Genomic DNA, 101,648 nt, shown 5'->3' on the forward strand with positions numbered 1-101,648 from the left:
GAACGGCCTATTTGCTCAATGTGTTCGGCTGAGATTGGAAATCAACCGAAGAAAAAAGTGAGCCTCTGCCCGCCGTACCTGTAGCGGTCGTTTCCCCGAACGGGGCGGTGCTGTTGGGGACTGTCTCGATCTGTAACAGTTGGGGCTAGTTTTGGTCGATGGATGTTACAGATTGAGATTGTTGAGGATGGGTGGGGTAGCTAATTCGGACGGGGCTATTTTAAACATTGGGAAATCGAGCGTGGCAAGCGGAGGTCTTCGGGGTATAAGACGGCTAATTGTATGCCGCCCATGAAAGGAGCCCTCATGCCCAGCGTTGCCGTTCTCGCCGCCGATGGCTTTGAAACTATTGAATGCTTGACCATGGTCGATGTCATGCGTCGCGGCGGCGTGCGTGCCACGCTCGTCTCGATCATGCCCACGCGTGAGGTCGTAAGCTCGCTGCAGATCCCCGTGACCTGCGATGCGCTCTTTGATGAGATCAACTTTGACGAGTACGACTGCGTCGTGCTGCCCGGCGGCCTGCCCGGTGCCACCAACCTGCGCGCCGATCAGCGCGTCTGCGACGTGGTCTGCGAGTTCGCCGCGACCAAGCACGTTGCCGCCATCTGCGCCGCCCCGTTTATCCTGGGCGAGCTCGACCTACTCGAGGGGCGCCAGGCCACGTGCTTCCCTGGCTTTGAGAAAAGCTTCCCCGAAGGCGCCTATACCGGCGAGAAGGTTACGCAAGACGGCAACATCATCACCGCCAGCGGCATGGCCCAGTCGCTCCCCTTTGCGCTTGAGCTGCTGCGCACACTCGCCGGCGACAAGGCCGTCGAGAAGGTCGCCGAGGGCATTCAGCTATGATTTTGGCTTCGCAATCACCGCGCCGCATCGAGTTGATGCGCGAGGCGGGCTATGACATTCACGTGATTCCCGCAGATATCGACGAAACGCCTTTTGATGGCGAGGCCCCGCTTACGCTCGTTGAACGCTTAGCACGCGCCAAAGCCGCCTCCGTTGCCGCCGAGCATGCCGAGCCCAACGAACTGACCGTCGCGGCCGATACTATTGTCACCTTCGATGGCAAGATTCTGGGCAAGCCGGCAACCGAGGACGAGGCGCGCACCATGCTCCGCGAGCTTTCGGGCCGCACGCACCAGGTCGCAACCGGCGTCTGCATCGTTAAGGCAGGCGACACGGCCGCTCCGCATGCCGCCGAGAGCCTGTCGTTTGTCGATGTGACCGACGTGACGTTCTATGAGCTCACCGACGAGCAGATTGAGCGCTACGTCGCCTCGGGCGAGCCCATGGACAAAGCCGGCGCCTACGGCATCCAGGGCACAGGCGGGCGCATGCTCGTGCATGATATTTCGGGCGACTTCTACAACGTGGTGGGCCTGCCCATCGCTCGCGTCGCGCGTGCGATTCAAAAACTATCGTAATTGCATCTGGCGCTGGGTATCCCCCAGCGCCTACAATTTCGGCGTACCGTACGGATCCCGACCGGGCATAAGGCCCGGCGGAAAACCGATAGGAGTAAAACATGGATACACTGCTTGAGGCCATTGACGTTTGCGATGTCGATGGCTTTTGCTTTGGCAACTACACGGACGAGGAGGCCGGCACCGGTTGCACCGTAATCGTGGCACCCGAGGGCGCCACCGGCGGCGTTGACGTTCGCGGCGGTGCCCCGGCATCGCGCGAAACCGACCTGCTGCGTCCCGAGAACACCGTCGACAAGGTCCACGCCGTCTGCCTTTCGGGCGGATCGGCCTTTGGCCTGGAGGCCGCAAGCGGCGTCGCTCGCGAGCTTGAGAGCCGCGGCATCGGCCTTCCCGTCGGCCCCACGCAGGTGCCTATCGTGTGCTCCAGCTGCATCTTCGACCTCGCCTTTGGCGACCCCGCCGTACGCCCCGACATTGAGGCTGGCATCTCCGCCGTGCGCGAGGCGCTCGACAACACCCCCACCACGCTCGAGCAGGGCAATGTAGGTGCCGGCACCGGTGCCACCGTGGGCAAGCTCATGGGCCCCGCCACCTGCATGAAGGCCGGCCTAGGCGCTGCCGCCGTGGCACTCGGCCCTGTTAAGGTGGGTGCCGTGGTCTCGGTCAACGCCTGCGGCAATGTCGTCGACCCCTTCACCGGCGAATGGGTCGCTGGTATGCGCGCCGCAGCAGATAGCGACCAGATCGTCGACATGGAGCTCGCAGCCTTTGCCGCCGCCGGATCCATGCAGATGCCGCTCGACCGCACCAACACCACCATCAGCTGCATCGTCACCAACGTGGAACTCACTAAGGCACAAGCCACCAAGGTCTCCCAGATGGCCGCAGACGCCTACGCACACGCCATCCGTCCCACGCACACCACCAACGACGGCGACACCATCTACACCCTCGCCAGCGGCAAACTGGGCGCCCAGGCAAGCGCCGCCGTTCCCCTAGACCTGCTGGGCATGCTCGCCGTAAGGGCCCTACAGACCGCCATCGTAAACGGAGCCAAAAACGCCAAAACCTCCCACGGCATACCCGGCGCCGCAAAGTAAACTAGCTCGTCCGGTTGCCCGGTGGGGTTTGGTTATGTTTGCTGCTCTACAGTCCTGGCTCGCACGAAGAGCACATTAAGTGCTCTTCGGCTCGTGCGGAACTCGCGACAAACATAACCAAACCCCACCGGGCAACCTACCAACCAAATTCTTTTCAGCCCAGGCCCCTTTGTACCACGCGTCGAAGATCTTCAAATTCAACTTCCTGACAATCGATTCTTATAGCAGAGGCCCCTTGGCCTTTAGTTTGATACAAGTTCCGCACGAGCCGGAAAGCACTTAATGTGCTTTCCGTGCGAGCAGGACTGTTCGCAGTAGCAAACTAAAGGCCAAGGGGCCCAGTCAACCTATCAGCAGCGATTACTCAGCAGCTAGTTGAATTTGAAGATCTTTGAGGCAAGATGGTATAGGCCGAGTGTGGTTTTGTCTCCGGCCCGTCCATGCAGGTTGGTAAAGAATCCGACCACGCCGTAGCGAGCGCGACGATACATGCGCTCGTCGTACTCCTTCAGGTCCTTCCACAGCGTCTTCAGGCGCTCATCGGCACAATCTTCCTCGGAAAGCTTGGTGAGCACCGAGCAAATAGCCATCATCATGGTGAAGTAGCCCATCATGTACGAACGCAGACGCGAGGACTCAACGTCCTGGTACAGGTGGAACGATTCCATCATGATGCGCGTTATGCGGAACTGCTGACCCAGGCGCTTGACCATCGTAGCCTCGTTGACGCTCTGGCCCTCGCGACCGATAAAGTAGCGATAGAGGTCGATGTCGGCGTAGTACATGGTCTTGCAGCGCGGCAGCGGCACGTATGCGTAGATATTATCCACGTAGAACGTGTGTGCCGGCATAGGCAGATTGGACTCGCGCAGTACGTCGGTGCGATAGCACAGGCTGTGCATGAGCAGGTTCTGATCGGGACGGAAGTGTCCGATCTGGTCCCAAGAGAAAATCTTTTTGCGCGGCAGGGCAAACTTGTAGCCAATAGCGGTATGCGTGCCCTCGTAAACCTTCTCGTACACGTAGTTCGAGATAAACAGGTCGACGCGCTGGTCGCGCTCCTCAAAGCCACGCAGAATCGACAGCATGGTCGAAAGCGCCGCACCGTCGAGCCAGTCGTCCGAGTCAACGACCTTATAGTACGTACCATGCGCCTCACGCAGGCCCGAGAGGACGGCGATACCGTGGCCGCCATTCTCCTGGTGCACCGCGCGGATGATTCCAGGATAACGGGCCTCCCACTCGTCGGCCTTGGCGGCCGTCTCGTCCTTGGAGCCGTCGTCCACCACGATAATCTCGATATCGGTGGCGTAATTGCTCCCCTCCAAGATGGAGGTGATGCAATGGTCCATATCCTTGGCGGCGTTATACGAGGGAATACCGAATGTTATGACTTTATGCATGGCAGGCGATAATCTCATCCGAAAGATCGAGGGCAGAATTGGTCACGGCGTCCATATCGTAGTAACGATACTCGGCCAGACGACCCACCGGGTGGAAGTTCGTCAGGTTCTGGACGCGCTCAAGGTAGCGCTCATAGAGCTCACGGTTCTCGGGCTCCAGAATAGCGTAGTACGGCGTCTCGCCCGAGCCGGGCGTATAGGCCTTGGAGTACTCCTTCATGATGGTGGTCTTGCCGGGCAGGACCTGACCAGTCATGTTCTTGAACTCGGTGATGCGCGTATAGTCCTCGCTCGTGGTGTAGTTGACGGTGCCCACGGGCTGGAACTGGTCCATATCGAGCGTCTCGAACTTCATATCGAGCGTGCGGTACGGCAGCGCGCCCAGGTCGAGGTTGAATAGCTCGTCGAGCGGACCGGTGTAGACGATCTCGCCGCCATAGACCTTGCCGTCGATCTTGACGGTGGTCTCGTCGATTTCAAAGAGGTCACGGGCGTCTACGTCACAGAATACGTCGATCAGATCGTGATCGAGCATATGCTCGAACAGCGCGGTATAGCCGTCCTGCGGCATGCCCTGGAAAGGAGCCTGCGGGAAGTAGCGATCGTCATCGCCCACAAAGACGGGAACGCGGCCGGTGATCGAGGGGTCGATCTGGTCGGGCGTCTGGCCCCACTGCTTCATGGTGTAATGCAAAAAGACGTTCTCATAGACATAATCGGCGACCTCGGCAAGATCCGGGTCGTTCTTCTTGCGCAGCTCCATAATGGGCACCTTGACGTCCTTGCCAAAGGTCTCCACGAGCTTCTGATACAGCTCCTCGCCGCGCTCATCGCCAAAGGCGAGCTTGAGGCTCGCATGGTTAAAGGGTACGGGCATGAGGGTGCCGTTGATGTTGGCGAGCACCTTGTGCTGGTAGTCCGTCCACTTGGTAAAGCGCGACAGGAAGTTATGGACGCGCTCATTAAAAGTGTGATAGATGTGCGGACCGTACTCGTGGACCAGGATTCCGGCCTCGTCAGTGCAGTCGTAGGCATTACCCGCGATGTGGCCGCGACGTTCCAAAACGGCAACACGATAGCCGATAGTTTCGGCAAGACGGCGGGCGCAAACGGCACCGGCATAACCGGCGCCGACAACGATCATGTCGTACGCACCGGCATTAAAGCCTTCAGGCAGGCCTGAGGTAATCTGCATCGATACTCCTTGTCAAAAGCCACACGCTTTTTAACTGGGCTTTTTCTCGAACATACGTCGAGACATATTTATCAGAGCGATTATAGCGCTAATGCGTCCTATAATGAGCTTGCCACACAAGGAAAGCTCAAGCACCGCGGCGTACATTATTGAAAGGTAAACCCGCTAGCAGCGGGTTTATTCGTGTACAGCCGAGGGCCTGGAGCTTAGCGAAACGCTTGTAAGGAGTATCATGAGCGATTTCCTGAACCGTATGAAGTCTGCCGCCAAGGCCGACCTTAAGACGATCGTCCTGCCCGAGGGCGAGGATCCGCGTACCATCGTCGCGGCAAACAAGATCATCGAAGAAGGCCTGGCCAACATCGTCATCCTGGGCGATCCCAACGAGATCAACGTTCCCGGCGCCACCGTCATCGACCCGCGCAATGCCGAGAAGCACGAGGAGTACGCACAGAAGTTTGCCGAGCTCCGCGCCAAGAAGGGCGTTACCATCGAGCAGGCTCGTGCCCAGGTGATGGACGCCACCTACTTTGGCACCATGATGGTCAAGATGGGCGATGCCGACGGCCTGGTCTCCGGTGCCTGCCACTCCACCGCCGACACCCTGCGCCCCGCGCTGCAGATCCTCAAGACTGCCCCGGGCACCAAGCTGGTCTCGGCCTTCTTCGTGATGTGCACCGACACCCCGCAATTCGGCACCGACGGTACGCTGATCTTCGCCGACTGCGGCCTCAACATCAACCCGTCCTCTGACGAGCTCTCCGAGATCGCCATCGCCTCGGCCCACTCCTGGTCCACCTTTATGGGCAATGTTGAGCCGCACGTGGCCATGCTCTCCTACTCCACCATGGGCTCCGCCGGTGGCGAGGTCGCCAAGAAGGTCCAGGAGGCCGTGAAGTTCTGCAAGGAGAAGGCACCCGAGCTCGCCATCGACGGCGACCTGCAGCTCGATGCTGCTATCGTCCCCACCGTCGCCCAGCTCAAGGCTCCCGGCTCCTCCGTCGCCGGTAAGGCCAACGTGCTCGTGTTCCCCGACCTCGAGGCCGGCAACATCGGCTACAAGCTGGTCCAGCGCTTCGCCGGCGCCGACGCTTACGGCCCCATTCTGCAGGGCATCGCCAAGCCGGTCAACGACCTGTCGCGCGGCTGCTCTGCCGACGACATCGTGGGTGTCGTAGCCATCACCGCCGTCCAGGCTCAGATGGCTGAGTAGCGGACGCACTCGCCCGAAGGCCGTACGGGCTAACCCCTGAAAACGTCCTCGACCAATGAAACGCCCCCGTTCTGCTCCTTCGGAGCTACGAACGGGGGCGTTTCTGGTCTGCGGAATGTTTTCAGGGGTTAGCCCGTACGGCCTTCTACTGCCACGAAGCATTCAGAACATCTGGAGTGGACGGCGGCTTGGCTACGAGCTGGGGCTGAGGATCTGAATGAATGGGTGTCGTTGCTGGGAGCGCTGGCGTTACTGGTGATGATCACTTTGGGACTCGAATTTCCGCCTGCTAGCAAAAAGGCCTCCTGAGCTGCTGCTCAGGAGGCCTTTCGTTCAATCGCAAGCGAACGCACTAGTTATTCGCGGTCAAACGCTCGACGTCGTGGGCGATCATGTATTCCTCGTCGGTGGGGATGACCATGACCGTGACGGAAGAGCCGGCGGCGCTGATGACCTGCGGGCCGTTACCCACGGCCTCGCGGTTCTTGTTGTTGTCGATGCGCACGCCCAGCCACTCGAAGCAGTCGCAGAAAGCCTTGCGGATCGACCAGTCGTTCTCGCCAATGCCGGCGGTAAAGGTAATGGTGTCCACGCCCGCCATGGAAGCGATCATGGAGCCGGCCTGCTGCATGGCCTTGTAGGCGAACATATCGAAGGCGAGCAGGCAGCGCTCGTCGCCCTCGGAGGCGCGCGTACGGATGTCACGGGCGTCGTTGGAGATGCCCGAGATGGCAAGCAGACCAGACTGCTTGTTCATCATGTCATCGACTTCCTGGTAGCTGTAGCCGCCCTCGCGCTGCAGGTAGCACACGGTAGCCGGGTCAATGGAACCACAACGGGTGCCCATCATCAGGCCGTCGAGCGGCGTGAGGCCCATCGTGGTATCGCGGCATACACCGTCCTCGATGGCGGCAAGCGAGGCGCCGTTGCCCAAATGGCACGAGAGCAGGCGGTGGCAGCGCGAGCCCAGGATCTCCTTGGCCATCATCCACTCATAGCGGTGACTCGTGCCGTGGGCACCGTACTTGCGCACGTGGTACTTGTCGCACACGTCCTTGGGCAGCGCGTAGGTGTAGGCGACCTCGGGCATGGTCATGTGGAACGAGGTGTCGAAGACGGCCACGTTGGGCAGCTCCGGATACTTCTCGCGGCAATATTCGATTGCCGCGGCCTCGCCGTAATTGTGCAGCGGGGCGAGCGGAGCAACCTCGAGGATCTTAGCCATGACCTCATCGTCGACGACCGCGGAATCATCGAAGTGCCAGCCACCCTGAACGATACGGTGGCCGATGCCATCGATCGTAAAGTCGGTCTTCTCGAGCTCCTCGAGCACGCGCGCAATGGCGCAGCGATGATCGGGAAAAGGAATCTCCTCGGTCTGCTTGGCACCACCGTTCTCGGAGTGGCCAAAGATGCCCATCTCCGAGCCGATACGCTCGCAGTTGCCCTTGGCGAAAACCTCGCGGGTATCGGTATCCAAAAGCTGATATTTAAGGCTCGAGCTGCCGGCGTTGACAACAAGTACGTTCATGAGACTCCTTTGCAGTGCGATACGGTCGGCGCAGACCCCTTAAGGCGGCCGCATGTTAATAAGAAGTTATCACAACTTGATAAATAGCTATCAGGCATATCGCCCAACGAGTACAAAAGAGGAGCTGAACGGCGCTCGGTCGTCCAGCCCCTCCCCTCTTGCAATTACTTGCCGTTGACGATGCGCTCGACGTCAGAAGCGATCATGAACTCCTCGTCCGTGGGGATGACAAAGATTTTGACCTTGGAATCCTTGGCAGACAGGCACCAAGCGCCGTCACCACGCAGGGCGTTGCGGGCATGATCCATCTTGACGCCCATAAAGGCCAGGCGGTCGGCAACGCCGGCGCGGACCGCCGGAGCGTGCTCGCCGATGCCAGCAGTAAAGACCAGGGTGTCCATACCGCACATAGAAGTAGCCATCTCGGCAGCCTTGGCGGCAATCTTGTAGACAAACATGTCGAAGGCGAGCTGAGCATCGGGGTCACCAGCGGCGGCGAGCTCCTCGACGTTGCGGCAGTCGTTGGTCTTGCCGCCGGTCACAGCCAAAAGGCCGGACTTCTTGTTCATCATCTCGTCGACCTCGTCGAAGGTGTAGCCGCCCTCGCGCTGCAGGTAGCACACGGTGGCCGGGTCAATGGAGCCGCAGCGGGTGCCCATCATGACGCCGTCGAGCGGCGTCAAGCCCATGGTGGTGTCCATGCACTTGCCGTCCTCGATGGCGCACAGGGAAGCGCCGGAGCCGATATGGCACACGACGACCTTGCGGGCCTCGCCGTTGGTCATCTCGGCGACCTTCTTGGAGATGTAGCGGTAGCTGGTGCCGTGGGCGCCGTACTTACGGATGTGCAGCTTGTCGCAGACGTCCTTGGGCAGGGCGTAAGTCTTGGCGACCTCGGGCATGTTGAAGTGGAAAGCGGTGTCGTAGACCGTGACGTTGGGCAGGTCGGGATACTGCTCGAGGCAGTACTCGATAACGTTGGCCTCGGGGTTGTTGTGCAGCGGAGCGAGCGGAGCGACCTCGCGGATCTTGGCGAGGACATCCTCGTCGACGAGAGAGGAATCGCCAAAGTACCAACCGCCCTGAACGATACGGTGGCCAATGCCCTCGATCTTGACGCCGTTGGCCTCGAGGTCCTTCAGAACGACCTCGATGGCGACCTTGTGGTCGGGGAACTCGATGTTCTCGGTCACTTTCTTGGAACCGTTGGCAGCGTGGGTGAAGGTACCGCCGGTAAAGCAGACGCGCTCGCAGGAGCCCTTTGCGGACACCTTGTGGGACTTGGTATCGATGACCTGATACTTAAGGGTCGAAGATCCCGCGTTGACGACCAGAACGTTCATGTGTCTCCCTACTAACAGGCGGTGTGGCGCCGCCAGGTTACATACGCTTCAATAATAAACCCAAACGCCCTCGCGCTCGGGTTTATTGCGTTGATATATAAGTTATCAGTGCCTAAATACGCATGGCCTTTGACTTGTAAGACGAAATAGCGCGGGGATATACGCCAAAGAAGAAATCCCGAGCGCGACAAGCAATATGACTCGAATGCCCGCAATGCTGCCCAACGCAGCATTGAACAGATAGAAAAGGATGGCACCCACCGCCACCATCTGGCTTTGAACCGAAATCAGTGAACAGCGCATCGAAGAATCGGCGGCATTTTGGAAAACTGAGTATTTGATTGGAGCAAATAACGAGTACGCAACCGTCTGCAGCACATAGAACACGGGCAGCAAATTAGCCGGAGTAAGGGGAATCAAAAACAAAGCTGTCAATACTAAGCGAATGATGCCGCAAATACGCGCAAAACGGCTCTTGTCGACATGAACAATCACACTGGGCACAATAAGCCCCATGGAGGCCGAGGCAAGGAGCTGGACCGCAATGGTCACACCCGAAGCGACGGCATTCATTCCGCGACCCGCAAGCAGCAGTGAGAAAAAGTCTTCCAGGGCGACAAAAGCAAATGCCTGAGAACAGTCCATGATGAACGCTGAACGAAGAATGCCATTACCCGCAATAGCGGCACCGATCATCTTCGGGCTAATTCCACGCTCAGGTGTCCCCGCAGTGCCCCCTCTTCGCATCTCAGGAATGCAGACAACGACAACCAACGTCAACACCATGACGATGATATCGACCGAAAGCCCAATGAGATACGCGCCAGCAGACGAAATGAAACCGCCCACGCAAGCGGAGATGGCATAAGAGGCATAGAAAACAAATCGCTCAACGACATTAAGTCTTACGAGCTGGTCCTGAGAGACGCTGTCTATGTAAATCGCTTCTATGGATCCGCTCAGACATGCAACGGCAAAACCTTTGAGAGCGAACGCACCGATTAAAAGCAGAGGGGAACGGACGAGAAGCAGGGCGGCGTAGTATCCAAGCATCCCCACGACGCCAACGAGACCGCTTGTCTTTCGTCCAAACCTATCAGCAATATAGCCAGTGGGAACTTCGAGGATGAACTTGCTCACTTGATATGCAATCATCATGCTAGAAATCGCCACCATCGAGAATCCGACGAATTCAAGGTAAACCGTCAGAAAATACAAAATGGTGCTGAAGTTCGACAGAAAAACGAACGTCATATAAAGCAAAACCGTACGGTTTTTCATGCTCCGCCCTCCAAGAGTCAACAATCTAAATCGGAATCTTGGAAAAGCATGAGGGCAAAGCTGTCAGCTATGTGTTACAAGGCGTCAATAATCACTTGACGTCTCGAAGCCAATTCATTTCACGAAGCAAGATGACGCAATAGGTGCAGAAAAACCGTCTGGTGTCGATCAGTCCAGGAATTTTGCCGATAGCAAAAGTAGATAGGCAAGGTTACATCACGCGAACCTTCAATGGAGCACTCACTCACTTCTGACCCATCCGATGCGAGAGAGGACCCAGACAAACTCAATATCAATCCCCCGGCTTGAAGAAACTCAGTCTGAGCCCTGCTTCCGTATTCAACATCACGGAAGCGAAAATTGACGAGCTGGGCTTCGGAACATTGATTGATTGCATTGAGACAGGGTGACAAATTAATGGGAACAGCGAGCCTGCCGCCCAGTAACTCGCGAATGGTCATGGCGCCCACAGATTGATGACCCGCTGGGCACGAAAGAACCTTGAGCTCTTTTTCACCCAAATATTTTGAAGAAAGGACGCTGTCCCGTGGTTCCTCGAATGAGATAGCCGCGTCCGAAATTCCAAGTATAAGTGATTCAAAGCATGTTGCCGTTGGCTGATGCCACACATCAAGATGAATCTGAGGGTGCGAGCGTTCAAACGAGTCATACCATTTTTCGGCAAAAAGGCGCCCCCGTCCATGAAGGCAGGGGGCGTAAAGACGAAAGTGGCCATCGGGCGAAACGCCGTCGCCCCTCGATTGAGCGTACTTTTTGAGATCGTCGACTTGTGCCAAGATCACGCGTGCACGACGTGCAAATTCTCTGCCCGCCGGAGACAAAACAGCCTCCCCCGCCGATCGGTCGAGCAAAACAATCTGATACTCAGATTCCAACTTTTTCATTGCCGACGAAACGGCCTGCGGACTCACATGAACGGCGCGAGCTGCTTTGCGCACGCCGCCATAGTTCGCTACCGCTTGAAGGTATTCGAGTTGAGAAAGCTGCATAGATTACTCCAAAGGCAGCCAAGTCGACGGGCTACGCGCCCTCAGATGAGATTCTCGCCCAGGTTCTTGCCGCCGAGGACGTGCAGGTGGAAGTGCATGACGGTCTGGCCGGCATTGACGCCCTTATTGGAGATGACGCGGAAACCGTCCTCCAGACCCTTGGCCTTGGCGACCTCCTGGATGGCGTGAACCATGGCGCCCATGGTCTCGGCCGGCACGTTGTCGGCGATGTCGCCGTAGTGCTTCTTTGGGATCACGAGCGTGTGGACCGGCGCCTGGGGGTTAAGGTCGTCGAACGCGATGACCTGATCGTCCTCATAGACAACGGTCGAGGGGATCTCGTGGCTGGCAATTTTGCAGAAGATGCAATCGCACATGGTTGGTTCCTTTCTCACAGACCAAGGTGATTATATTTGGTCGGAATGGTTAGAACGAGAGGCTGTCGTCGGTGTTGGCGGCTTCGCCGTCGGCGAGCACGTCGTTGCCGTCGACGTCCCTAAGGAGCACCGAGACCTTCTGCTCGGCATCGGACAGGCGGGTGCGCAGGCTCTTGAGGAGCTCGACGCCGCGGGTGTAGCTCTCGAGCGACTCCTCGAGCTCCATATCGCCCGACTCCAGGCTGCGGATGATGAGCTCCAGCTCCTGCGAGGCCTGCTTGTACGTAAGTTGCTCGACCGGGGTCTTCTCTGCCATATCTGTTTCCTTTCCTAAGGGTCTATCACTGTGAAACGCGGTCTACTCGACCGCGTTGACGGTTGCCGACACGTTACCGTCCGCCATGCGCACGCGGATGGCGTCGCCCGGCTTAAAGGTCTGGGCACTTGTAGCCACACCATCATCGCTGTACGCGATGGAATAACCGCGGGCAAGCACCTTGAGCGGCGACAGGGCATCGAGCGAGGCTGCCGCACGGCCCAGGTCGGACGCGGGTTTATTGAGCATCGTACGTCCCTGATGCTCCAGACGGGAATTCGCAAGCGTGATCGCATGGCGCTTGCCATCGAGCCCCGAGGTGCTTGCGACCAAGCGCTCGGGCAGACGCTCGAAGTTGGAGCGGAAGGTCCCAACCGAACGCGTTATGGCGCCGGACAGACGATCGGCCGTCAGGGCAAGCTCGGACTCGCGACGCTCGACCATAAACGTTGGGTCGTTGAGGCACGGGCGGTACGCGGCTGCATCGAGCGCATCGCCCAGACGGGCCGTATAGGTATCCCAGGCGCGGCGACCGCGCTGATCGAGCATCTCCAGGTCGACCTGGGCCGACCCAATCATCGATGCCATCGCGGCACCCAGACGCTGATGGCGCGCCCCGAGCACATCGGCCAACTCCGTCATAGCCGGCGCCACCGATTCTGCCGCCGCCGTGGGCGTGGAGGCGCGACGGTCGCTCACCATATCGCAGATCGAGGTATCGGGCTCATGACCAATGCCGGTCACCACGGGCACAGGACAAGCCGCCACCGCGCGGGCAAGTTCCTCGTCATTAAAGGTCATGAGGTCCTCAAAGGAGCCGCCGCCGCGCACCAGCAAAATACAGTCGGGCGCCGGCGTAATGGAAGCGGCGCGGCGCAAGCCCTCAATGAGCTCGGCCGGCGCACCCTCGCCTTGAACCTTGGCGCCCACACAGACGAGCTCGACAAGCGGGTTGCGACGACGCAATGTGCGCTTGACGTCGTCGATTACGGCACCCGAAAGCGAGGTGACGACCGCCACGCGGGAGCAGAACACCGGGATGCGGCGCTTGCGCGCTTCGTCCATCAGGCCCTCGCGGCGTAGCTTTTCGGCCAGTTGCGCCACTTGTTGACGCAGCAGACCCTCCCCCGCCAGCGAGAACGAGCGGGCAACGAAGCTCATGCGACCCGTAGGCTTGTAGAGATTGAAGCTGCCCTTAAAGCTTACCTGCATGCCGTCGCGCAAGTCGAAGGTGCGCTTAAGGTAGGCGCCCTTCCAGATGATGCAGTCGACGGCGGCCGAGTCGTCTTTAATCTGGAAGTAGCAGTGGCCGCTTCGGGCGTTGGGACCACGGAAACCCGTGACCTCGCCCAGGACACTCAGCTGCGGAATGGCATCGAGCGCACCGGCGGCGATCTCTACCGCCTGGCTCACGCTGAGCTCCTTACGCTCCTGCTCGTCCGAACCGTCGAACTCGGCGGAAACGGCATTGCCGGTTAGATTCCAGCCTGCCACGCAGCCTCCTTTCGTCATCGTGCACAAGGGCTCCGGCCCTGCGCAAATTCAAGTCCAACACATAGTACAGCGCCGCGAGGACACGAATCCCCGCGGCGCCTGCCTGTCCCATTTGTTATCGGTTGGAGTTTCTGTTGTAGCGAGCCATAAGATAGAGCAGCTGAATAATCGAGGTGAGCGCAGCGGCAACATAGGTAAGCGCGGCGGCCGTCAGCACCTTCTTGGCACCGTTGACCTGCTTGGAACTCATGCCCGACTGCTCGATATACGCCACGGCGCGGCGGCTGGCGTCAATCTCGACCGGCAGCGTAACGAGCTGGAACAGCACGCTAAACGAGAAGAAGATCAGCGCGAGGGTCGTGAGTCCCGCGATGTTCATAATCAGGCCCAAGAGCAACACGATGGTCCAGGTGTTCTGGGTAAAGTTGACGACCGGCACGAGGGCGGTACGTACCTTCATCATGGCATAGCCGCTTTGACGCTGGGCGGCATGGCCCGCCTCGTGGCAGGCGACGGCAACGCTTGCGACCGAACCGCCCGAACGATTGGCATCCGACAGATACAGGTTGTTGTCCTGCGGGTTGTAATGGTCGGTGAGCTCGCCAGCGACACCCTTGATACCCACGGCACTACAACCGTTGGCATCGAGCATGCGGCGAGCGACCGTGGCACCCGTATCGCCGTCCGAGCGAACCTTGGACCAGGTTTTGTACGTCGAGTTGATATAGTTCTGTGCGGCAAGGCCAAGCACCGTGCAGACAAGAACAACCAGCAGGTACAGCGGGTCGATGCCAAAGCCGTATCCATAGTAATAGGGCATGCGAATTCCTCCGAATCGAGTTACACGTTGGAGGCATTCTACCCACTCAGCAGACTAGGCTTCCCTATAACAACTCAATCTTTCCGTCCTTCACGGTGAGCCCCATATTGCCGGAAAGCAGATCGTCCAGGCGCGAACCCACAAGCTCAAAACGCCAGCCTTCGCGCAGGGGGCTTTGCTCAGGATGCTCGATGTAATCGGCCAGGTCATCGCGCGAGGCAATGACCGAGGTCGCCACCCCCGAGCGCTCGGCAACCAGGCGGATGAGCGCATACATCAGGTCCGTCACGCTCTCCAGCTCCGGCGAGATCTGACGGTGTCCGCGCACCATGAGCGGCAGGCGATCGTGCGGGCAGCTCGCGCCGCGCTTGATGGCCATGAGCGCACCGTCCACGTCGCGCTCCCCCAGCTGGTCGGTACCGCGAATGCTACGGAACTCCTCAACGCGGACGGGATTGCGCTTAACGAGCGCAAGCAGCGTGTCGTCGGACATGACCCACTTGCGCGGGATGTTACGGCGCTCGGCGCGGTCCTCGCGCCAGGCGGCGAGCTCGCGCGCGATACCCAGCTGGTGACGGCTGCACGAATTGATGCGCTTGACCTTGCGGAACGCCTCGTGGCGATCGGCGCGATAGTGCGACTCGTCAGCCAGCGGGCGCAACTCGTCGAGTACCCAGTCCACGCGGCCCAGCTCGCGCAGACGGCTCATCATCTCGGTATAGGCGACGATCAGGTACTTGACGTCATCGATCGCGTACTCAATCTGCTTATCGGTCAGCGGGCGACGCGACCAGTCGGTCAGCGACTCAGTCTTGGGCAGCGAGACGCCGCAAAACGTCTGCACGAGCGCGCCGTAGGAAATCTGCTGGCGCTCGCCTAAAAAGGCGGCGGCCACCTGCGTGTCAAAAATCGGACGCGGCAACACGCCTACGGTATGAAGCATAACTTCCATGTCCTGCGAGCAAGCATGGAACACCTTGGTCACGCTCTCGTCGGCCATGAGTTCGGCCAAGGGAGACAGGTCGTCGATCACCAGCGGATCAACCGCGACGCTCTCGGCAGGAGTGGCAATCTGGACCAGGCACAGGCGCGGATGGAACGTGCGCTCGCGCAAAAACTCGGTATCGACGGCAATCGCGTCAAACTCACGGGCGCGCTGACAAAAGTCGAGTAGAGCCTGATGTGTGGAAATGTACATATCAACCCATCGAATAAGGTTAGGCCCGAAAAACACGGGTAGGATATCGGCATTGCCCTACAACTATACTCGGTTAGTCACAGAACGGGAACGTAAGTATGCGCTGCCTTATCATCCACAACCCGGCATCGGGCCCCAGCTCAGATGAAATCTACGCATTCACGCACGCCCTCGCGCAGGGCGGCGACGAGGTCGTGATGCGTTTTATCGGCGATGGCATGGAACCCGAAGACGCCGTGGCAGACGTGCGCGAGTTTGATCGCGTGGTGATTTCGGGCGGCGACGGCACCGTCTCCAACGTACTCGACCAAATGCGCGGATGCGGCGTCCCCACGCTCGTCTTCCCCTCCGGCACAGCCTGCCTGTTCTTTAACAACATCGGTAATGCCCCCGAGGCAGCGGCACTTGCCAAGGCCTGCCGTGCCGGTCGCACGGTCAAAGTGGACATGGGCGAGCTCTTTTGGCTCGACGAGAACGGCAACGAAAGGCACCACGGCTTTATCATCATCGCCGGCTCGGGCTTCGACGCCGAGATCATGATGAAGGCCGCCCCTACCAAAAACGACATCGGCGAGATCGCCTACTTCCTCTCCGCGCTCGCCACGCCCAACCCCACGGTGGCGCACTTTACCATCGAGCATGACGGCATTGTCGAGGAGCTCGATGGCATCTGCTGCATGGCCGGCAACACCTCGGTCATCCAAAACGACATCAACCTGTTCCCCAACTGCCGCATGAACGACGGCATGGTCGACATTGCGGTCATCGAACCCGTGCGCACCGTGCAGCTGCTGCCTACCGTGATCACCGCTGCGCTTGACCCCGCCGGCAAGGTACTCGGGCGCCCACAGTTCAAGATCATCCAGACCAAGGAAGCCAAGATCACCTGCACCCCGTCACTGGGCATGCAGTTCGATGGCGAGATTATCTCCAGCAATTCGGGCGTCTTTGGAGCCCGCGCGCTTCCGCAATGCCTCGACCTCATCGTCGACGAATTCTCCCCGCTCGGAAAATAGGAGGACCCTATGAACGACAATCCCCTGATCGGCTTTATTGTCATCGTCTTGGCCATGCTCGTCGGTTACGCCATCAACGTGATTCACCGCCGAAAGAAGTAAATCCACATTGGTATGATATTCATCCAGTTATCGACTCTCCCACTGTTTATGCATTCGTCAAACAGCGGGGGATTTTCATTTCGGGCATTCCCAGCTACTTTATTCGGCTACAGTAATTACAGGGCGTCTTTATTAAAGTAAAGCTGCAAACTGAGTACGATTAACCGTTCATCGCATATTTCATCACGCTTATCGAGTAAGTTTCTTTCATAGATGAATATTGTTTCCAGTTCGTTACGCTAATGAGGTGTCTTTATTGGCTGAAGCCCTCTGGCGACAGAGGGCTTTCGCACGCTGGGAGGGAAAATGAGGAAAACTCGCCCCGTCAACGCGCTCAAGAAGCTAGGCATAGGCCTCGCCTTTGGAGCTGCGACCATCATGTCCATGCCGACATCTGCGCTCGCCTGCACGCAGATGTACATGGGCAAAAACCTAACAGCCGACGGCAACACATATTATGGTCGCGCCGAGGACTTTGGCCCGCGCTACCTCAAGCACTTTGGCATTGAGCCGTCGCATGCCCCCGGGTATACCTACGGCTCAGACGAGTCCGACTTCTCATACAGGTCGACCTAGACTACATATCGTTATAGCTACGTGCGCGATCATCCTTCGCAGTGGCACGGGCGCTATGATGCCTACTCTGAGGCAGGCATCAACGAGAAGGGCGTGTCCTGCTCCGCAACGCTGACCACCAACATGAACGATAAAGCCGCCAAGGCAGACCCCCTGACCGACACTGGCATTGGCGAGTATAGCTACGGCAGCGTTATCTTAGGCGAAAGTGCCAAAGCACATGAGGGTGTCGAGCTCCTCGGCAAGATCATCGACGAGCAGGGCGCCAACGGCAACGATCAGATTATCATCGCCGACAGCAACGAGACTTGGCTGTTTGCCGCACTTTCCGGCCACCAGTGGATCGCCATGAAGCTCGCCGATGACGTCGCCTCACTCAACCCCAACATCGGCGGACTCAATTACGATGTCAACCTTGATGACGCCGAGAACTGCCTCCACTCCGAGGGCATCCAGACCATGCCCGAGAAAAATGGCTTCGCCGAGTACACCGACGGCAAGTTCGACGTTGCCAAGACCTATGGCAAAAGCGTCGCCGATTCCGGCGTTCATCAGTGGACTCGCTATGTCCAGGGCCGCGATTACTTCATGGCCCCGTTGACCAAGGGTGCGGATTACGACATCGTCACGGTTAAACCGGAAAAAGGCCCCGACCAAATCGGAGCCATGGTCAGCGAGATCCAGCCCCTGTTCTTCAAGCCCGGCAAGTCCGACTGGAACACCTTTGAGATGATCCGTGCATTTGGCAACCGCGGCGAAAATGTCCCCGGCCTCAACGCCAACACCGACGGTGTCTACGCCATCGGCACCGAAAGAAGCACCGAGACCAACCTCTTCCAGATCCGTCAGGGCATGGACCCCGAGATCGCGACCATTCAGTGGGAGATGCTCTCCCGCGCCGCCTACTCCGTCGCTATTCCTCTGTACTCTGCACTGCTCACCGAGGTCAGCCCCTACTTCAGCGATCAGGATGTCTCCTACGATCACTGCGAAGAGACGGACATCGTGAACAACGAGGAGCCCGAGAACTCCATCAACTACGTCCTCATGGACATTAGTTCCCTCTGCTACGAGCACCGCGAGCAGCTCGGCAGCGGCGTTCGCGCCTACCTCGACGCTCTCCAGAACGAGCTCATCGAGCAGAACCTTGAGGTCGATGCTGCTATGCAGGCCGAGACCACCACTGAGGGCCGCACCGCCCTGGCAAACAAGGCCGGCAAGGCTGCCACTGAGAACACCTACGTCAAGTGCAAGGCCCTTCTCCAGGAGATGCGCGCTTATCTGAAGGCTGAGGATTTCAGCACGCCCTTCACCCCGAGCGACCTGAACACTGAGACCAACGGCCTCAAGGTGTCCATCACCTATGCCAAGGACACTCTTGCCACCGACCCGGTGACCCCGGATCAGCCCGGAACTCCCGAACAGCCCGGTACCCCCGAGCAGCCCGCTAAGCCCGAACAGCCCGCTAAGCCCGAGCAGCCCACCACCAAGCCCGAGAAGCCCGGCAAGTCGGACACCACGACCACGGTAACCACCAACAAGACGAACACCAAGGGCGGCCTGCCCACCACTGGCGATCGTTTTGATGGCCGCATGGTGGCTGCATTCGCCATCGCTGGCGTTGCCGTCATCTCCGCGGGCGGTTACTTCCTCTACCGTCGCAATAAGGAGTAACGTCTTAGCTGAGCGGGCGGGGCACATGAGTCACCACGCCCACTTAACCCGCCTTTTTGACCGACGGGAAACCCGCCTGAAATCTTTTTAAAAAAGATTTCCCCGCACACACTTCGCTGTGCTATAGTGCAGCGCAACAGCAACTAGGTGCGACCGCGCCACGGCATCACGAAAGGAGCCACCAACATGAAGAACACGATGAAGTCTCTCAACAACTGGTGGTGGCGTGATGCGAATACGATCGGTCGACAGTGAGTCCCTCACGCCTGTTTTTGCGCTCTAGGTGATTGGAAGGCCTCCGGTTTCGACCGGGGGCCTTTTTCTATCTCGAGCCCGATCGCATTCGCATCACGCGCCTCCGCTTTTCTCTTGCAATCCCCTTCCGAAAGGATTTTCACCATGTCTCAGAACACCACCGCCACCCAGCCCCGCACCGTCCAGACCGCCGATCGCGGCAAACTCGATGTCCGCGCCCTCGTCCTGCTCGCCATCCTGCTCGCCGCCGGCTTCATCCTCAACTTCACCGTCGGCAAGGCAATCTCGGGCATCTCGGGCGGCATGATCAGCCCCGAGTTCATCATCTCGGCCTTCTGCCTCACCATCCTGGTCGTTCGCCCCAACATCGGCCAGGCGCTCGTCATTGGCCTCATCTCGGCTGCCGTGATCCAGATCACCACCACTTCGCCGTTCGTCGATTTTGCCGCCGAGGGCATCGCCGCCATGCTCATGGCCGGCATCGTCAACGCCGCCGGCAAGAACGGTCAGGTTAAGCCTGCCGTCGCCATCGTCGCTACCTTCGTGACCACCTTTGTCTCCGGCGTCATCTTCATGGTTATCAAGATGGCCATGCTTGGCGTGGTCGGCGAGCTCGCCGCCGCTATGTTGCCCGTCGTCGCCATGACCGCCGTCTTTAACGCCATTCTGGTCGGCGCCCTCTACCTGCCCATCCAGAAGGCCCTGAAGCTCAACTAACCCACAGTGACCCATCGGTAAAGACCGTCCCAAACAACTAGCTCTTGGAGACGTTCTCAAACGACTAGTCATGTAAGAACGTCCCCAATGACTATGAAAGGTATCCATGGAAACGATCATCAACGTCGACGATGTCTCGTTCTCCTATGGCACGCAGACCGAGCAGGCGCTCAGCCACATCTCGCTCAGCGTGAACAAGGGAGATTTCATCGGCATCATCGGGCCCTCGGGCGCCGGCAAGTCCACGCTTGCCGCCTGCCTGTCGGGCGCCGTGCCCCACCACTACACCGGCACGTTCTTTGGGTCCGTCATGGTTGACGGCCACGACACCTGCGAGGTCTCGTTGACCGACGTGTCGCAAATCGTCGGCAGCGTGCTGCAGGATATCGACACGCAGATGGTCGCCTCGGTCGTCGAGGACGAGATGCTCTTTGGCCTCGAGAACTTTGGCGTCCCCCATGACCAGATCGAGCAGCGCGTGAGCGAAACGCTCGAGACCGTCGGCATCAGCGACCTGCGCGACCGCGAGATTGCCACCCTCTCGGGCGGACAGAAGCAAAAGGTAGCCATCGCCGCCATTCTCGCTATGCGTCCGCGCGTCTTGGTTCTCGACGAGCCCACCGCGGCACTCGACCCTGCCAGCTCCACGCTGGTCTTCGAGACGCTGCGTGAGGCAAACTGCGCACTTGGAATCACCATCGTCGTCGTTGAGCAAAAGGTCGCCCTGCTCTCGGAGTACTGCAACCGCGTGCTCGTGCTCAACCATGGCGAAATCGCGCTGCAGGGCGAACCACACGAGGTCTTCGCGCATACCGACGAGCTCCGTGCCATCGGCGTCGACTGCCCTCGCGTCACGCGTATCTTCAATAGCCTCGAGGCCGATGGCCTGGTAAGCGGTACCCCTTGCTTGGATGTCGATGAGGCCGAGCGCCTGATTTCGGGCATCGTCGACCCCGCACGCGCGGCCAGCGAAGCCCAGGCGCCCGCCGGCTCCCCGCATGCACCGTCGTTGCGCCCTCATGCCAAGGACGCCGAACCCGTACTCACCTTCGACCATGTTGAGTTTGCCTATCCCAATGGCGGCGCCGCCGTACACGACCTCAACCTGACGCTCTATCCCGGCGAGCTCGTGGGCATCGTCGGCCAAAACGGTGCCGGCAAGACCACGCTCACCAAGCTGCTCACAGGCCAGCTCAAGCCCGCCTCGGGCAGCGTGCGCGTCACGGGACTGGATACCGCGGCCGTTCCCACGAGCCGCATCGCCCGCGAAGTCGCAACCCTCTTCCAAAACCCCGACCGCCAGATCTGCAAGGATACCGTACTCGACGAGGTCGCTTTTGGCCTGGAGCTTGCCGGCATCGACCGTGCCGAGGCGCTGCGTCGCGCCCAGCTCGTCATCGACCGCTTTGGCTTGCCGGCCGACGAGGCGCCCTTCTCGCTCTCGCGCGGTCAGCGACAAATGGTGGCGCTTGCCTCCGTCGTAGTGGTTGAGCCCAAGATCGTCGTGCTCGACGAGCCCACGAGCGGCCTTGATTACCGCGAGTGCATGACCGTCATGGAAACGGTGCGCACCATGGCCGAGCGCGGTTGCGCCGTTATCATGGTCTGCCACGATATGGAAGTCGTCTCGGATTTTGCCGAGCGCATTGTGGTAATGGCCGACGGTCGCATCCTCGACCGCGGCCGCACGCACGAGCTATTCTCGAACATCGATCTCATGCGTCGTGCCTACGTGGAGCCTCCCCAGGTTATTGAACTCTCGCGCCGTCTGGCATCTTCCGTCTCGCCCGCTTTTGCGCAGGTGAGCGAGGTCACCGATGTCGTTCGAATTACCAAGGAGATGGTCCACCGTGGTTAACGTCATCGACTACATGCCGGGCGATACGCTGCTGCATCGCCTGAACCCCGTCGTCAAACTGGGCCTCGCCGCCGCCATCATCGTCGGCATCTTCTTGTCCGACACCTACGTGGCGCTGCTGGGCTTTTTGGCACTCACCCTTGTACTGGGTGCCTATGCCGGCGTCGTCAACCGTCTGTTCTCGCTGCTCAAGGTGCTGATTCCGCTCGCGCTTATCATGCTGGTGCTCCAGCTGGCCTTTATGCGCGATGGCAACGTGGTGTGGGGCTTTATCACCGACACGGGCCTCATCACAGGATCGAAGGCCTGTCTGCGCCTGCTGGGCGTGGCGTTACCACTCATCCTCATGCTCATGGTGACCAAGCTCAACGACCTTGCCAACGCCTGCGTCGAGGTGCTGCACGTGCCGTATCGCTATGCCTTCACCTTTACCACGGCGCTGCGCTTTGTGCCGGTATTTGGTCAGGAGATGAACGCCATCATGGAGGCGCAGACCGCACGCGGCGTCGAGTACGACACCAAGAACCCCATCAAGAAGCTTAAGCTCATGCTGCCACTGTGCGTGCCACTGCTCATCTCGAGCGTGGGCAAGACCGATGCCACAGCCTTGGCGGCAGAACAGCGCGGCTTCTATCTGCGCACGCGCGCCAGCTCGTACAAGCGCTACCCCATCAAGGGCCTGGACATCGCCGTGCTCGTCGCCAGCATCGCCCTCATCGCCATCGGCTTCCTGTTCTAGTTCACCACCGACAGCAACCGCCCAACGCAAAAGGCCTCGGCTCGCACCAAACGAGCCGAGGCCTTTACTGTTTCACCAGATAAAACCTACCAAAATAAACCTGTCCCTTTTTGGCAGGTCGGAAGCTAGAGGCGGTAGGGGGCGCCGCTGCGGATGATGGATTCGCGCACCAGGACATCCATGGCGTCGAGGGTAATCTCGGGCATCTCTCGGTACTTCTGCAGCACCGATAGCTCGGTGCAGGCCAGAATGACGCGGTCGCAGCCGCTACGGGCGAACTCCCACATCACGCGGTCGAACTTATCCATATCGGGCTCACGTCCGGCCTTCACATCATCGTAGATAAGCGACATCACATCGTTCTGACGTTTCTCGCTGGGATAGACAACCTCGACACCCGCAGCCTCGCATTCGCGGCCGTAGACGCCCGCGCCCACGGTGCCGTCGGTTCCCATGATACCGATCTTGTGCACCGGCTCGGCCGGCATACTCAGGTTGGGGTCGAACTCGCACTCCCCCATCACCGCACCCGCAAGGGCATAGCGAACCGACTCGCGCGGCATGTGGATAATCGGCACCTTCGTAAACGACTGGATCTGGTCGTAAAAGTAGTGTGACGTGTTGCAGGGAATGGCAATGTGCGCACAGCCCAGCGACTCGAGTGCCTGGGCACACTCTTTCATGGTCGTCAGCAGCTTGGCATGCTCGCCGGTCTTAATGGCCAGCGTGCGGTCGGGCATGGTCGACTTGGAGAGCACCACCATGTCGATATGTTCCTGATCGCAGGCGGCCGCCGTATGACGCACCACCTGGTCGTAGTAATACGACGTGGCCTCGGCGCCCATGCCGCCGATAACTCCCAGCTTTTCCATCGCCGCCTCCTTGGTGACGTTTGCGCAATTGCGCGTATCATACCCGCGCCCGCCCGATGCAAACCGGACGGGCGCCGCACTCATCTACTTGTAATACGTCTTGAACAGCTTAAAGTGGCGCAGCTTGGTGTGCCACATGCGCAGCCAGCGGTTAAAGACAAAGTCGCCCTTCATAAACGAAGGGTCGGCGCCCTTGCCTTCCTTGTCCAGGCGATGCACCTTCGCGCGCAACTCGGGATCCTTGACGTACTTGTCGACGACGCCCATGGGGACGACCATCCACAGTGCCTCGTCCTGTGCCGTCACAAACTCCGGCTCAAACGGACGGTTGAACACATACTCGTCCACCACATACTTGGCGACGTTAAAGCCGCTGTTGGTAACGTAGTAGTTGCTGCGACCTTGGCGCGTGTTGAAATCGAAGAACTTAAACGAGCCGTCGCGCTCGTCGTACTTAACGTCAAAGTTGGAATAGCCCACAAAGTGAAGGTCCTCGAGCAACTTGCGCACGCCATCCATAAGCTCGTCATTGGGCTCGGTGATGATGCAGGCGTGGTTGCCGACACCGTGAGGCTGATGCTCCTCGAGCAGCACGTGACCCAGGCACATCATACGCACCTTGCCGTTACGGTCGGAATAACTGGTGAGCACGCGCATGTACTCGTCGTTGCCGGGCACGCGATCCTGCAAGATCAGGTCGTCGGTGTAGCCGCTGGCATACGAGTCGCGAATGACCTGTTCCAGCTCGGCACGGTCGGCAATCTCATAGGCCTTTTTCTGGCCCTCGAACTCGTGCTGCCACCACATGATGCCGTCAGAAGGCTTCAGAATCATCGGGTAGGGAAAATCGATCTGGTCGAGCACTTCGGCAGGTGCCTCGCCTTTGGCGTTCAGCATCGCCATGGTGAAGGTAAAGGTATGTGGATAGGGCACGCCATGCTTCTCGCACAGCTCGTAGAAGATCTCCTTCTTCTGGCACTGCTCAAGCATGCTATAGGGAGCGTAAGGCGCGACGATGTTATCCGCCAACTCATGGGCATCCTTGGCCTGAGCCACGAGGGCAACATAGTTATCGCCACAGCCCACAAGGACAATCGTCTTATCGGCATGCGCTTGGGCAATGCCGTTGACGGTCCTGAGCATCACGGGCATGGTATCGATATCCACGTTGGGCGTGTAGTCGATAATCTGGCTGCGGTACGCGGGACCCGTCTGGTACTTGCCAAAGACCAGGCTCTTGACCTGGTACTCCTCGTAGAAGGCGCGCGCCACCGAATAGGCGTTGATGTCGCCACCGAGCAGCACGGGAATAAACTCGCGCTCTGTAAACTGCAATGCCATGGAAACTTCCTATCATGAACTGCCCACACAACGGGCGGTCTTTGCGCAACTGATTTATTCTAGCGTGCCAAACCGCCGGCGCCCAAAGCTCCACCGTATCTATGGCAATCAGCGCAATTATCCAGCATGAAATCCGCCCTCGCCGTGCTGGGACCCTGTAGTTGCAAAACCCCACATGAGGCGACTTTTGATAAACAAAAACCCTCTCGACAGGGTTCCGTAACGTTAAAGTTGAACTCTATGGTTTCTCAACAATTCATCATAACTGCAGGTCAAAGCCAAAGCCTCAAGTTCAACTTGACCCTTTGGAACCTTTAAGGTTCAAGTTGAGGTCGAAAGCAGTAGTAGAATACCGTTCGGACCATAACCTACGATTGATTGCAGAGGGACTGGATGCAGCATTCGAATCATCGCGCCGCAGCGCTCATTGCGTCGAAGCCGGCTCGTATCATCACGAGCGCCGCGCTCGCCGTTGCGCTGACGGCCACGCCGATGCTCTCCCCCGTTGCGGCGTATGCCGCCTCGCAGGCAACGCAGGACCAGCTTTCCGCAGCCCAGCAGAAGATCGAAGCCGCCACGAGCGCCTACAACGACGCCCGCACCAAACTCGATGACCTGCAAAAGCAGATTGACTCCAATGAAGCAAGCATCGAGGAAATCGAGGCCAAGCTTCCCGAGCAGCAGGCCAAGGCAAGCTCCGCCATGCGCGATCTGTACAAGTATCAGAAGGGCACCAACCCCATCGTGAGCTTCCTGGTCAACGCGCAGAGCCTGGGTGAGTTCATCACGACCTGCAAATACACCAACCAGATCACGAGCTCGAGCGTCGACGAGATCGAACAGCTCAATAACATGCAAACCGAACTCGAGCAGAACAAGGCTGAGCTCCAGCAGGCCAAGTCTCAGCTTGAGGCAGAGCAGAAAAACGCCGAGGATGCGTTGGCTCAGGCCCAGCAGCTCCGCAGCGAGGCGCAGGCAAAAGCCGAGCAGGAAAATGCCGCCGAGCTTGCCAAGCTTGAGGCCGATAAGGCCGCTGCCGCCGAGAAGATCTCGGGCGAGGGCGTAAGCGGCAACAATTCCAGCAGCCAGGCCACCAACACCAACACCACCATCGACACCACGGTGAACAACGCCAATACCGGTAGCTCCGATTACGATTCGTTCATTAATGAGTGGACGAGCCGCATCGACAATTATCTCGCCGGCTCCCCCATGGCAGGCCAGGGCTATAACTTTGCCGTCGCCGCTTGGAATACCGGTGTCGACCCCCGTTGGTCCCCCGCCATCGCCTGCATCGAGAGCACCAAGGGTGCTTATTGCGCCAATTCTTACAACGCCTGGGGCTGGAGTGCCCGTGGCGGCGGTTGGCGCAGCTTTGGCAGCTGGAGCGAGGGCATCTCCGCTCACGTTGCCTATCTGGGCGCCAACTACGGCTCCACCCTTACCCCGGCAGCGGCCAAAAAGTACTGCCCGCCCACGTGGCAGGACTGGTACAACAAAGTCGCCGCTCAGATGAACCGCATCTAGGTGCAACTGCAAAGGGCCCCAATGGGGCCCTTTTCTTTTAGGTAGCGGAGGCATCGACGACGCCGGTCGCATTGGCAACCGCGACTATGACGATCATGCATAGGAGCAGCACACCCAATGCCTTGAGCCAAAGTTTCGCGAGTTTCTTGCCGCGATAGCTGTCGAGCAGTGCGAATCGCCGACGAAGACGGCGCTTATCGAGCAGCGCAAAATGCATAAGCACCATAAGGCCATCGACAAAGAAAAAATACTCGATTATGAGAAGCCACGTCGGGTAGCTTTGGTTTGCTCCCGTGGGGTGAAAGACGGCAAAGTGACTTCCGGCAAAGAACACAAGTAGCGAGAAGCAGACGAGCGCATTCCAAATGCGCCCCAGAGACTCCGGAACGCGAGAGAGCGGACCGCATGCAGCGGAGGCGGCAGGCCTAGGAAGCCCTGCGGGGTTCTGGAGCCCTTGGAGCGTCAACACCGTCTCCGAGGCCGGAGTACGGACAGGCGCAGGTGTAGGAGGCCGCACGGGGCGGCTCAGATCGTATGCCGAGCGCGTCGCCCGTCCCAACGCTTCCGCACTCGCAAAACGCTTGGCCGGGTCGAGCGCCATCGACATGCAGACGGCATCGGCAAGTGGAGTGGGAATGCCACGCGCCTCGCATTGCTCGCGCATGTCGAGCCCTGGTTTAGGGTCGACTCCCGTCAAGCAGAAGAACAACAGGGCGCCCAGTGCGTAGACGTCGCTGCGCACACTCGTCTGCCCAAACCCATACTGCTCGGGCGGCGCATAGGGTCGCGTGCCAAACTTGACGGTGTCGGCATCGGCGCCATCGCGCCATACGCGCGCGATCCCCAAGTCGATAATCACCAGCGACGAAAACGTCAGGCCCTCATCGAGCGTACAGTTCGCACCCGTCACGATGATATTCGACGGTTTGAGGTCGCGATGGATCACCGGCGCCGACGTCTCCCCCGCCATTGCAAAACCGGCGTGGAGCTCGCCCACGGCATCGCATAGGGCAGGATACAATTCACGCGCATAATCGGGGGTGGCTCCCAGACGGTCCACCAGCGCCCTGAGCGTCTCCCCTTCGATGTATTCCATAACCACGTTGAGCTCGTCGCCCACACGATGACAATCGACGATTCTGGGCAGGTGCTCAAAACGCCTGCCTGCCCGCTGGGCGGCAAACAGACGCCCGTATGCCCCGCCGATTTGAGCCGAAGCATCGATGCGTTTACGGACAAAGGGGCCGAGCGAACCACCGCCGGTTCCTTCAAAGTACACGAGCTCGGTTGTTTCAACGGACGAGCGCTTAAGTACACGCTCCACGCGATAGCTGTCGTCGCGATCGAGCGACGCCAGATGTTCGGCAAGCGCTGCGGTCAGCTCGTCATCGGAATATGTTGTGGTCTGAGTATCCATAGCCTCCATCATAGCGCAGGGCGCAGACACCCCATGGCATCCGCGCCCCGTTCGTTTGCATCGTTGTTCGGCAGCTCCGCCGGCTCAGATATCAGCCGCTAACTCACCGTCTCCTCGCCAAAGCGATACAGCTCCTCGTTGACCTTTTGGAGGCTGCACCCGCGATCGATGCAAAAGATGATAATCGCATCACGGCGATCCTTGCAGTTGAGGACGCTTACCCCGGCAGCCGTCAGTGCACGGTTGGCCTCTTTGAGCGTCAGCGCCATCGCAAAGGCAATCTGCAGCACCTTATTGCGACTCGGGTGACGCGCACCGGTAAAGATCTGATAGCCGAAGGTCTCATTGAGATCGGCCATACGAACCACGCGCGAGCGCTCCAAGCCCTTTTCCTGCAGCAGCTGCTTCAGGTAGTCCGAAAGCGACGGGGCGGCAAAGTCGTGCTCCCTGATATAGCCATCGATGTTCGGCGCATCGAGAAGCTCATTGAGCAACTCCTCGGTCAGCTTTTTATCGGGCATACGACTTCACCTCCCCCAGTGCATGCAACATGCTAGAAACCGCTTACGTCCGAACGCTCCCAGCTAGCAACCTGGTCGGAAGACACCGTACCCAGCGCCTCGAACTTCCAGGAGCCGCCCGCCTTCAGATGATTGGTGTTTGCAAGAGCCGTTCCAACCTGGTTGCCATCGGCATCATACAGAACATACTCAATCTGAATGTAGCTCTTTTCCTTGTCCGTGTTATTGGTCAGTGTGCCCGTGATCTTATAGGCAAACTGATTGGAGGTGTCTTCAGCCTCGTCAGCAATGGTATACGGTTCTTGCGGTTCTTTTCGCTCCTCAGCCTTCTGTGTCGCTTCGGCAGGTTTTGCCGAATCGCTCGCAGACGAATCGGTTGAATTGCCACCCATAGAGCCCACGGCACCGACGATAACCAGCACCACGATGACGCCTAGGACAATCTTGCCGATCGGCTTCTTTCCCTCTTTTGCCATTATTCATCCTTCCTACGATCCGGCTACCGTGCCGGCACACAGCACATCGTAGAAAGGATTGAACTTGAATTCATTAGCTGAGAGCTAAGGTTGCGGTAAACGGCCAATGCGGTTGTCCAAACGCCGAGCAAACGCACTTTGCGCGACCGTCTGCTGGCAGTGCATCAACCCACCGTAACGGATTCCCCGGTAAAGGCACTGATCATCAACAGGACAAAGAACACCAGGTAGCTGACACTCAGGGGGTACGCAATGACCAGGAATACGACCCAGCCGACATTGGTTTTACCGTCGGCGCGGCGCTGTTCACGACTGTGATAAAGCCAAATCGTCACGCCGATGGCAGTGATAAACAGTACGAGTGCCGCCGCAGCCAGTCCAGCAAGCGCAAACATCACGCCAATGCTCACAGCAATAACCGGGAGCAGCAGCAAGCCGCACCCGCACCCACCCGGACTATACACGGCAGTCTGTCGGCGCTTCATCGTCACTCCAAGTTAAGCAATCGTTTGTAGACATCGAGGCCTTTGAGTAGGATTTCCTCGTCAAAGAGCATGGTATCAGTATGCAGGGCACTTGTGGCATAGGCAGGGCAGCCCTCGGCGTCGCTCGGATTATCCTGACTGACAGGAACGCCCGTGCCCAGCAGGAAGAACACGCCCGGCAGATGGCGCTGATAGAAGGCGAAGTCCTCGGCAATCAGCAGCGGCTCGTCCACGAGCTGTAACTCGGGCAGAGCAGGCGCGATTCGGGCAAATAGCTCGGGGTCGTTGTCGACCGGCGGATAGCCCTCGGCAAAGTCGAGATCGTACGTACAGCCTGTTGCGGCGCAGGCCTCGTCCAACACGCGGCGCACGCCCTCGCGCGCTCGGTCGAACATATCGTCCGTAAACACGCGCAAGCTGCCCGCAACATGGGCCTCCCCCGCCACCGCATTGCAGACGGTACCGGCCTGTAGCAGGCCAAACTTACCAATGCAGGGTTCATCGGCACCCAACTCGTCCATCAATTCACGCGCGGCAACCAAGAACTTGGCAGCCGCCAGCGCCGCATCGTGCGATTCGTTTACGGGAACGCCGTAGGTCTTGGCGATATGGATGCTTGTCCCGTGAATGTGCACGTGCGTCTCACTCGAGCGTGCCAGCAATGGACCGGAGCAGCTCGCCAACGTGTCCGCAGGCAGGTCGGGCCATACGTGGAACCCGAAGATACGGTCCGCCCTGTAGCGCTCAAACACCCCGCTCTCGCAAACTGTCTTGGCACCACCGGTCGTCTCCTCTGCAGGCTGGAACACAAAGAGCACGTTGCGCTTGATGGCGCCCGGCTGCTCACGAATCGCGCGATCGACAAAGGTTGCCGCCGCAAGTGCCATGGCCATGTGTCCATCGTGTCCGCAAGCGTGCATCTTTCCGGGATGCGTCGAGGCAAAGGCCGCACCCGTCGCCTCCGCGATGGGCAGTGCGTCCATATCGGCGCGAATCGCCGTGGCATGCGCGGCACCCGTGCCAGCGTCGAAGAAAGCACAAACACAGCCGGGGCAAGGATGGGTCACTTCACAGGCAAGCGAGGCGAGCACGCCCTCGATATAGGCTATGGTTTGCGGAAGATCGAAATCGAGCTCCGGAATGCGATGCAGGTCGCGACGATAGCGACGAAGTTCTTGGAGCTCGGTCATAAAGGATCCTTTCATGGGGCATATCCATTCGCACAATATTGTGATGCAGAATTATGACGCCCTTATTTCTAGCATATCCCTGCATTTTTTAAACGTTATATACGAATACTCTTGTTTGGTAAAGTGCAACGTGGTAGGGTCTTTACCACTTGATAGAGGCGCGGGCACGAAGAGCCGCGGGCGAGCCGGCAGGCTTTGACCCCGTGGGGAGGCGAAACCCGCCGAACTGGGTTTTTCGGGCACGAACAACCTGGTGGGCCTGCGGGAAACACCCGCAGGACTGTCTGCAGCAATGCGGGAGCGCTATCCGGACATTGGGTCCACGCTATGCGGATTCGATGCGCAGATGGCGCCGTCTGGATAGCGAGGTTTACGGGACATGGCATTGACCCCCAACGAGGCATATGCGGCCAAACAGCCGTTTGTGGACAAGGTAACGCTCGAGCATATCGTCGAGCAGTTCCCCACGCCGTTTCATCTATACGACGAGGCGGGCATCCGCCGCAACATGCAAGAAGTGCGCGACGCCTTTGCATGGAACCCGGGCTTTAAGGAATACTTTGCCGTCAAGGCCAACCCCAACCCGGCGCTCATCTCCATTCTCAACGAATACGGCTGCGGCTGCGATTGCTCGAGCTATACCGAGCTCATGATTGCCCGCTCGCTGGGCATCACGGGACACGACATCATGTTCTCGTCTAACGACACGCCAGCTGCCGACTTTGAGCTCGCCGACAAGCTGGGCGCCATCGTCAACTTTGACGACATCAGCCACATCGAGTTCTTTGAGCGCGTCGCAGGGCCCATCCCCAAGACGGTCAGCTGCCGCTTTAATCCGGGCGGCCTGTTCCAGCTCTCCAATGGCATCATGGATAACCCCGGCGACTCCAAATACGGCATGACCACCGAGCAACTCTTCGAGGCCTTCCGCATGCTCAAGGCCAAGGGTGCCGAGGACTTTGGTATCCACGCATTCCTTGCCAGCAACACCGTCACCAACGACTACTACCCCAAGCTTGCGCGCATCCTCTTTGAGCTTGCAGTGCGCCTGGAGCGCGAGACCGGCGCACACGTCGCCTTCATCAATCTATCCGGCGGCGTTGGCATCCCCTACCTGCCCGAGCAGCAGGCCAACGACATTCACGCCATCGGCGAGGGAGTGCACACGGCCTACGACGAGATCCTGATTCCCGCCGGCATGGGCGATGTGGCCATCTGCACCGAGATGGGCCGCTTTATGATGGGCCCCTACGGTTGCCTGGTCACCAAGGCCATCCACGAAAAGCAGATCTACAAGGACTATATCGGTGTCGACGCAAGCGCGGTCGACCTGATTCGCCCCGCCATGTATGGCGCCTACCACCACATTACGGTAATGGGTCAGCCGGGTGGCGCCGACAAGACCGCGGCGCCTGTCACAAACAAGTACGACATTACGGGCAATCTGTGCGAGAACAACGACAAGTTCGCCATCGACCGCGAGCTACCGCAGATCGACATGGGTGATGTGCTCGTGATCCACGATACCGGCGCGCATGGCTACTCCATGGGCTACAACTACAACGGTCGCCTGCGCTCCGCCGAGGTGCTGCTGCGCCCCGACGGCTCGGCCGACCTCATCCGCCGTGCTGAGCGCCCGGGCGATTACTTTGCCACGCTCGACGTGCTGCCGTGCGGCCGCGAGCTGCTGGCCAAATCGCGCGCCGATGCCGCCCGCCGTCGCGCTCAGGACGAGCGCCTAGCAGTCACCGCCCAATGGAACAAACGCGTCCAGATCGCGGAAGCGAAGGAGAAGAACATGGATATCCGCAATCTCGAGGGCTCAATCGTCGCCCTTGTTACGCCGTTTAAAAAAGACGGCAGCGTCGACTTTGACGCACTCGAGCGCCTTATCGATTTCCACCTGCAAAACGGCACCGACGCCATCCTCACCCTGGGCACCACCGGCGAGAGCGCCACAATGACCGATGACGAGGACAACTCCGTTGTCGCCGCCGTGGTCAAGCATGTTGCAGGACGCGTCCCCGTCATCGCCGGCTCGGGCTCCAACTCCACGCAAACCATGCTCACCAAGTCGCTCACTTACCAGGGCCTGGGCGCCGACGGCCTGCTGCTCATCACCCCCTACTACAACAAGTCCAACGAAGAGGGTATCTATCAGCACTTTAAGACCGTCGCCGATGCCGTGAACATCCCCTGCATCCTGTACAACATCCCCGGCCGCTGTGGCTGCGGCATCAGCGAGCGCAACGTAGAGCGCTTGGCCGCGCACCCCAACATCATGGGCATCAAGGAGGCCTCGGGCAACGTCGCCTACGCGGCCAAGATCGCCCACCTGCTGTCCGATGACTTCCGCATGTACTCGGGCGAGGATGCACTCACCGTGCCGCTCATGAGCCTGGGCGCCTCGGGCACCATCAGCGTGTGGGCCGATGTTCAGCCGCAGCTCGTGCATGACATGTGCCGCGCCTATCTGGACGGTGACGTGGCGCGTGCCCGCGATATCCAAATTGCCGGCCAGCCGCTCATCAATGCCCTCTTTAGTGAGGTCAACCCCATCCCCGTCAAAGAGGCGCTCGCTCAGATGGGTATGATCGAGGCAAACTACCGCATGCCGCTGTGCCCCATGGCCAACGACACGCGCTCTGCACTTACCGATGCCCTGAAGGGAGCTGGTCTGCTTGATTAAGACCGTCATTATGGGAACGGGCCGCATGGGCTCGCTCATCCGCACCACCGCCGAGGGCGTTGTCGACGCCGCCGGTCAACCCGTTTTCGACATCGTCGCCCAGATTGGCTTCGATTTGAGCGAGCTCGAGAACGCACCGGCCGCCGATGTGATTATCGACTTCTCGAACGTCGTGACCTTCGATGCCGTCGTCGCCTATGTCGAGCGCACGGGCGCGGCGTTGGTCTCGGGCACCACAGGCTACACCCCCGAGCAGATGGACCGTCTGCGTGAGCTGGGCCAGAACACCCGCGTTATGCACTCGGGCAATTACTCCATCGGCATCGCAGCCCTGCGTCATCTAGTGGCCCAGGCCACGCGTGAGCTGCCCGGCTTTGACTGCGAGATTGTCGAGACTCACCACAACCAAAAGGTCGACGCCCCCAGCGGCACCGCAAAGCTGCTGCTCGACGCCGTAGTCGAGGCCGAGCCCGAGGCAGGCTACCACCCCGTCTATGGCCGCGAGGGCATGTGCGGCGCGCGTGACCCCAAGGAGATCGGCATGCACTCGCTGCGCGGCGGCACCGTCGCCGGCGTGCACGAGGTGAGTTTCTTTGGCCAGGACGAGGAGGTCACGCTCACCCACCGCGCCACGAGCCGCCAGATCTTTGTCAACGGCGCTCTGGCCGCCGCTCAAAAGCTCGTCGTCCGCGAACCCGGCTTCTACACCTTCGACCAGGTCATGTTCGCCTAACTAGTTATCAACCATACCCCCTCAAAGGAGAGACAGCATATGAGCAACGCAGCCGAGATGGACGCACAGGAGATTATCAACTACATCGCCACCGCGCCCAAAAAGACGCCCGTCAAGCTGTACGTGCGCGAGAAGCCGGGCATGAAGGTTGCCTGGGGCGACGCACATGTCTACGGCGGTCGTCGTGGCAAGACCGTCTTTGGCGACTGGGATGAGCTTAAGGCCATCCTGGACGCCAACGCCGATTCCATCGATTACTACGATGTGGAGAACGACTGCCGCAACTCCGCCGTGCCCATGCTCGACCTTAAGGGCGTCAACGCCCGCATCGAGCCGGGCGCGATCATCCGCGACCGCGTCGAGATTGGCGACCGTGCCGTCATCATGATGGGCGCCATCATCAACATCGGCTCCGTTATCGGCGAGGGTTCCATGATCGATATGGGCGCCGTGCTGGGCGGTCGCGCCACCGTGGGCAAGAACTGCCACATCGGCGCCGGCACCGTGCTGGCAGGCGTTGTGGAGCCCGCCAGCGCCACGCCCGTCATCATCGAGGACGATGTCATGATCGGCGCAAACGCCGTAATCCTGGAAGGCGTGCACGTAGGCAAGGGCGCTGTCGTTGCCGCCGGCGCCGTGTGCGTCGAGGACGTCCCCACTGGTGCCGTCGTGGCCGGTGTCCCCGCCCGCGTCATCAAGATGCGCGACGAGAAGACCGACAGCAAGACCGGACTCGAGGAAGATCTGCGTCAGCTTTAATAGTTACGGCGTTTTACCAAACGCCGTAACGACTCGACGCTGCAAACGCCCCAGAGCGGCAATCTGACGTTCAATCGTCGGGCATGACCAAAAGGTCAATGCCCTCCTCTTTCACGTCACCTTGCTCGCTCTGGGGCGTTTTCGCTGACTTATGCTCAACCAGTAGCGTAATTAAGCCCCAAGTAAAAAGGCCGAAGCCCTCATCCGAGGCTTCGGCCTTTGTTTTTCTGCAGCGTCCAAGAGCAGTTTATCGGTTCTCGATGCTGCCGATGTTTTTGAGCTCGATGGAGATGAGGCCGTTGGGTTCGTTGACGAACTCGATGTACTCGGAGTTCGAGCCCATCTCGGCCGGAAAGCTGATCTCGATGCCCGTGTCGGTACGAATCTTGTGGTTGCGCACGGCCGCACGCTCGACCTGCTTGCGCTCCACGGGCACACGCTCGGGCACCTTCTCTTCGGTCAGCGCCGCACGTACGCTCTCCTTGATGACCGGTTCGTCCTCAAAGACCTCATCGACGATATCCCAAGGCGGAAGCTCCTCGTCATCCTCGACCTTCTCGGCAACGGCAGCCTTAACCTTAGCGAGCGCTACGGCCGTATTGGCACCGTGCTCCTCGGCGACTTCCTCGACCACACGCGTCACGGTGTCGATGACCTCCTTGCCCGATACGCCCGTGTCGCACTGCAGCAGGCCATCGGGGATAAGCATACGGTCCTCGCCGGCAATCTTGCGCTTCTTGTCCACGTAGCCGATCTCCATGGTACTCGCGCGCACGATGGCATAGCTCGGCACCTTTTGCGAGGGGTTCGGCAGAATGGCGTAGTGGCGCGCGATGTCGTTGCGCACCTCTCCCTCCTCGCGGCCCACTTCGTGCATAAAAGCCTGCTTGGAGCCCAGCAGCATCACGGCAAACCAGCGGGCATCCTCATCGTCGTCAAAATCAGCCACGAGCACGTCGGTGGACTCGGCTTTCTCGGCTTTGGTGAGCTCGGAGGAGATAAACTCTGCAATCTGCTGCGACAGGTCCACGAACTCGCGCTCGCCAAAGAAATAGCCCTTGAGCTCGCCGCCAAACGCAGAGTTCTCGGCAAACGTGGCGCGTTTATTGTCGGCCGAGGTACGTGCGCGGCGCAGATGCGTGGTCACGAAGTTGCGCACGGTACGACTCTCGATATCGAGCTCGCGCTGGCTCATGACGTTGACGGCAGAGTCAAAGTCCAGGATATGCAGAATCGCGTGATTGATTTTCATATACGGCATTCCGTTCTAGATCGATTTCGGCACGAACCAGTATAGCGGTCGAGCCCTCCCCGAGCGCATCGAAGATTGGTGCATCTGGGACAGGTTGCTTTGCACCAATGGCTAGCGCAGGAGCTCGGACTGCCAAGCCTCGAGCTGTTCTGCCAGACTCTTACCGGCAGCGGACATGTCGATCTGGGGTCGTTTGGGCAGCAGTGCGCACTTAAGGATTGCCACGATGGTCTGCGAGACAAAGCGTCGTGTATCCTTGTCGAAACCTTGCGCAGTCTGGAGCATCACGGGCAGGCTCTCGCGCAGATTCCCAGCGATATCCGCAAACCGCTCAGCACCCGTAGCCTCAAACACGGAGAACAATGCATCTACAAAACGCTCGCGCTCGGCAGGCCCCACTGCAAGCAGCATCTCGCGAATGGAGCCATCAACGTATCGAGCACCGGCGGACAGGCGCTCACAGTACACGAAGTCACGACCATCAACCACCCAGCTAAAGGGATTGTGCTGCAGCAGGCTGAACTCGGTGCTCTCAACGATGGCATAGTCCTCCTGCGTCTCAAACATCATGCCAAAGATCGACGACCGAGGTAGCGTCTTGTCGATTCGACCGGAAAGATCGGCAAAGGCGTTGCCGTTCAGAAACTCCTCGACGAAGCCCGGACCATCATGGGAATACACCCGTTCGATTCGCTCACGGGCAACATCGGAGCACATCGTCGCACCGTACACCGCAAGGTTTCCACCCTTGGAATGACCTCCGCACAAAAGCGGCCCGTCAATCGCATCCGCCGCCTCGTCCACATAACGCGCCGCGGATTCCTGGGCCGGCACAGGACACCGGAATGCCATGTTAAAGTCCTCTTTCCAGCCCACAATCGTGCTGTCGGTCCCCCGGAAGGAAAGATAACTAAACCCCGCCGGAAACCGGAACGCCATGGCTGCAAACTGCTCTGTCGCCACCACATCGCTCACGGCACGATAGCCGCAAACGTGCACGCCACGGTAGCGAGGGCTTGCTGCCACGGCCTCCAACAAGGCCCTGCTCCCCTCTGGGTCCCACAGGTCGCCAATCATGTCCCAGTAGCACTCGGCACGCAGCAGCTCGCGTACGTCTAGGCCCTGCCAGTTCGTCAGCTCCGCCATATCACCCGGCAAACGCAAATAGGACAACCACGCAAAGACCAGGCTATCCACCGCGCAGAACGGCCGTTCCTCAAACGGGTCAAACGCCGTCTGGGCATAGGTCAAAAAATTAGGCGAATCCGACATGGCCCTCCCGTCAACTATGGTGCATTGGGGTCAGGTTACTTTGCACCAAAAAGGCGCCCGGGCCGTGTGGGCTCGGACGCCTTCATTGTAGCTTTTCGCTTTAGCGAGCTTGATTTAGCAGGAGAAGTCGACGCTGTCGATGATGTCCTTGAGGGCCTTGGCGGAGGCGGTGAGCTCGTGCTGCTCGTCATCGTTCAGCGGCACGGGGACGCGGCAGACAACGCCGTCGCGGCCAACGACGGTCGGCATGGAGATGGCAAGATCGGACAGGCCGTACTCGCCAACCATGAGCGAGGAAACGGGCAGAACGGTCTGCTCGTCACGCATGACGGCAGTGCAGATGCGTTTGACGGCCATGGCGACGCCATAGTAGGTGGCGTGCTTCTTCTCGATGATGGTGTAGGCGGAGTTCTTGACGTCCTCGGCGATGCGCTTCTCGGCAGCCTCATGCTCCAGATGACCGTGAAGCTCGCAGAAGGTGTTCAGCGGAACGCCGGCAACCTGAGCGCTGGACCAAGCGACAAACTCGGAATCGCCGTGCTCACCCATGACATAAGCCTGGACATCGCGCGGGTCGACCTCGACATGGGCACCAAGCATCTGCTGCAGACGGCCGGTGTCGAGCACGGTACCGGAACCGATGACGTGGCCCTCGGGCAGGCCGGACATCTTGATGGCGGCGTAGGTCAGAACATCGACCGGGTTGGAGACGATGAGCAGAATGCCGTCGAAGCCGGACTTCTTAATCTCGGGGATAATGGACTTAAAGATGCTGACGTTCTTGTTGACCAGGTCCAGGCGAGTCTCACCGGGCTTCTGGGCAGCGCCAGCGGTGACGACGATCATGGCGGCGTCGGCGACATCGGAATAATCGCCGGCGTAGATCTTCATCGGCTCGGCAAACGTCATGCCGTGCGCGATATCCAGGGCCTCACCCTCGGCGCGGTTCTTGTCCACGTCGATGAGGACCATCTCGGAGAACAGACCACTCTGCATCAGCGCGAACGCCGAAGACGAACCAACGAAACCGCAGCCGACAATAGCGACCTTCTTCTCGTTAACCATTAGAAACTCCCATCTCTCTCCACAAGCAAGCCGCCCGGGAACGACCCGAGCGGCTTGCCGTAATCCCAATACATCCAATCGGGACTTTGATTATGCTCCTATTCGCAGCCAAAAATCGACCGTTTACCGAAATTGTTTGCAGAAATCGTAAAATAACTGCACGAAATCGGTTTCGAGCTATTGACGAGTCGAAATACCTTTCTAATACAGGCCCGCCTCGCGAATGGCCTCGACAGCCAAAGCAATCTGGTCGGGCGGCAAGACCAGCGCCATGCGCACGTGCCCCTCGCCCGAAGGACCAAAGCTCGCGCCCGGCGTCACCACAACGCCGGCCTTCTCCATGAGCTCCTCGCAAAACGCCATGGAATCGGTGCGACCACCGGGAAGCTTGGCCCACACAAACATAGAGCCATGCGCGTTGGGACGCTCCCAGCCCAGGCCCTCAAGACCGTCGCACAGGGCATCGCGGCGCTCCTGGTACTTCAGACGCTGCGCCTCGACCTCATCGCGCGGACCGTTCAGGCAGGCGATAGCAGCCTTCTGGATCGGGAAGAACATGCCAAAGTCGATCTGGCCGCGCAGCTTGGCAAAGGCAGAGACCACGTCCTCGCGGCCGACCAAAAAGCCGATACGCGCACCGGTGACGTTAAACGACTTGGAAAGCGAGAAGAACTCCACGCCCACCTCAAGCGCACCGGGATACTGCAAGAAGCTGCCGCCCGGCTCGCCGTCGAACACGATGTCGGAGTACGCGTTGTCATGGACGATGAGCAGGTCGTGCTCGCGGGCGAAAGCGATGATCTCCTCGTAGACCTCGGGCGTGCCCACCGAGCCCACCGGGTTGGCGGGCAGCGACACGATCATGTACTTGGCACGATCGGCCACCTCGGGATCGATGCCCGCCACATAGGGCAGGTAATTATGCTCGGCGACCAACGGATAGTACTCGAGCTTGGCATCGGCGATCTTGGCACCCGCCTCAAAGACCGGATAGCACGGATCGGGAACCAGAATGGTGTCACCCGGATCGAGCAGGGCCAGGCCCAAATGGCCCACGCCCTCCTGCGTGCCGTTGCACGACTGCACCATGGACGGCGTAATGCCCGAAACGCCAAAGCGACGCTCATAGTAATCGCATACGGCTTGCTTGAGCTCGGGCAGGTCGCGCAGGGCGTACTTCCACATCTCGGGGTCCTGGGCCGCCTGCGTGAGCGCCTCGACAACGTGGTCGTACGGCTTAAAGTCGGGCGTCCCCACGCTCATGTTGTAAATGGTCTTGCCCTGAGCCTTCAGCGCGAGCAGCTTGTTGTTGAGCGAGGCGAAGACCTCCGCGCCAAAGCGGTCGAGACGCTGCGATGCCTGCATGGTGCCACCTTTCGATATAAAAAACGCGGCGCTCCGACAAGAGCGCCGCGCGATACGGGCCATCAGATTGCAAAAGTGTAACGCTTGCACCCGCTGTTTTGGTTCAATTTGGCAACCTTAGTCCATCGGATTGAGCGCGTCAATCTGGGCGAGCCACAGGCGCGAGCTGGCGTCACTCGGCATGCGCCAATCGCCGCGCGGGCTGAGCGTGACCGAGCCCACCTTGGGGCCATCGGGCAGGCAGCTGCGCTTAAACTGCTGGGCAAAGAAGCGACGGTAGAACGTGCGTAGCCACGTGTGAATGGTCTTGACGTCGTAGACGCCCTCGAAGCTCTTGAGCGCCATGCGGTAGATCTTGCCCGGCTCAAAGCCAAAACGCAGCAGGTAGTAGAGGAAGTAGTCGTGCAGCTCGTACGGGCCCACCAAATCCTCGGTCTTCTGCGCAATCTCGCCGTCGCCCGTGGGCGGCAGAAGCTCGGGGGACACCGGCGTATCGAGGATATCGAGCAAGACCTCGGCAATACGCCCGCCAAAAACATCAGCGGCATAGCGCACCAGATGGCGCACAAGCGTCTTGGGCACGCTCGCATTGACGGCGTACATGCTCATGTGGTCGCCGTTGTAGGTAGCCCAGCCGAGCGCCAGCTCCGACAGGTCACCCGTGCCGATGACAAAACCGCCGGCCTGATTGGCCAGATCCATCAGAATCTGCGTACGCTCGCGGGCCTGGCTGTTCTCGTAGGTCACGTCCTGCACGGCCGGATCGTGCTCAATGTCCTTGAAGTGCTGCTCCACGGCCGCGTTGATCGAAACCTCGCGGAAGCTCACGCCAAGGTCGCGAGCGAGCGACTCGGCATTCGACTTAGTGCGATGCGTCGTGCCAAAGCCAGGCATGGAAACCGCCGTGATACCCGTGCGCGGCAGCCCCAGCGCATCGAAGGCACGCACGGTCACAAGCAGCGCCAGCGTGGAGTCCAGACCGCCTGAAAGACCGATGACAGCCGCCTTGGTACCCGTATGGGCAAGACGGGTCTTGAGGCCCGCGGTCTGCAGGTCGAGGATGGTCTCGCAACGCTCGGCCAGGTCACCATGGTCGGCCGGAACAAAGGGTGCGCGGGGGAAGACACGGTCGATGCCGAGTGCATCGCGCAGGACAGGCTCTTCGGCCAACACGCCCTCAAAAGAGAACTCAACGGTCGTGGCCTCCGGCGCATCGTCCGCGCGCGTCCACGTCGTCGAGCGACGGCGCTCGGCAACCAGACGATCGAGGTCGACATCGGCAACCGCCATGTCGCAGGTAAGCAGTTTGGTGGCGGCCAGCTTAGAGCCGTTTTCGTAGATCAGGTTCTCGCCCGCAAAGACCATGTCGGTCGTAGATTCGCCCTCACTCGCATCCGCGTAGGCATAGGCGCAGTACAGGCGCGCACTCTGGTTGGAGATGAGGCTGCGGCGGTAATCCGCCTTGCCGATAATCTCGTCCGAGGCCGACGGGTTGAGGATCACCGTCGCGCCAGCAAGCGCCATCTCGGTCGAGGGGGGCGCCGGTACCCACAGGTCCTCGCACACCTCGACACCCAGCACCAGATCCTCGGCACCTTCATCGCAGCAGCGGTAGACAAGCTCCGAGCCAAGCGGCACCGGACCCTGACCAGCAAATTCAATCCACACGGGATCGGCCGGCGCCGGAGCAAACCAGCGGCGCTCATAAAACTCTCCGTAGTTGGGCAAGTACTTTTTGGCCGTAAGGCCCAAAAGCTCGCCCGCACAGCACACGGCGGCGCAATTGTAGATGTTTTCGGCCACCGCGACGGGAAGACCGATGGTAAAGACGACCGGCAACTCACGGGTTTCATCGAGGATATGCGCCAGAGCAGCCTCGCAGACATGCAGCAGTGTGCGATTATGGAACAGGTCGGCCGCGGTATAGCCGGTCAGGTTAAGCTCGGGCAGCACCAGAGCATGAACGCCGCGCTCGGCAGCATCGCGAACAGCCGCCAGCGCAACCTCGACATTGCCCTCGACATCGGCGACGCGAATCTGCGGCGACGCCGCCGCCACACGCAAAAAGCCATCGTTCTTATTAGCCGAAACGCAGCATTGCCTTGTTGATCTGGACACTGGAGGCCCCTTCTACCCTGAGATTCAGTCTAACGGACGTTCACATATCTCTAACTAGCCAAAGCAACCTCCCAGTTTACTGAGACGCCAACCTGTGCTAAGAGCATGTATTCCAAAAATATCTTTAATTAAAAAAGGAGAAATCGATAATCGACTTCTCCTTTAAGCGAGGCAAGTAAATTCCGAAACTAATGGCAGAATTTATCCATGTAGTCCTCAAAGTCGAACACTTCTACCACGACGCCCTCTTCCTGAGACTCTTTCAGTTGCTCCAAGAGATCTTTGTTAATAACGTCCATGTAGAAACCTCCTCTATCTAATCAATTGTAGTATATCTGCTTTCATGCAATTATCAACCAACTTGTTTAATTGCTCCTCGCTTGCCGATAGTCCCTCTTTTTTCAAAATGTCGCACACCTCGTTCTTAGTAATCGGCTTTTCAAACAACGAAAGCAAAGCGAACGAAAAATCATTAACCGCACACATTCTATGGGTGGCACAACTCAGCAGTACTCTTAACCCCTCTTTTGAGCGTCCGACTTCTTTAACAAACGAACTTTTAACCAATTGAAAACCATTATCGTGCATTACATAATCGGCATCGATATTTGTATTCAGCAATCCATAATGCAACAGTTCTTCTATCGCCCTTGTCAGCTCGAGGTCGCCCTGATCAAGAATAAGAGAAATGCTACAATCGGCCTCCAATAAACGGGCCAACTTAAGGTATACCAACTGGGAAACAGCATAGACATGATGGTATTCAGAATTATAGAAGTAGGCAAATGGCTCAACGAGCACGACAGAGGTCTTGGAATCCAGCCAGATTCGATCAGCTGGATTTAGACTAGTTAGCCGTCGCTTTACTTTGGTCAAATGTCCCTTATACCTGACAGCGTGAATAGAATCTAGGATCCAGGTCACCTCTGAAATATGAAGGCGCTGGGGCAAGTCAATTGTGTCGCTACCGTTTATGACCTCTTGCATATAAAAATCAATATGATGCTCATCAGATAAGGATTTTGCTTCATTTAAAGTTAAACCAGTGCCTGAAACATAATCCACTTCGAGGCGCAAATCCTCATATTGGGACTTCGGCATTACAGAGACACCATACTTATCGGGATGATTCCAAACATCCGACCCCATAACGAGACCAAAATTCGTAAATCCTCTCGTGGAATATGGAACACCACATACCTGTTTTGAATAATTCAAAACATTCTCTGTATAAGCTAAGGTGTTCAGAGCCTCTTCTTTAGTTTCGGTCGGAAAGCCAATCATAAAAAATAGATGAACAGGAATACCCGCATTGAGACAATCATGGATATTGCGATCAATCCAATCAACTCTCGTGTTCTTCTTCATTAGATCAAGAACTCTTTGGTTGTATGACTCGAGGCCAAACTGAATCTGCCTACATCCACTTTGGTATATCTTGTTAAAAACTTCTGTACTTAGGGTTGGAGAGAACCTCGTTTCTCCATGCCAGAAAAACGTTTTTCCCGATGCGTTTATTTCATCCGCGAGTTGCTCCATTCTTTTGCCTTCGAATGTTTCATCCACAAAAGAGAAAACTCTCGTGCCGTATTTTTCATTTAACCGACACATTATTTCAAATACTCTCGATATAGGCATCTTTCGGTAACAACCACCGGTAGCACCGGGAATGGTGCAGAAGGCGCAATGATTAAAACACTGCCTAGAGGAATAAACCGGCAATATTAACTCAGGCATGAAGTATTTAGAAAGGGCGAAGCCATCGAAATCGGGAACTGTATCGTTGATAAATGTTTGCTCAATCCGATGGTTTTTATATATCTTTCCACCTTTAGCATGGCAAAGGTTTGGAACACAGTCGAGATTGTCATCACCAGAGTCAAGAGCCTCAAGAAGACGTGCAAGCGGCTCTTCGCCGTCATACATCATTATCGAATCAATGTATTCAAAAAAGGGATGCCATTCTTTCATGCAGTCATCTGCTAAACGAGTAATGTAATTGCCGCCCAATGAGACGTGTTTAACAGATGGACATTCTTCCTTAATCAGTTTCGCTAACGTAACTGCAGAAATCAATTGGAAACAGCCGCTCACCGAAATCCCAATAAACTCGATTTTTTCCCTCTGAATACGCTTAAGAAAGGCAGTTTCATAGAAGGAAATAAACGGATTATGCAAGGTATCTGCAAGCGATTTCATTATTTCTGGTGTCGAATAATAATCATAGGGCAGATCTATGGAGTTGAACGTGTATTTAACTCCATATGAGACGTGATTTATGATATAGAGTGCATTTCTAAAAATGTTTTCAGCATATTGTCTTTCTTTTAGATTAAAGTATCTCTTCGATCTGAAAATATCTTTTGCCTCGTCAACATTAAGTGCCGACTTTTGTATCAACTCGATTGTTAATTGAACATTCGAACTAAACGAATCCTTTGATTCCCGATACCTTTTACAGCACTCTTCGACATGTCTAAAAGATAGGAGGTCATCGTAAAATTCCACGTTTAAGTCAACAATGTCAACTTTGTATTGTTCAACCTCTTGAAGATATGACTTCAAAACAGGCAAGGCAAGATACGGCCCCACTGGACTCCATCCTGGGGGAAATACTAAAAGCGTTTTAGGCATATCAACGTCACATCTTTCGCAAATAATTCAATTGAAACACAACTACCATCATGATTGAAAATACACCAAGTCCTGTAACGAGAATTGAGAACATCGCGATGCTCGTGAACAGCGAAACAAGAAGTGTTGAAATAACAACAGCAACCGATTGCAAAGACTCCCTAATTGAAAACAGGCTTATCGATTCAGATCCGTCTCTCGCCAAATCCTGCAGCGATGTTATGAGAAGCACATCTTGAATGGCGTTTCCGGCACCGACGATAAAAAGGAAAATAAACGATATCCCAGACGCATAGCGATAGCCAAACGCCAGATACGCACCGAGCGCAAGATACGTCACAAAACAATATGATTTAACGCAATCGGAACCACTGATTAAACGACCATATATTGTATTTCCGAACAACAGTCCGATTGTAAGACTACTCTGAAGGAATCCGTATTGTATCGATGACGAGTCAAATTGCAATTGCGCTATAGCTGGCAAAAGAGAATTCAGAGAGCCGAATGCCACGCCACTAGAAATATCGATTAATAGGAAACCAATTGCCAAGTGCTTCGCGCTAAGATCACTAAATGCAGTCCTGTTTTTTTCATTTTTGCTTATTCCCTCTTTATCATTAACCTCGATAATCGACGGAACATCTCGCAGCAACCAGAACGACGCGGCAAAAGAAAGCGCGTCTAATGCAAGAACAGCCTCCGCCCCAAATTGAGCGACAACAAAACCGCCGGCAACTGGCCCCAGAACCATCATCAAATTCTGCAGGAACCCAAACGAATTATTAATTACGTCGCGATTGATACTATTCGTATTGGCTCTTAACAACGAGTAAAAGCAGGGCATTTCTACCGTTCGGCAAAGCGATACCGCGCACGCAATAGCAAACATACTCCATTTACTATCAACAAAAATATAGCAAACGAATAATCCCGCGCGAATTAAGTCTGCCAATCTCATGGCCTGCAGTGTCCCGATACCCATCTTCTGAGGCAGCTGCGCGAGCGCAACTGAAAACAGAGAGGGGGCAAATCTGCAGCAGACCATCAAAGCAGTTGCAGAAACATCGTGAGTTACCTCGTAAATCAGCATTGGCAAAGCAATATTCGCACACCAATTGCCTATTTCGCTTATCCCTCTAGCAATATATAGGACCCGAACCGGACGGCTAGCTCTCAATACCGTGAACATCACGATTAACCTCGTATTTCAGGCCTCGTTCATCCCTTAATAGGAATCCATAATCAACCAAGTACCGCCTCAACACGGCATAATCAGGATAGAGCTGTGACAGCACACGATTAACCTGAAGCTCCGTATAACTTGTATTTAATTCAAAGAAAGAGACGGCCCATAGCAGCATGATTCTTTTATAGCTTTCCTTTTTTGGAATTGAAACCAGCTCGCCATTCTTGAGAAATCGTTTTTTAAAGTCTATTAGCTCATCCATTCACATCCTCCATTTCATACGCATCTAATACTAAAAATGCATACGCTTTAGGTCATCGCATTCAGCTTCTTTATTCGAACTAAACTCGAACTAATCTAAATTATTTGCTCAGACACTCTTCGAAAGCTCGTTTTTCACTCTGAGTAAAATGCCCTTCCCAGTCAGTCCACGAACAGGAAGGCAACTCACAACGAGCGGAGTCGAAGCCCTCTGCCGTCGGTCGCTCAAAATGCACGATAACCTTTTCGATATCGCCATCTGTAATCAGGTCAGAATGAATGACCTCGGTTCCATCTTCGAATGTCATATACGGGTACATCACGTAAACCACCTCGCAAACATAAATCCAGTTTAGCATCAAGCTATTGCACCAAAGACAGCAGGCCCCCTTGATGAGTTGATGGTATCTGTTAAATGTCACGTACGATTCACATCTGGTGGGTACCCTGATGGCTACACGAAACGAAGCAGATTTACACCGGGAGGACCCCGTATGGCAACCAAGTACACCGACGCGCCGCGCACGCGCGTCATGACACCGGCCGCGCTCAACAACGGCGCGCACGAGAACCATTCCATCGGACAGACCATGGCCATCGCGCCCAAAAAGGGCCTGTTCGATGACATTTCCATTCCCCAGATCATCGCCGGCGCCGCAGCTGCCGCCACGAGCGTGGCGCTTGCTTCAAAGATCGGCATTGCCGGCTCGGTGATTGGTGCCGCTGTGAGCTCAGTCATCACTGTTGTGTCCTCGCAGGTCTATCGCCACTTTATCTCCGCCAGCGCCGAAGCAATCAAGGGCACGCATGCCGCTGTCGACTACCCTACCGGCGCCTACGAGCCCGTTGAGCCCAATGTCGAGGAGCACCTAGGTGGCGCCGCAACCACGCAGGAGATGCGCCAGGTTGCGGGACGCGCGACCACGGCGCGCGTCGCTCCCAACAGCCTGCGCGCCAAGGCGGCGGCTGAGCGCAGCCAGACGCAAAAGAAGGTCATCGTCTTCTCGATCGCTATCGCCATCGTCGCGGTCATCGCCTGCGCCGGCGCCATCCTTATCACCACTGCCGGTGAGGGTCTGGGCGAGCGTCCCGAGCCAATCCTGTCGTCGCGCACGACCGAGAGCGATGCAAATGGCAACACCCAGTCGCAGGATCAGCAGGCACAGACGGACGATACGCAAGACAGTTCTACCTCTGCCAATTCGTCCTCGAACACCCAAAACCAATCGCAGGGCGTCGATTCCTCTGCGAACAACAGCGGCACGCAATCCGGCACGACTGACTCAAGTCAAACGACTGACGGCTCTCAACCGAGCACGGGCGACCAGGCGAATGGCAATACACCGAGTACGGGATCTACCGACAACAGCAACACCAACAGCTCGAGCGGAACCGCGTCCGGCACGGCATCTGACAGTTCAAGCCAAGGCGCGACATCGGGCAACTAGGCACATTTGCCTCTCATAGATAACCGACCTGTATAACGGGCGCGAATCGACAGCGGTTCGCGCCCGTTTGCCTTGGGCGCCGCCATGGCGAGCGCCATGCGATGGTAAGATGCTTTACATGTGTAAAGAGGAGATTTGCCATGAGCAAGACAATAGTTAGGCCCACGCTATCGCTGGGCAACCACATCTATCTGTATCGCCTGCTGCGCGATGCGATTGGGTGTGGCAAGCAAACGTTTATGACACAGGTCGAGGAGGCGCTCACCGCTGGCGACATGACCGCTTATGACCTGGGCTTCGAATCCACGCGCGAGCTGCTCGAAGAGCTTGACGACTGCATTAAGCTGACCGTCTTTAAGGGCGGTCGCCTGTATGCCACCGTCATCGCCAACGAGGCCTGGGATGCCGCACTTGCCAAGGGCGAGGACAAGCCCAAGACCGCCAAGGGCGCTAAGCAGTCCTACAAAAAGAAAAAGCGCAGTGAGAAGGACCTCAAGGCTGTGCGCCCCAAGCACGTTAAGCGTCCCGAACCAGAAGCCGCGGTTGAAGCTGTGCCGGAGCCCGAGCCCGAGACAGAGATCGAAGTCGCTATTGAGGTAGCAGTAGAAACCGAAACCGAAATCGCCGCCACGACCGATCCCGAAGTCATATCCGAGCAGGAAGCCACTGCTGAGCTCAACGAAGCTCCCAAGTCGACAACCGAAGAAGCCGCTAACCAACCCGAGACGTCTGCGTTCCAAAACAGCGATGTCTTTGGCAACGAGGCCGAGGACGATCAGTCCGACGAACCCGCCGATCAAGACGCTACCGAGTCGGCGCCGGAGCCCGAGACACCGCAGCCCGCCATCTCGCTTACGGTCGTCTATGACCCCGAGAACGCAAACGCCGGCATCACCACCATGGCGTCCACGCCCATCGAGGCAAAGCCGAGCGTCGAGAACGAGAACGCGACGCAGGTTGAGGTTGAAACTGCAGCTGCAGACGCGCCCGTCACCGTGGAGCCCGTAGATTCCACGATCAAGCCGGAAGCGACGCCGGAGCCCGCACCCGTCATCGAGTCCGCGCCCACCTCTGCTTGCGACCAAATTCCCGCACCTGCACCGGCTCCGGTCCCCGCTGCAGCACCGGCCCCCGCACCTGCAGTGCCCGCCATCCCCGAGGACTTCCCCGTCGATTTCGCAACCGAGGTCTTCTGCCCCGGCCCGCTTCTGCACCAGTTGTCGACCTATCTCCCCTACGGCGCCGACACGCTCGGCATCGTCGGCGAGTACTACTGGATCGCCCGCGAACGCGGCACCATCGAGGCCGCGCGAAACCGCGCAAGCTTCCCCCTGCGCTACACGCAGGCCGGCGAGCGTCGCGAGGTTGCCGTGCGCATCCGCCGCAACACCACCGGCGGTCTCGGAGCCACCTGGGCCATCGATAAAGTCGAACCTTCTACCAAGTAACAAAAAGGGACGATAACCCTCAAGGTTATCGTCCCTTTCTCATTAGGTCACCTGAGCTCGACTAATCGCGCGTCAGCTTGCGGTGAATACGATGCGGCTGGGCTGCGTCCTCGCCCAGGCGCTCGATGCGGTTGGCCTGATAGGCCTCGAAGTTGCCCTCGAACCAATACCAGTTGCCCGGGTTCTCATCGGTGCCCTCCCACGCCAGGATGTGCGTGGCAACGCGGTCTAGGAACATACGGTCGTGGCTAATGACCACCGAGCAGCCCGGGAACTCGAGCAGCGCCGCTTCGAGCGAGGACAGCGTCTCGACGTCGAGGTCGTTCGTGGGCTCGTCGAGGAGCAGCAGGTTGCCGCCCTGCTTGAGCGTGAGCGCCAAGTTCAGACGGTTGCGCTCGCCACCGGAGAGTACGCCGGCGCGCTTCTGCTGGTCCTGGCCCTTAAAGCCAAAGCTCGCCACATAAGCGCGGCTCGGAACCTCGGTCTCGCCGACCATCATGTGGTCCAGGCCGTCCGAGACGACCTCCCACAGGTTCTTGTCGGGGTCGATGCCGGAACGGTTCTGGTCGACGTAAGAAATCTTGACGGTCTCGCCCACCTCGAGCTCGCCCGAAGTCAGCGGCTCCAGGCCCACGATGGTCTTGAAGAGCGTGGTCTTGCCCACACCGTTGGGGCCGATGACGCCCACGATGCCGTTGCGCGGCAGGGTGAACGAAAGGTCGTCGATGAGCACGCGGCCATCGAACTCCTTGTGCAGATGATGGGCCTCGAGCACCTTGTTGCCCAGACGCGGGCCCACGGGGATGCGGATGTCGGTCCAGTCGAGCTTCTGGCTGGCGCGGGCCTCGGCCTCCATCTCCTCGTAGCGAGCCAGACGGGCCTTGTTCTTGGCCTGACGAGCCTTGGGCGAGCTGCGTACCCACTCGAGCTCGGCCTCCATGCGCTTGGCGAGCTTGGCATCGCGGTTGCCCTGCGCCTCGATACGGGCGGCCTTGGTCTCCAGATACGTGGAGTAGTTGCCCTTGTAGGGATAAAGGTGGCCGCGGTCGACCTCGCAGATCCACTCGGCAACGTTATCCAGGAAGTAGCGATCGTGCGTGACGGCAAGCACCGCGCCCTGGTAGTTGTGCAGGAAGTGCTCGAGCCACAGGATCGACTCGGCGTCCAAGTGGTTCGTGGGCTCGTCGAGCAGCAGCAGGTCGGGAGCCTCGAGCAGCAGCTTGCACAGGGCCACGCGACGGCGCTCGCCGCCGGAAAGCACGTTGACCGGCATGTCGGAATCGGGCAGCTGGAGGGCGTCCATGGCCTGGCCGAGCTTGGAATCGATATCCCAGCCGTCGGCGGCGTCAATCTCGTCCTGGAGCTTGCCCATCTCTGCCATGAGGGCGTCCATGTCGCAGTCCGGGTCACACATCTCCTCGCCGATCTTATTGAAGCGATCGACCTTGGCGATCATGTCGCCAAACGCCATGCGCACGTTCTCGATGACGGTCTTGTCGTCGTCGAGCGGCGGCTCCTGCTGCAGGATACCCACGGTGTAGCCGGGGGTGAGCCTGGCATCGCCGTTGGAGACCTCCTCAATGCCGGCCATAATCTTGAGCAGGGTCGACTTGCCCATGCCGTTGGGGCCCACGACACCGATCTTGGCACCGGGGTAGAAGCTCAGGGTCACGTCGTCAAGGATTACCTTGTCGCCATGGGCCTTGCGAGCCTGATACATCTGGTAGATAAACTCTGCCATTTGCCTGTTTTATCCTTTCTACCTGCTGTTTCCCTATTCTTGATTCGCTTTAGTGGAAACGAAATGAGGAAACCAGCTCTGAAACTTAACGAAAAAGGGGCATGGTTGCCCACACCCCCTAATACTACCTGGGAAAAGTCCCCCTTAACACACTATGAACTGCGTACGCTAGTTTTCCGCAACCTTAACGAGCGGCTCGCTGCGATTTGCGCCACAGCAGATACGAATAGACGTAGGCAGCTCCAGCTGAACCAAACGCCAGAACCGCAATCACCGCGGCGACGACTTCACTCGAAAGCACGCTACCCGCCACGCCCATCACAATCAAACCAACACCCAGCACCATAAAGCAGGCGCCGCCAAAACGCTGCGTACGGCGCCAGTTCTCGGGATCGGCAAGCGCCCAAGGCGTCTTGATACCGAGCGTATAGTTCTGCTTCACACGCGGCAAGTAGTTGCCTACGCCGATGAACAGCAAACCGATAGCACCGGAAATCAGCACGTTGACCGAACCGACCGCCGGCACCACGCCCCAGACCGTAAGCTCACCCAACCAGCTTATGGCACACATGAACAAGGTGAAGGCGATTACGAAGCCCTGATAGAACTTGCCCGAGGTTCGATATGCCTCACCTTTGGGGTCAATGCGTGGCACCACGTAGAACATTGCAAGAAGTGCCAGAGGCAGCACGCCGAGCGCGGAGGCCATCCAGCTAGGGCCCCAACCGTCGACGGCGCCGTTCGCTCCCCAGTGCGTAGGAATCTGTGCAGGCAAGCTCGGCATCACCATAAGGTGCGCCGCGACATTAATAGCGCAGACCACAACAAGCATGGCCCATACACGCGGCGATACCCCCGTGGCGCGAATGCCCTTGTTTTCGTTATTCATCCTCATCACCTTCAGTGTCTGTAAAGCCCATAAACCAGCCAATCAAGTCCTGCATGACGGTGGTGTTTAAGCTGTAAACGATGTTTTGGCCATGGCGCTCGTCGGTCACCAGCCCGGCGTTTTTGAGCGTCGCCAAATGATGGCTCAATGACGGCTTGCTGATGTCAAAATGCTCGGCAAGCTCCCCGGCCGTACAATTGCCCTCGCGCAGCAACTCCAAAATGCGCCGTCGCGTTGGATCGGCAAGCGCCTTAAAACCCTCTCCCGGCATAGGACCTCCTCTCACTATCTCTCACGACGCGCACAGTATACTCGTTATTTAGATGTTTGTCTAATTATCTAATTTGATACTACGTATAGAACATTCGTTCGTTTTTAGATACAATGGGCCCAGAAGCAGATGGGTCAGCTCCCTCTTACCAAGAAGGAGATGGACTATGAGTATTGACGATGTCCTGACGTTGTTATTGCTTGTAATCGCGGCCGTGGAGCTCGGCATCCACATTGGAGGTCGAATGAAATAGCCGCCCCCGCGTAATGCGAAGACGGCCACTTCTCACGCCATAAACGTGTTTCGGAGTTGGCTAACCCGCGGCAACGGGTGCCATCTGCTTCATCTTATGCGAATCCCGATCTCATTTCAACAAGCCCCTAGGGCTCAAATGGAATCGTGATAATCCCTATAATGGCGATAGCCCAAACACGATCCGCTTCCCCATCGGAGGACATCTATGACCGAAACCGCAGCCGCAGCTCCCGTCGAGACACGCGACACCAAGCTCGAGATCATCATGGGCCGCGAGGCGCTCAATAAACTCGCCAACGCCACGGTGCTGGTGCTGGGCTGTGGCGGCGTGGGATCCAACTGCTGCGAAGCGCTCGCGCGCGGCGGCATCGGCCATTTTGTGATCCTGGACAAGGACATCATAGCGCCCAGCAACATCAACCGCCAGGCCATCGCCTTTCATAGCACCATCGGCAAGCGCAAGGTTGACGTGATGGAAGCCATGATCCACGACATCAATCCCGCCGCCACCGTTATCAAACGCACCGAATACTTGCTGAGCGACAACATCGATGATTTCTTCGCGGGCGTTTTGGAGCAGACGGACGGCAAGCTCGACTACGTCGTCGACGCCATCGACACCATCTCGGCCAAGCTCACCATTGCCAAATATGCTCAAGACCACGACATTCGTTTGGTTAGCTCCATGGGCGGGGCCAACAAGCTCCATCCCGAGTGCCTCCGCTTTGCCGACATTTTCGATACGGTACGTGACCCCATGAGCCGCATTATGCGCAAAGAATGCAAGAAGCGCGGCATCAAGAGCCTGCTCGTACTGTTTAGCTGCGAGGAATCGGTTAAGACACAGCCCCGCGACCCTTCCAACATCCACGAGCGCACCGAGCTGGGAACTGCCAGTTTTATGCCGCCCATCATGGGCCAGATGATCGCCGGCGAGGTTATCCGTCAGATCAGTGGCCGCGGCACCGAGCGCGTGCGCGCCGATGGCCAGCGCCTAGACTAGCAGGATGTCCTGCGATGGAACCGCGATTCTTTGACACGCATTGTCATCTTGATTTGATGCTCAGCCCCGATGCTGCAGCCAGCGAGTCGGCGGCGTTGGGTCTGGGGCTCTTTGACTGCGGGGTCGACCCACGCGACTTCGCGGCAGCAAAAAAGCGGGCCAGCCGCCACCCAAACATTATCGCGGGCGCCGGCCTCCATCCCTGGTGGCTCGCCGACGGCCGCTGCGGTCCTGCCGAAGTCAATCTGTTTTGCGAAGTTGCTGCCCAAGAGCGCTATATCGGCGAAGTCGGACTCGACTTTTCCGCGCGCTTTGCTGGAAGTGAGCTGCTACAAATACAGGCACTTAACCGGCTCTGCGATACACTCGTGCAGCATCCTCTTACCGGGCGCGTGATATCAATTCACGCCGTTCGTTCAGCGGGAGCCGTACTGGACGTCCTCGAATCGCATGGACTACTCATCCCAAACTCCGACTCCCCCGTTATCATCTTCCACTGGTTTAGCGGCACTTCGGACGAACTCGTCCGCGCGCGTAATGCGAGCTGTAATTTTTCCGTCAACGAACGCATGCTTGCGTCTAAACGTGGACGTGAATATGCCCGACAGATTCCACTCGACCGTCTACTGCTCGAGACCGATGCGCCGGCCGAGCCAAACACAGAAACAAGCGCGCAGTCGCTCATCAGATCGCTCACAAGGACCTCGGAACACATCGCCTCACTCAAAAACTGTGACATAAAGCGCATCGAATCGGCAGTTTTAGCAAATGCGCACTCTGTATTTGACCTTCGCTAACCCCTGTGGGCAAAAAATGCCAAGGGACATGCGAATCACACAACGCAGTCCCTATTGGAAGGCAGTACAATTCGGCAGCATTACACCAATTCGTGCATGAGATCACAGTTGCGTGCATACAATTCGTCAAAGATATGACGACGCGACGCATATAACTCGTGGGCAGCCATATCGGGCACGATTGTTTGCGCAACGCCAAGGACTTGGGCGAGTTCATCCCATGATGCATAGGCGCCACCTGCGAGAGCTGCCATGATGGCATCACCGAAGCATGCGCCCACCGTAACCTTGGCAACCGAGACCTCGCGCCCGCATACGTCGGCGATAGCCTGCATCCAAACTGGATTCTTGGTTCCACCTCCGACAAGCATAATGCGCCCAATTGGCAGTCCATGCTCTCGCTCGATAATGTCGACATGGGATGCAACGGTATACGCGACGCCTTCCAAGGCGGCGCGAACCATATGGGCTCGCGTATGCCTTCCGGTCAGGCCAAAGAAGACGCCACGCGCCTCGGGATCGTTGAGCGGAGTACGCTCCCCCGCAAAGTACGGCAGACACACGAGCCCATCGGCACCCGGCGCCACATCGGCGGCATCATGCGCCATAACCGAATATGCATCGGGGCCACCGTGGCCCTCGGCCTCCACGGCGTCGCGATACAGCTCTTGGCGCAACCACGATGTGAGCGCACCCGCCGTATTGGTCCCCGCGCAGATCCCGTAAGTTCCGGGAATGATAAACGTCCCTGGCCACAGGCGGGCATCATCGACCATATGATCAGCTAGGTAGATGAAATACGCCGTGCTCCCCAACTGAACCATCATATCGCCGGGACGAAATACACCCGTCGAAATGGCCTCGGCACCAGAGTCGCCCGTTCCCACTAAGACAGGTGTCCCTGCCGCGAGCCCCGTCGCCTCAGCCGCACACTGCGTAATCACCCCGGCAATATCGGTAGCCGACATTACCTCCGCCATCTGGTCAGGCCGGCAGAAACGAGCACATTCCCGAGCATCAACCTTCCAAGTGTAGCGGTCATATTGGGGAAGAAAATCCTCCGCTAAATAACGGTCCACCGTAAAACGCCCCGTCAACTTTGCGCATAGAAACGATGACGCCGTCAGGAACTTCGCGGCACGTTCGTGCACCTCGGGTATATTCTGCTTAAACCACAAGATCTTGGGAGCAATATCTGACGAACAGGGATCGTGCCCGAAAAGCTCGCGTGCGCGATCTGACCCATATTCGGAAAGGAGCTCGTCAATCTGCGGCTTCGAACGTGCATCGACTCCATACAAAATCGCGGGCGCCAGCGCGTTGCACTCGGTATCGACCGGCACGCAGTCGCAACCCAATGCGGAAAGGCCCACGCATCCAATCTGCGCCGCGTTAACCCCCGATCGCACCACCAGCTCGCGCGACAAGCGGCAAAAATCGCCCCACCAAACTGCCTCCGCATCATGCTGATACCATCCATCACGCGGGTTGTCCGTCTCGTGTCCACAAGAGGCTTGGCAAACGATGTTGCATCGATCATCGATTAAAACACCTTTAGAGGCGCTTGTCCCAATATCAATACCCAGATAGAGCGCCATAGGTGCCTACTCCCCTCGCGCCGCACGAGCGGCAGCCATAAAACGAACTACCCGCTCAACATCAACCGGGGCATCCAGCTTTCCGTCGCGCTTAAAGCACGTGCCGACAAACGCACCATCGTAGTGAGCAAATACGTCAGCCACGGTATTTTCGCGACAACCGGTGCCACATACCACAGGTACTTCGCCAACACGCTCGCGGACCCCATCGGCAAGCTCGCCCGAAGCGCCACGACCGGCAGCCGAACCGCCGATGACCATCGCATCCGGTAGGCAATTAAAGAGAAGTGAATCGGCAATGTCCGCAGTCGTGCGGTCGTTGAGATAAACCTCCCCCTCGCTCGTGATGAAATGAAAAAGCTTGAGGTCGTCCAGGCGCAGCGCCGCCTTGCGACGCATGGTGTGAGCGAAATCTCGGTTAATCAGCCCGAGATCACCGGCCCAGGCACCGCAAAAATTGCAGCGCGTGAACTGCGCATCGACGGCAGCGCACAGCTCGATTGTGGCATCACCATCGTAAATTGCCTCAGCTCCCCAAGGGGTCGACAAATCATGGGACAGAGTCCCGATTACATGGCCCATCGATGCAAGGGTTGAGGGAGAAACGTGCTGCTCATAGGGCATCGAGAGCTCATTGGTAATCAAAATGCCATCGACACCGCCCTGCTGCAACGCCTCGAGATCGCGCTTGGCGGCTTCCACGACCTGCGATACGCTTCCGCCCGGGTAATACAGCGGATCGCCCGGCAGAGGACGCAGGTGCAGCATTCCGATAACCGGCTTTTCGTTCTTGAACATCGAAGTTAGAAACGACATAACGTGCTCCTTCATAGGGTTATTGCAGGGACGTTACTCCCCCAGCACCTCGACGTACACCTTTCGCTTCTGCGGACCGTCAAACTCCGCAAGATAGATGTTCTGGGCACTTCCGCACACGATGTGGCCATCTTGGACGGGAAAGAAGCAACTGTTTCCACAAATCATGCTCTTGATATGCCCACAGGAGTTGTTGCCGGTGGCTCCATAGCTCGGCAGGAAGTGTGCATGCGCATAGGGGGCATCGAGTGGGGCGATGCGATCAAGCGTCTCCATAAGATCCGTCTCCACGCAGGGCAGCCCCTCGTTTACCACGATTCCACAGGTCGTATGCGACAAAATAATCGCCGCCAAGCCATTGGTCACCGAGCTGCGTTCGATGGCAGCGTGCACGTCTTCGGTAATATCGATGAACTGGTCCGGAGCAGTCGATAGATAGCTCAATGTCTCGAGCGTCACCATGTTTACTCATCTCCTTCAAGAAAACGCAGGGCATTACCCCAGTAGAGCCTTTCTCGCGCATCATCGCGCATGGACACGGTATCGAGCGCCCGCTTGAGTTTGAATGCACGGAAGCGCGGCGTATTGCTGGCGAACATCACTTGATGCGATAGCGCGCGCTCATACCACAGCGGCCCCATATCGACCGTGAAAAGACGCTGCATCATCTCCTCGGGCGAATCGATGTAAGTGATAGAAGTGTCCGTGTAGCAGTTGGGATACTTGAGCAGCATCGCCACGGTCTCGCGCACCCAGGGCCAGCCAAAGTGGGTCAAACTAAAACGCACATTTGGATGCGTTGCGATTGTGTGCTCAAATGCAAGCGGGTTACTGCGCGAGAGCTCTGCACCCGGCTCCCAAGACATACCGGCATGAAAAACCACCGGCTTGTTATAGCGCTCGCACAGCTCGTAAAGCGGCTCGGCCACGGCATCTTCGGGGGCAAAACCCTGCTTTGCCGGATGCAGGCAAAGCCCCTTTGCCCCCAACTCGGTAAAGGCGCGCTCCAATTCGCCTGCGGCACCGCTCACCTGCGGATCTACGCTCGCAAATCCCCACAGACGATCGGGATGCGCGGCAACCAGCATGGCAATCTGGTCATTGGTGCCAAAGTGCCCTCCGCATGCCGTGGTTACATCGAGCGGCATGAGCACGCTCTTCTGCACGTCGCAGACGTCCATCTCGACTTGAAGCTCATCCCAATCCATAGGGCCCATATGCCCCATACCAAATTCTCGTGACCAAAAACCGAATCCATCAGGCTCATCACCCGGCGTACAGATCTCGCCGTAGAGCATGGGCTGGACCAACATGTCGATAACCATTTCGTACTCCTTTCCAGGCATTTGACCCTAGTACGGCTCAAACGAACCAATCACTCGGGACGACAGCTCAGCGCCCGCCTTCATACACGCCGAAATATCAAGGCCATCGATCACGCCCTTGGTAAACCCGGCAATATACGAATCGCCGGCACCCACGGTATTAACGACCCTCTCCGCCGGTACGATCCCGCACTCATAGAAGCGCTCACCGTCATAGGCAATGCTCCCCTTCTCGCCAAGCGTGGCAACCGCAACGCGCGGTCCCAATTCCTGCACGTGGCGTACCCAGTCCCGCAGCTCCGGAGTGTCCTCTTCAAACGACATGAACGCATAATCTACGTAAGGAAAATGAGCCTCGCATGCATATTCGGGATCCTGGCTGAACACCGAGAAGTCCATAACCACCGTCTTGCCCGCATCATGCCATTCGGGCAGGAGGTCCAAACAATTGCCAAACAGGTCGGTATGAATGATGTCATGCTCTAGGATAAACGCCCGGTCATCTTCATTCGGACGATATGTCTCCATTACGCCATCGATTGCCTCGAGATGCACGCGATCGACGCCGTCTTTCAATGCCATGAGCATCACCGAGGTGTCGCCATCCTCCACCCGCAGATGAGAGATATCAAACCCCTCGGCGGCCAGCGCCTCTCCCATCTTGTCTCCGTACTCGTCCTTGCCGACAACCGACACGGCGGATACCGAAACGCCCATTCGTGCAAGATGGATACCCCAGTCAATGCCATTACCAGTCGGATAGAACACGCCGATGTTTTGATAGACGTCCGCAAAGCAAAAACCAGCCGCACACGCTTTAATACCCATGGTCTTCTCCAATGTTCAAAAGGGGACCCACCACATGGCGAGCCCCCTTTTCGCGTTTCGCTTATTGTTTTGCATCGGCTGTCCAAGGCCTCATAGCCAGACCGCCGTACGCTTTCTTAAGCTATTCGACGATTGGTGCTCCGTGGCCCCAAGAACCTTCCATGCCGCACACGGTCGAGGCAAACCCGGCAGCAAAGTCGAGCGCGCGCTCGATGGCCTCGGCGCCACCCTCACCACGCTTGGCGGAATCGAGATAGCACATCAAAAACGAGGTGAGGAACGAGTCGCCCGCCCCCATGGTGTCCTTCATGTCCGTTACCGGTTTAGCCAGCTGGCGGTAATAACGCTCGCCGTCGTAAGCGATGCAGCCCTCGGCGCCCGCCGTAGCCGACACAAAACGCGGACCCAGACCCTTCACCCATGCCAGACGCTCGCGAATCTCGTCCTCACTCGCGGCATCCGCCGCACTAAAGAAAGCAAAATCGACGTAGGGCGCAATCTGCTCGTAGTACTCGTCGGTGGAGTCGTCCGAAAAGTCAAAAGAGACCGTGACGCCCGCAGCCTTCAACTTGGGCAGCTCGCGCTCGGTGAAGCAATAGTTGCCCGAATGAACCACATCGAACTGCTTCATGTACGAAAGGTCAAAGCGATCGAGAACATAGCGCGCATCGCCACGGATACCGCCCTCGTTGGAACCGAGGAAGACACGGTCACCGTCAACGACGGTCACGCGAGCCGCTCCGTTCTCGCCAATCATCTGCTCGCACTTGTCAAGCTCGATACCCTCATCCTCGAGGCTTGCAATGACATGCTCGGCAGCGGCGTCATTGCCAAAAATGCCCATGTATGCAGAGCGTGCGGCACCGCATTTCTTGGCATAAACGGCGAAGTTCACCGCATTGCCGCCGGGATACATGGTGTGGATATGCTCGTAGCGATCGACGACGTTGTCGCCAAATCCGAGCGCGTTAACGTTAAATGCCATGGCCTTTGCCCCTTCTAGTACTCGACAACACCCATATAGCGACGGAAATCGGGATCGTGATCAAACACCTTGCCGCGTGCAGCACGCAGCTCGCAGTTCATGGCGTAGAACAGCACCGGGTCCAGATAGGCACGGACGCTCGCCGGCACGGCTTCCATACCGTACTCCTTGGCATCGAGCACCATCAGCGTATCGGTATGCGTCTTAAGGAACGCAAGGGCGCGCTCGTCCATAGCACGGCACTCGCTGGAGCCCATCTGCAGGAAGTAAAAAACGCCATCCTGAGTAGCCTCGAAGGGGCCGTGGAAGTACTCGGCAGAGTGGATGTAGCTGCAGTGCTGCCACTGCATCTCCATAAGAGAGCAGATAGCGAAACCGTAGGTCTGGCTAAAGTTGGGACCGCTGCCCAGAATGTAGAAGAACTCGTGCTCCTGGCAAAGCTTGGCAAAACGATCACCTAGCTCGGCATTTACCTTCTCACGTGCCGGGGGAAGAATCTTATCCATCTCGGCGATACCGGCATACATATCGGCAAGATCGGCGTAGCCCTCCTGCTGATCGAGCAGCTCGGCCGCAAGCGACAGCGAAATGCCAGCGGGGACCTCGGCCTGCGGCACGCCCTCGCCCCACGGGTAGACCCACGTGGTCCACTTGCCGGAGTCAATCTTGGATCCAGCGTTGTCGGTCTGGGCGATCACCGTAGCGCCGGCAGCAAGGGCAATCTCGCAGCCCTCGACGACCTCGGGGGTGTTGCCACTGTGGCTGCAAGCAATGACCAGGGATTTCTCACCCAAGCGGCGCGGGCGCATGATATCAAACTCGCGAGCCGTATAGATATGCGAAGTGAAGGTGGTTGCCTCGCGCTGCAGAAGCTCATGAGCCGGGATCAAATCGATCATGGAGCCACCGCAAGCAATCCAGTAGACGCTGTCGAACTTGCCCTTCTCGGCAATTGCCTCTTTGATCAGATCGTGTGCGTTCATATCCAGTTCCTTTCTTGTTTGGTCCGCAATCAATGACGTTGGCTGCGTGACCGATAGTTGTTTTAGTCAATCAGATATTTCTCGAATGCGGCCATGTTCTTGGCATCTGCCGCCGCCGGGTCATCGTAGTAGCGCCCGTCCGTGATTTCCTGGCCCAGCATGCCATCGAAACCATGGGCATTAAGCGTGGCGACGAAGGCGTCCATATCGTGCTTGCCATCGCCCCACGCCAGATGGCCATACGGGTCACCGTCGATAAAGTGCATCTCGTGAATTGCCCCATCACCAAAGGCGGCAAACCAGTCCTCGAGCGTCTCGCCCGCAACGCCCATCGCGGTTGTATCAACCATGGGCTGTAAGTACGGGCTCGCGACCTCGTCAATCATGCGCTTCGCATCGGAAACCGTCGTTACAAGGTTGCTCTCCTCGGGACGCAGGCTTTCCATCGTAAGCACCAGACCGTGCTCACCGGCATACTCCGCCAGAATGGACAAGTGCTCGCGGCTGCGCTTCCAGGCTTCCTCGCGGTCCTCGTCCCAGTCGCCCCAGCCCGAGTTGACGGACATACGGTCGCACCCAAGTACCTCGGCAAGCTCAATGCCGTGCTTAAAGTACGCCAGGCTGCGCTGTTCATGCAGCGGTTTGCGTGCGCAGTACTGCCAAGGATAGACAACATTCTCGGGGCACAGAGTACGATACCTAAGCCCACGGTCTGCAGCCTTTTTCGCCAGGACCTCAGCCTCAAAGTAGCCCGTGTGGTCGAGCGTCACATGCGGCTCCGCACACCACAGCTCAATGGACTCAAAGCCCAAACGCTGCTGCACATCAAGGAAGTAATCGAGCGACCACATGATGTAGTGGATATTCATGCCCGCAATCTGTTCGCGGCGCAGCGTCGGTTTGGATTCAGACATCTTATGCCTCCTTATTTCGATCGAACACGATTTGTCCGTCCGACATCGTCATATCAACCGAAAGATCGCGTGCGTCGCGATAATCGAGGTCGAACACATCCCGATCGAGCACGCAGATATCGGCAAGCTTGCCGACCTCAAGCGTACCCAGTTCGTCTTCGCGCATCAGATCGTACGCGCCCCCGGCAGTCCAAGCACGCAAGAGCTCGACAAGCGTCAGCGCGTTGGCCTCATTCACGGGCAGTCCATCGTCGAAGTATCCACCGCACGCGCTGTAGATTGACTCGCCCAGGCTCGGAATCAGCAGTGGCAAATCCGTACCACAGCACACCGTGCATCCGGAATCTTCCATGCCGCGGCGATTCCAGCTGTGCATAAGTCGCGTCTCGCCAATTTGTCGACGCATCATCGACAGGCAATCCTCGCGCCGGTCCAGCGTCAAAATCTGCGGATAGACCTCGCAAATTCCACCTAACTTGCCAAACTCGACAAGATCGGTCGGATCAGAGTTCTCGAGATCGGTAATCGCATGGCGGCGAAGCAACCGTCCATGCTCGTCTCGAGGCAGCGAGGCATAGAGCGCCACGGTGCGACGAACGGCGCCATCGCCCTGGCAATGCAAGGAATATCGGAAGCCGTCAGCATCAATTGCGCGCAGCTCGTTCTCAATCAGATCCCACTCGGGCTCCTCGACAACCGTCTTGCCGGCAGCTCCCGCATCGGCCGTGTCCTCATAGGGGTCAATCATCTCGGCAAGCCCCGCCCATACGCCGCGATCGGTCATACGGTTGAAGCCAGAAAAACGAACGAACGGTCCCCGGAAGCGCTCTCGTGCCTCGCGAGCATACGACAGATTTGCACCGGCACCCACCGGCTGCGACATCATAGAGACGCGAACCGTCAGCTCGCCAGATTCTTCACGGCGAGCCATTTCGTCGGCAAAACCGTAGTAGTCATCAAACGCCATCTCCTTGATGGCGGTAACGCCGCGCTCGTTAAGCATGCTCATGTAGTCCGAATACCCCACACGTACCTCGGACAGCGCGAGGAAATCGCTCATCATGCGCCAGATCTTCTCGGCATAGCACGCCTGGGGCGTGAAGCCGTATCGCGCACTGGCGGCAGCATTGAGAACGCAGGTCTCCGCACCCGGTGTAAAGCAGACGACAGGGATATCGCCAAAACAATCGTCAAACACAGCCGCCGTATTTGCGTTCTCGGCATCCGATGCCAACGTTTCGGGTAGGTTGTGGCCAAAAGCCGCCGCGCAATCCGGATGATCTTCTTTCCATGCACGCAAGAGCGACACGGCCTCTTTGGCATCAGCGATGCCGGACAGATCAGGCCCCAACGTCCGCAGCGCCCAGCCTGTATAGAAGGTATGCACATCGATCAGGCCAGGCATGACGGTGCGGTCGCCCAGGTCAACTACCTCGTCCGCCTGGGTCAAATACGAAGCTAGCTCACACTTGGTGCCAACAGCCTCAATTCGATTGCCACGGACCGCTACGAAACCTTCAAACGGCAGGTCCCCCGTACCGGTAAAGACGCTCTTAGACGTCAGGACCGTCAAACGATCAGACATCACAACCACCTACGCCGGAAGCATGCCAGAAATTGCCGTTACGATCAGGCCAAAGACGACCATGAAGATGAAGAACTTCCAAATGGTCTTCCACCATTGGCCAAACGAAATCTTAGCCACGCCAAGGCCGGCAACCGTCATGCCCGCCACGGGACTGATGGTGTTGATGGTCTGGTTGGCAAACTGGAGCGCGGTAACGGCCGCCTCGGGATTGAGGCCCATGAGCTCGGTCAGGGGGCCCATAACAGGCATGGTGAGTGCCGCCAGGCCAGAACTCGAGGGAACCAGCAAAGAGAGCAGGCCAAGGACGATATACATAAACGTGGTGTAGACGGCGGCGGGTGCACCGGCGAGCGCAGTAGCGAGCGCCTGGAGGATGGTGTCGATGATCATGCCGCCCTCGGCGATGACCAGAATACCGCGAGCGATACCGATAACGATGGCGGCGTACGCAAAGTCGGCGAGACCTTTAACGAACTCCTCAGCAATCGTCTGCTGGTCAAGACCGCCCAGGATACCGGCAAGCAAACCCATGCCAAGGAACACGGCGGAAATCTCATTCATGTACCAACCCTGGGTCACAAGACCCCAGACGATAATGCCCATACCGCAAGCAAAATCGATAAGCACGAGCTTCTGACGGGTAGTGAACTCTTCCTCGATGGAGGCATCGGTCACGGAAAACTCAATACGCTTGAGCTTATCGTCCTCGTACGTAATGGACGACTCGGGGTTTTTCTTGACGCGCATGGCGTAGCGCATGGCCCATGCGATACCGACGGCAGTGAAGATGACCCAAGAAACGGCGCGCAGCCACAGTTGCGGATTGCCCTCGATGCCAATGATGCCCTGGGCGATCAAAACATTAAACGGATCGATGGTCGAAGCGCAATATCCCAGGTTAGGACCAAGGAAGCAGATGATGAATGCCGTCATCGAGTCATAACCGATACCCATCATGATGGGAATGAAGATGGCATAGAACGGCAGGGCTTCCTCAGACATACCAAACGTGGTGCCGCAAATGGACAGCAACGTCATCGTGATGGGAATGATGAGGATGTCCTTGTTCTTGAGCTTTTTAATCACACGGCTCATGCCGGCATTCAAAGCGTTGGTCTTGGTGATGATTGCGAACGACCCGCCAATCAATAAGACGAACGCAACGACGTCGGCAGCCTCCTGGATGCCCTTAGTGGGCGCTTGCAGGACCGCGAAGATATCCTGCCCCAGATTGATGGTCTCGCCGGTCTCGGAATCGGTGTAGTTCTTATCGACCTGTTCATAGGTTCCAGCAACGGCGACTTCACGCTCGCCCGCCGCTGTCGAAATCGTCTTGCGCTGATACTGACCAGAGGGAACGATCCAAGTCAAGACCGCAAAGACAACGATCAGCAAGAACATGATCGTATAGACATGCGGTAATTTGAACTTAAAACGTCTGTTTGTCTTCTTCGCCTTCGTATCTGACATAGATACCTCCAAAGAACTCGAGACTGCATCGCATCTCGCTTCAACGTTTGCACAAGGCAAACGTTCTATGACGTTCTATAGGTTACCAGCAGCTTTTCTCGCCATCAAGATAATTTCAAACTGATTGCCGCAACGCGGTTGAACGGTTGCGTTTGCGCCGTGAACGGTATGGAAACGCCCGGTGAGATGATCCACCGGGCGCTTTCATACGCAATGTCCTAGATGTCAAAAACGTAGCGAGACCCAACGATCCGCTGACGACCGATGATAAACGGCCGCCGCTGCTCGTCGAAAAAGAAGGCTTCCATATAAAACAAGGGTTCGCCAACGGGAACTGCCAACAACCGAGCGACCTCGGGCGACGCACACGCGATCTCAAGCGTGCATGGGTCGGTAAACGCGGGCGTGCGGCCCGTCCGGTTGCGCACGAACTCAAAAATGGATTGGTTAGATAGAGGTGCCGTTGATAGATAGGCGTTGTCCTCGTAAACATATATGTTGTTCTCGAGCATGACAGGGACGCCATCGGCAGTACGCACGCGCTCAACGCAGATCAAGTCAGTTCCAACGGGAACACCAAAGAACTGTGCTTCGGTGGAATCCGCCGGCAGCATCTTTCTCGAAATGACACGCGCCCCCGGTTCCATTCCGTTAACGCGGCATGCGTCCGAAAAACTCTGGACGTCATCCTTCTGGCGAATCTTGCGCTTGAGCTTGGGGGCATTGACAAACGTGCCTTTCCCCTGTCGCTTCGTTAGATAACCCTGTTGGACGAGCTCCTCAATAGCGCGTCGCACGGTAACGCGGCCAACTTTATAGCTCTCAGCCAATTCGAATTCGTTGGGTATCCGCGCACCTGCCTTGTAGGCACCGGAGTTGATTTCGTTTTTGATGATATCGATAACCTGTTGGTACAGCGGTATCGCTGCTTTACCGTCAGTTAGCCCTTCAGTCGGTGGCATATACCCTCTCCAAGCACAATTAAGTCTAAAACGGACTTAGGGGCATTCAACAAGTCCTTAAGCCCGCATTAGCTTAAAGTATGCTAGGTGTCGCACCAAAATGTCGGCTATTTACTCATCAGACCCGAAAAACGCGCAACTACCGCGCTCCTAAGAAAGCTCCAGCAGCTCCGGCAGCTGGTCGATAATCTTGTCTGCGGCATCCTGGCTAAAGCCAAAGCGCTCCTCGCGCTTGGCAATGACCGTCAGGCCGGCTCGCTTACCCGCGGTAATGCCCGGAACGGAATCCTCAACGCAGCAGCAACGGACCGCAGGCAGCCCCAACAGGTCCAGCGCATGCAGGTAGATGTCGGGCTCGGGCTTGCTCTCCTTAAACTGTTCGCCGCTCACCACGTACTCAAAGGCATCCGACAGACCACATGCATCGAGTACTTCCTCGATGCTGTCCATGGGAGACGAACTCGCCAACGCCACGCGAACGCCGCGGCGCGGCAACTCTCGAATCGTATCCACAGCGCCCGGGTTAATCAAAGCCTGATAGTCGCGCGGACGCTTATGCGCCCACTCGTCCCAACGGGCCAACGCTTCCTCGCCAGTGAAGTGCCCTTTACCGGCGCGCTCAAACCAATCGACCAGCATATGCAGGAAGAACTGATGCGAGGTACCGACCTGTCCATTCAACTCCTCTTGAGTCAGATTCAACCCAAGCTCCTTGGCAAACGCGGCAGTCTCCCCCAGGTAGTAATACTCGGTATCGACGATGACGCCATCCATGTCAAAGATAACGGCGTCGAACGGAAATGCGGACACGGCACCCTCCCCAACAAAAGGGCGCCCGCAAGCGGACGCCCGAATCATGCACTATCGGCGATTCTAACCCAGCAGCTTATCCAGCGCCACCGCAATACCGTCTTCGTTGTTATTGGCGGTCACCATCTGGGCAACTGCCTTAACCTCATCGACGGCGTTGCCCATGGCAACACCGGTGCCGGCCCACTCAATCATGGACTTGTCGTTCTGGCCGTCGCCAAACGATACGACCTCACTGGCGTCGATGCCAAGCTTGGGCAGGGCACCATCGAGCGCACGGGCCTTGTCGATACCGGGCGCCGTGTACTCAAAGTACCAGTCGGCCGTAAACATGCCCGAAAGCGTCTGGGTAAAGGGCGCATACATCTCCTCGTAATGCGCCTGCAGATAGGCCGGGTCGCCCGCAGTGAGTAGCTTGTCCACGGGATAAGCATCAGCGACCTCATGCAGGCTCTCCACCTCGCGAATCTTAAGATCGCACGCGTCGCGCTCATACTTGACGATATTCTTCTGCAAGCCGTCAGGCAGCGTGATCATGCAATGGTACGAGTCCTCGACGTGCAAATCGCGACCAAGCGAAATCATAGGGATCACGTCAAAATTACGCAGGTGATCAATCAGGCGATGCAATTCGTCGGCAGGCATAGCCTGATCGAACAGCACCTCGTCGGTCTGGGCATCGACCACATGCGCGCCATTAAAGGCAACTAGCAGACCGTCATGGTTTTGAAGGTCGAGCTCCTGCGCCAAGGCGTGCAGCCCCCATGCGGGACGGCCCGAAGCCAAGATGAGCTTAATGCCCGACTCCTGCGCCGCGAGCAGCTTCTCGCGCGTACGCGGGCTGATGACCTTTTGGTCGTTGGTGAGCGTACCGTCGATATCCATTGCGATGGCTTTGATTGCCATATGTGCCTCCCTGTCATTGAGCAACCTTGTCTGAGCCATCATACAGAACACCCACGGCGGCGCTGTTTGCAACGGGAAAAATGTCATATTGTCCCAAACATGAACGACGCGCCTTCGACGATTGCGATGCCCGTCGAGGCGCCTCCCGATACATTCCATCCTATCCAAATAGCAAAGGGCCCGCATCCCAACGGATACGGGCCCTTGTCGGCTATGCGTTAGCTTTCGCAGCGAATCCTACTTGCGGTGAGCGCGGTAGAACTCGATGAGCGCCTGGGTCGAAGCGTCCTGCTCGGCCTTGGCGGCGTCGTCGTGGAAGGCCGGGGTGATCTGCTTGGCAAGCTGCTTGCCAAGCTCGACGCCCCACTGATCGTAGGAGTCGATGCCCCAGACCGTGCCCTCGACAAACGTGATGTGCTCGTACAGGGCGATGAGCTCGCCGAGTGCGAACGGGGTCAGCGTGTCGCCGAAGATCGAGGTCGTCGGACGGTTACCCTCAAAGCAGCGGGCCGGGACGATCTGCTCAGGCGTGCCCTCGGCACGAACCTCGTCGGCCGTCTTGCCAAAGGCGAGCGCCTTGGTCTGGGCCAGGAAGTTGCCCAGGAACAGCTCGTGGACGTCCTGGCCGCCGTCGGTTGCGGGGTTGGCGGTATTGGCGAAGGCGATGAAATCGGCCGGGACCACCACGGTGCCCTGGTGCAGCAGCTGGTAGAAGGCATGCTGGCCGTTGGTGCCGGGCTCGCCCCAGAAGATCTCACCGGTGTCGGAGGTCACGGCGCTGCCGTCCCAGCGGACGTGCTTGCCGTTGGACTCCATGGTGAGCTGCTGCAGGTAGGCCGGGAAACGGTGCAGGTACTGGCAGTACGGAAGCACGGCGTGGCTCTTGGAACCGAAGAAGTTGACGTACCAGACGTTGAGCAGGCCCATCAGCGCAACGGCGTTGTTCTCGAGCGGGGTGTTGCAGAAGTACTCGTCGATGGCGTGGAAGCCCTCGAGGAGCTGCTGGAAACGCTCGGGGCCGAGCACGACGATCAGCGACAGGCCCACGGCGGAGTCGACGGAGTAGCGGCCGCCGACCCAGTTCCAGAAACCAAAGGCGTTGGCCGGGTCGATACCGAAAGCCTCGACCTTCTCGAGTGCGGTTGAAACAGCGACGAAGTGCTTTGCCACGGCCTCGGCGTTCTGCTCATCGGAGCCATCGATGGCGCCCTGAGCCTTGAGCTGCTCGAGCATCCAGGTCTTGACCTCGCGGGCGTTGGTGAGGGTCTCGAGCGTGGTGAAGGTCTTGGAGACGATAATCACGAGCGTGGTCTCGGGATCCAAACCCTTGAGCTTCTCGGCCTGGTCGTTGGGGTCGATGTTGGAGATGTAGCGGCAGTCGATACCGGCGTCGGCATAGGGGCGCAGAGCCTCGTAAGCCATGACCGGGCCCAGATCGGAGCCGCCGATGCCGATGGACACCAGGTGCTCGATCTTCTTGCCGGTAACGCCCTTCCACTCACCGGAGCGCACGCGCTCGGCGAAAGCATACATGCGATCGAGGACCTCGTGCACGTCGGCGACGACGTCCTGGCCGTCAACGATGAGCTGGCCTTTCTCGCTCGCCGGACGGCGCAGCGCGGTGTGCAGGACGGCGCGGTCCTCGGTGGTGTTGATGTGCTCGCCGGAGAACATGGCGTCGCGGCGCTCCTCGAGCTTCACCTCGCGGGCAAGATCGCACAGCAGCTTGACGGTCTCATCGGTCACCAGGTTCTTGGACAGATCGAAGTGCAGGTCACCGGCGTCAAAGCTCAGCTTGTTCACGCGCTCGGCATCGGCGGCGAACCAGGCCTTGAGGTCGATACCTTCGGCCTCGAGCTTCTCCTGATGAGCCTCGAGCGCCTTCCAAGCGGCAGTCGACGTAGCATCGATAGGTGCGGCAACAGTTGCCATAGAGTCCTCCTCAGCATACGAGCGCACGCCTCCATGCGCCCGGACATTCAGATGCCACTATTCTAGCGCAGGTCAAGACTATAATCAGCGAGCGTTGCCAATCGGCCCCCAAACGGCAACCGACCAAAAAGGGACAGGTTTATTTTGGCAGGTCAAACGCTTTACCAATCAAAAATAACCCATCCCTTTATGGTAAATATTAGGCCGCGGCGCACACGCTGCCGAGCAGCTCGCGCAAGGGCGAGCCGATACCCTCCAGCAGTTCGGGGGCGATGATGGCGAAAACGGGAACCTCGCCGGCGCCCACAACGGCGGGCACTTTTCCCTCGGAGACGATGCATCCGTAGGGAACAAAGCCGTCCTCGCCGGCATCGAGCACGGCCATGCGACGAGCGAGTTCGCGCGCAAAGCCCGCCGTATCGGCATCGCCGATCGCCAGGACAAAGTCCACGCCCTCATCGGTCGCCAGGGCTACGGCCTCATCGACCAAATCGTCTCCCCCGTCGCCCCCGACCAAGCCGCAACGAAAGAGCACGCGTTCGAGCAGGGCGCGATCGAGCGAGCCCAGCGCCGCCGAAACGAGCTCATCACGCGTGTGCTTGTCGCCTCCCAGCACGACCAGTGTCTTGGTGCCGCCATAGTGGGCAACCAATCGCCCGCACCAGCGAGCCACGTCCCCATCCGCAACCAAGCGCGTCGGCATACCAAACCCATAGTTAACCATTATCCCCACAACCCTTCCGTGCTTTATGGTGGCATCAATCGTTAGTCTCATGCTACGAAGCAAGCTTTTCCGAGCTGTTTCGCGCTCTTTAGGGCTGCGTTAAAACCCGATGCAGCCGCACGACCATACCTGCCAAATAGGGACAGATTTTGACGGTGTCCGGTCGAGCAGGTATTATCGAACAGGTATTCGATAAGAACATGTGTTTGATGGGAGGGCTCGGATGGCGCACGAGCAGCACACCTACATCTGCATCGACCTCAAGACGTTTTATGCCAGCGTCGAGTGCGTCGATCGTGGGCTCGATCCGCTCACCACCAACCTGGTCGTTGCCGACGAATCGCGCGGACGCACGACTATCTGTCTCGCTATCACGCAGGCTATGAAGGACCTAGGGATTCACAACCGCTGTCGCCTGTTCGAAATACCCGATGGCATCGACTACATTAAGGCCGTACCGCGCATGCAGCACTACATGGAGGTGTCGGCGCGGATCTACGGTATATACCTGGAATACGTCAGTCCGCAAGACATTCACGTCTACTCAATTGACGAGTGCTTTATCGACGTGACGCCATATCTGGACCTCTATCACACCGATGCGGAAGGCTTCGCCTGCATGTTGCGCGACGAGGTCCTCGCGCGCACCGGCGTCACGGCGACGGTCGGTATCGGCCCCAACCTATTCCAGGCCAAGGTAGCGCTCGACATTACCGCCAAGCACGCACCCAGCCGCATCGGCATACTCGACGACGAGACCTTCCGCAAGGAGATCTGGCCCCATCGTCCCATTACCGATATCTGGGGCATCGGCCCCGGCGTGGCAGCCCGCCTCGAAAAGTACGGCGTCTACGATTTGATGGGCGTCGCCGCGCTCGACGAAAACCTGCTTTACGATGAGCTCGGCGTCAATGCCGAATATCTTATCGACCACGCCTTCGGGCGTGAGCCGACAACCATCGCCGATATCCAAGCTTATCGCCCGCAAGCGACCTCGACCACCACGGGGCAGGTGCTCTCGAAGGGCTATGCCTACGAGCAGGCCTACACCGTCCTGCGCGAAATGGTCGATGCCGCCGTGCTGGATTTGATCGACAAGCACGTGGTGTGCGACAGCATCTCGCTCTTTGTGGGCTATGCAAGCGAGCGCGCCGACATACGCCGGCTCAACGCCAGCGGCACGGCGCAGTATATAGACGGCTGCGGGCACCTGCGCTCGAGCACATCGAGCATCGAACCCACCGCAACTGCCGGCCCCGAGCTCGCGCCCCGTGCTCCCAAGCCCGTCCAGCGCGATGACGAAAGGCGTCATCTGGTGCGCGAAGCGCAGGCAATCGATGGCATCTTTGTGGGCGAACACGGCGGCAAACCGCGTGGTGGCTATGCCGCGCTCTTTGCGCACTCCAACGCCTCGCGAAAGCTGCCCGAGCGCACTAATTCGTTTAAGAAGATCATGGGGTATTTCGATGACCTTTGGGCACAAACAGTCGATCCCAAACGACCGGTCAAGCGCATCAACCTGGGATTTGGCAACCTCATGCCCGAGGAATTTGCCACCATCGATCTGTTCAGCGATAACGAGGCCGATGAGCGCGAGCGCGACCTGGCGCGCGCCGTCCTGGCCGTGAAAGGCAAGTACGGCAAGAACGCGCTCGTCAAGGGATTAAGCTTTACCGCCGGCGCCACCGCGCGCGAACGCAACGGCCAAGTTGGAGGACATCGTGCCTAAACCCAAGCAGCAGCCCGTGCGCCCGCCGACCGCCTTCGAGCGCCTGGCGGACCCCGAGGGCAGACGCCGCGCCGCCGACCCCAACCTCACTGCCAACGGTGCCGTGCGCGCCAACCGCGCCGCACAGTTTATGCCCTTTGCCGCCCTCACGGGATACTACGAACTCGTGCGCAAGCAGGAAATCACCGTCGAGCCAAAACGTGAGCTCACGGAAGAAAAAGCCCTCGCGCTTTCTAAAAAGCTCGAGGGTCTCAAACGTGGCGACTTGATTCGTGTCACCTATTACGATACATACGGCTATCGCAGCCGCACCGGCATCCTCGACGAGGCGCTCCCCGCCTTCAAGCTCCTCAAACTCCGAGACATCGCCATCGACTTCGACGACATCCAAGACATCGAACTGCGCGGACGAGCCTAGCCAAGGCAGCGCATCCAGGGCGGCGCTTACAGCGTCATGACGTAGTAGCCCGCGTCTTTCACAGCCGTCTCGAGGACACCACGATCAACCGGCTGCTTAGAGCGCACGCGTGCCGTGTGGTCCGCATACGTCACCGTTGCCCACACGCCATCCAGCGCATTGAGGGCATTGGCTACGTTCTGAGCGCAGCCGTCACAGCTCATGCCGCCGATGAGCAGCTCATCGCTATAGGGATAGTGTGACGCATCGGTATCCACCACAACAACCTTTTTGGCCTTCTTGCCGCTCGTACCATCGCTGCAGCAACTCTTCCCGTGTGTCGAAGCGGCAATGCGACGCAGTCCAAAAAACATGCCGACGGCAATGACGGCCAGCACGATGAGATTCGCAGGGTTGAGCACGTCGTCCATGCGATCCCCTTTCTCCAAACTCTTATACCTATACCCCCATGGGGTGTTCCCATCTTACTCCAAACTCGTGTCGGTTCGGTCAATTAGTTTCCCGCTTCAAACTTTTTTGTTGACCTTGGCTTACTTTCGTGTATAAGTTTTCCTAGACTAACAACTGAGGACCCGAAAGGAGCATCGTGACTCGAACCATTGACATCCCAACATACCAAACGGCTGTCGTGCGCAACTGCTCCCCTACGCTCGCAGGTATCAAGCCGGCTTCGCTCTTTACCTATCCCGGCGTTTACGCCAACCAAGGCGGAAAACCCGGCGCCGCCCATATCGAAGAGCGACGCTCTCGCCTGCTCGCGGTCATTGCCCAATGCAACCGCGAGCTCCAGCCACTCGGGATCCATATGAGCGTTTTGGTCTGGCGCCCCTGCGGAGCGCTCATCTATGTGTACCGCCCTGCGGACCTCATGCGATACCTCTCCGACCCCCGCGCCACGACGGCGCTTACCGCCGAAGGTTACGATGTCCACAACCTGCCCGCATCCCTGGTGTATCTCGCCGCGCGCATCACGCTGGCAAGCAGCAATGCCGCAGAAAGCGCCTATGACAGCAGCGTCTGCGCACTCGCGCGAAATAGGCACTGCGATACGGGGTGCATGTGCGAGTTCCCCCACGAAATTGGCTATTTTTTGGGCTATCCCTACGAAGATGTCCATCAGTTTATCGTCCAGCACGGCGAAAACTATAAGGTCTTTGGCGCATGGAAGGTATACACAAACGTTGAGCAGGCGCTCACGACCTTCGATTCCTATCGCGCATGCACGCAATACCTTACGTACATCTATCAACAGGGCTGCACCCTGGGACAACTTGTCCAGGCAACCCGATAGAGCATACAAAACGCGGCCGCACGCCGCACAACCGAAAGGAAAACATATGAGCAAGATCGCAGTCGTCTACTGGAGCGGCACGGGCAATACCGAGGCCATGGCAAACCTCGTCGCCGAAGGCGCCACGTCCGCGGGTGCCGAGACCGAGGTCATCCCCTGCGCCGACTTCTCTGCCGACAGGGCCGCCGACTACGACGCCTTCGCCTTCGGCTGCCCCGCCATGGGCTCCGAGGAACTCGAGTACGATGAGTTCCAGCCGATGTGGGACGAGGTCAAGGAGGTTCTCGGCGACAAGAAGGTCGTCCTCTTTGGCTCCTATTCGTGGGCCGAGGGCGAGTGGATGGACAACTGGAAGGCCGACGCCGACGAGGCGGGCGTCAACGTCGTCGATTCCGTCATCTGCTACGACGCTCCCGACGATGAGGGCGAGGCGGCCTGCCGCGCCCTTGGAGCCGAGCTCGCCTAGCGGCAATGAGCTCCGCCCATAACGAGCTCTGCACCAAAACACATTCGCATCCCAACAAAAACGGGAGCCGGATCACATCCGGCTCCCGTTTTCTGTTATGTCAGTCATATAAAGCGGCTACGAGATATTTCCCAAGAACGCCTTGGTGCGCTCGCTCTTGGGGTGGTCGAAGACCTCGCTCGGCGTACCCTCTTCCACGATAACGCCGCCGTCCATAAAGACGACGCGGTCGGCGACGTCGCGGGCAAAGCCCATCTCATGCGTCACGACGATCATGGTCATACCGTCACGTGCAAGATCGCGCATAACGCCAAGAACGTCGCGAACCAGCTCGGGGTCGAGCGCCGACGTGGCCTCGTCAAAGAGCATGACGTGAGGGTTCATCGACAGGGCGCGGGCGATGGCAACGCGCTGCTGCTGGCCACCCGAGAGCTGGCTCGGCATAAAGTCGATGCGCTCGGCAAGACCGACCTTGGTCAGCTCCTCGATAGCGATTTTCTCGGCCTCTTCCTTGCTGCGCTTGAGTACCTTTTGCTGTGCGAGCATGACGTTCTTTTTGACTGACAGGTGCGGGAACAAATTGAACTGCTGGAACACCATACCCAGATGCGTACGTACCTTGTTAAGGTCGACGCCCTTGGCGCAAACGTCCACGCCCTCAACGACGATCGAGCCGCTCGTGGGATGCTCCAGACGATTGATGCAGCGAAGCATCGTCGACTTGCCCGAGCCCGAAGGACCCAGGACTACGACGACCTCGCCCTTGTGCACATCCAGATCGATGTCGCGCAGGACCACGTTATCGCCGAAGGCCTTCTGGAGGTTCTTGATGCTGACGACGACCTCGTTCGAGTTATTGGTTTCGCTCATGATAGGACCTCCTTACAGACCGGCGATGTGGTCGGCGGGCGTCGCGACGACCTGTCCAGCGCTCTTGGCGGGACGCTTCTTCTTGGTTTCGGCCGTCCCCAGAAGCCTCGCCTCAAGACCGCTCACCAAGCGAGCAAGCGGCAGGGTGATGACCAGGTAGAACAGCGCGGCAACCACATATGGCGTAATGGAACCCGTCGTGGCCACAATGGTACGGGCGTTCATGACGATCTCGACCACGCCCACGGCCGCGAGCAGCGACGTATCCTTGTAAAGCAGGATAAACTCGCTGGTCAGCGTAGGCAGGACATTGCGGAACGTCTGCGGAATCATAACGTAGAGCAGCGTCTGGAAGGCGTTCATGCCCAGCGAGCGCGCGGCCTCGTTCTGGCCCTTGGGGATCGACTGAATACCGGCGCGGAAGATCTCGCACAGGTAGGCGGACGAGTTCATGGCCATGACGATGACGCCCAGCACATAATCGTCAACCTTGACGCCGGCCAGCGGCAGGCCAAAGAACGCGATGTAGATCTGCAGGAACGCCGGCGTACCGCGGATGATATTCACATAGATGCCGGCAAGGCAACGCAGGATGCGCGACTTGGAGATGCGCATGAGTGACAAGGCAAAGCCAAAGGGAATGGCCAACGGAAATGCCACGAGCACGATCGAGAGCGACATGAGGAAGCCTTTGAATACGATCGGCAGGCTCTGAACCAAAATGACCGGGTTCAGGAACAGGCGAAGGAACATGTTGGAATTCCACGCCTCGACCCACGGCTGCTCCTTAAGGTCGGCCAGGAAGTTATCGAATGCCGTCACGCCCTTAATCTCGACGGAAGGAATCTTAGAAATCTTCTTGGTCGAACCGTCGGCGAGCGTATAGGTGCCGCTGAAGGCCTCATCGCCGCCCTCGACGGGAAACGTCACGCCGTAAACCTCGACACGGAAAAAGCCGCCGGCAGGCGCCGTCTCGCCAAAGTCGATCTTGAGCGTCTGGCCATCGGCCTTGCACGTGGGCTTCATGGGCGTACGGTCCATGAGGTCCTCGCCCGAGAGCATCGTCAATCGCGTGTCATCGGTACCAAACGTCGCGCCGTCGACAAACGTCAGCGAAAGACCGCTCAGCTCCTCGTCGGCATCGGCCTGAACTTCCCAGGTAATGCGCGTCTCGGTGCCGCCGACCACAGCGCTGCCCGAACCGGTGTTGGGTCGGGCGGTAATCTTTGCGGTCTCAAGCGCCTGGGCGGTCGTGGGCGCATATGCCCCCGCGCACACCAGCGCGAGCGCCACGGCCATGACGCAGGCTAGCTTTTGGAGCAAGGCGGACAGTGAAAAACGCTGCTCCGTGGCCCCTTTGTTCAATCGAGACAAGGTGGCTCCTATCGTAGAAGTTGCCGGCAAAACAAGACGGAAACGCGGTCCGTCGAGAGAAGCGCAAAGGCCCTCTCCGCAAAACGGAAAGGGCCCGCACGCAATCAAGCATTAATTTACTTGATGCTGTACTTAGCCATGAGGGCGTCAACGGCACCGTCGTCGGTCAGGTCCTTGATGGCCTGGTTGATGTCGTCCTTGAGCTTGGTGTTGCCCTGGTTGATGGCGATGGCGTACTCCTCGCCGGTGCTAATCTGCTTGATGGTCTGGCAGGTGTTGAACTGCTCGGCGGTCAGCTGGCTGGCAACGGAGCGGTTGGTGACTACTGCGTCGCCCTTATCGGACTGCAGGGCGCTGAAGCACTCGGTGGCGTCCTTGTAGGGAACAATCTTGGCCTTGGGGAAGTTCTCCTGGGCAAAGGCCTCGGCGGTCGAGCCAGACTGGACGATGATGGTAGCGTCGGCGTTGTTGAGCTTCTCGCTGAAGTTGTCGGCCGTGATGTCGGTGTTATCGACCTTGGTCACGATAGCCTGATCGTCCATGTAGTAAGAGTCGGAGAAAGTGACTTCCTTCTCACGCTCGGGCGTGTCAGTGATAGCCGCGATGGCGACGTCGTACTTGGCGCCCGAAGCGACGCCCGGAACCAGCGTGTCGAAGTCGTTGTTGACGTACTCGACATCCAGACCCAGCTTATCGCCGATAGCCTTAATGAGTTCAAGGTCAAAGCCCTGGTAGTCGCCGTTGTCATCCTTGTACTCAAACGGCGCGTACTCGGCAGAGGTGCCGACGGTGAGCGTACCGTCCTTGACGAGCGCGTACTCCTTGGAGCCGTCGACCTTCTCGACCTTAGCGTCGTCAGAGCTGCTGGAACTGGCATCAGAACCAGAGGTGGCGTTGGACGAGCCGCAGCCCGTCAGTGCAAGAGCGAGCGCCATGGCGCCCGTGGCGGCAAATGCACCAAGCTTCTTGAGCTTCATAATCAGTCTCCTTCCAGTGACCCCATTTGATTCAGGGGTCTGCAAAAACTGTTGGTTATTATGCACCTGTAAGTGCGAATCTGCAATTAGAAAACTGATTGAAACAATCACATAACGTGAATGGAACACTCCACTTTGTGACAGTCGTTACTGCTGTAACGACCTTAAAAGTTTGATTTCAGCTGCATAACCTGCAAGTTCGTTCGGCGTCTCCAAAATGAACGGCAATGCACGCAAACGGCTATTCGATACAATAATCTGCATAACCTGCATACCACCGCCAAACTCCTCGCTGCCAAGGTATCCCTTGCCGATGCACTCGTGACGATCTTTATGGGCACCACAGGGGTTCTTCGAATCGTTGATGTGTACGGCACGCAAGCGGTCGATACCCACCACGCGGTCGAACTCGTCGAGTACGCCGTCCAGATCATGGATGATGTCGTAGCCGGCATCGCTCACATGGCAGGTGTCCAGACACACGCCCAGCTTGTCCGATAGCTCTGGACGCCTGGCGGCAGCACCCTCGATAATGCGCGCCAGCTCTTCAAAGCTACGGCCCACCTCGGTACCCTTGCCCGCCATGGTCTCGAGCAGCACCGTCGTCTGCTGTCCCTCAAACATCACCTGACACAAGGTGTCGACGATCATCTGAATGCCGGCATCAGTCCCCTGCCCCACATGCGCGCCGGGGTGGAAGTTGTAGTAGTTGCCGGGCAGCGCTTCCAGACGCTGCAAGTCCTCGGCCATGGCCTCCAAGGCAAACTCGCGCGCCCGCTCTTTAGCCGAACAGGGGTTATAGGTATACGGGGCATGAGCCACAAGCGGGCCAAAATCGTTTTGCTCCATAAGCTCGCGCAGGGCCGCCACATCATCCATATCAAGGTCTTTCGCCTTGCCACCACGCGGGTTGCGCGTAAAGAACGCAAAGGTATTGGCGCCAATGGACAACGCCGTCTCCCCCATCGCCCGATAGCCCTTCGTCGTCGAAAGATGACACCCGATCGTCAGCATCTCCAACTCCCCCTCATCAGTTGCGGTGAAATACGGTCTATTGGTGCCTTATTTTGGCGCAAACAGACCGTATTCCACCGCAACTTATAAAAGGGTCATGAGGAGCGCGTTTTGTTGAAGGCCTTAAGCACCGCCGTCACGGGACCAGGCTGAAAACGGCGGCGTACGTCGTCCAAGCGCCCGGGGATATCGATGTGCTGCGGACAATGCCGCGCGCATTTGCCGCATTTGACGCAATTGCTCACCAACTTGGACTCGCTCGTGCGCACCGCACTCGCCGTAAAGTATTGTGACAGCCCCGTAAACCAGCTGTGCGCATAGCTCGCGTTGTAGGCGGCAAAGCAGCCGGGAATGTTGATACCCTTGGGACATGGCATGCAGTAGCCACATCCCGTGCAGGGCACACGGTTCGATTTCTCAAACTCCATCAACACGCGCGCAATCGTGTCGAGCTGGTTGGCAGTCATCGAATTCGGCAACGCGAGGTCTGCCAGTGACGAATTCTCGTCCACCTGCGCGGTATCGGTCATGCCCGAAAGCAGCATCGTCACCTGAGGATGGTTCCACACCCACGAAAGCCCCCAGGCGGCAGGAGTACGCAGGTGCGGGTCACGGGCGTCGTCGAGCACAGCGCGAGCCCGCGGCGGCAGCTTGCCCGCCAGACGCCCGCCCAGCAGCGGCTCCATCACAAACACCGCGAGCCCGCGCTCCGCGGCCGCCATGAGTCCTGCTGTTCCCGCCTGATATCGCTCTCCAGCGTAATTGTACTGGATCTGGCAAAAGTCCCACTCATATGCATCGAGCATCGTCATGAAATCCGCCGCGCTGCCGTGGTACGAAAAACCAATCTGGCGAATGCGCCCCGCCACCTTTTGACGCGCAATCCAGTCCTCGATGCCCAACGCCACCACACGTTCCCACTGGGCGGGCGAGGTAATGTTGTGCATGAGGTAATAGTCGATACGGTCGGTCCGCAGGCGACGCAGCTGCTCGTCGAAGAACCGATCGAAATCCTCCGCGCATTTGCACGAAGCATGCGGCAGCTTGGTTGCGAGCAAAACCTGGTCGCGCAAGCCCAGGCGCTCAAGCGACGCCCCCACGCACGCCTCGTTGCCGGGATAGAGATAGGCCGTGTCCAGGTAGTTAATCCCCTGCTCCACCGCACGGGAGATGATGGCGTCGGCAGTCTTCGCATCCGGGCGTCCCGGCGCACCGGGAAACCTCATGCAGCCCAGCCCCAACGCCGAGATACGGTTGCCGCTTTTGGGGTCAACGCGGTATTGCACGGCCCCTCCCTTCGCCATCAGCGCCCCGGCAAGGCGAAACACAATGGTCACGCAGCCGAAACATCGTGGAATCGCAATCGAGAACGTATCGTAACGCAGCAGAAATCGAGCTGTCACGGCACCGCATTAACATCAGCAAAAAGCCCGATGAAAGGAGCTTCCCGCCACGGGCGCTGTCATCTTCTGCACCTTCCCCAAGGTGCGCGATGGCGTTGGATATCCCACGCGCGTCTTTGCGGTCTGCCCCGCGTCATAAGTTCCCATGCGTTTGTTCTTCTAAATACGACCACCCGGCGCATGCGACATGTTCCGGCAAAACCAGAGTTGAGGCCATCTTTAAGACCCCACGATCTCGTCCTCATCATCACGACAAAGGACGACACCGGCACTTCCCAGCACAGCGACAGCAATTAAGGCCCCAACAACGATAGGAGCAGCTCCGCACGCGCCCTGCATGCCCGCGACCAGCGCGGCCGTGGGGCCAAGACAACCAAGTACCAATGCGACGACGGCAATAGCGATATCTCGAGCGTTCATGAGACCACTTCCTCCACGGGAAAGACCTTGCTTCTCATGGCTTAGTGTGCCCCGCGCCCATATGCCCAACGTAGCGCCACGGTAAAGGTTCTGTTAACCCAAATGCATATATAAAACGGGCGTCTTTACGTTGCCCGAAAGCTCGGTAAAGACGCCCGCCCATCATATGTCTATAGCGCGAACAGATTACCAACCGGTGTAGTAATCGGTCGTTCCGGCTGCGCAGCCCGAATCGTAGACCTTGCACTCGCCCTTGGAACCGGTAAACGTGGAGCCTTGGGCCTTATCGCCCGCGGCCACGACGTAGTAGCCGTCGGAATCGCGCCAGAAGCCCTCAGAATCCTGAGTCCATTCGCCCGTGCGATAGTGATAAAGCACATTGCTGCTGTAATAGGTCTCGCGGCGCCCGTTGTAGTTATTGACACCCGTAGAGCGCGTCAGGCCCGATCCGTTCGCGTAGGACGCGGCAGACGCGTAGGACGGAGTGTAACCGGCGTTATGGTACGAAGCCTGGGCGGCCTCGGCAGCCTCCGCCTCGGCGGCAGCAACCTCGAGCGCTTCGCGCTTGGCATCCTCAAGTGCAGTGCGCAGCTCATCGAGCTCGGTCGACTTCGCGTCGACCTCCTCCATCGTCAAAAGACTGCCCGCACCGTCGATACAACCCTGCAGCACAGCGCGCTCGTCATCGGTGGCATAGTCACCGTACATGTTCATGATGATCTGAGCGCGCATCTCCAGGGAATCGCGCTTAGCCTCCATCGAGGCGTTCCACTCCTGCATGGAACCATAACCATCGCCGCGATAGTCAACGGGCTGTACCAGCGTCGTCTCGGACGGTGTAGATCCAACCGTATCGGACAGTGTTGCGGCGTGGGCATCAGTTGCGCCGGCGCCCGCCAAAAGTGCCACGGTCAGAGCGGCGGAAAGGGCGGCGGCTTTCGGTTTTCGTGAATCGATCCTCATGTAGCTGGAAACCTCCGTAGTGCGTTTTTGCTGCGTTTGAGCTGCGTATGATTCAATCGCGCTGCATAGTACCCCGAGCAAATCGCGACCTGCGGCTTTACTCAAAAGGCGCACGTCAATTGCGTAAAACTCACATCCTCTCAACAGGAGTTTTCCACAACTCGAATGCATAAAGCGTGTCAAAAACCCTGTTTTTGCACCCGCTCTATGCAAAAAAGGCGCCTGTGCAACCATTGTTCGCACAGGCACCTTGAGCAGGCATTTTATGCAGTTATACCTATCGGGTCGCAAGGGGTCCTTGCACAAGTCGCCTTACTCGTCCAGCGCGGCGAAGGCCTGCTTCAGATCCCAAATGATATCCTCGGCGTTCTCGGTACCAATGGAAAGACGGATCGTGGAGGGCGTGATGTTCTGCTCGGCGAGCTCCTCGGCAGAGAGCTGGGAGTGCGTGGTGGTAGCCGGGTGCACGACGAGCGACTTGACGTCGGCCACGTTGGCGAGCAGCGAAAACACCTGCAGATGATCGATGAACTTCCAGGCGGCCTCCTGGCCACCCTTAATCTCAAAGGTAAAGATCGAGGCACCGCCGTTGGGGAAATATTGCTTGTAGAGCTCATGGTCAGGGTGCTCAGGCAGGCTCGGGTGGTTCACCTTGGCAACATGGCTGTCACCGGTCAGGAACTCAACGACCTTCTTGGTGTTCTCGACATGACGGTCAACGCGCAGCGACAGGGTCTCGGTGCCCTGGAGCAGGACCCAGGCGTTGAACGGGCTGATGCAGGCACCCTCGTCACGCAGCAGGATGGCGCGGACATAGGTTGCGAAGGCGGCGGGACCGGCAGCCTCGGCAAACGAGACGCCATGGTAGGAGGGGTTGGGCTCAGCGATCTGGGCGTACTTTCCGCTCGCCTTCCAATCGAAGTTACCGCCGTCGACGATCACACCGCCCAGCGAGGTGCCGTGGCCGCCGATGAACTTGGTTGCGGAGTGGACAACGATGTTGGCGCCATGCTCCAGCGGACGGAACAGATACGGGGTGCCGAAAGTGTTGTCGACGACAACCGGCAGACCGTGCTTCTTGGCGATCTCGGAGATGGCGTCGATGTTGGGGATGTCGGAGTTGGGGTTGCCGAGCGTCTCGAGGTAGATGACCGTGGTGTTGTCCTTGATGGCACCCTCAACCTCTTCCAGGTTGTGGGCATCGACAAACGTGGTCTCGACGCCAAACTGGGAGAGCGTATGCTCGAGCAGGTTGTAGGAACCGCCGTAGATGGTCTTCTGAGCCACCACGTGGTCACCAGCCTGGGCAAGAGCCTGCAGGGTATAGGTGATGGCAGCGGCACCGGAGGCGACGGCAAGACCGGCCACGCCACCCTCGAGCGCGGCGATACGGTCCTCAAAGACGCCCTGGGTGGAGTTGGTCAGACGGCCGTAGATGTTACCGGCGTCGGCAAGACCAAAGCGATCGGCGGCGTGCTGGGAGTTGCGGAACACATAGCTCGCGGTCTGGTAGATAGGCACGGCGCGGGAGTCGGATGCGGGGTCGGCGCTCTCCTGGCCAACATGAAGCTGCAGGGTATCGAAACCAAAGGTGTGCTCGGGGTTGTTGATGAACTGGCTCATGATGATCTCCTTGATCGAACAAAAGTAAATAAAAAGAGAGAAGTAAGTCGCTGTCTCCTGATCACGCCAACGGGCGCAAACAGGAGCCCGGCATTCGTCTTGGTAAGCAATTCATATGCGGGCCTCCTTTCGCATCCCGGTTCCGTGGTTGGCTTAATTACCTACCGCCTTTGTGTGTTTTGAATAGTACGAGCATTATTTCCTTCGGTCAATCACTTAAAAGCGCTAACCTGTTATCGTTTTTATAGATAACAATCGAAAGGATTGCGTCGATGACCCTCCAGCAGCTTCGTTTTCTGATTGCCGTGGCAGAGTCCGGCTCAATCAACGCCGCAGCTCAGCGCCTCTATACCGCTCAGTCCAACATCTCAAACGCCGTCAAAAGCCTGGAACAGGAGCTCCATCTGGAGATCTTTACGCGCTCCAGCCGCGGCGTCACGCTCACCAACGACGGCACCGAGCTTTTGGGCTATGCGCGTCAAGTCGTAGAGCAGGCCGATATGCTCGAGGCCCGCTACGAGGACGGCGGCACGCCCCAGGCGCGCCTTGCCATCTCGGCCCAGCATTACGCTTTTTCGGTCGAGGCCTTCGTCAACGTCGTCGAGCGCTGCCGGGACAGCAAGTTCGAATTCATCATGCGCGAGACCACCACGTCGCAGATCATCGATGACGTCCGCGCGTTTCGCAGCGACATCGGCATCCTCTATCTGGACGACTTTAACGCCCGCATTCTGCAGAAGGCCTTCGCCGATGCCCGCGCAAGCTTCCATCCCCTCTTCGACGCGACGGTCCACGTCTTCGTTAGCGAGCGCCACCCGCTCGCACGCCGCCCGCAGCTGTCCCTTGCCGACCTTACACCCTATACGCGCTACAGCTTTGAGCAAGGCACCTCGAGCTCCTTCTATTACGCCGAGGAACCTTTTAGCTATATCCTTTGCGACCGCAACATACGAATCTCGGACCGCGGAACACTTACTAACTTACTTATCACGTCGAACGGTTACACCCTGTCGACCGGTGTCCTCTCCAATGAAATGCAATGGGGTATGGCATCGATCCCGTTAGCAGACGCCCCAACGATGCACGTAGGCTATATCATGCACGACGAGCGCAAGCCCTCTCCCCTCTTGCAGCAATACCTCGACGAGCTCAACCGCATCATCCGTGCCAACTAACTGTCGGAAGACGGGGTAGAAATCGTAGATTGCTAGCCCCCGGCGGGCATGGCGCTACAATGGTCACTCACACGAAACGTACCCAACGAAAGGAAGCCCGTGAAGGTCATCATCTATACCGACGGCTCGGCCCGATCAAATCCGGGACGCGGCGGCTACGGCGCCGTGCTCAAATACACCAACCCCGCCGGCAAGACCTTCACCTCCGAGCTTTCGCGCGGCTACGCCAAGACCACCAACAACCGCATGGAGCTCATGGCGGTCATCGTGGCGCTCGAGGCACTTAACCGCCCCTGCGAGGTCGAGGTCCATTCCGATTCGCAGTACGTCGTCAACGCCTTCAACAAGCACTGGATTGACGGCTGGAAAAAGCGCGGATGGAAAACCGCCAACAAGCAGCCCGTCAAGAACCGCGACCTGTGGGAGCGCCTACTCGCCGCCAAAAGCAAGCACAAGGTTGAGTTCATCTGGGTTAAGGGTCACGCCGGCCATGAGCTCAACGAGCGCTGCGATGAGCTCGCCACCACGGCGGCCGACGGCAGCAACCTCGATATCGATACCGGCTTTAACGAGAGCGACCTGTAACGGCGTTTTCGCACGCTATTTCCTGCCCCCTCGCGCTACACTCATCCTGTAAACCGAACGGAACGAGGGGGATACATGCTGCGTATAGCGACCATCGGCACATCTATGATTACCGACGACTTTATCCAGGTCGTCAACGCTAACGACCAAGCCGCGTTTGTGGGCACGCTCTCGCGCGATGCCGAGCGCGGCGCCGCCTTTACCGCCGAACACGGCGGCGAGCGTAACTTCACCGCACTTGACGAGCTTGCGTCCGCCGACGACGTCGACGCCGTCTACATCGGCAGCCCCAATGCGCTTCACTACGAGCAGGCCCTTGCCTGCATCGCCGGTGGCAAGCATGTCATCGTCGAGAAGCCCTTCTGCGCCACCGAAGCGCAGGCGCTGGAAGTCTTCCGCGCTGCCGAGGCAGCAGGTGTCGTGGCCCTCGAGGCCATGCGTCCCCTCCACGATCCCGCCTTCCACGCCATCGAGGACGCCCTGGGCGAGATCGCCCCCATCCGCCGCGCCTCATTGCGCTTTGGCAAATATTCCTCGCGCTACAACGAGATTCTCGCGGGACGCGCCACCAATATCTTCGACTGCAATATGGCATCGGGCTCCCTCATGGACATTGGCGTCTACACCGTCGAGCCCATGGTCGAGATTTTCGGCATGCCCTCCGGCCTTACGAGCATGGCTACTCTGCTCGACCCCGCCACGCGACAGCTCACGCACGGCCCCATCGACGGCTGCGGTTCCATCCTCGCCAGCTACGGCGGTGGCCGTATCTCCGTCGAGCTCGCGCACTCCAAAATATCGAATGACCTGCTACCCTCGCAGATCGAAGGCGAGCGTGGCACTATCCAGATCGACCATCTGTCCACGCCCCGCAATGTCCGCATCGACTATCGCGGCGATGTCGTACGCGGCTCGGCGACCGAGGCACCGCGCGAACAGGGCGACAACGGCCGCGTGCTCGACCTGCCCAAATCGAGCAACACTATGGAATACGAACTCACAGACTTTATCACCGCCATCGGCGGCATCGATAACGTTAAGGAAGAGATTTGGGAGACCCCGGCGGGACGTCACGAACTTGGCCACTACCGCGATGTCACGCTCGTCTCATTGCGCATCATGGATGCCGTGCGCCAGCAGGCCGGCATTACCTTCCCGTCCGACGCAGGCAAGCAGGCCTAGCGATGGGCTTCTTCGATGCGTTCTTCTCCAGCGTCACCGGCGGCAGTCGAGAGCCTCAAAAACCATCAAACATCGAGCTCGAGTTGCGCCGCAGGCTTACTGTGCTCGCAAGCGACGAGGCCACTCAAGACACTCCCCTGCGCTATTTCCTGCGCTGGGCGGGGCAAGTCCAGGGCGTTGGTTTTCGCTTTACCAACACCAACCTCGCGCAGGCACGCGCACTCACCGGCTGGGTGCGTAACATGGAAGACGGCTCAGTCGAGATGGAGATACAGGGAGCTCCGGCAAATATCCTATCTCATCTCGAAGCGCTTCATGCCTCCTACGAGCGCATGGGTACGCGTTTTCGCCTCGTAGACGCCCAGGCCCGAGCCCCACTTGCCAATGAAGACGGTTTCACGCCTCGTTATTAGTATTGTGTGCTAAATACGGTATCATTTACCTACGACCGTTGATAGAAAAGAGGCGAGGCGCATGGCGGTGCAAAGAAGGAATACCAGGCAGCGAAAGTTGGTTCTTGACGCCGTGCGCCAAAGCTATAACCATCCCACCGCCGACGAAATCTACAACGTCGTGCGCGCGCAGGATGACAAAATCAGCCGCGGTACGGTCTACCGCAACCTCAATCTCTTGGCCGACGCCGGCGAGATTCTCTCCATCAAGACGCCGGGCGGAAGTCGCTTCGATCGCACCATCGAGCCGCACGCACATATCATCTGCACCTCGTGCAGCCGCGTCATCGACGTACCGCTCCCCTTCGATGCCCAGATCGACGCCAAGGCGTCCGAGCAAATCGGCTGGCACGTCACGTCGCACTACACCATCTTCGAGGGTCTCTGCCCCGACTGCCGGTAAATGTTTGGAACATGCCTTAAATCCACCTTTTCGCACTTTGCAGCAAAAAATAGATTTCTAGGTATGTCCCGAAAACCTACTCGGCGAGCAGACGGCGCAGCTCCTCTTCGACCGTGCGCACGTAGCGGACGTGGTCGTTGATGCCACGCATAGAGGGATTGCAGCTCTCCATTAGATAAGGATGGCCCACTACGTTGAGCATGTCGCGGTCGTTTTCGTTATCGCCAAACGCCATCATCTCATCGGGCGAAATACCCAGGGCACGACCGTAATCGGCAAGCGCGGAACCCTTACCCGAACCAAAGCCGATAAAGTCCGTCCATTCGGTTCCCGACGTCATCACGTCAACACGGTCGCTAAAGAGGCGCTCGAAATACTCCAGGGCCGCCGGCTGATCCACCTCGGGCATCTGGAAGGCAATCTTAATGACGTCCTCGTCGATGTCCTCGGGACGGCCGACCACCGCCACATCGCAGTGGACCTCATAGCGCAAATGGTCGACGAACGCATCGTTGCAGCTTATGGTGTAGAGGTGCCCCTCGCAGGAAAGGGTAACGTCGGCATGGGGGTAGGCGACCACGGCATTCGCGATATCCATCGCCAGGTCACGCTCCATAGAGCGCTTGACAACGGCACGCCCCTCGCTCATCACCAGGGCTCCGTTTTCGCATACATAGGCGAGCTCATCGGCCACCGGGGCAAACAGGTAGCGCAAGCTCGCATATTGACGGCCGCTCGCCGGCATAAACACGATACCGCGACGATGCAGTTCATCGATGAGTTCAAAGGCCTCGGAACGCGGCTCGCGCTCCCCCGGATGCAGCAACGTGCCGTCCAAATCGCATGCAATCAGCTTGATTCCCTCAAGACCCATATGCTTCCCCAAAGCCTCCTATCAACAGCAAGACGGACCTTGATTGGTCGCCCCTCAAAGCCCGCCTTGCGTATATACGCGCTTAGCCGCGCGTCTTTTTTACGATGGTAAAGTCGGGAGCCATGCTCACGACGGCCTCCGCCGCACTCGATGCAAAGCGCCGGTCCGCATCGAGTTCACGGGTAACCACCGAGAGCCGAACACCCTCGACGCCCCGGAGCATGCGGCCCAAAACAGGCTGCACCGGCGTATACATGCGCACGGTATGCTCGTCCGAATCGCCTCGGAAAAGCGGCGCGTGCATATTGCCGATCTCCCAGCACGCATGCGCGAGCGCAATCGAATCCATGCGGTCGACTTCGACCAAATAAACCTCGGCGCTGCGCAGGCGCACGACAACCGCCACGGGCTCCATGCCCGAACGGTCGATGGCGAGCACGTCGCCATCGGCAAGACGACCGCCGTCGGCAGCATCCAGCCGAACATCGATCGTGCGCCCCAGCTCCGTCACGCCCGCAAACGCGCATACATCAGCCCGGTCCCAATCGAACAGTAGCTCGTCAACTTCAAAGACGCCGCCCAACTTCCGGCGAAGCAGGAGTTCATAGGACGGATCGTTGAGATTTCCCAAGCATGTCGTCGAAACCAAGCGTTCAGGCATACTCTAACCCTCGACCTCAACGAGCTCGATATCAAAGTTGAGGTCCTTGCCGGCCAGCTCGTGGTTGGCGTCGAGCGTCACAGCCTCGGGCGTTACGTCGATGACCACGGCGGGAACGGGCATACCGCTCGGCGTGGACAGGAAAAGCTTCATGCCCTTCTCGATCTGCTCGATGTTGGGAACCTGTTCGGCCGGGAAGGTCAGAACCATCTCGGGATTGTGCTCGCCGTAGGCATCGGCAGCAGGAATGTGCACGGTCTTCTTCTCGCCCACCTGCATGTCGACAACAGCGGCGTCGAAGCCCTTGATCATCTGACCGGCGCCGCAGGTGAACTCCAGCGGCTCGCCGCGATCGTAGGAGCTATCGAACTGCGTGCCGTCATCGAGCGTGCCGCGATAATGGGTCTTGACCTTCTTGCCCTGGTTGGACATGGTAACCTCCGTGATAAGGGCGGCGCACAACGCGGGCCGCCGTGAACATATGGCGCTAACTATACCCTAGTCATACAATTCAATGACAGTTTGCAAAGAAACGCTGCAACCGGAGGAACCATGGCATATCCCGTATTTGACCTACACTGCGACACTGCCGACCGAATCGGCTGGGCCACGCTCGATCTCGACCTGCGCTTTACCGCCGGCACCGACGGTTATTTCCCCGGCGACGAAACGCATCCGCAAGATTTCGACCTCATCGAGGGTAACGCCTGTGCCATCTCGCTCGCAAAGATCGGCAACACGCCGTGGGCACAGTGCTTCGCCACGTTTGTCCCCGACGAGATTCCCACCGCCCACGCCGCGCGCTTCCAGGCGCAGATCATGGCGCACATGAGCGGCCAGGCCATGCTTAACCACGACCGCATGGTCAACGTACGCAGCGCGGCAGACATTCGCCCCGCGCTCAAGGACGGCAAGGTCGCTTGCATCCACACCATCGAAAACGCCACGTTCTTTGCCGAGGACCCCGCGCTGATCGAGGTGCTCAAGAGCCTGGGCGTGCTTATGTCGTCACTCAGCTGGAACGCGCAGGGACCGCTCGCGAGCGGCCACGACACCCACGCCGGCCTCACCGCCGCCGGCATCGAGGCGCTTACGCAGATGGAGCACGCCGGCATGGTGCTCGACGTCTCCCACCTCAACGATGAGTGCTTTGACGAGGTTGTCGCCCACGCCACGCGCCCCTTCGTCGCCAGCCACTCCAACTCCCGTACCGTCTGCAGAGTCAAGCGCAACCTCACCGACGACCAGTTCCGCACCATTCGCGACATGGGCGGTATCGTCGGCCTCAACTACTGCAGCGAGTTCCTTTCCAACGACGCAACCAAAAAGACCGCCGCAGACGTCACCTTCGACCAGCTAGCGGCACATATCGAGCACTGGCTCGACCTGGGCGGCGAGGACGTCATCGCACTCGGTGGCGACTGGGACGGCGCCACTGTGCCCGCCTTCCTCTCCGATGCCAGCATGATGCCCGAGTTCCAGAACATGCTCTCCAAGCACTTTGGCAAGACCGTGATGCAAAAGCTCTGCAGCGACAACGCGCTCGCCTTCTTTGAGCGTTATTAATTTCACATCCCTTGAGCGGGCCGGCATGCCGAACGGTCGACATGCCGGCCCGTCCCCAATCCAAAGGACCGCTTTTGACGCAGCAGTTTACGATTTCCGCATCCCGACCGGATGGGACGCCCATCCCCGTCGTCGTTACCAAAAAGTGCGTCAAGAACTTCAACCTACGCGTCACTTCGAGCGGTGAGGTCCACGCCAGCGCACCGCTCGGCGCCACCCGCGAGCGTATCGAAGCGTTTGTGAAGCGCAACAGCGCCTGGATTACCAGCCGACTTGCCCAGCGCGAGCAGCGTCAGGCGACGGCACGAGAGCCGCTCAGCCCCTCGTCCATCATTGCACTTTGGGGCAAGCCCATCACGGTACAGGATGCACTCGATCACAACTTTGCATCACCCGCACCGCGACCCAAACAGGCCACCTTCGCAAGTTTTATGGGTACCGATGAATCGGACGAAGGCCCACAGGCCAAGCGGCACGCAATCCTCGACGGCCTAACGTCCGATGAGCTCCAAGCCCACATCGACCAGCTCTTTGCGTCCGAGGTCACATCGGCGCTGCGCGACATCGTGCACGCGTACGAAGTCGCAATGGGCGTCACCGTGGCCCGCATCTCCGTGCGCAGCATGAAAACGCGCTGGGGATCATGCACGCCCAAATCCGGCGCCATTCGCATCGCGCGCGAGCTCGCCGCCTACCCCGTCGAATGCCTCGACATGGTTGTCGCCCACGAGTTCGTCCACTTGCTCGAGCCAAGCCACAATCAGCGTTTTCACGCCCTGCTCGACACGTACTGTCCCAACAATAAAGCTCTGTCGCAGCGGCTCAAGCAGCCACCCATAGAGTCGTATTAGAACCGGTTAGCGCACGCGCTCGATCTCGACGCCGCAGCTTGCCAGGGGCAGGCCAACAGGAGCCCACGGCTTATCGAGCTTTATGCGCACACCAAGCAGCGAGGGATAACGGCGCAGCAGCATCTGGGCTGTCCCCTCGGCTGCCGCCTCGATGAGCTTAAACGTGTGCTCGCGCAGATAGCCATCGACATCGTGGCACACCGAGCCGTAGTCAATCGAGGCGTCCAGGTTATCGTGCTCCCCCGCCGCGCGCAGGTCGGCATAGAGCACCAGAGAAACGATGAACTTCTGACCCAGCGCATTCTCCTCGGGATACACGCCATGGTTGGCAAAAACCTCAAGGCCGTCAATGACAATGCGATCGGCATGGCGCAGATCGTCATAGCTCACGTGAGGCACCGCCGTTGCGGTGGATATTTCGCCCCTTCCACGGCGGGCGAGCTCAGCACCTTCGGTCTTGGTTGCATTCTCGGGCAGTTTCTTGTTACTCAATGCGATCGTCTCCTTCGTTTAGAACCCCGACCGCGCAAACTAACTACACGCGAATCGACAGGTTCTTTTTATCATCGCTCCAGTTGCAAGCGTTGCGCGCGGGGCATGCAAAGCAGGCACGCGACGCTTTATCGGCTGCATAGAGCAGACGCTCAAGCGGTTGGCTGTTCACGCGCAGCTTTCGATGGCCCAGAATGGCCGTCTTAATGGCTGCGGCATCGGCCGGCTCAAACGCCACGTCATCGGGCATGCCGCCGAGAATCGCATCAGCGACGCGCTCGCTTGCAACATCATGGGATATACCCGATTCATACTGTTCATCTTTGCCGATATCGTGAAGAAGTGCCGTGGCGTAGATGACCTCGCGGTCAAATTCGAGCTGTTCCTCGAGATTCTTGATCCACATAATGCGAGCGACATCGAGCAGATGGTCAATACCGTGGCGGCAGAAGATGCGCCCCGATTCCAACTGTGCAATGTTGCCCAGGTGCCGTCGGAACAGCCCGTTGGCACAAATGTAATCAATGCGAGGCATGGCACCAAAGGGGGCCAGGCCCGAAGCCATAAAGCCGCGACGCGACGTCCCCTCATCGGTCTTCGATGTAAAGTCGTTGACGACTCTCATGGTTAGCGGCCCAACATCCTAAAGAAACGCTCCTCGAGCGCGGGATCGGTCTCAAAGACGCCGCGGCGAGCGAGCGTCACGGTCTTGGTGCCGGGCTTTTGCACGCCACGCATCGTCATGCACATATGCTCGGCCTCCATCAACACAATCGCTCCCTGGGGAGCGAGATAGTCCATGAGGGCATCGGCAACCTGTGCACACAGTTGCTCCTGCAGCTGCAGACGGCGGGCATAAACCTCAACCGTGCGGGCGAGCTTGGAAAGCCCAGCCACCCGACCGTTAGGGATATAACCAATGGCGGCCTTGCCATAAAACGGTAGCAGATGATGTTCACACAGCGAATAGAACGTGATGTCGCGCTCGATAACCAAATCGTTCGAAGCGACGGCAAAGGTTTTGGACAGGTGCTCCTCGGCACTCTGGCCCATGCCGCCGGCGATCTCACCATACATACGGGCAACGCGCGCCGGGGTCTCCAGCAGGCCCTCACGAGTTGGGTCCTCGCCTATGCCCTCAAGCAACAGCTTAATGGCGGCCTCGACTTTTTCCTGATCGACCATCTGGGCCTCACTTTTCCGATTTCACGTTCGCGCTATGGTACCACGCCCTCCGGCATCGACCACAAGCTACATAGTATGGGTCGAATAGACCGGATCATCACGCCAAAGTTCAACCGCATCACAAAGCGCAACGCCCTCACGCACAGCGCGGTCGCGCGTAGCGTTCATGTCGATCACACGCTGGTTACTCGAGCCCCTAAAGCGCAACGAGATATCATAAAGATCCTGAACAAACGGGCCATCCACCAACATGTCGAGGCAGGCAAGGATACGGTCCGTCACCTCAGTATGGTGACGACCACCCGGCATAAGCTCCTCGAGCACGTCGCCGGTAAAACACCAAATGGTCTTTCCTGACCCCGCAGGATAAGCGGCACGAACACGCTCGACAAACTCAACGAGCCCCGCCTGATTCTCGGGCTCCATAGGCTCGCCGCCCAGAATCGTCAGGCCGTCAATAAAGGGATGATCGAGGCTCTCGATAATCTTGTCCTCGACGGCACGATCAAAGGGCTCGCCCGCAGCAAAGTCCCACGCAACAGAGTTAAAGCAATTCTTGCACCCACGACGGCACCCGCTCACAAACAGAGAAGTACGAACACCTTCCCCATCGGCAATGTCGAAATACTTAATGTTCGCGTAGTTCATAGGTAACTCTCCCGGGAGGCCGGGACATATCATCCCGTCCTCAAACATTCTCGGCCTTCGGCCTGCGAAACTGCGGGCGGGACGATATGTCCCGGCCTCATGCAAAGGGTAACTCAATGAACGAAGCGAACATCGAGTATAAGGTTCGAGGTCTAATAAAAACTGGGTTGCGGCTCAACCGCCATCGCAAGCAAAGCGTTGTTGCAAGTCAACTCATTTCCGCTAAGAACTTCGAGGAGCGAGCAGGCTACGTGCTGCATCTCAGTTACATCAACTTGGCCGCCCCGTAGCGAGGCCCCGGACCTTTACTCGCTATGAGTTCCGCACGAACAGGAGGCGCCAGTGGCGCCTCCTGTTCGTGAGCCAGGACTGTCCGAAATAGCGAGTAAAGGTCCGGGGCCTCGCTACGGGGCGGCCTGGAATGGTTATTAGAGATGCAGCACGCGGTCGCGGATCTCCTCGGTTCGACCCTGGTTCCAGAACTGGGTACCGATGTAGCCGCACGTACGACGAGCGACGTTCATCTTCTCCTGGTCGCGGTTGCCGCAGCTGGGGCACTCCCACACCAGCTTGCCGTCATCCTCGACAATCTTGATCTCGCCATCGTAGCCGCACACCTGGCAGTAATCGCTCTTGGTGTTGAGCTCGGCGTACATGATGTTGTCGTAGATGTACTGCATCACGCGAATGACAGCCTTGAGGTTGTCCTGCATGTTGGGAACCTCAACGTAGGAGATAGCACCGCCCGGCGAAAGCTGCTGGAACATGCCTTCAAACTTAAGTTTGTCGAAGGCATCGATCTCCTCGGACACATGGACGTGATAGCTGTTAGTAATGTAGCCCTTGTCCGTCACGCCCGGGATAATGCCAAAACGGCGCTGCAGGCACTTGGCGAACTTGTAGGTCGTCGACTCCAACGGCGTACCGTACAGCGAGAAATCGATATCACTTTCGGCCTTCCACTCCGCACACTTGTCGTTCATGCGCTGCATGACGGCCATGGCGAACGGCGTGCCCTCCTTCTCGGTGTGGCTGTGACCCGTCATGTACTTGACGCACTCATACAGGCCGGCATAGCCCAGGCTGATGGTGGAATAGCCGCCCACGAGCAGCTTGTCGATCGTCTCGCCCTTCTTCAGACGCGCCAGGGCGCCGTACTGCCAAAGAATCGGCGCGGCATCCGAAAGCGTGCCCATCAGGCGCTCATGACGGCAAAGCAGGGCACGATGGCACAGCTCAAGGCGCTCGTCGAAGATCTTCCAGAACTTATCCATGTCCTGATGCGAGCTCAGCGCGACATCGGGCAGGTTGATGGTCACAACACCCTGGTTAAAGCGACCGTAGTACTTAGGCTTGGTCGGGTCATAGTTCAGCGCGTTGGCGACATTGTTAAAGCCGTTGCCCGAACGGTCGGGCGTCAGGAAACTGCGGCAACCCATGCAGGTGTAGCAATCGCCGTTGCCGGCAGTCTCGCCCTTAGACAGCTTGAGCTCGCGCATCTTCTTCTCGGAGATGTAGTCGGGCACCATGCGCTTGGCGGTGCACTTGGCGGCGAGCTTGGTCAGATAGAAGTACGGCGAATCCTCGCGAATGTTATCGTCCTCGAGCACGTAGATGAGCTTGGGGAACGCCGGGGTGATCCACACGCCGGCTTCGTTCTTAACGCCCTCATAGCGCTGACGAAGCGTCTCCTCCACAATCATGGCAAGGTCGTGCTTCTCCTGGGGCGTACGGGCCTCATTGAGATACATAAAGACCGTCACGAACGGCGCCTGGCCATTCGTGGTCATAAGGGTCACGACCTGATACTGAATCGTCTGGACGCCGCGACGGATCTCGTCACGCAGGCGGTCCTCAACAACCTCGCGGACCTTTTCGGGAGATGCGGAAACGCCGAGCTCCTCGAGCTCGCGGGCGACCTCGCCGCGAATCTTCTGACGGCTCACCTCGACGAACGGGGCAAGATGGGTCAGCGAAATCGACTGGCCACCGTACTGGGAGGAAGCAACTTGGGCGATGATCTGCGTCGCGATGTTGCAAGCCGTCGAGAAGCTGTGCGGCTTCTCAATCAGCGTACCCGAGATAACAGTACCGTTCTGGAGCATATCCTCTAGGTTCACCAGGTCGCAGTTATGCATGTGCTGGGCAAAGTAGTCGGAATCGTGGAAGTGGATCAGGCCCTCATTGTGGGCATCCACGATCTCCTGGGGCAGCAGCACACGCTGAGTCAGGTCCTTGGAAATCTCGCCGGCCATATAGTCGCGCTGGACGGAATTGACGGTCGGGTTCTTGTTAGAGTTCTCCTGCTTGACCTCTTCGTTATTGCACTCGATCAGCGACAGAATCTTGTCGTCGGTCGTGTTCTTCTGGCGCTTCAGGCTCTGGACATAGCGATAGATGATGTAGTGGCGGGCAACCTCGTAGCAGTCGAGACGCATGATCTCGTCCTCGACCAAATCCTGGATCTCCTCGACCGAAACGGTGTGGCCCGCGTTCTCACATGCCTCGGCGACGTTTTGTGCCGCGTAAACCACCTGGCGGTCGGTTAGACGAGAGCTCTCCTCGACCTCCAAGTTGGCGGCGCGGATGGCATTGACGATCTTATCGATGTCAAAGACAACCTCGGTGCCGCTGCGCTTGATGATCTTCATCCTCTTGCCTCTTTCGCATCGTAGCCTCATTGCGCTTCAGAGCCAAACGATGCCCGGCAGGGCTTGCCCCTGTCTTGCGGCGCCGTCGCGCAATCTGTGTTCTCGATAAACCATAAGCCTCCATGCGGACATTCCCAGGAGCCGATCAAGCGGCTCAAGGATACGTTCAAAAGAGGCAGTTAAGGTCTTCGTTCTCTGTCCGCCATCTATCATACGACAAAGAGGCATCTATATCCTGTATTCTTTTTTTAGATCAAACACAACATATAGTGTTTCAGCAGGTCAAAGCAATTAGTCATTTTGCAGACGCATTAAAAATGAGGGGTATTTGACAAGTCGGTAAAACGTTACCAACACGGCTACCTGCATGGCAGTTATAAAACCCCCTTAGTCAAGCCGCTGACAAATCCTACCAAAACCAAGCCGCTCACGCCAAAAGAATCCAAAAGATTATGCTTGACCAACATGTTGCGGTCATGCCTTGCCGAGCCTCATGCAACCGCGGCACGAATCCTTGAAAGATATGTGTATGCAAACGGAGAAGATGAGAGTTTCCTCGGATGACTACTGAGAGGCATCCCGGAAGATCAAAAACTCGAAATTTGGTGACGTATTTGGCGACCCATTTGGCGACCAAAACAAAACAGCCCAGAGGCGATGCCTCTGAGCTGCGAACATTTGGTGGGCGTTAGAAGATTTGAACTTCTGACCTCTTCCGTGTCAGGGAAGCGCTCTCCCCCTGAGCTAAACGCCCAAATGGAGCGGACAACGGGGCTCGAACCCGCGACCCCAACCTTGGCAAGGTTGTGCTCTACCAACTGAGCCATGTCCGCTTACGAGGATTAATCTTACGTGATACCCGCATCCTATGCAAGAACTTTTTTGAAAAGTTTTGCGATACCCTCGCGAACCTCGCGAAGACATCAACCACCACGGAAGGTGCAGGCAAACGCAAGCTCGCCGCAAGAGGCCCTTACATCTCACCGAGCATGATCCAGGCAGAGCTGTCCTGCGCGAGCCCACCGTCTACAAGCGGTGATGAGGTGAGCAGGACCCTACCCGCCGGCAGCTCCACGGGTGCTGCGCCGAAGTTCGTCACACACGCCCAGCCGTTGTCGCGGCGATAGGCGATGACGCCACCCTCAGCGCCCTCGGCACCATCCGCAAGGCCGGTGCGCCCGTCAAGATCGAGCCACGCAAGATCGTTGGCGCACCCGCGCAGCTTGCGCCGCAGCCAGAGGGCGTCGCGATAGAGCGCAAGCATCGATGTCGGATCCGCTTCTTCCCTATCGGCAGCGTAATCGGAAAACCATGCAGGCTGCGGCAGATGGGGCGCCGCATCGGCGTCCGCCGGTGAAAACCCAAACGATCCGCCCTGCACGGGGTCGTCCGCCGCCACCCACGGCAGGGGCACACGACAGCCGTCGCGCCCCTTCTCGCGCTTCGGTCCGTGCGTATTGGTCGCAGTGGGATCTTCGAGTGCAGCCCACGGGATGTCAGCCACCTCAAAAAGGCCGAGCTCCTCACCCTGATACACGTATGCCGAGCCCGGAAGCGCCAACTCAAGCAAAAGGGCCGCCCGCGCGCGGCGCTCGCCGAGTTCACGGTCCTCGTCATAAGACGACCCGTCGCGTAAGAGCCAGTCGAGCGCAATCTGGTGGTAGCGCGTCGCCTTGATCTGCGGCAGGGCATAGCGCGTCGCCACGCGCGGCACGTCATGGTTGGAGAGTACCCAGGTCGAGGCGGAATCGGATTCGATAGCCGCCTTCAAGCCCTCCTCGATTGCAGCGTGCATGTCATCATAGGTCCAAGTGGCCTTGGCAAACTCAAAGTTGAATGTCTGGCCAAGCTCGCTGGGGCGCGCGTAGAGATACTGGCGCTCGGGCAGCACCCACGCCTCGGCAACGGCGCTGCGCGGCGGATTATAGCGGTCGAACACTCGGCGCCACTCGCGATAGATCTCGTGGACCTCGTTGCGGTCCCACAGCGGATGGGTGCCGTCGTCAACCATGTCATCGCCCTCGGCGAGATGCCACCGGTCGAGGTCATCGCGGTCGAGGTCCTTGGCGAGACCGTGCGCCACATCAATGCGAAAGCCATCGACGCCTCGATCGCTCCAAAACGCCAGGACGTCGCAAAAGAACGCGTGAACCTCGGGGCATGACCAGTCAAAGTCCGGCTGCTCGGGCGTAAACATGTGCAGATACCACTGACCGTCCGCGACGCGCGTCCAGGCGGGGCCACCAAAGTTGGCATTCCAATTGGTGGGAGGCAGCTCGCCGTGCTCGCCGCGACCATCGCGGAAGATATAACGGGCGCGCTCGGGCGATCCGGGGCCGGCGGCAAGAGCGGCTTTGAACCAGGGGTGCTGGTTGGACGAATGGTTGGGCACGATGTCGACGATGACCTTGATGCCGTGCGTATGAGCCGCAGCGATCATGTCATCGAAGTCATCAAGCGAGCCGAGACGTGGGTCGACATCGCAGTAGTCCGCCACATCATAGCCGCCATCAACAAGAGGCGATGGGTAAAACGGGCTCAGCCAGATGGCCTCGATACCCAGCCGCTCAAGATAGTCCATCTGCTGGGTAATGCCCGCGATATCGCCCAGACCCGAACCAGTCGAATCCTTAAACGAGCGCGGGTAGATCTGATAGATCGCGGCATCGGACATCCATGGGCGCGACGAGGACTTTTCTGTAGCCATGGGATGAGTCTCCCTTGCAACGAGGTTTTGCGAGATGCCCACGATGATACGCCCAAAGCGGACATTCGCGGCAAACAACGCCACAGACACGCCCCAAAACGCTCGCTCCCTCTCGGGTTCGGGCCCAGAAGATGGGTACGAAAAAGCCCGGCTACCGTAGTAGTCGGGCTGTTACGTTTGGAGCGGACAACGGGGCTCGAACCCGCGACCCCAACCTTGGCAAGGTTGTGCTCTACCAACTGAGCCATGTCCGCATATGTAAAACAAAACGGGCGCCGGAGCGCCCGGATGTTGCCTGGAGGCGAAGCCCGGATTCGAACCGGGGGTAAAGGCTTTGCAGGCCTCTGCCTTACCACTTGGCCACTTCGCCGAAAAAAGACCGCCTAAACGGTCCGGAAATGCAATGGAGCGGACAACGGGGCTCGAACCCGCGACCCCAACCTTGGCAAGGTTGTGCTCTACCAACTGAGCCATGTCCGCTTGCGGGTTATTAATTTACGCGAGTTGTCCAAAAGACGCAAGTACTTTTTTCAAAAAACTTGTCTGCCGCATGTTCTTAGTAGCTAAACGCGCTAAAGCGATTGGCTAGGCACACGATTCCAGCGCTCCGCTAAACAGCTTCACCATCTGCACGCGCGTGCCGGCGCCGTCCGTACGACGAGCAACCTCCACGTTATCGACGAGCATACGCATAAGCTTGATACCACGGCCGCGCTCCTCAGATGCGACCGGTTCGCTCGTTTCATCGATAGAATAGCCGGCACCTCGATCAAGTACCTCGACCACAACGCGATCGCCATAGGCCTGAACCGTCAGGACGCACCCGATACCGCCCGCATGGTCATAGGCATTACCCAGCGCCTCCCCCGACGCCAATGCGACATCGTAGCGCTCGTCGCGACGCAACGGAAGCGATTCAAGGAGTTCGGCAATGCGATGTCGATAGTATGGAAGATTCTCGATACCCTGACGGACCTCGACGCTCTTACTCCAGCGAGGCAGCTCCCCCACCGGAATGGCGGGAATAGACTCCCGTGCCGGACCCGCTACATGCAGGATGTCGACAAGTCGGGCAATCTCCAAAAAGCGAATAACCTCCTCGGAGGCGTTAACAAGCGAAAGCAGGCCCTCTCGCCTCATAAGCTCTCTGGCACGTGTAAGCAAAAACGCCAAACCCGTCGAGTCGATAAAGCCCACGGCCTGGCAATTGATGACAACGCGACGCACGCCCCGGTCGATCAAATTATCCAACCGTCGGCGCAGCACGGGTACCGAGGCGATGTCGACATCACCCGGTGGCGTCAAAACCGCTATGTCATTCCACTCATTCATACGACCATGGTTCCCAAAAAAGCCCACTCGATGCATTCGTTTCCCCAACCGTGCGGATTCAACCCGCCCAGCGTCGTCTATGAACGACCCCGTAAAAACTCAAGGGACACCAATGCAATGTCATCGTCCAGCGCCGAATCGGTAAATCGGTCAAGCTCGCTCAAGACCTTGCCGCAAATGCCCGACACGCCCTCCGCCGAAACAGAAAGCAGAAGATCGCGCAAGCGCTGCTCGCCAAAGAACGCTCCGGTGCGGTCACGGGCCTCAATCGTTCCATCCGTATACATAAAGAGCATATCGCCGGGGGCGAACGTAAAGGCACCCGTCTCGTACACCATGCCTTCGAATGCGCCGATTACGCCCGATTGGCATCCAAGCAGTTCGACCTCTCCCCCACGGGCCTCGCCGCCACCCAGCGGCATCGACTCTGGCCTGATGACCATGGTCGGAGGATGGCCCGCCGAACAATACGTTGCGCGTCCGGCTTTAAGGTCAATCTTGGCGATAAAGGCCGTCACGAACGTCTCGACCCTCGAAAAGCCCATGAGCATGCTGTTAAGGGAGCGTGCCATGCGGGCCGGTCCAGCGCCCTCCCAAGCATATGCCGTCAGGGCCGTCTTGACGAGCGCGGACATCGATGCGGCCTCAATGCCTTTGCCAGACACATCACCCAGAATCATGACGGCGCAGTCGTCGGGAAGACGGATGAGCGTATAGAAATCGCCGCCGACCAACGCCGAGTTCGTGGCCGACAGGTACACCGAATCGGTTGCGATACCCGGAACATCCCCCAGGGAATTTCTCATGCCGATCTGGAGGGTCTGAGCGATATGGCGCTCCTCGCGCTTTTGAGATTCGCCTTCGTAGATCAGTTCAAAATCATGCGCTAAGTGCACCAAGTAGTCATATTCAAGGTCATCAATCGGCTCTTGGCTACCATCACGAAGCAGCAGCGCACGCGTAGTCGGGCTCTTCGCAACAGAAGCAGGAACAATCGCGTCGTTACTGTGCTTGCCATCACCCTCAGAGCGCGGGCGCCCCGCCTCGATGCCGGAGTCGACGTAGAGACCTTGACAAGGCAGACCATGCGCCCTAAGCCAGCCTCCCATAGGCATCGATTCGTCAACGCGAGTTATACGGACGTGTTTAAGGTCCTCGGCACTCGTGCCGCCCAAAGCAGATGCCTCAAAGCCATCAGGGCCAGCCCCCAGACGTGCCGCCGGCGCCGTCGTGGAAAAGAAAAGCTTCTCGGGATTGTCCGGCAAAGCAACGCGACTGCCGCCTTCAAAATCTATGACGTAGGAATCCAGACTGGCGTCATACTCAATAGGGCAAAAATGGCAGTTGAGCATATTGCAGATCTCGGACGATACCGCTTGGGTAGCCGCGGCGGAATCGTCTAGAAAGGTAAACAACTCATCACGTAAGACATTGAGCGAGCGGCCGAGCTCGGCCGTACGACGAGAGCGAAGGCTCGATGCCATGCCGACCAGCTGGATAGACAGGTAATCGCAAATGACCTCGAGTACATTAACGTCATAGGCGAGCGGTGCCTGGGGGCGTTTCCAACCAACTTCCAGCACGCCAAGGATCTGCGTACCGTAAAAAACGGGAAGACAAATCTCGCTGCGGTACGGAGGCATATCCTGCACGCGCAACAGGTGCTTAGAACGATTGTCCAAGTCCATGAACATACCGGAGGCGGCCCTATCGCCCTCAAGGTCCTGTTGAATCGACAAGCGACAGGCACGTGACTCGCGAAGAACATACGTCGGAATGCCAGCGCCATACGGCAAAAACTCGGGCAGGTAGCTATCGTACAGCTCCTTGGAAACACCGCGTAGCTTAAAACCGCCGCTCTCAGAAAAATAGATAGCGGCACCCGAAGCATCGAGCGTTCCTACAAGCTGGTTCAAAACGGTATCAAGCAGGCTGGGCAACTCATCGGAGCCCACAGTGCTCATAATGACCGAGAGCGTGCCAGAGAGACGTTTGTTCGCCACTCTAAGCTCCGATAACGCACGCTTGAGTTGACGGTCGTGAGAATACTGTTCCTCGATACTGTGAAGCGCCACCAGGACACGTGGTGCACGGCGCCCAAAGATGCGTGGAGGCGTTACGGAGCCCGCACGAACCAAGACGGGGATAAAAGAGCCGTCACTCAGCTTGAGCATCAGTTCGTTCTCGGAGCCATCAGTTTCAAATGGCAGACGATGTTCCGTCGCACGTTCAAAAGCGGACGAGTACAGGACGTCTTTAACATCTCCACCGATGACGTCGGCGCGTTCCTCGCACATCAAACCAAGTAAGCGATTATTCACATGCAGAATGGTTCCGTCGAGTTCGCAGATGATGACAGCATCGCTCGTGATCTCGACTAGTTGGGCAACGTCTGCCCACTCGTTGCGTTCAAGCGTTTCCATCGTGGACCCCACCGTCTATCGGTAACAAAAAAGCCTCCGAAGAGGCTTCTCAAATGCGATGGTGTCGGAGGCGGGACTTGAACCCGCATGACCAAAAAGCGGTCACTAGCACCTCAAGCTAGCGCGTCTGCCAATTCCGCCACTCCGACATGCTATATTGTTGATTCACGGTTCGTTTTTTGGACCCGCGCGTTCAACGAGGAAGATAATAACCTATGATTCGAGAACTGTGCAAGCACTTTTTTGAAAAAAGTTTACGAATTTGTAAATGCGCTGGTAGATCCGCATGTCCGGCCCCGAATCGGTGCTGCCTCCCGGCGCGTCCTCGGGCATGAGCGATATTTTGCTGCGCACTTCGTGCTGCAAAATATCGCTCCCCCTGCGGAATGCGCCGGGAGGCAGCACC

The 101,648-nt window shown here is 58.2% G+C and carries 94 protein-coding genes, 6 tRNA genes, 1 pseudogene and 1 riboswitch; of the genes and pseudogenes, 30 read left to right on the top strand and 71 right to left on the bottom strand.

Annotation, left to right across the window (positions count from 1 at the left end; all coding sequences use genetic code 11):
* The first annotated feature begins 306 nt into the window (after window positions 1-306).
* The 3 genes from DWV58_RS05205 (at window position 307) to DWV58_RS05215 (ending at window position 2,530) form a co-directional block, all read left to right on the top strand.
* Window positions 307-849 carry a DJ-1 family glyoxalase III gene (locus tag DWV58_RS05205; RefSeq protein ID WP_117638209.1) on the top strand — a complete coding sequence of 181 codons (543 nt, stop codon included), beginning with the start codon at window positions 307-309 and terminating at the stop codon, window positions 847-849.
* Window positions 846-1,427, top strand: a complete 582-nt coding sequence (locus DWV58_RS05210; protein WP_117773938.1) for a nucleoside triphosphate pyrophosphatase — start codon at window positions 846-848, stop codon at window positions 1,425-1,427. The genes DWV58_RS05205 and DWV58_RS05210 overlap by 4 nt, the downstream gene beginning before the upstream one ends.
* A gap of 101 nt (window positions 1,428-1,528) precedes the next feature.
* Entirely contained in the window at window positions 1,529-2,530 is a 1,002-nt protein-coding gene (locus tag DWV58_RS05215) for a P1 family peptidase (RefSeq protein ID WP_117773937.1), read from the top strand.
* A gap of 371 nt (window positions 2,531-2,901) precedes the next feature.
* On the opposite strand, the gene DWV58_RS05220 is transcribed toward DWV58_RS05215, so the two are convergent.
* Window positions 2,902-3,933: a glycosyltransferase family 2 protein gene (locus tag DWV58_RS05220; RefSeq protein WP_117773936.1), complete on the bottom strand. Its 1,032-nt coding sequence runs from the start codon at window positions 3,931-3,933 to the stop codon at window positions 2,902-2,904.
* Window positions 3,926-5,128 carry a UDP-galactopyranose mutase gene (gene glf / locus DWV58_RS05225; protein WP_055252340.1) on the bottom strand — a complete coding sequence of 401 codons (1,203 nt, stop codon included), beginning with the start codon at window positions 5,126-5,128 and terminating at the stop codon, window positions 3,926-3,928. Before glf ends, DWV58_RS05220 begins: the two co-directional genes overlap by 8 nt.
* Before the next feature lie 232 nt (window positions 5,129-5,360).
* Here glf and pta point away from each other — a divergent pair, with 232 nt between their 5' ends.
* On the top strand, window positions 5,361-6,341 hold the full coding sequence (gene pta / locus DWV58_RS05230) for a phosphate acetyltransferase (RefSeq protein ID WP_089573084.1): 981 nt from the start codon (window positions 5,361-5,363) through the stop codon (window positions 6,339-6,341).
* A gap of 352 nt (window positions 6,342-6,693) precedes the next feature.
* On the opposite strand, the gene DWV58_RS05235 is transcribed toward pta, so the two are convergent.
* The 9 genes from DWV58_RS05235 to rnd form a co-directional block, all read right to left on the bottom strand.
* The gene (locus DWV58_RS05235) at window positions 6,694-7,872 is read right to left on the bottom strand and encodes an acetate/propionate family kinase (RefSeq protein ID WP_117735754.1); all 1,179 of its coding nucleotides are present in this window, start codon (window positions 7,870-7,872) and stop codon (window positions 6,694-6,696) included.
* Between the two features lie 164 nt (window positions 7,873-8,036).
* A complete protein-coding gene (locus DWV58_RS05240; RefSeq protein WP_055309796.1) occupies window positions 8,037-9,215 on the bottom strand; it encodes an acetate/propionate family kinase in 1,179 nt (392 codons plus the stop codon).
* A 105-nt stretch (window positions 9,216-9,320) separates the two neighbouring features.
* A complete protein-coding gene (locus DWV58_RS05245; RefSeq protein ID WP_117776410.1) occupies window positions 9,321-10,496 on the bottom strand; it encodes an MFS transporter in 1,176 nt (391 codons plus the stop codon).
* A gap of 119 nt (window positions 10,497-10,615) precedes the next feature.
* Window positions 10,616-11,506, bottom strand: a complete 891-nt coding sequence (locus tag DWV58_RS05250; protein ID WP_117776411.1) for a LysR family transcriptional regulator — start codon at window positions 11,504-11,506, stop codon at window positions 10,616-10,618.
* 41 nt (window positions 11,507-11,547) lie between these two features.
* Entirely contained in the window at window positions 11,548-11,883 is a 336-nt protein-coding gene (locus tag DWV58_RS05255) for a histidine triad nucleotide-binding protein (RefSeq protein WP_117776412.1), read from the bottom strand.
* Between the two features lie 49 nt (window positions 11,884-11,932).
* Entirely contained in the window at window positions 11,933-12,199 is a 267-nt protein-coding gene (gene xseB, locus DWV58_RS05260; protein WP_117776413.1) for an exodeoxyribonuclease VII small subunit, read from the bottom strand.
* Between the two features lie 42 nt (window positions 12,200-12,241).
* Window positions 12,242-13,693: an exodeoxyribonuclease VII large subunit gene (xseA, locus tag DWV58_RS05265; RefSeq protein ID WP_370448361.1), complete on the bottom strand. Its 1,452-nt coding sequence runs from the start codon at window positions 13,691-13,693 to the stop codon at window positions 12,242-12,244.
* A gap of 115 nt (window positions 13,694-13,808) precedes the next feature.
* The gene (locus DWV58_RS05270; RefSeq protein ID WP_117776414.1) at window positions 13,809-14,513 is read right to left on the bottom strand and encodes a zinc metallopeptidase; all 705 of its coding nucleotides are present in this window, start codon (window positions 14,511-14,513) and stop codon (window positions 13,809-13,811) included.
* Window positions 14,514-14,577: 64 nt separating this feature from the next.
* Window positions 14,578-15,711, bottom strand: a complete 1,134-nt coding sequence (gene rnd / locus DWV58_RS05275; protein ID WP_006234315.1) for a ribonuclease D — start codon at window positions 15,709-15,711, stop codon at window positions 14,578-14,580.
* A gap of 98 nt (window positions 15,712-15,809) precedes the next feature.
* Here rnd and DWV58_RS05280 point away from each other — a divergent pair, with 98 nt between their 5' ends.
* The 6 genes and pseudogenes from DWV58_RS05280 to DWV58_RS05305 all read left to right on the top strand — a co-directional run bounded on the left by DWV58_RS05280 (window position 15,810) and on the right by DWV58_RS05305 (window position 22,648).
* The gene (locus DWV58_RS05280) at window positions 15,810-16,727 is read left to right on the top strand and encodes a diacylglycerol kinase family protein (protein ID WP_117776415.1); all 918 of its coding nucleotides are present in this window, start codon (window positions 15,810-15,812) and stop codon (window positions 16,725-16,727) included.
* A gap of 408 nt (window positions 16,728-17,135) precedes the next feature.
* A complete protein-coding gene (locus DWV58_RS05285; RefSeq protein ID WP_117776416.1) occupies window positions 17,136-17,405 on the top strand; it encodes a hypothetical protein in 270 nt (89 codons plus the stop codon).
* A gap of 15 nt (window positions 17,406-17,420) precedes the next feature.
* A pseudogene (locus tag DWV58_RS10150) lies at window positions 17,421-19,079 on the top strand (C69 family dipeptidase); the annotation flags it as partial.
* Window positions 19,080-19,478: 399 nt separating this feature from the next.
* Window positions 19,479-20,051, top strand: coding sequence for a hypothetical protein (locus DWV58_RS05295; protein WP_117635404.1), 573 nt, complete (start codon window positions 19,479-19,481; stop codon window positions 20,049-20,051).
* Between the two features lie 106 nt (window positions 20,052-20,157).
* The gene (locus DWV58_RS05300) at window positions 20,158-21,909 is read left to right on the top strand and encodes an ABC transporter ATP-binding protein (protein ID WP_117776418.1); all 1,752 of its coding nucleotides are present in this window, start codon (window positions 20,158-20,160) and stop codon (window positions 21,907-21,909) included.
* Entirely contained in the window at window positions 21,902-22,648 is a 747-nt protein-coding gene (locus DWV58_RS05305; protein WP_117776419.1) for an energy-coupling factor transporter transmembrane protein EcfT, read from the top strand. The genes DWV58_RS05300 and DWV58_RS05305 overlap by 8 nt, the downstream gene beginning before the upstream one ends.
* 125 nt (window positions 22,649-22,773) lie before the next feature.
* Here the strand turns inward: DWV58_RS05305 and DWV58_RS05310 are convergent, their stop codons facing one another.
* Both DWV58_RS05310 and DWV58_RS05315 read right to left on the bottom strand, forming a co-directional pair.
* Window positions 22,774-23,520, bottom strand: a complete 747-nt coding sequence (locus DWV58_RS05310; protein WP_233540514.1) for an aspartate/glutamate racemase family protein — start codon at window positions 23,518-23,520, stop codon at window positions 22,774-22,776.
* 84 nt (window positions 23,521-23,604) lie between these two features.
* Complete coding sequence (locus tag DWV58_RS05315) at window positions 23,605-24,861, bottom strand: ATP-grasp domain-containing protein (RefSeq protein ID WP_117716582.1); 1,257 nt, start codon at window positions 24,859-24,861, stop codon at window positions 23,605-23,607.
* Window positions 24,862-25,254: 393 nt separating this feature from the next.
* Here DWV58_RS05315 and DWV58_RS05320 point away from each other — a divergent pair, with 393 nt between their 5' ends.
* Window positions 25,255-26,388, top strand: a complete 1,134-nt coding sequence (locus tag DWV58_RS05320) for a glucosaminidase domain-containing protein (protein ID WP_117776421.1) — start codon at window positions 25,255-25,257, stop codon at window positions 26,386-26,388.
* Window positions 26,389-26,425: 37 nt separating this feature from the next.
* On the opposite strand, the gene DWV58_RS05325 is transcribed toward DWV58_RS05320, so the two are convergent.
* From DWV58_RS05325 to DWV58_RS05345, 5 genes are all read right to left on the bottom strand, one after another.
* Entirely contained in the window at window positions 26,426-27,805 is a 1,380-nt protein-coding gene (locus DWV58_RS05325; protein WP_158564524.1) for a protein kinase, read from the bottom strand.
* 98 nt (window positions 27,806-27,903) lie between these two features.
* Complete coding sequence (locus DWV58_RS05330) at window positions 27,904-28,326, bottom strand: XRE family transcriptional regulator (RefSeq protein WP_117637494.1); 423 nt, start codon at window positions 28,324-28,326, stop codon at window positions 27,904-27,906.
* Window positions 28,327-28,358: 32 nt separating this feature from the next.
* Window positions 28,359-28,802 carry an FxLYD domain-containing protein gene (locus tag DWV58_RS05335; RefSeq protein ID WP_117776423.1) on the bottom strand — a complete coding sequence of 148 codons (444 nt, stop codon included), beginning with the start codon at window positions 28,800-28,802 and terminating at the stop codon, window positions 28,359-28,361.
* Window positions 28,803-28,966: 164 nt separating this feature from the next.
* Complete coding sequence (locus DWV58_RS05340; RefSeq protein ID WP_158564525.1) at window positions 28,967-29,236, bottom strand: hypothetical protein; 270 nt, start codon at window positions 29,234-29,236, stop codon at window positions 28,967-28,969.
* A gap of 53 nt (window positions 29,237-29,289) precedes the next feature.
* Window positions 29,290-30,477, bottom strand: a complete 1,188-nt coding sequence (locus DWV58_RS05345) for an amidohydrolase (protein ID WP_117776425.1) — start codon at window positions 30,475-30,477, stop codon at window positions 29,290-29,292.
* 145 nt (window positions 30,478-30,622) lie between these two features.
* Window positions 30,623-30,791: riboswitch (Lysine riboswitch) on the top strand.
* Window positions 30,792-30,856: 65 nt separating this feature from the next.
* On the opposite strand from DWV58_RS05345, the gene dapA reads away from it, so the two are divergent.
* The 3 genes from dapA to dapD are packed head-to-tail and all read left to right on the top strand — an operon-like array spanning window position 30,857 to window position 34,658.
* Window positions 30,857-33,166 (top strand): 4-hydroxy-tetrahydrodipicolinate synthase, encoded by a 2,310-nt coding sequence (gene dapA, locus DWV58_RS10000; RefSeq protein WP_117776426.1) that lies wholly within the window; start codon window positions 30,857-30,859, stop codon window positions 33,164-33,166.
* Entirely contained in the window at window positions 33,159-33,899 is a 741-nt protein-coding gene (gene dapB / locus DWV58_RS05355; protein WP_199586006.1) for a 4-hydroxy-tetrahydrodipicolinate reductase, read from the top strand. Before dapA ends, dapB begins: the two co-directional genes overlap by 8 nt.
* 39 nt (window positions 33,900-33,938) lie before the next feature.
* The gene (dapD, locus tag DWV58_RS05360) at window positions 33,939-34,658 is read left to right on the top strand and encodes a 2,3,4,5-tetrahydropyridine-2,6-dicarboxylate N-acetyltransferase (RefSeq protein ID WP_117776427.1); all 720 of its coding nucleotides are present in this window, start codon (window positions 33,939-33,941) and stop codon (window positions 34,656-34,658) included.
* A 247-nt stretch (window positions 34,659-34,905) separates the two neighbouring features.
* Here the strand turns inward: dapD and DWV58_RS05365 are convergent, their stop codons facing one another.
* The 8 genes from DWV58_RS05365 to DWV58_RS05400 form a co-directional block, all read right to left on the bottom strand.
* Window positions 34,906-35,910 (bottom strand): nucleoid-associated protein, encoded by a 1,005-nt coding sequence (locus DWV58_RS05365; RefSeq protein WP_022094136.1) that lies wholly within the window; start codon window positions 35,908-35,910, stop codon window positions 34,906-34,908.
* Window positions 35,911-36,021: 111 nt separating this feature from the next.
* Entirely contained in the window at window positions 36,022-37,182 is a 1,161-nt protein-coding gene (locus tag DWV58_RS05370; protein ID WP_117640358.1) for an Mbeg1-like protein, read from the bottom strand.
* Window positions 37,183-37,296: 114 nt separating this feature from the next.
* Entirely contained in the window at window positions 37,297-38,247 is a 951-nt protein-coding gene (locus DWV58_RS05375) for an L-lactate dehydrogenase (protein WP_089573042.1), read from the bottom strand.
* A gap of 201 nt (window positions 38,248-38,448) precedes the next feature.
* On the bottom strand, window positions 38,449-39,612 hold the full coding sequence (locus tag DWV58_RS05380) for a pyridoxal phosphate-dependent aminotransferase (RefSeq protein WP_006234344.1): 1,164 nt from the start codon (window positions 39,610-39,612) through the stop codon (window positions 38,449-38,451).
* A gap of 117 nt (window positions 39,613-39,729) precedes the next feature.
* Entirely contained in the window at window positions 39,730-41,730 is a 2,001-nt protein-coding gene (locus tag DWV58_RS05385; protein ID WP_117640360.1) for an NAD(+) synthase, read from the bottom strand.
* A gap of 312 nt (window positions 41,731-42,042) precedes the next feature.
* The gene (locus DWV58_RS05390) at window positions 42,043-44,364 is read right to left on the bottom strand and encodes a radical SAM protein (protein ID WP_117776428.1); all 2,322 of its coding nucleotides are present in this window, start codon (window positions 44,362-44,364) and stop codon (window positions 42,043-42,045) included.
* A gap of 7 nt (window positions 44,365-44,371) precedes the next feature.
* A complete protein-coding gene (locus DWV58_RS05395; protein ID WP_117776429.1) occupies window positions 44,372-45,556 on the bottom strand; it encodes an MFS transporter in 1,185 nt (394 codons plus the stop codon).
* The gene (locus tag DWV58_RS05400) at window positions 45,534-45,815 is read right to left on the bottom strand and encodes a DUF2087 domain-containing protein (protein ID WP_055251466.1); all 282 of its coding nucleotides are present in this window, start codon (window positions 45,813-45,815) and stop codon (window positions 45,534-45,536) included. Before DWV58_RS05400 ends, DWV58_RS05395 begins: the two co-directional genes overlap by 23 nt.
* A gap of 493 nt (window positions 45,816-46,308) precedes the next feature.
* Here DWV58_RS05400 and DWV58_RS05410 point away from each other — a divergent pair, with 493 nt between their 5' ends.
* On the top strand, window positions 46,309-47,262 hold the full coding sequence (locus tag DWV58_RS05410) for a hypothetical protein (protein WP_117776430.1): 954 nt from the start codon (window positions 46,309-46,311) through the stop codon (window positions 47,260-47,262).
* A 140-nt stretch (window positions 47,263-47,402) separates the two neighbouring features.
* Window positions 47,403-48,710 carry a hypothetical protein gene (locus DWV58_RS05415; RefSeq protein ID WP_117776431.1) on the top strand — a complete coding sequence of 436 codons (1,308 nt, stop codon included), beginning with the start codon at window positions 47,403-47,405 and terminating at the stop codon, window positions 48,708-48,710.
* Between the two features lie 61 nt (window positions 48,711-48,771).
* Here DWV58_RS05415 and ettA read toward each other — a convergent pair whose 3' ends face one another.
* The 3 genes from ettA to DWV58_RS05430 all read right to left on the bottom strand — a co-directional run bounded on the left by ettA (window position 48,772) and on the right by DWV58_RS05430 (window position 51,611).
* Window positions 48,772-50,451: an energy-dependent translational throttle protein EttA gene (gene ettA / locus DWV58_RS05420; protein ID WP_055251458.1), complete on the bottom strand. Its 1,680-nt coding sequence runs from the start codon at window positions 50,449-50,451 to the stop codon at window positions 48,772-48,774.
* A 184-nt stretch (window positions 50,452-50,635) separates the two neighbouring features.
* Window positions 50,636-51,340 (bottom strand): SdpI family protein, encoded by a 705-nt coding sequence (locus DWV58_RS05425; RefSeq protein WP_117776432.1) that lies wholly within the window; start codon window positions 51,338-51,340, stop codon window positions 50,636-50,638.
* Window positions 51,333-51,611, bottom strand: coding sequence for an autorepressor SdpR family transcription factor (locus DWV58_RS05430; RefSeq protein WP_117776433.1), 279 nt, complete (start codon window positions 51,609-51,611; stop codon window positions 51,333-51,335). The genes DWV58_RS05425 and DWV58_RS05430 overlap by 8 nt, the downstream gene beginning before the upstream one ends.
* Window positions 51,612-52,071: 460 nt before the next feature.
* Here DWV58_RS05430 and DWV58_RS05435 point away from each other — a divergent pair, with 460 nt between their 5' ends.
* The gene (locus DWV58_RS05435) at window positions 52,072-52,869 is read left to right on the top strand and encodes a ThiF family adenylyltransferase (RefSeq protein ID WP_117776434.1); all 798 of its coding nucleotides are present in this window, start codon (window positions 52,072-52,074) and stop codon (window positions 52,867-52,869) included.
* A 14-nt stretch (window positions 52,870-52,883) separates the two neighbouring features.
* Window positions 52,884-53,666, top strand: coding sequence for a TatD family hydrolase (locus tag DWV58_RS05440; protein WP_117776435.1), 783 nt, complete (start codon window positions 52,884-52,886; stop codon window positions 53,664-53,666).
* An 80-nt stretch (window positions 53,667-53,746) separates the two neighbouring features.
* On the opposite strand, the gene DWV58_RS05445 is transcribed toward DWV58_RS05440, so the two are convergent.
* The 15 genes from DWV58_RS05445 to DWV58_RS05515 all read right to left on the bottom strand — a co-directional run bounded on the left by DWV58_RS05445 (window position 53,747) and on the right by DWV58_RS05515 (window position 69,507).
* On the bottom strand, window positions 53,747-55,264 hold the full coding sequence (locus tag DWV58_RS05445; RefSeq protein WP_117776436.1) for an FGGY-family carbohydrate kinase: 1,518 nt from the start codon (window positions 55,262-55,264) through the stop codon (window positions 53,747-53,749).
* Window positions 55,265-55,270: 6 nt separating this feature from the next.
* Window positions 55,271-56,080 (bottom strand): BtpA/SgcQ family protein, encoded by an 810-nt coding sequence (locus DWV58_RS05450; RefSeq protein ID WP_233540515.1) that lies wholly within the window; start codon window positions 56,078-56,080, stop codon window positions 55,271-55,273.
* Window positions 56,081-56,113: 33 nt separating this feature from the next.
* The gene (locus DWV58_RS05455; protein WP_006234356.1) at window positions 56,114-56,542 is read right to left on the bottom strand and encodes a secondary thiamine-phosphate synthase enzyme YjbQ; all 429 of its coding nucleotides are present in this window, start codon (window positions 56,540-56,542) and stop codon (window positions 56,114-56,116) included.
* A gap of 2 nt (window positions 56,543-56,544) precedes the next feature.
* A complete protein-coding gene (locus DWV58_RS05460) occupies window positions 56,545-57,405 on the bottom strand; it encodes an amidohydrolase family protein (protein ID WP_233540516.1) in 861 nt (286 codons plus the stop codon).
* A 27-nt stretch (window positions 57,406-57,432) separates the two neighbouring features.
* The gene (frlD, locus tag DWV58_RS05465; RefSeq protein WP_117776439.1) at window positions 57,433-58,233 is read right to left on the bottom strand and encodes a fructoselysine 6-kinase; all 801 of its coding nucleotides are present in this window, start codon (window positions 58,231-58,233) and stop codon (window positions 57,433-57,435) included.
* Window positions 58,234-58,354: 121 nt separating this feature from the next.
* Window positions 58,355-59,218, bottom strand: a complete 864-nt coding sequence (locus tag DWV58_RS05470) for a PfkB family carbohydrate kinase (protein ID WP_117629753.1) — start codon at window positions 59,216-59,218, stop codon at window positions 58,355-58,357.
* A 14-nt stretch (window positions 59,219-59,232) separates the two neighbouring features.
* The gene (locus tag DWV58_RS05475; RefSeq protein WP_117776440.1) at window positions 59,233-60,201 is read right to left on the bottom strand and encodes an SIS domain-containing protein; all 969 of its coding nucleotides are present in this window, start codon (window positions 60,199-60,201) and stop codon (window positions 59,233-59,235) included.
* A gap of 62 nt (window positions 60,202-60,263) precedes the next feature.
* Window positions 60,264-61,115, bottom strand: a complete 852-nt coding sequence (locus DWV58_RS05480; protein ID WP_117776441.1) for a sugar phosphate isomerase/epimerase — start codon at window positions 61,113-61,115, stop codon at window positions 60,264-60,266.
* 1 nt (window position 61,116) lies between these two features.
* Window positions 61,117-62,700 carry an amidohydrolase gene (locus DWV58_RS05485; RefSeq protein WP_117776442.1) on the bottom strand — a complete coding sequence of 528 codons (1,584 nt, stop codon included), beginning with the start codon at window positions 62,698-62,700 and terminating at the stop codon, window positions 61,117-61,119.
* 9 nt (window positions 62,701-62,709) lie between these two features.
* Window positions 62,710-64,173 (bottom strand): YfcC family protein, encoded by a 1,464-nt coding sequence (locus tag DWV58_RS05490; RefSeq protein WP_117716559.1) that lies wholly within the window; start codon window positions 64,171-64,173, stop codon window positions 62,710-62,712.
* Window positions 64,174-64,391: 218 nt separating this feature from the next.
* Window positions 64,392-65,135, bottom strand: a complete 744-nt coding sequence (locus tag DWV58_RS05495) for a GntR family transcriptional regulator (RefSeq protein ID WP_117776443.1) — start codon at window positions 65,133-65,135, stop codon at window positions 64,392-64,394.
* A 150-nt stretch (window positions 65,136-65,285) separates the two neighbouring features.
* Window positions 65,286-65,945, bottom strand: coding sequence for an HAD family phosphatase (locus DWV58_RS05500; protein ID WP_316242585.1), 660 nt, complete (start codon window positions 65,943-65,945; stop codon window positions 65,286-65,288).
* A gap of 63 nt (window positions 65,946-66,008) precedes the next feature.
* Window positions 66,009-66,851 carry a Cof-type HAD-IIB family hydrolase gene (locus DWV58_RS05505; protein WP_199586008.1) on the bottom strand — a complete coding sequence of 281 codons (843 nt, stop codon included), beginning with the start codon at window positions 66,849-66,851 and terminating at the stop codon, window positions 66,009-66,011.
* Between the two features lie 237 nt (window positions 66,852-67,088).
* Window positions 67,089-68,783: a glucose-6-phosphate isomerase gene (gene pgi / locus DWV58_RS05510; RefSeq protein ID WP_117776446.1), complete on the bottom strand. Its 1,695-nt coding sequence runs from the start codon at window positions 68,781-68,783 to the stop codon at window positions 67,089-67,091.
* 199 nt (window positions 68,784-68,982) lie between these two features.
* A complete protein-coding gene (locus tag DWV58_RS05515) occupies window positions 68,983-69,507 on the bottom strand; it encodes an iron-containing alcohol dehydrogenase (RefSeq protein WP_158551284.1) in 525 nt (174 codons plus the stop codon).
* 223 nt (window positions 69,508-69,730) lie between these two features.
* On the opposite strand from DWV58_RS05515, the gene DWV58_RS05520 reads away from it, so the two are divergent.
* Complete coding sequence (locus tag DWV58_RS05520) at window positions 69,731-71,236, top strand: DNA repair protein (RefSeq protein WP_117776447.1); 1,506 nt, start codon at window positions 69,731-69,733, stop codon at window positions 71,234-71,236.
* Window positions 71,229-71,654 (top strand): hypothetical protein, encoded by a 426-nt coding sequence (locus DWV58_RS05525; protein ID WP_233506767.1) that lies wholly within the window; start codon window positions 71,229-71,231, stop codon window positions 71,652-71,654. Before DWV58_RS05520 ends, DWV58_RS05525 begins: the two co-directional genes overlap by 8 nt.
* Before the next feature lie 26 nt (window positions 71,655-71,680).
* Here DWV58_RS05525 and DWV58_RS05530 read toward each other — a convergent pair whose 3' ends face one another.
* A complete protein-coding gene (locus DWV58_RS05530; RefSeq protein WP_117776448.1) occupies window positions 71,681-72,064 on the bottom strand; it encodes a heavy-metal-associated domain-containing protein in 384 nt (127 codons plus the stop codon).
* Between the two features lie 176 nt (window positions 72,065-72,240).
* On the opposite strand from DWV58_RS05530, the gene DWV58_RS05535 reads away from it, so the two are divergent.
* Window positions 72,241-72,945, top strand: coding sequence for a DUF3793 family protein (locus DWV58_RS05535; RefSeq protein ID WP_158564527.1), 705 nt, complete (start codon window positions 72,241-72,243; stop codon window positions 72,943-72,945).
* 46 nt (window positions 72,946-72,991) lie between these two features.
* The gene (locus DWV58_RS05540; RefSeq protein WP_117637467.1) at window positions 72,992-73,411 is read left to right on the top strand and encodes a flavodoxin; all 420 of its coding nucleotides are present in this window, start codon (window positions 72,992-72,994) and stop codon (window positions 73,409-73,411) included.
* A 117-nt stretch (window positions 73,412-73,528) separates the two neighbouring features.
* On the opposite strand, the gene DWV58_RS05545 is transcribed toward DWV58_RS05540, so the two are convergent.
* The 8 genes from DWV58_RS05545 to DWV58_RS05580 form a co-directional block, all read right to left on the bottom strand.
* A complete protein-coding gene (locus DWV58_RS05545) occupies window positions 73,529-74,281 on the bottom strand; it encodes an amino acid ABC transporter ATP-binding protein (RefSeq protein ID WP_117629740.1) in 753 nt (250 codons plus the stop codon).
* Between the two features lie 12 nt (window positions 74,282-74,293).
* Window positions 74,294-75,655 carry an ABC transporter permease subunit gene (locus DWV58_RS05550; protein WP_233540517.1) on the bottom strand — a complete coding sequence of 454 codons (1,362 nt, stop codon included), beginning with the start codon at window positions 75,653-75,655 and terminating at the stop codon, window positions 74,294-74,296.
* A 116-nt stretch (window positions 75,656-75,771) separates the two neighbouring features.
* Window positions 75,772-76,632 (bottom strand): ABC transporter substrate-binding protein, encoded by an 861-nt coding sequence (locus DWV58_RS05555; RefSeq protein ID WP_117776450.1) that lies wholly within the window; start codon window positions 76,630-76,632, stop codon window positions 75,772-75,774.
* 147 nt (window positions 76,633-76,779) lie between these two features.
* Window positions 76,780-77,646 (bottom strand): deoxyribonuclease IV, encoded by an 867-nt coding sequence (locus tag DWV58_RS05560; protein ID WP_117776451.1) that lies wholly within the window; start codon window positions 77,644-77,646, stop codon window positions 76,780-76,782.
* A gap of 95 nt (window positions 77,647-77,741) precedes the next feature.
* Window positions 77,742-78,932, bottom strand: coding sequence for an aldo/keto reductase (locus DWV58_RS05565; RefSeq protein ID WP_117776452.1), 1,191 nt, complete (start codon window positions 78,930-78,932; stop codon window positions 77,742-77,744).
* 336 nt (window positions 78,933-79,268) lie between these two features.
* On the bottom strand, window positions 79,269-79,469 hold the full coding sequence (locus DWV58_RS05570) for a hypothetical protein (RefSeq protein ID WP_117776453.1): 201 nt from the start codon (window positions 79,467-79,469) through the stop codon (window positions 79,269-79,271).
* Window positions 79,470-79,655: 186 nt separating this feature from the next.
* Window positions 79,656-80,432: a hypothetical protein gene (locus DWV58_RS05575; protein ID WP_117776454.1), complete on the bottom strand. Its 777-nt coding sequence runs from the start codon at window positions 80,430-80,432 to the stop codon at window positions 79,656-79,658.
* 312 nt (window positions 80,433-80,744) lie between these two features.
* Complete coding sequence (locus DWV58_RS05580) at window positions 80,745-82,055, bottom strand: O-acetylhomoserine aminocarboxypropyltransferase/cysteine synthase family protein (RefSeq protein WP_117776455.1); 1,311 nt, start codon at window positions 82,053-82,055, stop codon at window positions 80,745-80,747.
* Window positions 82,056-82,327: 272 nt separating this feature from the next.
* On the opposite strand from DWV58_RS05580, the gene DWV58_RS05585 reads away from it, so the two are divergent.
* From DWV58_RS05585 to DWV58_RS05605, 5 genes are all read left to right on the top strand, one after another.
* Entirely contained in the window at window positions 82,328-83,230 is a 903-nt protein-coding gene (locus DWV58_RS05585; RefSeq protein ID WP_117776456.1) for a LysR family transcriptional regulator, read from the top strand.
* 48 nt (window positions 83,231-83,278) lie between these two features.
* Complete coding sequence (gene rnhA / locus DWV58_RS05590; protein ID WP_117776457.1) at window positions 83,279-83,815, top strand: ribonuclease HI; 537 nt, start codon at window positions 83,279-83,281, stop codon at window positions 83,813-83,815.
* Between the two features lie 75 nt (window positions 83,816-83,890).
* Entirely contained in the window at window positions 83,891-84,997 is a 1,107-nt protein-coding gene (locus DWV58_RS05595) for a Gfo/Idh/MocA family protein (protein WP_117776458.1), read from the top strand.
* Between the two features lie 2 nt (window positions 84,998-84,999).
* Window positions 85,000-85,410 carry an acylphosphatase gene (locus DWV58_RS05600; RefSeq protein WP_117776459.1) on the top strand — a complete coding sequence of 137 codons (411 nt, stop codon included), beginning with the start codon at window positions 85,000-85,002 and terminating at the stop codon, window positions 85,408-85,410.
* 61 nt (window positions 85,411-85,471) lie between these two features.
* A complete protein-coding gene (locus tag DWV58_RS05605; protein WP_199580532.1) occupies window positions 85,472-85,852 on the top strand; it encodes a Fur family transcriptional regulator in 381 nt (126 codons plus the stop codon).
* Between the two features lie 76 nt (window positions 85,853-85,928).
* On the opposite strand, the gene DWV58_RS05610 is transcribed toward DWV58_RS05605, so the two are convergent.
* From DWV58_RS05610 to DWV58_RS05620, 3 genes are all read right to left on the bottom strand, one after another.
* A complete protein-coding gene (locus DWV58_RS05610; protein WP_117776460.1) occupies window positions 85,929-86,726 on the bottom strand; it encodes an HAD-IIB family hydrolase in 798 nt (265 codons plus the stop codon).
* 82 nt (window positions 86,727-86,808) lie between these two features.
* The gene (locus tag DWV58_RS05615; RefSeq protein WP_117776461.1) at window positions 86,809-87,387 is read right to left on the bottom strand and encodes an urease accessory protein UreE; all 579 of its coding nucleotides are present in this window, start codon (window positions 87,385-87,387) and stop codon (window positions 86,809-86,811) included.
* 3 nt (window positions 87,388-87,390) lie between these two features.
* A complete protein-coding gene (locus DWV58_RS05620; protein ID WP_035138874.1) occupies window positions 87,391-87,819 on the bottom strand; it encodes a peptidylprolyl isomerase in 429 nt (142 codons plus the stop codon).
* 120 nt (window positions 87,820-87,939) lie between these two features.
* On the opposite strand from DWV58_RS05620, the gene DWV58_RS05625 reads away from it, so the two are divergent.
* Both DWV58_RS05625 and DWV58_RS05630 read left to right on the top strand, forming a co-directional pair.
* Window positions 87,940-88,953 carry a dipeptidase gene (locus tag DWV58_RS05625; RefSeq protein WP_117648308.1) on the top strand — a complete coding sequence of 338 codons (1,014 nt, stop codon included), beginning with the start codon at window positions 87,940-87,942 and terminating at the stop codon, window positions 88,951-88,953.
* A 74-nt stretch (window positions 88,954-89,027) separates the two neighbouring features.
* Complete coding sequence (locus DWV58_RS05630) at window positions 89,028-89,804, top strand: M48 family metallopeptidase (RefSeq protein WP_158564528.1); 777 nt, start codon at window positions 89,028-89,030, stop codon at window positions 89,802-89,804.
* 6 nt (window positions 89,805-89,810) lie between these two features.
* Here DWV58_RS05630 and folB read toward each other — a convergent pair whose 3' ends face one another.
* From folB to nrdG, 4 genes are all read right to left on the bottom strand, one after another.
* Window positions 89,811-90,296 (bottom strand): dihydroneopterin aldolase, encoded by a 486-nt coding sequence (gene folB / locus DWV58_RS05635; RefSeq protein ID WP_055251396.1) that lies wholly within the window; start codon window positions 90,294-90,296, stop codon window positions 89,811-89,813.
* 43 nt (window positions 90,297-90,339) lie between these two features.
* The gene (locus DWV58_RS05640) at window positions 90,340-90,921 is read right to left on the bottom strand and encodes an HD domain-containing protein (RefSeq protein WP_171021502.1); all 582 of its coding nucleotides are present in this window, start codon (window positions 90,919-90,921) and stop codon (window positions 90,340-90,342) included.
* Between the two features lie 2 nt (window positions 90,922-90,923).
* Window positions 90,924-91,481 carry a GTP cyclohydrolase I FolE gene (folE, locus tag DWV58_RS05645; protein WP_117735797.1) on the bottom strand — a complete coding sequence of 186 codons (558 nt, stop codon included), beginning with the start codon at window positions 91,479-91,481 and terminating at the stop codon, window positions 90,924-90,926.
* Window positions 91,482-91,547: 66 nt separating this feature from the next.
* Window positions 91,548-92,129, bottom strand: a complete 582-nt coding sequence (gene nrdG / locus DWV58_RS05650; protein ID WP_055251392.1) for an anaerobic ribonucleoside-triphosphate reductase activating protein — start codon at window positions 92,127-92,129, stop codon at window positions 91,548-91,550.
* Between the two features lie 116 nt (window positions 92,130-92,245).
* On the opposite strand from nrdG, the gene DWV58_RS09855 reads away from it, so the two are divergent.
* Complete coding sequence (locus DWV58_RS09855; RefSeq protein ID WP_158564529.1) at window positions 92,246-92,419, top strand: hypothetical protein; 174 nt, start codon at window positions 92,246-92,248, stop codon at window positions 92,417-92,419.
* 138 nt (window positions 92,420-92,557) lie between these two features.
* Here DWV58_RS09855 and nrdD read toward each other — a convergent pair whose 3' ends face one another.
* From nrdD to DWV58_RS10005, 11 genes are all read right to left on the bottom strand, one after another.
* On the bottom strand, window positions 92,558-94,780 hold the full coding sequence (gene nrdD, locus DWV58_RS05655) for an anaerobic ribonucleoside-triphosphate reductase (protein ID WP_117757387.1): 2,223 nt from the start codon (window positions 94,778-94,780) through the stop codon (window positions 92,558-92,560).
* Window positions 94,781-95,459: 679 nt separating this feature from the next.
* Window positions 95,460-95,534: transfer RNA gene (locus tag DWV58_RS05660), tRNA-Val, on the bottom strand.
* Window positions 95,535-95,537: 3 nt separating this feature from the next.
* Window positions 95,538-95,613: transfer RNA gene (locus DWV58_RS05665), tRNA-Gly, on the bottom strand.
* Window positions 95,614-95,753: 140 nt separating this feature from the next.
* Window positions 95,754-97,487, bottom strand: a complete 1,734-nt coding sequence (locus DWV58_RS05670) for a glycoside hydrolase family 13 protein (protein ID WP_233540518.1) — start codon at window positions 97,485-97,487, stop codon at window positions 95,754-95,756.
* A 178-nt stretch (window positions 97,488-97,665) separates the two neighbouring features.
* Window positions 97,666-97,741: transfer RNA gene (locus DWV58_RS05675), tRNA-Gly, on the bottom strand.
* 42 nt (window positions 97,742-97,783) lie between these two features.
* Window positions 97,784-97,857: transfer RNA gene (locus DWV58_RS05680), tRNA-Cys, on the bottom strand.
* A 34-nt stretch (window positions 97,858-97,891) separates the two neighbouring features.
* Window positions 97,892-97,967: transfer RNA gene (locus DWV58_RS05685), tRNA-Gly, on the bottom strand.
* 105 nt (window positions 97,968-98,072) lie between these two features.
* Window positions 98,073-98,819 carry an anti-sigma factor antagonist gene (locus DWV58_RS05690; RefSeq protein WP_117776469.1) on the bottom strand — a complete coding sequence of 249 codons (747 nt, stop codon included), beginning with the start codon at window positions 98,817-98,819 and terminating at the stop codon, window positions 98,073-98,075.
* A gap of 77 nt (window positions 98,820-98,896) precedes the next feature.
* Window positions 98,897-101,242 (bottom strand): GAF domain-containing SpoIIE family protein phosphatase, encoded by a 2,346-nt coding sequence (locus DWV58_RS05695; RefSeq protein WP_117776463.1) that lies wholly within the window; start codon window positions 101,240-101,242, stop codon window positions 98,897-98,899.
* Between the two features lie 59 nt (window positions 101,243-101,301).
* Window positions 101,302-101,391: transfer RNA gene (locus tag DWV58_RS05700), tRNA-Leu, on the bottom strand.
* Between the two features lie 64 nt (window positions 101,392-101,455).
* A partial coding sequence (locus tag DWV58_RS10005) for a hypothetical protein (protein WP_233540519.1) occupies window positions 101,456-101,648 on the bottom strand: 193 nt, incomplete at its 5' end.

Origin of the sequence: Collinsella sp. AF11-11, from assembly GCF_003465485.1 — a bacterium.
In the GTDB taxonomy this organism is placed as follows: Bacteria; Actinomycetota; Coriobacteriia; order Coriobacteriales; family Coriobacteriaceae; genus Collinsella.

Excerpts from the sequence above, each read along its gene's own strand:
- DWV58_RS05205 (WP_117638209.1), top strand. The coding sequence starts at position 307 with ATGCCCAGCGTTGCCGTTCTCGCCGCCGATGGCTTTGAAACTATTGAA.
- DWV58_RS05210 (WP_117773938.1), top strand. The coding sequence starts at position 846 with ATGATTTTGGCTTCGCAATCACCGCGCCGCATCGAGTTGATGCGCGAG.
- DWV58_RS05215 (WP_117773937.1), top strand. The coding sequence starts at position 1,529 with ATGGATACACTGCTTGAGGCCATTGACGTTTGCGATGTCGATGGCTTT.
- DWV58_RS05220 (WP_117773936.1), bottom strand. The coding sequence starts at position 3,933 with ATGCATAAAGTCATAACATTCGGTATTCCCTCGTATAACGCCGCCAAG.
- glf (WP_055252340.1), bottom strand. The coding sequence starts at position 5,128 with ATGCAGATTACCTCAGGCCTGCCTGAAGGCTTTAATGCCGGTGCGTAC.
- pta (WP_089573084.1), top strand. The coding sequence starts at position 5,361 with ATGAGCGATTTCCTGAACCGTATGAAGTCTGCCGCCAAGGCCGACCTT.
- DWV58_RS05235 (WP_117735754.1), bottom strand. The coding sequence starts at position 7,872 with ATGAACGTACTTGTTGTCAACGCCGGCAGCTCGAGCCTTAAATATCAG.
- DWV58_RS05240 (WP_055309796.1), bottom strand. The coding sequence starts at position 9,215 with ATGAACGTTCTGGTCGTCAACGCGGGATCTTCGACCCTTAAGTATCAG.
- DWV58_RS05245 (WP_117776410.1), bottom strand. The coding sequence starts at position 10,496 with ATGAAAAACCGTACGGTTTTGCTTTATATGACGTTCGTTTTTCTGTCG.
- DWV58_RS05250 (WP_117776411.1), bottom strand. The coding sequence starts at position 11,506 with ATGCAGCTTTCTCAACTCGAATACCTTCAAGCGGTAGCGAACTATGGC.
- DWV58_RS05255 (WP_117776412.1), bottom strand. The coding sequence starts at position 11,883 with ATGTGCGATTGCATCTTCTGCAAAATTGCCAGCCACGAGATCCCCTCG.
- xseB (WP_117776413.1), bottom strand. The coding sequence starts at position 12,199 with ATGGCAGAGAAGACCCCGGTCGAGCAACTTACGTACAAGCAGGCCTCG.
- DWV58_RS05270 (WP_117776414.1), bottom strand. The coding sequence starts at position 14,513 with ATGCCCTATTACTATGGATACGGCTTTGGCATCGACCCGCTGTACCTG.
- rnd (WP_006234315.1), bottom strand. The coding sequence starts at position 15,711 with ATGTACATTTCCACACATCAGGCTCTACTCGACTTTTGTCAGCGCGCC.
- DWV58_RS05280 (WP_117776415.1), top strand. The coding sequence starts at position 15,810 with ATGCGCTGCCTTATCATCCACAACCCGGCATCGGGCCCCAGCTCAGAT.
- DWV58_RS05285 (WP_117776416.1), top strand. The coding sequence starts at position 17,136 with ATGAGGAAAACTCGCCCCGTCAACGCGCTCAAGAAGCTAGGCATAGGC.
- DWV58_RS05295 (WP_117635404.1), top strand. The coding sequence starts at position 19,479 with ATGTCTCAGAACACCACCGCCACCCAGCCCCGCACCGTCCAGACCGCC.
- DWV58_RS05300 (WP_117776418.1), top strand. The coding sequence starts at position 20,158 with ATGGAAACGATCATCAACGTCGACGATGTCTCGTTCTCCTATGGCACG.
- DWV58_RS05310 (WP_233540514.1), bottom strand. The coding sequence starts at position 23,520 with ATGGAAAAGCTGGGAGTTATCGGCGGCATGGGCGCCGAGGCCACGTCG.
- DWV58_RS05315 (WP_117716582.1), bottom strand. The coding sequence starts at position 24,861 with ATGGCATTGCAGTTTACAGAGCGCGAGTTTATTCCCGTGCTGCTCGGT.
- DWV58_RS05320 (WP_117776421.1), top strand. The coding sequence starts at position 25,255 with ATGCAGCATTCGAATCATCGCGCCGCAGCGCTCATTGCGTCGAAGCCG.
- DWV58_RS05325 (WP_158564524.1), bottom strand. The coding sequence starts at position 27,805 with ATGGATACTCAGACCACAACATATTCCGATGACGAGCTGACCGCAGCG.
- DWV58_RS05330 (WP_117637494.1), bottom strand. The coding sequence starts at position 28,326 with ATGCCCGATAAAAAGCTGACCGAGGAGTTGCTCAATGAGCTTCTCGAT.
- DWV58_RS05335 (WP_117776423.1), bottom strand. The coding sequence starts at position 28,802 with ATGGCAAAAGAGGGAAAGAAGCCGATCGGCAAGATTGTCCTAGGCGTC.
- DWV58_RS05345 (WP_117776425.1), bottom strand. The coding sequence starts at position 30,477 with ATGACCGAGCTCCAAGAACTTCGTCGCTATCGTCGCGACCTGCATCGC.
- dapA (WP_117776426.1), top strand. The coding sequence starts at position 30,857 with ATGGCATTGACCCCCAACGAGGCATATGCGGCCAAACAGCCGTTTGTG.
- dapD (WP_117776427.1), top strand. The coding sequence starts at position 33,939 with ATGAGCAACGCAGCCGAGATGGACGCACAGGAGATTATCAACTACATC.
- DWV58_RS05365 (WP_022094136.1), bottom strand. The coding sequence starts at position 35,910 with ATGAAAATCAATCACGCGATTCTGCATATCCTGGACTTTGACTCTGCC.
- DWV58_RS05370 (WP_117640358.1), bottom strand. The coding sequence starts at position 37,182 with ATGTCGGATTCGCCTAATTTTTTGACCTATGCCCAGACGGCGTTTGAC.
- DWV58_RS05375 (WP_089573042.1), bottom strand. The coding sequence starts at position 38,247 with ATGGTTAACGAGAAGAAGGTCGCTATTGTCGGCTGCGGTTTCGTTGGT.
- DWV58_RS05380 (WP_006234344.1), bottom strand. The coding sequence starts at position 39,612 with ATGCAGGCATCGCAGCGTCTCGACCGCTTTGGCGCGGAGGTCTTCGCC.
- DWV58_RS05390 (WP_117776428.1), bottom strand. The coding sequence starts at position 44,364 with ATGCCTAAAACGCTTTTAGTATTTCCCCCAGGATGGAGTCCAGTGGGG.
- DWV58_RS05395 (WP_117776429.1), bottom strand. The coding sequence starts at position 45,556 with ATGTTCACGGTATTGAGAGCTAGCCGTCCGGTTCGGGTCCTATATATT.
- DWV58_RS05400 (WP_055251466.1), bottom strand. The coding sequence starts at position 45,815 with ATGGATGAGCTAATAGACTTTAAAAAACGATTTCTCAAGAATGGCGAG.
- DWV58_RS05410 (WP_117776430.1), top strand. The coding sequence starts at position 46,309 with ATGGCAACCAAGTACACCGACGCGCCGCGCACGCGCGTCATGACACCG.
- DWV58_RS05415 (WP_117776431.1), top strand. The coding sequence starts at position 47,403 with ATGAGCAAGACAATAGTTAGGCCCACGCTATCGCTGGGCAACCACATC.
- ettA (WP_055251458.1), bottom strand. The coding sequence starts at position 50,451 with ATGGCAGAGTTTATCTACCAGATGTATCAGGCTCGCAAGGCCCATGGC.
- DWV58_RS05425 (WP_117776432.1), bottom strand. The coding sequence starts at position 51,340 with ATGAATAACGAAAACAAGGGCATTCGCGCCACGGGGGTATCGCCGCGT.
- DWV58_RS05430 (WP_117776433.1), bottom strand. The coding sequence starts at position 51,611 with ATGCCGGGAGAGGGTTTTAAGGCGCTTGCCGATCCAACGCGACGGCGC.
- DWV58_RS05435 (WP_117776434.1), top strand. The coding sequence starts at position 52,072 with ATGACCGAAACCGCAGCCGCAGCTCCCGTCGAGACACGCGACACCAAG.
- DWV58_RS05440 (WP_117776435.1), top strand. The coding sequence starts at position 52,884 with ATGGAACCGCGATTCTTTGACACGCATTGTCATCTTGATTTGATGCTC.
- DWV58_RS05445 (WP_117776436.1), bottom strand. The coding sequence starts at position 55,264 with ATGGCGCTCTATCTGGGTATTGATATTGGGACAAGCGCCTCTAAAGGT.
- DWV58_RS05450 (WP_233540515.1), bottom strand. The coding sequence starts at position 56,080 with ATGTCGTTTCTAACTTCGATGTTCAAGAACGAAAAGCCGGTTATCGGA.
- DWV58_RS05455 (WP_006234356.1), bottom strand. The coding sequence starts at position 56,542 with ATGGTGACGCTCGAGACATTGAGCTATCTATCGACTGCTCCGGACCAG.
- DWV58_RS05460 (WP_233540516.1), bottom strand. The coding sequence starts at position 57,405 with ATGGTTATCGACATGTTGGTCCAGCCCATGCTCTACGGCGAGATCTGT.
- frlD (WP_117776439.1), bottom strand. The coding sequence starts at position 58,233 with ATGGGTATTAAAGCGTGTGCGGCTGGTTTTTGCTTTGCGGACGTCTAT.
- DWV58_RS05470 (WP_117629753.1), bottom strand. The coding sequence starts at position 59,218 with ATGGCATTTAACGTTAACGCGCTCGGATTTGGCGACAACGTCGTCGAT.
- DWV58_RS05475 (WP_117776440.1), bottom strand. The coding sequence starts at position 60,201 with ATGAACGCACACGATCTGATCAAAGAGGCAATTGCCGAGAAGGGCAAG.
- DWV58_RS05480 (WP_117776441.1), bottom strand. The coding sequence starts at position 61,115 with ATGTCTGAATCCAAACCGACGCTGCGCCGCGAACAGATTGCGGGCATG.
- DWV58_RS05485 (WP_117776442.1), bottom strand. The coding sequence starts at position 62,700 with ATGTCTGATCGTTTGACGGTCCTGACGTCTAAGAGCGTCTTTACCGGT.
- DWV58_RS05490 (WP_117716559.1), bottom strand. The coding sequence starts at position 64,173 with ATGTCAGATACGAAGGCGAAGAAGACAAACAGACGTTTTAAGTTCAAA.
- DWV58_RS05495 (WP_117776443.1), bottom strand. The coding sequence starts at position 65,135 with ATGCCACCGACTGAAGGGCTAACTGACGGTAAAGCAGCGATACCGCTG.
- DWV58_RS05505 (WP_199586008.1), bottom strand. The coding sequence starts at position 66,851 with ATGGCAATCAAAGCCATCGCAATGGATATCGACGGTACGCTCACCAAC.
- pgi (WP_117776446.1), bottom strand. The coding sequence starts at position 68,783 with ATGGCAACTGTTGCCGCACCTATCGATGCTACGTCGACTGCCGCTTGG.
- DWV58_RS05515 (WP_158551284.1), bottom strand. The coding sequence starts at position 69,507 with ATGGTTAACTATGGGTTTGGTATGCCGACGCGCTTGGTTGCGGATGGG.
- DWV58_RS05520 (WP_117776447.1), top strand. The coding sequence starts at position 69,731 with ATGGCGCACGAGCAGCACACCTACATCTGCATCGACCTCAAGACGTTT.
- DWV58_RS05530 (WP_117776448.1), bottom strand. The coding sequence starts at position 72,064 with ATGGACGACGTGCTCAACCCTGCGAATCTCATCGTGCTGGCCGTCATT.
- DWV58_RS05540 (WP_117637467.1), top strand. The coding sequence starts at position 72,992 with ATGAGCAAGATCGCAGTCGTCTACTGGAGCGGCACGGGCAATACCGAG.
- DWV58_RS05545 (WP_117629740.1), bottom strand. The coding sequence starts at position 74,281 with ATGAGCGAAACCAATAACTCGAACGAGGTCGTCGTCAGCATCAAGAAC.
- DWV58_RS05555 (WP_117776450.1), bottom strand. The coding sequence starts at position 76,632 with ATGAAGCTCAAGAAGCTTGGTGCATTTGCCGCCACGGGCGCCATGGCG.
- DWV58_RS05560 (WP_117776451.1), bottom strand. The coding sequence starts at position 77,646 with ATGCTGACGATCGGGTGTCATCTTTCGACGACGAAGGGCTATCGGGCG.
- DWV58_RS05570 (WP_117776453.1), bottom strand. The coding sequence starts at position 79,469 with ATGAACGCTCGAGATATCGCTATTGCCGTCGTCGCATTGGTACTTGGT.
- DWV58_RS05575 (WP_117776454.1), bottom strand. The coding sequence starts at position 80,432 with ATGAGGATCGATTCACGAAAACCGAAAGCCGCCGCCCTTTCCGCCGCT.
- DWV58_RS05580 (WP_117776455.1), bottom strand. The coding sequence starts at position 82,055 with ATGAGCCAGTTCATCAACAACCCCGAGCACACCTTTGGTTTCGATACC.
- DWV58_RS05585 (WP_117776456.1), top strand. The coding sequence starts at position 82,328 with ATGACCCTCCAGCAGCTTCGTTTTCTGATTGCCGTGGCAGAGTCCGGC.
- rnhA (WP_117776457.1), top strand. The coding sequence starts at position 83,279 with ATGGCGCTACAATGGTCACTCACACGAAACGTACCCAACGAAAGGAAG.
- DWV58_RS05595 (WP_117776458.1), top strand. The coding sequence starts at position 83,891 with ATGCTGCGTATAGCGACCATCGGCACATCTATGATTACCGACGACTTT.
- DWV58_RS05600 (WP_117776459.1), top strand. The coding sequence starts at position 85,000 with ATGGGCTTCTTCGATGCGTTCTTCTCCAGCGTCACCGGCGGCAGTCGA.
- DWV58_RS05605 (WP_199580532.1), top strand. The coding sequence starts at position 85,472 with ATGGCGGTGCAAAGAAGGAATACCAGGCAGCGAAAGTTGGTTCTTGAC.
- DWV58_RS05610 (WP_117776460.1), bottom strand. The coding sequence starts at position 86,726 with ATGGGTCTTGAGGGAATCAAGCTGATTGCATGCGATTTGGACGGCACG.
- DWV58_RS05615 (WP_117776461.1), bottom strand. The coding sequence starts at position 87,387 with ATGCCTGAACGCTTGGTTTCGACGACATGCTTGGGAAATCTCAACGAT.
- DWV58_RS05620 (WP_035138874.1), bottom strand. The coding sequence starts at position 87,819 with ATGTCCAACCAGGGCAAGAAGGTCAAGACCCATTATCGCGGCACGCTC.
- DWV58_RS05625 (WP_117648308.1), top strand. The coding sequence starts at position 87,940 with ATGGCATATCCCGTATTTGACCTACACTGCGACACTGCCGACCGAATC.
- DWV58_RS05640 (WP_171021502.1), bottom strand. The coding sequence starts at position 90,921 with ATGAGAGTCGTCAACGACTTTACATCGAAGACCGATGAGGGGACGTCG.
- folE (WP_117735797.1), bottom strand. The coding sequence starts at position 91,481 with ATGGTCGATCAGGAAAAAGTCGAGGCCGCCATTAAGCTGTTGCTTGAG.
- nrdG (WP_055251392.1), bottom strand. The coding sequence starts at position 92,129 with ATGAACTACGCGAACATTAAGTATTTCGACATTGCCGATGGGGAAGGT.
- DWV58_RS09855 (WP_158564529.1), top strand. The coding sequence starts at position 92,246 with ATGAACGAAGCGAACATCGAGTATAAGGTTCGAGGTCTAATAAAAACT.
- nrdD (WP_117757387.1), bottom strand. The coding sequence starts at position 94,780 with ATGAAGATCATCAAGCGCAGCGGCACCGAGGTTGTCTTTGACATCGAT.
- DWV58_RS05670 (WP_233540518.1), bottom strand. The coding sequence starts at position 97,487 with ATGGCTACAGAAAAGTCCTCGTCGCGCCCATGGATGTCCGATGCCGCG.
- DWV58_RS05690 (WP_117776469.1), bottom strand. The coding sequence starts at position 98,819 with ATGAATGAGTGGAATGACATAGCGGTTTTGACGCCACCGGGTGATGTC.
- DWV58_RS05695 (WP_117776463.1), bottom strand. The coding sequence starts at position 101,242 with ATGGAAACGCTTGAACGCAACGAGTGGGCAGACGTTGCCCAACTAGTC.